The organism is Rhodococcus sp. KRD197 (assembly GCF_017168235.1).
GTDB lineage: Bacteria > Actinomycetota > Actinomycetes > Mycobacteriales > Mycobacteriaceae > Rhodococcoides.
Genome location: NZ_JABFAO010000002.1, coordinates 631,831 through 736,182 on the forward strand (window position 1 = coordinate 631,831; position 104,352 = coordinate 736,182).

The 104,352-nt window shown below is 64.6% G+C and carries 96 protein-coding genes, 1 tRNA gene, 2 pseudogenes and 1 riboswitch; of the genes and pseudogenes, 68 read left to right on the forward strand and 31 right to left on the reverse strand.

Translation table 11 applies throughout. From position 1 onward, the window contains the following. Window positions 1-10 precede the first annotated feature (10 nt). The 5 genes from J1M86_RS05185 (at window position 11) to J1M86_RS05205 (ending at window position 6,099) form a co-directional block, all read left to right on the forward strand. Entirely contained in the window at window positions 11-1,630 is a 1,620-nt protein-coding gene (locus J1M86_RS05185; RefSeq protein ID WP_307786527.1) for an ABC transporter substrate-binding protein, read from the forward strand. Between the two features lie 144 nt (window positions 1,631-1,774). Then, window positions 1,775-2,698: an ABC transporter permease gene (locus J1M86_RS05190; protein ID WP_206509041.1), complete on the forward strand. Its 924-nt coding sequence runs from the start codon at window positions 1,775-1,777 to the stop codon at window positions 2,696-2,698. Beyond that, the gene (locus tag J1M86_RS05195; RefSeq protein ID WP_241259557.1) at window positions 2,691-3,629 is read left to right on the forward strand and encodes an ABC transporter permease; all 939 of its coding nucleotides are present in this window, start codon (window positions 2,691-2,693) and stop codon (window positions 3,627-3,629) included. Before J1M86_RS05190 ends, J1M86_RS05195 begins: the two co-directional genes overlap by 8 nt. A gap of 1 nt (window position 3,630) precedes the next feature. Beyond that, window positions 3,631-5,304, forward strand: coding sequence for an ABC transporter ATP-binding protein (locus J1M86_RS05200; protein WP_206509042.1), 1,674 nt, complete (start codon window positions 3,631-3,633; stop codon window positions 5,302-5,304). A gap of 33 nt (window positions 5,305-5,337) precedes the next feature. Then, a complete protein-coding gene (locus J1M86_RS05205; protein ID WP_206509043.1) occupies window positions 5,338-6,099 on the forward strand; it encodes an oxidoreductase in 762 nt (253 codons plus the stop codon). A gap of 465 nt (window positions 6,100-6,564) precedes the next feature. Here J1M86_RS05205 and J1M86_RS05210 read toward each other — a convergent pair whose 3' ends face one another. After that, the gene (locus J1M86_RS05210; RefSeq protein ID WP_206509044.1) at window positions 6,565-7,398 is read right to left on the reverse strand and encodes an HAD-IB family hydrolase; all 834 of its coding nucleotides are present in this window, start codon (window positions 7,396-7,398) and stop codon (window positions 6,565-6,567) included. Window positions 7,399-7,724: 326 nt separating this feature from the next. On the opposite strand from J1M86_RS05210, the gene ssd reads away from it, so the two are divergent. The 7 genes from ssd (at window position 7,725) to J1M86_RS05245 (ending at window position 12,348) form a co-directional block, all read left to right on the forward strand. After that, window positions 7,725-8,873 carry a septum site-determining protein Ssd gene (gene ssd, locus J1M86_RS05215; protein ID WP_206509045.1) on the forward strand — a complete coding sequence of 383 codons (1,149 nt, stop codon included), beginning with the start codon at window positions 7,725-7,727 and terminating at the stop codon, window positions 8,871-8,873. Continuing rightward, the gene (locus tag J1M86_RS05220; RefSeq protein WP_206509046.1) at window positions 8,870-10,048 is read left to right on the forward strand and encodes a TadA family conjugal transfer-associated ATPase; all 1,179 of its coding nucleotides are present in this window, start codon (window positions 8,870-8,872) and stop codon (window positions 10,046-10,048) included. Before ssd ends, J1M86_RS05220 begins: the two co-directional genes overlap by 4 nt. Then, window positions 10,045-10,839, forward strand: coding sequence for a type II secretion system F family protein (locus J1M86_RS05225; RefSeq protein WP_206509047.1), 795 nt, complete (start codon window positions 10,045-10,047; stop codon window positions 10,837-10,839). Before J1M86_RS05220 ends, J1M86_RS05225 begins: the two co-directional genes overlap by 4 nt. Next, window positions 10,836-11,408: a type II secretion system F family protein gene (locus tag J1M86_RS05230; protein ID WP_206509048.1), complete on the forward strand. Its 573-nt coding sequence runs from the start codon at window positions 10,836-10,838 to the stop codon at window positions 11,406-11,408. The genes J1M86_RS05225 and J1M86_RS05230 overlap by 4 nt, the downstream gene beginning before the upstream one ends. 72 nt (window positions 11,409-11,480) lie before the next feature. Beyond that, window positions 11,481-11,684, forward strand: coding sequence for a DUF4244 domain-containing protein (locus J1M86_RS05235; protein ID WP_075838454.1), 204 nt, complete (start codon window positions 11,481-11,483; stop codon window positions 11,682-11,684). Between the two features lie 26 nt (window positions 11,685-11,710). Further along, the gene (locus J1M86_RS05240; RefSeq protein ID WP_206509049.1) at window positions 11,711-12,001 is read left to right on the forward strand and encodes a TadE family type IV pilus minor pilin; all 291 of its coding nucleotides are present in this window, start codon (window positions 11,711-11,713) and stop codon (window positions 11,999-12,001) included. Continuing rightward, the gene (locus tag J1M86_RS05245) at window positions 11,998-12,348 is read left to right on the forward strand and encodes an Rv3654c family TadE-like protein (RefSeq protein ID WP_206509050.1); all 351 of its coding nucleotides are present in this window, start codon (window positions 11,998-12,000) and stop codon (window positions 12,346-12,348) included. Before J1M86_RS05240 ends, J1M86_RS05245 begins: the two co-directional genes overlap by 4 nt. On the opposite strand, the gene J1M86_RS05250 is transcribed toward J1M86_RS05245, so the two are convergent. Then, window positions 12,345-14,717, reverse strand: coding sequence for a DEAD/DEAH box helicase (locus tag J1M86_RS05250; protein WP_206509051.1), 2,373 nt, complete (start codon window positions 14,715-14,717; stop codon window positions 12,345-12,347). The two genes, J1M86_RS05245 and J1M86_RS05250, sit on opposite strands and share 4 nt — an antisense overlap. 445 nt (window positions 14,718-15,162) lie before the next feature. Between J1M86_RS05250 and J1M86_RS05255 the strand changes: the two genes are divergently transcribed. The 8 genes from J1M86_RS05255 to J1M86_RS05290 all read left to right on the forward strand — a co-directional run bounded on the left by J1M86_RS05255 (window position 15,163) and on the right by J1M86_RS05290 (window position 25,538). Further along, window positions 15,163-15,366, forward strand: a complete 204-nt coding sequence (locus tag J1M86_RS05255) for a cold-shock protein (protein WP_003946117.1) — start codon at window positions 15,163-15,165, stop codon at window positions 15,364-15,366. A gap of 191 nt (window positions 15,367-15,557) precedes the next feature. Further along, entirely contained in the window at window positions 15,558-16,145 is a 588-nt protein-coding gene (locus J1M86_RS05260) for a hypothetical protein (RefSeq protein WP_206509052.1), read from the forward strand. A gap of 182 nt (window positions 16,146-16,327) precedes the next feature. Next, a complete protein-coding gene (topA, locus tag J1M86_RS05265; RefSeq protein WP_206509053.1) occupies window positions 16,328-19,312 on the forward strand; it encodes a type I DNA topoisomerase in 2,985 nt (994 codons plus the stop codon). A gap of 130 nt (window positions 19,313-19,442) precedes the next feature. After that, window positions 19,443-19,994: a DUF3558 family protein gene (locus J1M86_RS05270; RefSeq protein ID WP_206509054.1), complete on the forward strand. Its 552-nt coding sequence runs from the start codon at window positions 19,443-19,445 to the stop codon at window positions 19,992-19,994. Then, window positions 19,995-20,528 (forward strand): DUF3558 family protein, encoded by a 534-nt coding sequence (locus J1M86_RS05275; RefSeq protein WP_206509055.1) that lies wholly within the window; start codon window positions 19,995-19,997, stop codon window positions 20,526-20,528. It abuts the gene before it with no gap. Window positions 20,529-20,564: 36 nt separating this feature from the next. Further along, window positions 20,565-21,752 carry a DNA polymerase III subunit delta' gene (locus tag J1M86_RS05280; protein WP_206509056.1) on the forward strand — a complete coding sequence of 396 codons (1,188 nt, stop codon included), beginning with the start codon at window positions 20,565-20,567 and terminating at the stop codon, window positions 21,750-21,752. 193 nt (window positions 21,753-21,945) lie between these two features. Then, window positions 21,946-22,018: transfer RNA gene (locus J1M86_RS05285), tRNA-Thr, on the forward strand. A gap of 328 nt (window positions 22,019-22,346) precedes the next feature. Further along, window positions 22,347-25,538, forward strand: coding sequence for an HAD-IA family hydrolase (locus tag J1M86_RS05290; RefSeq protein ID WP_206509057.1), 3,192 nt, complete (start codon window positions 22,347-22,349; stop codon window positions 25,536-25,538). A gap of 12 nt (window positions 25,539-25,550) precedes the next feature. Here J1M86_RS05290 and J1M86_RS05295 read toward each other — a convergent pair whose 3' ends face one another. The 4 genes from J1M86_RS05295 to J1M86_RS05310 all read right to left on the reverse strand — a co-directional run bounded on the left by J1M86_RS05295 (window position 25,551) and on the right by J1M86_RS05310 (window position 30,084). Beyond that, entirely contained in the window at window positions 25,551-26,537 is a 987-nt protein-coding gene (locus tag J1M86_RS05295; protein ID WP_206509058.1) for a 1-phosphofructokinase family hexose kinase, read from the reverse strand. Window positions 26,538-26,653: 116 nt separating this feature from the next. Beyond that, a complete protein-coding gene (locus J1M86_RS05300; protein WP_206509059.1) occupies window positions 26,654-27,481 on the reverse strand; it encodes a fumarylacetoacetate hydrolase family protein in 828 nt (275 codons plus the stop codon). A gap of 1 nt (window position 27,482) precedes the next feature. Continuing rightward, window positions 27,483-28,415 carry a VOC family protein gene (locus J1M86_RS05305; RefSeq protein ID WP_206509060.1) on the reverse strand — a complete coding sequence of 311 codons (933 nt, stop codon included), beginning with the start codon at window positions 28,413-28,415 and terminating at the stop codon, window positions 27,483-27,485. Between the two features lie 49 nt (window positions 28,416-28,464). Next, window positions 28,465-30,084, reverse strand: coding sequence for an MFS transporter (locus tag J1M86_RS05310; protein WP_206509061.1), 1,620 nt, complete (start codon window positions 30,082-30,084; stop codon window positions 28,465-28,467). Window positions 30,085-30,250: 166 nt separating this feature from the next. On the opposite strand from J1M86_RS05310, the gene J1M86_RS05315 reads away from it, so the two are divergent. From J1M86_RS05315 to J1M86_RS05335, 5 genes are all read left to right on the forward strand, one after another. Then, the gene (locus J1M86_RS05315) at window positions 30,251-31,036 is read left to right on the forward strand and encodes an IclR family transcriptional regulator (RefSeq protein ID WP_206509062.1); all 786 of its coding nucleotides are present in this window, start codon (window positions 30,251-30,253) and stop codon (window positions 31,034-31,036) included. 71 nt (window positions 31,037-31,107) lie between these two features. Then, window positions 31,108-32,670 (forward strand): FAD-dependent monooxygenase, encoded by a 1,563-nt coding sequence (locus J1M86_RS05320; protein ID WP_206509063.1) that lies wholly within the window; start codon window positions 31,108-31,110, stop codon window positions 32,668-32,670. 28 nt (window positions 32,671-32,698) lie between these two features. Continuing rightward, on the forward strand, window positions 32,699-34,225 hold the full coding sequence (locus J1M86_RS05325; RefSeq protein ID WP_206509064.1) for a carotenoid oxygenase family protein: 1,527 nt from the start codon (window positions 32,699-32,701) through the stop codon (window positions 34,223-34,225). 54 nt (window positions 34,226-34,279) lie between these two features. Further along, window positions 34,280-35,731 carry an aldehyde dehydrogenase family protein gene (locus tag J1M86_RS05330; protein WP_206509065.1) on the forward strand — a complete coding sequence of 484 codons (1,452 nt, stop codon included), beginning with the start codon at window positions 34,280-34,282 and terminating at the stop codon, window positions 35,729-35,731. Beyond that, window positions 35,689-37,002, forward strand: a complete 1,314-nt coding sequence (locus J1M86_RS05335) for a CdaR family transcriptional regulator (protein ID WP_206509066.1) — start codon at window positions 35,689-35,691, stop codon at window positions 37,000-37,002. The genes J1M86_RS05330 and J1M86_RS05335 overlap by 43 nt, the downstream gene beginning before the upstream one ends. A gap of 38 nt (window positions 37,003-37,040) precedes the next feature. On the opposite strand, the gene J1M86_RS05340 is transcribed toward J1M86_RS05335, so the two are convergent. Beyond that, the gene (locus J1M86_RS05340) at window positions 37,041-38,525 is read right to left on the reverse strand and encodes a carotenoid oxygenase family protein (RefSeq protein WP_206509067.1); all 1,485 of its coding nucleotides are present in this window, start codon (window positions 38,523-38,525) and stop codon (window positions 37,041-37,043) included. Between the two features lie 94 nt (window positions 38,526-38,619). After that, window positions 38,620-39,750, reverse strand: a complete 1,131-nt coding sequence (locus J1M86_RS05345) for a diguanylate cyclase (RefSeq protein WP_206509068.1) — start codon at window positions 39,748-39,750, stop codon at window positions 38,620-38,622. A 165-nt stretch (window positions 39,751-39,915) separates the two neighbouring features. Here J1M86_RS05345 and J1M86_RS05350 point away from each other — a divergent pair, with 165 nt between their 5' ends. Then, window positions 39,916-40,584, forward strand: a complete 669-nt coding sequence (locus J1M86_RS05350) for a TetR/AcrR family transcriptional regulator (RefSeq protein WP_206509069.1) — start codon at window positions 39,916-39,918, stop codon at window positions 40,582-40,584. Between the two features lie 12 nt (window positions 40,585-40,596). Here J1M86_RS05350 and J1M86_RS05355 read toward each other — a convergent pair whose 3' ends face one another. After that, window positions 40,597-40,947, reverse strand: a complete 351-nt coding sequence (locus J1M86_RS05355) for a metalloregulator ArsR/SmtB family transcription factor (RefSeq protein WP_075838013.1) — start codon at window positions 40,945-40,947, stop codon at window positions 40,597-40,599. Between the two features lie 54 nt (window positions 40,948-41,001). On the opposite strand from J1M86_RS05355, the gene J1M86_RS05360 reads away from it, so the two are divergent. Continuing rightward, window positions 41,002-42,933 carry a heavy metal translocating P-type ATPase gene (locus tag J1M86_RS05360; protein WP_206509070.1) on the forward strand — a complete coding sequence of 644 codons (1,932 nt, stop codon included), beginning with the start codon at window positions 41,002-41,004 and terminating at the stop codon, window positions 42,931-42,933. Window positions 42,934-42,950: 17 nt separating this feature from the next. Next, window positions 42,951-43,652: a type 1 glutamine amidotransferase domain-containing protein gene (locus J1M86_RS05365; RefSeq protein WP_206509071.1), complete on the forward strand. Its 702-nt coding sequence runs from the start codon at window positions 42,951-42,953 to the stop codon at window positions 43,650-43,652. A gap of 26 nt (window positions 43,653-43,678) precedes the next feature. Here the strand turns inward: J1M86_RS05365 and J1M86_RS05370 are convergent, their stop codons facing one another. After that, the gene (locus J1M86_RS05370; RefSeq protein WP_206509072.1) at window positions 43,679-45,349 is read right to left on the reverse strand and encodes a phospholipase D family protein; all 1,671 of its coding nucleotides are present in this window, start codon (window positions 45,347-45,349) and stop codon (window positions 43,679-43,681) included. Window positions 45,350-45,462: 113 nt separating this feature from the next. On the opposite strand from J1M86_RS05370, the gene J1M86_RS05375 reads away from it, so the two are divergent. Both J1M86_RS05375 and J1M86_RS05380 read left to right on the forward strand, forming a co-directional pair. Continuing rightward, window positions 45,463-46,284 carry an SDR family oxidoreductase gene (locus J1M86_RS05375; RefSeq protein WP_075838012.1) on the forward strand — a complete coding sequence of 274 codons (822 nt, stop codon included), beginning with the start codon at window positions 45,463-45,465 and terminating at the stop codon, window positions 46,282-46,284. A 13-nt stretch (window positions 46,285-46,297) separates the two neighbouring features. Beyond that, complete coding sequence (locus J1M86_RS05380) at window positions 46,298-47,503, forward strand: acyl-CoA dehydrogenase family protein (protein WP_206509073.1); 1,206 nt, start codon at window positions 46,298-46,300, stop codon at window positions 47,501-47,503. Between the two features lie 68 nt (window positions 47,504-47,571). Here the strand turns inward: J1M86_RS05380 and J1M86_RS05385 are convergent, their stop codons facing one another. The 4 genes from J1M86_RS05385 to J1M86_RS05400 all read right to left on the reverse strand — a co-directional run bounded on the left by J1M86_RS05385 (window position 47,572) and on the right by J1M86_RS05400 (window position 53,729). Further along, complete coding sequence (locus J1M86_RS05385) at window positions 47,572-48,681, reverse strand: NDMA-dependent alcohol dehydrogenase (protein WP_206509074.1); 1,110 nt, start codon at window positions 48,679-48,681, stop codon at window positions 47,572-47,574. Window positions 48,682-48,772: 91 nt separating this feature from the next. Further along, window positions 48,773-50,347 carry a helix-turn-helix domain-containing protein gene (locus J1M86_RS26810; protein WP_241259560.1) on the reverse strand — a complete coding sequence of 525 codons (1,575 nt, stop codon included), beginning with the start codon at window positions 50,345-50,347 and terminating at the stop codon, window positions 48,773-48,775. Window positions 50,348-50,493: 146 nt separating this feature from the next. Further along, the gene (locus J1M86_RS05395) at window positions 50,494-52,317 is read right to left on the reverse strand and encodes an NAD(P)/FAD-dependent oxidoreductase (RefSeq protein ID WP_075840269.1); all 1,824 of its coding nucleotides are present in this window, start codon (window positions 52,315-52,317) and stop codon (window positions 50,494-50,496) included. 209 nt (window positions 52,318-52,526) lie between these two features. Continuing rightward, the gene (locus tag J1M86_RS05400) at window positions 52,527-53,729 is read right to left on the reverse strand and encodes a hypothetical protein (protein WP_241259561.1); all 1,203 of its coding nucleotides are present in this window, start codon (window positions 53,727-53,729) and stop codon (window positions 52,527-52,529) included. 178 nt (window positions 53,730-53,907) lie between these two features. Between J1M86_RS05400 and J1M86_RS05410 the strand changes: the two genes are divergently transcribed. The 11 genes and pseudogenes from J1M86_RS05410 to J1M86_RS05460 all read left to right on the forward strand — a co-directional run bounded on the left by J1M86_RS05410 (window position 53,908) and on the right by J1M86_RS05460 (window position 64,580). Then, a complete protein-coding gene (locus tag J1M86_RS05410; RefSeq protein WP_206509076.1) occupies window positions 53,908-54,966 on the forward strand; it encodes a 2,3-butanediol dehydrogenase in 1,059 nt (352 codons plus the stop codon). Beyond that, window positions 54,963-55,729: pseudogene (locus J1M86_RS05415) on the forward strand (acetoin reductase). Before J1M86_RS05410 ends, J1M86_RS05415 begins: the two are co-directional and overlap by 4 nt. Window positions 55,730-55,774: 45 nt before the next feature. Next, window positions 55,775-57,079, forward strand: coding sequence for a GAF domain-containing protein (locus J1M86_RS05420; protein WP_206509077.1), 1,305 nt, complete (start codon window positions 55,775-55,777; stop codon window positions 57,077-57,079). Between the two features lie 44 nt (window positions 57,080-57,123). Further along, window positions 57,124-57,201: riboswitch (cobalamin riboswitch) on the forward strand. Window positions 57,202-57,322: 121 nt separating this feature from the next. Beyond that, window positions 57,323-58,306 carry an ABC transporter substrate-binding protein gene (locus J1M86_RS05425; protein ID WP_307786529.1) on the forward strand — a complete coding sequence of 328 codons (984 nt, stop codon included), beginning with the start codon at window positions 57,323-57,325 and terminating at the stop codon, window positions 58,304-58,306. Between the two features lie 104 nt (window positions 58,307-58,410). Further along, window positions 58,411-59,391, forward strand: coding sequence for an iron ABC transporter permease (locus J1M86_RS05430; RefSeq protein WP_083667391.1), 981 nt, complete (start codon window positions 58,411-58,413; stop codon window positions 59,389-59,391). Beyond that, complete coding sequence (locus tag J1M86_RS05435; protein WP_206509078.1) at window positions 59,388-60,155, forward strand: ABC transporter ATP-binding protein; 768 nt, start codon at window positions 59,388-59,390, stop codon at window positions 60,153-60,155. Before J1M86_RS05430 ends, J1M86_RS05435 begins: the two co-directional genes overlap by 4 nt. Further along, entirely contained in the window at window positions 60,152-60,844 is a 693-nt protein-coding gene (locus tag J1M86_RS05440) for a (2Fe-2S)-binding protein (protein WP_206509079.1), read from the forward strand. Before J1M86_RS05435 ends, J1M86_RS05440 begins: the two co-directional genes overlap by 4 nt. 29 nt (window positions 60,845-60,873) lie before the next feature. Further along, window positions 60,874-61,392: a hypothetical protein gene (locus J1M86_RS05445; protein ID WP_230557760.1), complete on the forward strand. Its 519-nt coding sequence runs from the start codon at window positions 60,874-60,876 to the stop codon at window positions 61,390-61,392. Window positions 61,393-61,565: 173 nt separating this feature from the next. Beyond that, window positions 61,566-62,903: a PepSY domain-containing protein gene (locus tag J1M86_RS05450; RefSeq protein WP_241259677.1), complete on the forward strand. Its 1,338-nt coding sequence runs from the start codon at window positions 61,566-61,568 to the stop codon at window positions 62,901-62,903. Next, on the forward strand, window positions 62,900-63,388 hold the full coding sequence (locus J1M86_RS05455; protein WP_075838002.1) for a copper chaperone PCu(A)C: 489 nt from the start codon (window positions 62,900-62,902) through the stop codon (window positions 63,386-63,388). Before J1M86_RS05450 ends, J1M86_RS05455 begins: the two co-directional genes overlap by 4 nt. Next, the gene (locus J1M86_RS05460; RefSeq protein WP_307786530.1) at window positions 63,381-64,580 is read left to right on the forward strand and encodes a Dyp-type peroxidase; all 1,200 of its coding nucleotides are present in this window, start codon (window positions 63,381-63,383) and stop codon (window positions 64,578-64,580) included. The genes J1M86_RS05455 and J1M86_RS05460 overlap by 8 nt, the downstream gene beginning before the upstream one ends. Here J1M86_RS05460 and J1M86_RS05465 read toward each other — a convergent pair. Further along, a complete protein-coding gene (locus tag J1M86_RS05465) occupies window positions 64,565-65,026 on the reverse strand; it encodes a carboxymuconolactone decarboxylase family protein (RefSeq protein WP_206509080.1) in 462 nt (153 codons plus the stop codon). The two genes, J1M86_RS05460 and J1M86_RS05465, sit on opposite strands and share 16 nt — an antisense overlap. Window positions 65,027-65,153: 127 nt before the next feature. Between J1M86_RS05465 and J1M86_RS05470 the strand changes: the two genes are divergently transcribed. From J1M86_RS05470 to J1M86_RS05480, 3 genes are read left to right on the forward strand one after another with little or no spacing between them, the layout of a single operon-like run. Beyond that, a complete protein-coding gene (locus tag J1M86_RS05470) occupies window positions 65,154-65,468 on the forward strand; it encodes a plastocyanin/azurin family copper-binding protein (RefSeq protein WP_307786536.1) in 315 nt (104 codons plus the stop codon). Between the two features lie 38 nt (window positions 65,469-65,506). Beyond that, the gene (locus tag J1M86_RS05475) at window positions 65,507-66,109 is read left to right on the forward strand and encodes a hypothetical protein (RefSeq protein WP_206509081.1); all 603 of its coding nucleotides are present in this window, start codon (window positions 65,507-65,509) and stop codon (window positions 66,107-66,109) included. A gap of 12 nt (window positions 66,110-66,121) precedes the next feature. After that, entirely contained in the window at window positions 66,122-67,450 is a 1,329-nt protein-coding gene (locus J1M86_RS05480) for an MFS transporter (RefSeq protein ID WP_241259562.1), read from the forward strand. On the opposite strand, the gene J1M86_RS05485 is transcribed toward J1M86_RS05480, so the two are convergent. Next, a complete protein-coding gene (locus J1M86_RS05485; RefSeq protein WP_206509082.1) occupies window positions 67,401-68,702 on the reverse strand; it encodes a lipase family protein in 1,302 nt (433 codons plus the stop codon). The two genes, J1M86_RS05480 and J1M86_RS05485, sit on opposite strands and share 50 nt — an antisense overlap. Window positions 68,703-68,888: 186 nt before the next feature. On the opposite strand from J1M86_RS05485, the gene J1M86_RS05490 reads away from it, so the two are divergent. After that, window positions 68,889-69,470, forward strand: a complete 582-nt coding sequence (locus J1M86_RS05490) for a TetR/AcrR family transcriptional regulator (protein WP_206509083.1) — start codon at window positions 68,889-68,891, stop codon at window positions 69,468-69,470. A gap of 41 nt (window positions 69,471-69,511) precedes the next feature. Here J1M86_RS05490 and J1M86_RS05495 read toward each other — a convergent pair whose 3' ends face one another. Then, window positions 69,512-70,663 (reverse strand): FAD-binding oxidoreductase, encoded by a 1,152-nt coding sequence (locus J1M86_RS05495; RefSeq protein WP_206509084.1) that lies wholly within the window; start codon window positions 70,661-70,663, stop codon window positions 69,512-69,514. A 31-nt stretch (window positions 70,664-70,694) separates the two neighbouring features. Continuing rightward, entirely contained in the window at window positions 70,695-70,991 is a 297-nt protein-coding gene (locus tag J1M86_RS05500; RefSeq protein ID WP_075837995.1) for a DUF503 domain-containing protein, read from the reverse strand. 56 nt (window positions 70,992-71,047) lie between these two features. On the opposite strand from J1M86_RS05500, the gene J1M86_RS05505 reads away from it, so the two are divergent. The 8 genes from J1M86_RS05505 (at window position 71,048) to J1M86_RS05540 (ending at window position 77,137) form a co-directional block, all read left to right on the forward strand. Continuing rightward, complete coding sequence (locus tag J1M86_RS05505) at window positions 71,048-71,461, forward strand: DUF2752 domain-containing protein (RefSeq protein WP_206509085.1); 414 nt, start codon at window positions 71,048-71,050, stop codon at window positions 71,459-71,461. Window positions 71,462-71,712: 251 nt separating this feature from the next. After that, window positions 71,713-72,153 carry an Rrf2 family transcriptional regulator gene (locus J1M86_RS05510; RefSeq protein WP_075838040.1) on the forward strand — a complete coding sequence of 147 codons (441 nt, stop codon included), beginning with the start codon at window positions 71,713-71,715 and terminating at the stop codon, window positions 72,151-72,153. Window positions 72,154-72,202: 49 nt separating this feature from the next. After that, on the forward strand, window positions 72,203-73,432 hold the full coding sequence (locus J1M86_RS05515; protein ID WP_206509086.1) for a globin domain-containing protein: 1,230 nt from the start codon (window positions 72,203-72,205) through the stop codon (window positions 73,430-73,432). A 77-nt stretch (window positions 73,433-73,509) separates the two neighbouring features. Next, complete coding sequence (locus tag J1M86_RS05520) at window positions 73,510-73,707, forward strand: hypothetical protein (protein WP_075838039.1); 198 nt, start codon at window positions 73,510-73,512, stop codon at window positions 73,705-73,707. Between the two features lie 204 nt (window positions 73,708-73,911). Beyond that, window positions 73,912-75,375 carry a PLP-dependent aminotransferase family protein gene (locus J1M86_RS05525; RefSeq protein WP_206509087.1) on the forward strand — a complete coding sequence of 488 codons (1,464 nt, stop codon included), beginning with the start codon at window positions 73,912-73,914 and terminating at the stop codon, window positions 75,373-75,375. A 66-nt stretch (window positions 75,376-75,441) separates the two neighbouring features. Further along, on the forward strand, window positions 75,442-75,762 hold the full coding sequence (locus tag J1M86_RS05530; protein ID WP_206509088.1) for a nuclear transport factor 2 family protein: 321 nt from the start codon (window positions 75,442-75,444) through the stop codon (window positions 75,760-75,762). Window positions 75,763-75,905: 143 nt separating this feature from the next. Next, window positions 75,906-76,514 (forward strand): ClpP family protease, encoded by a 609-nt coding sequence (locus tag J1M86_RS05535; protein WP_075837992.1) that lies wholly within the window; start codon window positions 75,906-75,908, stop codon window positions 76,512-76,514. Further along, entirely contained in the window at window positions 76,511-77,137 is a 627-nt protein-coding gene (locus tag J1M86_RS05540) for a ClpP family protease (protein ID WP_075840261.1), read from the forward strand. Before J1M86_RS05535 ends, J1M86_RS05540 begins: the two co-directional genes overlap by 4 nt. On the opposite strand, the gene J1M86_RS05545 is transcribed toward J1M86_RS05540, so the two are convergent. Next, complete coding sequence (locus J1M86_RS05545; RefSeq protein WP_241259564.1) at window positions 77,095-77,397, reverse strand: helix-turn-helix domain-containing protein; 303 nt, start codon at window positions 77,395-77,397, stop codon at window positions 77,095-77,097. The genes J1M86_RS05540 and J1M86_RS05545 overlap by 43 nt on opposite strands. Window positions 77,398-77,771: 374 nt before the next feature. Between J1M86_RS05545 and adhP the strand changes: the two genes are divergently transcribed. Beyond that, window positions 77,772-78,782 (forward strand): alcohol dehydrogenase AdhP, encoded by a 1,011-nt coding sequence (gene adhP / locus J1M86_RS05550; protein WP_206509089.1) that lies wholly within the window; start codon window positions 77,772-77,774, stop codon window positions 78,780-78,782. A 90-nt stretch (window positions 78,783-78,872) separates the two neighbouring features. Beyond that, on the forward strand, window positions 78,873-79,124 hold the full coding sequence (locus tag J1M86_RS05555) for a hypothetical protein (protein WP_206509090.1): 252 nt from the start codon (window positions 78,873-78,875) through the stop codon (window positions 79,122-79,124). A gap of 81 nt (window positions 79,125-79,205) precedes the next feature. Here J1M86_RS05555 and J1M86_RS05560 read toward each other — a convergent pair whose 3' ends face one another. Beyond that, window positions 79,206-80,309: a Fic family protein gene (locus tag J1M86_RS05560; protein WP_206509091.1), complete on the reverse strand. Its 1,104-nt coding sequence runs from the start codon at window positions 80,307-80,309 to the stop codon at window positions 79,206-79,208. A gap of 222 nt (window positions 80,310-80,531) precedes the next feature. Next, window positions 80,532-80,963: pseudogene (locus J1M86_RS26230) on the reverse strand (protein-tyrosine phosphatase family protein); the annotation flags it as partial. Between the two features lie 279 nt (window positions 80,964-81,242). Here J1M86_RS26230 and J1M86_RS05565 point away from each other — a divergent pair. From J1M86_RS05565 to J1M86_RS05575, 3 genes are all read left to right on the forward strand, one after another. Further along, a complete protein-coding gene (locus J1M86_RS05565) occupies window positions 81,243-81,581 on the forward strand; it encodes a hypothetical protein (RefSeq protein WP_206509092.1) in 339 nt (112 codons plus the stop codon). Further along, entirely contained in the window at window positions 81,578-81,745 is a 168-nt protein-coding gene (locus tag J1M86_RS05570) for a hypothetical protein (RefSeq protein WP_206509093.1), read from the forward strand. The genes J1M86_RS05565 and J1M86_RS05570 overlap by 4 nt, the downstream gene beginning before the upstream one ends. An 86-nt stretch (window positions 81,746-81,831) precedes the next feature. Continuing rightward, the gene (locus J1M86_RS05575; RefSeq protein ID WP_206509094.1) at window positions 81,832-82,305 is read left to right on the forward strand and encodes an N-acetyltransferase; all 474 of its coding nucleotides are present in this window, start codon (window positions 81,832-81,834) and stop codon (window positions 82,303-82,305) included. A 22-nt stretch (window positions 82,306-82,327) separates the two neighbouring features. On the opposite strand, the gene J1M86_RS05580 is transcribed toward J1M86_RS05575, so the two are convergent. Then, a complete protein-coding gene (locus J1M86_RS05580) occupies window positions 82,328-82,735 on the reverse strand; it encodes a rhodanese-like domain-containing protein (RefSeq protein WP_206509095.1) in 408 nt (135 codons plus the stop codon). 148 nt (window positions 82,736-82,883) lie between these two features. Here J1M86_RS05580 and J1M86_RS05585 point away from each other — a divergent pair, with 148 nt between their 5' ends. After that, window positions 82,884-83,360: an Lrp/AsnC family transcriptional regulator gene (locus J1M86_RS05585; protein WP_206509096.1), complete on the forward strand. Its 477-nt coding sequence runs from the start codon at window positions 82,884-82,886 to the stop codon at window positions 83,358-83,360. Here the strand turns inward: J1M86_RS05585 and J1M86_RS05590 are convergent. Continuing rightward, window positions 83,326-85,878: an AMP-binding protein gene (locus J1M86_RS05590; protein ID WP_307786531.1), complete on the reverse strand. Its 2,553-nt coding sequence runs from the start codon at window positions 85,876-85,878 to the stop codon at window positions 83,326-83,328. The two genes, J1M86_RS05585 and J1M86_RS05590, sit on opposite strands and share 35 nt — an antisense overlap. Before the next feature lie 102 nt (window positions 85,879-85,980). On the opposite strand from J1M86_RS05590, the gene J1M86_RS05595 reads away from it, so the two are divergent. Together J1M86_RS05595 and J1M86_RS05600 are read left to right on the forward strand one after the other, a co-directional pair. Continuing rightward, a complete protein-coding gene (locus J1M86_RS05595) occupies window positions 85,981-86,631 on the forward strand; it encodes a GntR family transcriptional regulator (protein ID WP_206509098.1) in 651 nt (216 codons plus the stop codon). Beyond that, the gene (locus J1M86_RS05600) at window positions 86,628-87,866 is read left to right on the forward strand and encodes an MFS transporter (protein WP_206509099.1); all 1,239 of its coding nucleotides are present in this window, start codon (window positions 86,628-86,630) and stop codon (window positions 87,864-87,866) included. The genes J1M86_RS05595 and J1M86_RS05600 overlap by 4 nt, the downstream gene beginning before the upstream one ends. A 58-nt stretch (window positions 87,867-87,924) precedes the next feature. On the opposite strand, the gene J1M86_RS05605 is transcribed toward J1M86_RS05600, so the two are convergent. Together J1M86_RS05605 and J1M86_RS05610 are read right to left on the reverse strand one after the other, a co-directional pair. After that, window positions 87,925-89,271, reverse strand: a complete 1,347-nt coding sequence (locus J1M86_RS05605) for a M1 family metallopeptidase (RefSeq protein WP_075839428.1) — start codon at window positions 89,269-89,271, stop codon at window positions 87,925-87,927. Beyond that, entirely contained in the window at window positions 89,272-93,204 is a 3,933-nt protein-coding gene (locus J1M86_RS05610; protein WP_206509164.1) for a Pls/PosA family non-ribosomal peptide synthetase, read from the reverse strand. A 457-nt stretch (window positions 93,205-93,661) separates the two neighbouring features. On the opposite strand from J1M86_RS05610, the gene J1M86_RS05615 reads away from it, so the two are divergent. Continuing rightward, window positions 93,662-94,189: a hypothetical protein gene (locus J1M86_RS05615; protein ID WP_075839429.1), complete on the forward strand. Its 528-nt coding sequence runs from the start codon at window positions 93,662-93,664 to the stop codon at window positions 94,187-94,189. 19 nt (window positions 94,190-94,208) lie between these two features. Here J1M86_RS05615 and J1M86_RS05620 read toward each other — a convergent pair whose 3' ends face one another. From J1M86_RS05620 to J1M86_RS05630, 3 genes are all read right to left on the reverse strand, one after another. Further along, window positions 94,209-94,682: a YbaK/EbsC family protein gene (locus tag J1M86_RS05620; RefSeq protein ID WP_206509100.1), complete on the reverse strand. Its 474-nt coding sequence runs from the start codon at window positions 94,680-94,682 to the stop codon at window positions 94,209-94,211. A gap of 75 nt (window positions 94,683-94,757) precedes the next feature. Beyond that, entirely contained in the window at window positions 94,758-95,717 is a 960-nt protein-coding gene (alc, locus tag J1M86_RS05625) for an allantoicase (RefSeq protein ID WP_206509101.1), read from the reverse strand. 5 nt (window positions 95,718-95,722) lie between these two features. Then, a complete protein-coding gene (locus J1M86_RS05630; protein WP_206509102.1) occupies window positions 95,723-96,724 on the reverse strand; it encodes a hypothetical protein in 1,002 nt (333 codons plus the stop codon). Between the two features lie 127 nt (window positions 96,725-96,851). Here J1M86_RS05630 and J1M86_RS05635 point away from each other — a divergent pair, with 127 nt between their 5' ends. Next, complete coding sequence (locus tag J1M86_RS05635) at window positions 96,852-97,457, forward strand: TetR/AcrR family transcriptional regulator (RefSeq protein WP_075839482.1); 606 nt, start codon at window positions 96,852-96,854, stop codon at window positions 97,455-97,457. Between the two features lie 28 nt (window positions 97,458-97,485). After that, complete coding sequence (locus J1M86_RS05640; protein ID WP_075839432.1) at window positions 97,486-97,707, forward strand: DUF6480 family protein; 222 nt, start codon at window positions 97,486-97,488, stop codon at window positions 97,705-97,707. Between the two features lie 9 nt (window positions 97,708-97,716). Here the strand turns inward: J1M86_RS05640 and J1M86_RS05645 are convergent, their stop codons facing one another. Then, window positions 97,717-98,226, reverse strand: a complete 510-nt coding sequence (locus J1M86_RS05645) for a 2-oxo-4-hydroxy-4-carboxy-5-ureidoimidazoline decarboxylase (RefSeq protein ID WP_206509103.1) — start codon at window positions 98,224-98,226, stop codon at window positions 97,717-97,719. 146 nt (window positions 98,227-98,372) lie between these two features. Between J1M86_RS05645 and J1M86_RS05650 the strand changes: the two genes are divergently transcribed. After that, window positions 98,373-99,200, forward strand: a complete 828-nt coding sequence (locus J1M86_RS05650) for a crotonase/enoyl-CoA hydratase family protein (RefSeq protein ID WP_206509104.1) — start codon at window positions 98,373-98,375, stop codon at window positions 99,198-99,200. A 49-nt stretch (window positions 99,201-99,249) separates the two neighbouring features. After that, the gene (locus tag J1M86_RS05655) at window positions 99,250-99,720 is read left to right on the forward strand and encodes a MarR family winged helix-turn-helix transcriptional regulator (protein ID WP_075839433.1); all 471 of its coding nucleotides are present in this window, start codon (window positions 99,250-99,252) and stop codon (window positions 99,718-99,720) included. A gap of 51 nt (window positions 99,721-99,771) precedes the next feature. Here J1M86_RS05655 and J1M86_RS05660 read toward each other — a convergent pair whose 3' ends face one another. Both J1M86_RS05660 and J1M86_RS05665 read right to left on the reverse strand, forming a co-directional pair. Then, a complete protein-coding gene (locus J1M86_RS05660) occupies window positions 99,772-100,221 on the reverse strand; it encodes a PAS domain-containing protein (RefSeq protein ID WP_206509105.1) in 450 nt (149 codons plus the stop codon). Between the two features lie 73 nt (window positions 100,222-100,294). Then, window positions 100,295-100,786 (reverse strand): inorganic diphosphatase, encoded by a 492-nt coding sequence (locus J1M86_RS05665; protein WP_206509106.1) that lies wholly within the window; start codon window positions 100,784-100,786, stop codon window positions 100,295-100,297. Between the two features lie 159 nt (window positions 100,787-100,945). Between J1M86_RS05665 and dacB the strand changes: the two genes are divergently transcribed. After that, window positions 100,946-102,352, forward strand: a complete 1,407-nt coding sequence (dacB, locus tag J1M86_RS05670; protein WP_206509165.1) for a D-alanyl-D-alanine carboxypeptidase/D-alanyl-D-alanine-endopeptidase — start codon at window positions 100,946-100,948, stop codon at window positions 102,350-102,352. Further along, window positions 102,349-103,449, forward strand: a complete 1,101-nt coding sequence (locus tag J1M86_RS05675) for a zinc-dependent metalloprotease (RefSeq protein ID WP_307786532.1) — start codon at window positions 102,349-102,351, stop codon at window positions 103,447-103,449. The genes dacB and J1M86_RS05675 overlap by 4 nt, the downstream gene beginning before the upstream one ends. The last annotated feature ends 903 nt before the right edge of the window (window positions 103,450-104,352 follow it).

Here is a 104,352-nt window from a genome sequence, read left to right on the forward strand (position 1 = left end):
GGAGGATTTTGTGCGAATCAAACGTGCCGCGGTTATCGCCACGGCTGTCCTGACGAGTGCGGGCCTGCTCGCTGCCTGTGGCGGCGACGGTGGCTCGGCGTCGGGAGGAGACGGCATCTACAGCATCTACATCGGCGATCCCGAGAACCCGCTCGTTCCCGGCAACACCACCGAGAGCGAAGGCAGTCAGGTTCTGAAGGCGCTGTTCACGCCGTTGGTCACGTTCAACGACGATGACAACAGCGTCGAGTACGACGGTGTCGCCGAGTCCGTCGAGTCCGAGGACAACGTCACCTGGACGGTCAAGCTCAAGGACGGTTGGACCTTCCACGACGGCACCCCGGTGACGTCCGAGTCCTACACCAAGGCGTGGAGCTATAACGCGCTCAGCACCAACGCATTCGGAGCTTCGTACTTCTTCGAGAACATCGAGGGTTACGACGATCTTCAGGGAGCCGACGGGGCCGAGCCGGCCGCGACCGAACTGACTGGCTTGAACGTCGTCGACGACACGACCTTCACCGTCACCCTCGACGGCCCGTTCGCCATCTTCCCGCTCACACTGGGCTACCAGGCGTTCGATCCGCTGCCCGAGGCGTTCTACGAGGACCCCGACGCGTTCGGCGCTCGCCCGATCGGCAACGGCCCGTTCAAGGCGGACGAGGAATTCGTTCCCGGCCGCGGTTTCACCGTCACCAAGTACGAGGACTACGCCGGCGACAACGCTGCGCAGTCCGAGGGCGTGGAGTTCAAGGTCTATACCGAATTGAACACCGGCTTCAATGACGTGCAGGCCGGTGGCCTCGACGTGATGCTCGACCTGCCCGAGGACGCCTGGGCAACGGCCCGCGACACGTTCGGCGAGAACTACGGTGAACGTCCCCGCCCGGACATCACCTCGCTCGGCTTCCCGACCTACGATCCGCGATTCCAGGACCCGAACGTCCGCAAGGCCTTCTCCATGGCCATCGACCGCCAGGCGATCGCGACAGCAATCTTCACCGATACCCGCACTCCCGCAGGCTCGTTCGCTTCTCCTGTGGTCGAGGGATACCGCGAGGACGCATGTGGAGCGAACTGTGAACTCAATGCCGACGAGGCAAACCAGCTACTCGATGAAGCAGGGTTCGACCGCAGCCAGCCGGTGGACCTGTGGTTCAACGCCGGTGCGGGACACGATTCGTGGATGACGGCGGTGGGCAACCAGATTCGAGAGAACCTCGGAGTGGACTACGCCCTGCGCGGTGACCTCCAGTTCGCGCAGTACCTGCCGTTGCAGGATGCACAGGGCATGACCGGGCCGTTCCGCTCAGCCTGGATCATGGACTACCCGTCGATCTACAACTTCCTTGCCCCGCTGTACTCCACTGCAGCGACCCCACCGGCAGGTAGCAATTATGTCTTCTTCGACGATCCTGCTTTCGACGCTGCTCTGGCAGAGGGCAACAACGCCGAGGACATCGACGCTGCAACTGTGGACTACCAGCGCGCCGAGGACATCCTGATCGATCAGATGCCCGCGACCCCGCTGTTCTACGGGCTGAACCAGGCGGTGTGGTCCGATCGCGTCTCCGACGTGAAGATCGACAACACCGGCAACATCATCGTCGAGGACGTCGTCGTCAACTGATAGCAGACCCCCGGTGGGTGGAAACCGGATCGACCCGGCTTCCACCCACCGGATCTCGTTTTCGAGGGCAGAGATCGATCTCTGCCCCCACCTGCGCCTTTCCCAGGCCCGTTCGCAGGTGAAAAGCCCCTAGGAGAGACCACAGTGGGTCGCTACATCACTCGCCGATTACTGCTGACGATTCCCGTCCTGATCGGCACCTCGTTCCTCATCTTTGCCATGGTCTATGCGCTACCCGGTGATCCGATCCGCGCGCTCGCCGGTGACCGCCCGCTCGCACCCGCAGTTGCCGCCCAGTTGCGCGCCGACTACAACCTCGACGACCCGCTGATCGTGCAGTACTTCAAGTACATCGGCGGCTTCTTCCAAGGAGATTTCGGTACCGATTTCTCCGGTCGACCCGTGCTCGATACCATCGAGCGCGCCCTTCCTGTCACCATCAAGCTGACCATCGTCGCCGTGGTCATCGAAACCGTCATCGGAATCGCAGCGGGTGTCCTCTCGGCACTGAAGAGAGGGTCGTTCTTCGACAACCTCGTGCTGCTGTCCACCACACTGCTCGTGTCGATTCCGGTGTTCGTTCTCGGCTTCCTCGCTCAGTTCACGCTCGGTCTGCAGTTGGGCCTCTTTCCCGTCGCCGGCATCAACGACGGTTGGGCGAGCTACCTGCTTCCCGGCCTCGTCCTCGCGTCGCTGTCGATGGCCTACGTGGCGCGTCTGACGCGGACGTCGGTAGCCGAATCGATGGCCGCGGATTACATACGCACGGCAAAGGCGAAGGGAATCAGTAACCGGCGCATCATCTTTCGCCACGCACTGCGCAACTCGCTGATCCCGGTCGTCACTTTCATCGGCGCCGACGTCGGCGGACTGCTCGGCGGCGCCATCGTGACCGAAACGGTGTTCAACCTGCCCGGCCTCGGCCGCGCGATCTACGACGGTCTCGCACGTCAGGAGGGCGCAGTGGTCGTCGGCATCGTGACGCTGTTCGTCTTCTTCTACATCTTCTTCAACCTCGTAGTGGACGTCCTCTACGCGGTACTCGATCCAAGGATTCGCTATGAATAAGGACGACACAGACGCTTCTCGACATCTGCACGACGAGGGGCAGCCCGGCAACGTCGTCACGGGTGAAGCCGGCGAGCTGGCCGGGCAGGCAAGCCTGTGGGGCAATGCGTGGAAGTTCCTGCGCAAGAGCCCGTTCTTCATCATCGGGTCGTTTCTGCTGCTGGTTCTGCTGTTGATGGCCGTTGTGCCGCAACTGTTCGCGCGCGGTATCGACCCCAGGGCGTGTTCGCTCTCCGACAGCAGGCAGCCACCGAGTGCCGCGCACTGGTTCGGAACCGACATCCAGGGCTGCGACTACTACGCCAATGTCATCTACGGCGCCCGCATCTCGCTGTCGATCGGGGTCTTGTCGGTGGTCGGAATCCTCGTCGTCGGTGTTCTGATCGGCGCTCTCGCAGGGTATTTCGGCGGAATCACCGACAGCATCCTCGCGCGATTCACCGACGTGTTCTTCGGTATCCCGCTGCTGCTCGGCGCGTTGATCCTGCTCACGGTGACTGCTCAGCGCACCATTTTCACCGTCTCGCTCGCCCTCGTGGCATTCGGGTGGATGACGGCGATGCGGTTGGTGCGGTCGAGCGTGATCGCCATCAAGCACAGCGAATATGTCCAAGCCGCACAGGCTCTGGGCGCCTCGACCTACCGCATTCTGGTGCGTCACATCCTGCCGAATGCTCTCGCCCCCGTCATCATCTACGCGACCATCTCGATCGGAGTATTCATCGCCGCCGAGGCAACGCTGACATTCCTCGGCATCGGATTGCAAGCCCCAGAGATATCTTGGGGACTGCAGATCAACCTGGGGCAGAACGTGTTCCTGACGTCGCCGTACCTGGTGCTGTTCCCGGCCGGCTTCCTCTCCGTCACGGTGCTGGCGTTCATCATGCTCGGTGACGCACTCCGTGACGCACTCGATCCGAAACGGAACTGACATGAGTATCCAGAAAGACACAGTTCTCACCGTCACCGATCTGACGATCGAGTTCGAAGTCGACAAGGTCTGGCGCAAGGCTGTCGACGCCGTCTCGTTCACGGTGGCAGCCGGTGAGGTGTTGGCCATCGTCGGAGAATCGGGCTCGGGCAAGTCCACCACCGCCATGGCGATACCCGGTCTGCTGGCCGACAACGCGAGGGTGGCGGGCAGCATCGATCTCGGTGGCCGCGAGTTGGTGGGCCTGACGGAGAAGCAGCTCGCCCCGATCCGCGGCAAGGACGTCGCTGTCATCTTCCAAGAACCGATGACGGCGCTGAACCCGGTGTACTCCATCGGCTGGCAGATCACCGAGGCGATCCGCGCGCACACGTCGCTGTCGAAGAAGGAGGCCAAGGCGCGCGCGGTGGAGCTGCTGAAGCTCGTCGAGATGCCCGAGCCGGAGACCCGGGTGAACTACTACCCGCACCAGCTCTCCGGTGGCCAGCGTCAGCGCGCGATGATCGCGCAGGCACTCTCGTCGGACCCGTCCCTGCTGATCGCCGACGAGCCGACCACGGCCCTCGATGTGACCGTGCAGGCGGAAATCCTCGACCTGATGCGTGACCTGCGGAACCGCATCGACGCCTCCATCGTGCTGATCACGCACGATATGGGCGTGGTGGCCGATATGGCGGACCGTATCGCGGTGATGAAGGACGGCGCCATCGTCGAGACCGACCGAGCCGAGAAGATCTTCAAGAGCGCATCGCACCCGTACACGCAGCAGTTGCTGGCCTCGGTGCCGCACCTCGGGAGCAGTATCGAGGCTGTGGCAGCGGGCAAGATCGCAGCCCCCGGCCAAGCGGCCGATACGCGGGCGCTGAGCATCGTCGACGGTGTCATCGAGTACCCCGGACGGCCGGTGTTCCGCGCCGTGGACGGGGTGAGCTTAGACATCGAAATGGGCGAGGTGGTCGGACTCGTCGGTGAGTCGGGGTCGGGCAAATCCACCATCGGCAAAGCCGTCGTCGGCTTGAACAAGCTCACCAGCGGCACGCTGTCCATCGGGGGCATCGACATCACCGCAGCAAGCAACCGCGAGCTGAGGTCGGTGCGCAGCAAGGTCGGTATCGTGTTTCAGGATCCGGGTTCATCGCTGAACCCGCGGTGGCCCATCGGTCAATCGATCGCCGAGCCGATGCTGCTGCACACCGACCTCGACGCCTCCCAGCGCAACCGCAAAGTCGAGGAACTGCTGGATCAGGTGCAACTCTCGCGCACGATGCGCAACAGGTACCCCCACCAGCTGTCCGGTGGTCAACGCCAACGCGTCGGGATCGCGCGGGCCCTTGCCCTGGAGCCGACACTGCTGGTCGCCGACGAACCCACCTCCGCGCTGGACGTTTCGGTACAGGCCAAGGTGCTGGAGCTGTTCAAGGAATTGCAGCGGGAATACGGTTTCGCGTGCCTGTTCATCAGCCACGACCTGGCAGTGGTCGAGGTGCTCGCGAAGCGCATCGCGGTGCTGAACAAGGGCAAGATGGCGGAGTTCGGAACCACCGATCAGATCCTGCGCAGACCCACCAACGAATACACGAAACGGCTGCTGGCAGCTGTTCCGGTGCCCGACCCGGCCGAGCAGGCCAAGCGGCGCAATGCCCGCGCCGAGCTGCTGGCAGCCGGGGCCGACTAGAGCGTCGGGACGCGGGGGGTACCGTCGTTTGTCGTGACGGACCCCCTCGCGCCCCTGCTCGAACTTCCCGGCATCGTCGACGCGGCCGAACGCGCACGTGACGCTCTCGGTGCCGTGCACCGACACAAGGCCAACCGTCGAGGCTGGCCGGCCACCGCCGCCGAGGCTGCCGTCCGGGCAGCCCGATCCTCGTCAGCGCTCGAGGGTGGCTCGATGGACTTCCCACGCGGGGGCGAGGACGGTGACCCTGTGCTCGCCGGCTCGCTGCGGGTGGCGTCGGCGCTCGACGGTGACGCACTGCAGAACATGCTCCCGGTGTGGAAGCGCGCACCTTTGCAGGCTTTGGCGCGTCTGCATCTGCTCGCTGCCGCGGACCTCGTCGAGGACGAGGCACTCCTCGGGCGGCCGCGACCGGACAACAGTGTCGGAGAGCGCCTCGACCTGCTGGCTCAACTGGTCACCGGTGGGACCTCGGCGCCCGCCCCTGTCATCGCTGCGATCGTGCACGGGGAACTGCTCACGATGAAGCCCTTCGGGTCGGCCGACGGTATCGTCGCCCGCGCCGCCTCGCGATTGGTTGCCACCTCCTCGGGACTCGATCCGCACAACCTCGGTGTGCCCGAGGTCAGTTGGATGCGTCGGTCACAGGCATATCGGGATGGCGCCGCGAGTTTCGCCTCGGGTACGGCCAACGGAGTCGGCAGCTGGGTGATGCTGTGCTGCGGCGCTCTCGAAGCCGGGGCGATGGAGGCGACATCGATCGCCGAGGCTGCCGCGGAATCGGGGAGCAAGTAGACATTTGCGGCAATCGCCACTCGATGCAACCACACTCGATGCAACCACACTCGATGCAACCACACTCGATGCAACCAAAGGGCGGATGCACACCAAAAGGGCGGCGCCGCCGAGGTGAGTCGACTTCGCCGCCCGTTAGCACGGACGATCGGGATACCAAGCGTGCAAATTGGGCTGTGGCGATACATTGATCGCGAGGCCTCGGCGTGGGTTCGGTGGAGTAGGAGGTCATCCCTGCAACCGGTGCAGGGTTCTTGCTGCTACTTCCCGAATCTCGCAGGCCCACAGCGCTTCTGCCCTGTCAGCGGCGCGCTCCGCGTGGGATGCCTGATGTCCGTGCTGGGAATTGCGGTCGGGAGTGCGAACCTTCTCTTCTGGTTCGAACTTGGCCTTCCGTTCTTCCGTAACTCATTTCTACCCCGCAATGCCGCCCACATCAAGTGTTTCGCGAGATTGGCGTCGGCGTCAGCGTTTTCTTCGGAGCAGGCCGTAGGTGACGGCTCCGGCGACCAGTGCGCTGAAACCGACTGCGGCGCTTGCCGCTACCGTCGTGCCCGAGGGGCTGTGGATCCGCGACCGCAGTGACACCGGGTTGGAGAAGGTCAGGATCGGCCAGCCCGAGGACGCAGCTTCCTTGCGTAGCGCTCGGTCGGGATTGACCGCGGTGGGATGCCCGACGGCACGCAACATAGGGAGGTCGGTGATCGAGTCGGAGTACGCAAAGCAGTGCTGGAGATCGTACCGACGCTCCTGTGCCAACTCGCTCATGGCCTCGACTTTTCCCTCGCCGTAGCAGTAGAACTCGATGGTGCCGTTGTAGCGGCCATCCTCGACTTCCATCCGCGTCGCCATGGAAATGTCGGCGCCGAGGGCCTCGGCGATCGGATGCACGATCTCGTCGCCGGAGGCCGACACCACGACGATGTCGTGCCCCCGGAGTTTGTGGTCGGCGATGAGTTCGGTGGCCTCCGCGAAGACCAGTGGATCGACGATGTCGTGCAGTGTTTCGTTGACGATCGAGCGCACCTGCTCGACGTCCCATCCTGCGCACATGTTCGCGATGTGGGCCCGCATACGTTCCATCTGATCGTGATCGGCCCCGGAGAGCAGGAAGAGGAACTGTGCGTAGCTGCTCTTGAGCACCGCGCGCCTGTTGATCAGCCCCTGATCGAAGAACGGTCGGCTGAACGCGAGCGTGCTCGACTTTGCGATGATCGTCTTGTCCAGGTCGAAGAATGCGGCAATTCTTCTGGTGGGACGTACGGATTCGGCTGCGTCTGTGCTGGCGCTCGTGGTCACGATCCTCACAATAGTTGCCTTCGGTGACACGCCGGTGTCCGTGCCGCGATCGATGCTCGAAAATCGACAAGGTTGAACTTGCAAACAGCGCGCGTCGCAGGTGTAGTATCGATCCAGTCCGACTAGCTCGGACATGTTCAGCCCGACCCCCCGGGGCTGAACTAGACGACCCTCGCCTCCTCCCCCCCCTGGCGAGGGTCGTCCTCTTTTTCGGGCAAACCTGTTTGTGGTACCGCCGTCCAGTAATTCATCCACAGGGCGGCAAACTATCCACATCTCGTCGAACGTTGTTTCCTGTGAGCGGATTCGGCGACATTCTTCCAGTCATGGATTTCGACACACCCGATGTCATCTCGAGCCGCCCGTGCCTGCTGCTCGTTGCAGATCCGGTGCTGCGTCAGGATGCGCTCCGGGTGGCCGCCGCGACCGATTGCGTTGTGCAGGAACGGAACTTACCAGTCGGTAATGATTCGGCTGCTCAGGCCGCAGTGGGTGCCATCGCCATGACCCGTCTCGACTGGGACAACGCCGCCGCGGTGCTCCTCGACTCCCAGACCGCACAGCACATTCCGGCGCTGCGCCTACCCCGCCGCGAAAACGTGGCCGTGCTCGCTCGCGGTGAGGCAGGCGTCGAACACTGGCGCACGGCCACCGCCGTCGGTGCTGCACATGTGCTCGAGCTCCCACGCGACGAAGGTGAACTGGTTCGTCTCCTCGGGACGAGCTACCACGACGCGCACCGCCACGGTGGTTGCATCGCGGTCGTCGGCGCCAGGGGAGGCGCGGGGGCATCGATCCTGTCGGCGGCCCTCGCGCTTGTGTCCGCCGCGTCCGAAGCCCGCACCCTGCTCGTCGACGGCGACGAATTCGGCGGGGGGATGGATCTCGTACTCGGTTGGGAGGACGATCCCGGACTGCGCTGGCCGGGCCTCGTCATCGAAGCCGGTCGCATTTCCGCCGACTCGTTGCACAACGCTCTGCCGTCGAGGGGCTCGCTCGCCGTCCTCTCGGCCGGCCGGGTCCGGCCCGGCGCGTCGGGAGGGGTCGATCCTGTGGCAAGCGCTGCGGTCATCGAGGCAGGCCGACGCGCAGGCGACTTGGTCGTGTGCGACGTTCCCCGGCTCGTCGGTCCTCGGACCGAGGTCTTTCACGACGCTGCCGACCTCGTCGTACTCGTCGTACGGGCCGAGCTCGGAGCAGTCGCGGCGGCGGAGAACCTCGCCGGCTACATCACGACCCGCAACTCCAACGTCGGGCTGGTGGTCAGGGGGCCCGCTCCCGGTGGCCTCACCGGTGCCGAGATCGCCGACGCCCTGCAGTTGCCGCTGCTGGCGAGCATGCGTCCTGAGCCCGGGCTCGCCGTCCGAATCGAGCGCGGTGGTCTTGCGCTGCCCAGGCGTTCACCGCTCGCGGCAGCCGCCCGAGCCGTCCTCGACACGTTCGCCCGCAAACCGCAGATCGGGCGTGCCACATGAGCGTCGTCACCGCGGATCTGCTGGACCGTGTTCGCGACCGGCTGGCTCAATCCGCGGACGACCCGACACCGACGATGGTTGCCGCGGCGATCCGCATCGAAGCCGGTGGCGTCCTGAGCGATACTGACCTGCTCGCTGCCTTGCGAGTGCTTCAGACCGAGTTGACCGGCGCTGGACCGCTGGAACCGCTGTTGAGCGATCCCTCTGTCGCCGATGTTCTCGTCACCGCGCCCGACGAGGTATGGGTGGACCGAGGCAGTGGCCTCGAGCGGGCCTCGATCCGATTCGCCGACGAGGCAGCTGTGCGTCGGCTGTGTCAACGTCTGGCGCTCTCGGCGGGCAGACGGCTCGACGACGCGCAGCCCTGGGTGGACGGCCAGCTACCCGGTGTCGGCGACGGCACGTTCGGTGTGCGGCTGCACGCTGTGCTCGCCCCTGTCGCCCGGGGTGGCACCTGCCTGTCTTTGCGGGTCCTGCGACCCACCACCCAGGGGCTCGGCGCACTGGCCGAGCGCGGCGCCATCGAACCAGAGGCGTTGCTACTGCTCCGCGCAATCGTGGCTGCACGCCTTGCCTTCCTGGTCGTCGGCGGCACGGGCGCGGGAAAGACAACGCTGTTGGCGGCAATGCTGGGGGAGGTCAGCCGCACCGAACGCATCGTCTGCGTCGAGGATGCGGCCGAGTTGGCGCCGTCGCACCCGCACGTGGTGCGGATGGTTGCCCGCGCACCCAACATCGAAGGAGTCGGAGAGGTGACGGTTCGGCAGCTGGTCCGGCAGGCCCTGCGGATGCGGCCGGACCGGCTGGTGGTCGGGGAAGTACGCGGCGCCGAGGTGGTCGACTTGCTCACCGCACTCAACACCGGGCACGACGGCGGGGCCGGGACCATTCACGCGAACTCGCCCGTCGAGGTGCCTGCGCGGTTGGAAGCGCTTGCAGCTCTAGGGGGAATGGATCGCGCGGCCTTGCACAGTCAGCTGAGTGCGGCCCTGCAGGTGGTGCTCCACGTGCACCGCGGGGCCGACGGACGCAGGAGACTGCGGGAGATCGCGGTGGTGACGGCCGACGAAGCGGGCCGGGTCTCGATCATGCAGGCGTGGAGCATCATCGGGACGGCGTGGCCCGGCCGGGCTCGACTGGATCGACTTCTGGCCGAGCGAGGTGAGCTGTCGTGACTGCGGTGGGCGTGTTGCTGTGCGCGATGGCGTTGCTCGTCAGCCCGCGGCCCAGGGCACGGGTGGCCGTGTTGCGGCCCGAGGTGTCGAGATCGGTCGACCGTCGGTCTCGGGTGGTGATGATCGCGGCTGGCGTGGTCGTCGCACTGGTGCTCGCCCTGCAGACCGGAGGAGTGCATTTCGTCGCCGCAGCCTCGATCGTGGCCGCGACCGTATGGAAACGGCGTCGAGGTAGAGGTTTTCGGCGCGAGCGACGCAGGGAGTCCGAGTCACTGATCGCCGGACTCGAAACCATCATCGGGGAACTACGCGTGGGCGCTCACCCCGCGATCGCCTGCGGAACAGCGGCCGCCGAATGCACCGGGTCCGTTGCGTTGTCGTTTCGGCGCGCTTCGGGTCGTGCTCGGCTCGGGGGCACAGCTCACGAAGGTCTGCCGACAGCAGACTCGGCCGTGTCGCGGGAACTGACGATCCTCGCCGGCGCCTGGCGCGTCGCCGACGAAAATGGTCTCGCGCTGGTGGGTCTGCTCGGCGCTGCACGCGGTGATCTGCTGGCTCGCAATCGCTTCCGCGACCGCACCGAGGCGTCGCTGGCGGGTGCACGCGCAACCGGGACCGTGCTGGCTGGGCTGCCCGTCCTCGGTGTGCTTCTGGGGCAAGCCATGGGGGCGTCACCGATCGATGTTCTGCTGGGCGGCGGTGTCGGCGGGATTCTTCTCGTGCTGGGTTCGGGCCTGGGCTGCGCAGGATTGTTGTGGACCGATGCCATCACCGAGCGGGTGTGCCGATGATCTCCTCTGCTGCAGCGCTACTCGCGGTGGCCCTGATACTTCTGCCTGCACGACCGGGGGCACTGCACCGGCTGGACCGGGAGCGACCGACCGCGATGCCGCCGACAATCGTGCCGGTGCACGACCCGCATGCCGTGGCGACACTGTTCGACACCATGGCTGCTGCACTGCGCGGTGGACTACCGACCGGAACGGCAGCGCTCGCAGTGTCGACCATAGCGCCGGATGCCGCGGCAACGGCGCTGCGCACCACCGCCGACCTGCTGAGTCTCGGCGCCGACCCGGAAGTGTCCTGGGCGCCGGTGGCCGCCCTACCCGAGATCGAGCCGCTGGCACGTATGGCGCGACGATCGGCCAGATCCGGAGCCTCACTGGCCGATGCGGTAGCCGAACTCGCCGAGGCCGAGCGTGCGAGCGCCGAGGATGCTGCTGCGGCGGCCGCCGAACGGGCTGGCGTGCTCATCAGTGGGCCACTGGGCCTGTGCTTTCTGCCGGCCTTCGTCTGCCTCGGGATCGTGCCCGTGGTGATCGGACTGGCGGGCAACGTACTCGGCGGGGGACTGCTGTGATCACAGCCGATGCCCCGCCCCAGGAATTCCGGGACGGGGCCGCCGTCCCGGACATCGAAGAGGGGGACAGCCATGAGCAACAACATCATCGAGCAGACCAAAGCCCGATTGATTCTGGCCGCGACGGAGGACGACGGAATGTCGACCGCCGAATACGCGATTGGGACTATCGCTGCCGCGGCGTTCGGGGCCGTTCTGTACACCGTGGTGACAGGGGGCTCGATCGTGGATGCGTTGACGGGGATCATCGACCGGGCACTCAATACAGCCGTCTAGCCCACGCCGACGACGGGGTGGCGACGGTGGAGGCGGCGATCGCCATCGCATCCATCGTCGTGGTGGTCGTGATGTGTATCGGCGCGATCATGGCGGTCTCGACTCATGTTCGCTGTGTCGATGCGGCTCGGGAAGCGGCGAGATCGACTGCGCGCGGTGACGAGGTGTCGGCGTTGCTCGTCCCTGATGGTGCGGTGTTGACCGTGACGGAGCAGGGCGGGTTCGTTGTTGCTCGCGTCGAGGCACGGACGCTGTTGCCGGGGTTGCGGGTGGGTGGTGAGGCGGTGGCTGCGCTCGAACCTGGTGCCCTCGAATGAGGGCGCGTGGTGATGACGGTGGGGTGACGGTGTTGGCGGCGTGTGCGCTGGCCGCGTTGTTGGTTGTGGTGATCGCGGTGGTGCACGTCGGATCGGCGGTGAGCGCTCGGCATCGGGCGCAGTCTGCGGCGGATTTGTCGGCGTTGGCTGCGGCCGGTGCGTTGGATCGAGGTGTTGCCGATGCGTGTGCGGCAGGTGGGGTCATCGTCGAGCGGATGCGCGGGGTGATGACCTCGTGTGTCGTCGAGGACTGGGATGTGGTGGTGGAGGTGACGATCACGTTGCCGCTGGGCCGGTTCGGGTTGCGCGACGCCGTGGCCGCTGCCCGGGCCGGTCCTGTTGGCTAGCCGCGACCCCGTTTCCCGTATGCGTCCAGCACGATCTGCAGAACGGTGACGGCTCCGGCTTTGTCGAGCGGATCGTTGCCGTTGCCGCACTTGGGTGATTGCACGCAGGACGGGCAACCGGTGGGGCATTCGCACGAGGAGATCGCGTCCTTGGTCGCTTCCAGCCATTCTGCGATCGCGCGGTGGCCTCGATCGGCGAAACCTGCACCGCCGTCGTATCCGTCGTAGACGAACACCGTCGGGAGCCCGGTGTCGGGGTGCAGCGCCGTAGACACCCCACCGATGTCCCAGCGGTCGCACGTCGCGACGAGCGGCAGGAGCCCGATTGCGGCGTGTTCGGCGGCGTGCAGTGAGCCGGGGAAACGTTCGGGTTCGATGCCGCTGTCGATGAGCAGTTCCGGTGTGATGGTGTACATCACGGCGCGCGTGTCGAGGGTTTGTTCGGGCATATCGAGTTCGACCGAGTCGAGGATTTCCCCGGAATGCAGCCGGCGGAGGTAGCCGATGACTTGATGCGTCACGTTCACCTGAACGAGCGCGATGCGCACCTCTCCGAGCGTGCGCTCGGAATGCACTGCCGTGATGGCGATGTCGGTGGTTTCGCGGGCGGAGGTGTTCCAGTCGGGGTGTTCGGGGTGTACGAGCGCAAGCCCGTCCTCCAAGTCGAGTTCGTCGACCACGAACGATTCACCTTGATGGATGTGGACGGCACCGGGATGAACTGTGGCGGGGGCTTTCCCGGAGTCGACGGTCCCGAGCATTCGCCCGGATTCTCCGTCGACGATCGCCACCTGGGTGCCGGTTCCGCCGCGGATGTTCACCGACGCGTGCGGGGCGTACTTCTGGCCTTCCGGTGTGATGAACCATCCGTGTGGCCTGCGGCGCAGCAGACCGTCTGCAGCGAGAGCCGTCAGCACTGTCTCGGCCTCCAGCTCGTCGGCCTCGGCGAAGGTGATCGGCAATTCTGCTGCAGCACAGAGCAGCTGCGGAGCCAACAGGTACGGATTGGTCGGGTCGGTGACGGTTGCTTCGACGGGCTTGTCGAGGAGGGCGGCCGGATGATGGACGAGGTAGGTGTCGAGTGGGTCGTCCCGGGCGACGAGGGTGACGAGCGATCCCTCGCCGCGCCTGCCCGACCGCCCGGCTTGCTGCCAGAACGAGGAGACCGTGCCGGGGAAGCCCGCGACCACCACGGCGTCGAGACCAGCGATATCGACGCCCAGCTCGAGGGCATTGGTCGTCGCGACGCCGAGGAGGGTGCCGTCGGACAGATTCGCCTCCAGCGCCCGACGATCCTCGGCGAGATACCCGGCGCGGTAAGCGGCGACACGCCCCGGCAAGTCGCGATCGACCTCGGCGAGCAGCCGCTGCGTGCCGAGGGCGGTCACCTCGGCGCCGCGTCGCGAGCGCACGAAAGTCAATGTGCGCGCCCCCTCGACCATGAGATCGGCCATGATCCTCGAGGCCTCCGCTCCGGCCGATCGACGCACGGGCGCACCGTTCTCGCCGGTGATCTCCTTCAGCAGCGGCGGTTCCCACAGTGCGACGGTGCGCGGTCCGTGTGGCGAGCCGTCCTCGGTCACCTCGGTGCACGGTGCGCCGACGAGTCTCGAGGCGGCAGCTCCCGGGGCCGATGTCGTCGCGCTCGCGAGCACGAAGGTCGGGGACGCTCCGTAGCGTGCGCAGATGCGTCGCAGTCGCCGGAGTATCAGTGCGACGTTCGAGCCGAACACGCCGCGGTAGTAATGGCATTCGTCGACTACGACGAAGCGAAGGTTTCGGAGAAAACGCGCCCAACGCTCGTGTGCGCCCAGGATTCCGATGTGGATCATGTCGGGATTGGTGAAGATCCAGCGGGCGTTCGCACGCGCCCACTGACGGACCTCGATCGGGGTATCTCCGTCGTAGGCGCTCGGAAACACCTCGGCGAGTTGCGGTGCCTCCTCACGCAACTCGTCGGTGATGGAGATGATGCTGCGGAGTTGGTCCGCACCGAGCGCCTTGGTCGGGGCCAGGTAGAGGGCGCTCGCCCGAGGATCGCTCAGTAGGGTCGACAGAATCGGCATCTGGTATCCCAGTGACTTTCCCGAGGCCGTGCCGGTTGACAGGACAACGTGATGACCGTCGTTGGCAAGTGTCGCTGCGCGGGCTTGGTGGCTCCAGGGTCTGGCGATGCCGCGCGCGGTCAGAACCGTGGTCAGTTCCGGTAGCACCCAGCTCGGCCAGTCGTCGAATTGTGCCTCGCGTGCCGGTAGTTCGGCGACGTGTGTCAGCGGTTGCTCTCCGGACGGGGTGCCGGCGAGGACGCGGTCGAGCAGTGCACGTCCGTAGCTCCGTTGACCCGTGTTCGGTGGATCAGGTTGGGTCACTACTGCACTCCACGTTCTGCTTGATGTTGCACGCACCGGGCCCAGGCCCGCGACCTGCGGTTTTCATGCTATCGGGCGGCTATGCGCGCCGCGGCACCGGCCGGGTATAGGCCCTGGTGGAACCCGTTATCGGGGCAGTTGGTCGGTGGCGCGAGGGCCAAGATCAACTAAATGTGCGAAAACTACCCATTTCGACTGTTGGAAACGCCCGAGTCATGGTTGACTTGAGCTGGTCGCAGCTTCTGTGTTCGTGTATACGCTCGCAGGATCTTATGTTGCGAGCGGTGTGCTTTTGGAGCGTTTCCTGAAGGGGTCTCGGCTCGGCGTCGTTGCCGTGTCAGGGGTTCCGCCTGAGGGGGAATTCAGGAAGTACAACGGTCGGAACCGGCCCGGTGGACTGTAAGTGCTGTCCACCGCATCCGGTGTTAGAAAGAGAAGGAAAAGCATGGCACAGGGAACTGTGAAGTGGTTCAACGCCGAAAAGGGCTTTGGATTCATCGCACCAGAAGACGGCTCCGCTGACGTTTTCGTTCACTACTCCGAGATTCAGGGCAACGGCTTCCGCACCCTCGAGGAGAACCAGCGCGTCGAGTTCGAGGTCGGCCAGGGCACCAAGGGTCCCCAGGCAACCGGAGTTCGCGCGGTCTGATCGGCATCCCCCACCACCCGGTGGGGCCAATCGATACACCTCATCCCCCTCTCACGGTCGAGTTGCGCTCGGGCGTGGAGGGGGATGAGTCGTATCCGGGGCACCGGCAGTGGGGGCGGCGGCAATGCAGGTGCTTCGACACGGACGTCGTACTCGTCCAGATTCGGTGTCGATGTCCTACTGTCCACAATGTGAACCAGCTGTCCTTTTTCTCGGCCGAGTCGTTGCCACCCTCGGTGACCGACTTGAGTGGACTGCTGGCGTCCACCGGACAGGTGGCTTCCTCGGCTGCCGGCGCTCGGATCTCGGTCGTCGTCGATCGCGAGTGGCGCGCCGAAGCCATCGCGGATCTGATCGTTCAGTGCGGGCTCGACGCGGAGATCGGCCGGTCCGAGGAGGGCCACCCGCTCGTGCGGACGGCCTCGGTGCCCGAGCTGTCCGCGCTGGCGTCCCAGTGGACCAAGGGTGCGGTCAAGGCCATGCCGCCGGGGTGGGTGCCGGGTGCGCGTGAACTGCGCGCGTGGGTTCTTGCAGCAGGCCGCTCCGAGGCAGAGGGCGAACGGTACGTTCTCGGGCTGGACCCGCAAGCACCCGACACTCACGCACCACTCGCGCAGGCGCTGATGCGGGCCGGGATCGCGCCCACGCTCATCGGCACGAGGGGGGCGATGCCGGGACTGCGCATCACCGGCCGGCGCAGGATGTTGCGGCTGGTGGAGAACGTCGGGCAGCCCCCCGAAAACGAGGACGCGCGTACCAATTGGCCGAGCGCCAGGTAGGACAGCGAACAACTGATCTGTAACTATTTTGACGACGTATGCCACTCTGTTACCAGGCGGACCGGTAAAAATGTCGGTTCCGGCGGGTAAGAAGCAGCCACGGCCCGTGGCGTCGAAGCACACGCGGCGTCGAGTAAACAGTGGCAACCGGGAAACGTAACGACGGAAGGTTCGGCAGCAAGGTGGCAACACGGAAGAACGGCACGGGGGACACCACCGGCGGAGCCGAACCACGCCGTCTTGTCATCGTCGAGTCTCCGACGAAGGCGAAGAAGATCGCGCCTTACCTGGGCAGCAACTACGTGGTGGAGGCCTCGGTCGGTCACATTCGTGACCTGCCGCGCGGCGCGGCCGACGTGCCGGCCAAGTACAAGGGTGAGCCATGGGCGCGGCTCGGTGTCGACGTCGACCACGATTTCGAGGCGCTCTACGTCGTCTCCCCGGAAAAGAAGGGCAAGGTCGCCGAGCTCAAGAGTCTGCTCAAGGACGCCGACGAGCTCTATCTCGCCACTGACCCTGACCGTGAGGGCGAGGCAATTGCCTGGCACCTCCTCGAAACCCTGAACCCAAAGATCCCCGTTCGCCGGATGGTCTTTCACGAGATCACCAAGCCTGCGATCCTCGCGGCCGCGGCCGACACCCGTGAACTGGACCAGGACCTCGTCGACGCACAGGAAACCCGTCGTATCCTCGACCGCCTGTACGGGTACGAGGTCAGCCCGGTGCTGTGGAAGAAGGTCATGCCGAAGCTGTCGGCGGGCCGCGTCCAGTCCGTCGCCACCAGGATCGTGGTCCAGCGTGAGCGCGACCGCATGGCGTTCCGGAGTGCGGAGTACTGGGATATCTCGGCCACTCTCGATGCCGGTGCGGAGGCGACGCCGCGGAGCTTCGGTGCGCGTCTGGTCAACGTCGAGGGCGCCCGGGTGGCCAGTGGTCGTGATTTCGGCGCCGACGGCAAACTGAAATCCGACGGTGTGACCGTCATCGACGAGCCGCGTGCGCGTCGGCTCGCGGAGGCGCTGGAGGGCGTCGATCTGACGGTCGCCTCGGCGGAGGACAAGCCGTACACCCGCAAGCCGTACCCGCCGTTCATGACCTCGACGCTGCAGCAGGAAGCCGGCCGCAAGCTGCGGTTCAGCTCGGAGCGCACGATGCGCGTGGCGCAGCGCCTGTACGAAAACGGCTACATCACCTACATGCGTACCGACTCCACGACGCTGTCGGAGTCGGCCATCGCCGCAGCGCGGTCGCAGGCAACCGAGCTCTACGGTGCCGAGTACGTGCACGCCACCCCGAGGCAGTACACGCGCAAGGTCAAGAACGCGCAGGAAGCACACGAGGCGATCAGGCCCGCGGGTGACGTCTTCCAAACTCCCGGTCAGCTGCATTCTGCTCTGCAGACCGACGAGTACCGTCTCTACGAGCTCATCTGGCAGCGAACCGTCGCCTCCCAGATGGCCGACGTGCGTGGTACGACGCTGACGCTGCGCATCACCGGCACAGCCGGGACGGGCGAGGACTGCACGTTCTCTGCATCCGGCCGAACGATCACCTTCGCCGGCTTCCTCAAGGCTTACGTCGAGAGTGTCGACGACGAAGCCGGTGGCCAGTCCGACGACGCCGAGTCGCGTCTGCCTGCGCTGAAGGCCGGTGCTGCCGTCACCGCGACGAAGCTCGATCCAGACGGCCACAACACCAATCCGCCGGCGCGTTACACCGAAGCCTCGCTGATCAAGACCCTCGAAGAGTTGGGCATCGGCCGACCGTCGACGTATTCGTCGATCATCAAGACCATCCTCGACCGCGGTTACGTCTACAAGCGCGGCAGCGCCCTCGTGCCCTCCTGGGTCGCGTTCTCCGTCATCGCGCTTCTCGAAGGGCACTTCGGTCGGCTCGTGGACTTCGACTTCACCGCTGGCATGGAGGACGATCTCGACGCCATCGCCGGTGGCCGCGAGCGACGCGGCAACTGGCTGCAGAACTTCTACTTCGGCGGCGACACCGGAGCCGAGGGCTCGGTGGCACGCTCGGGTGGTCTGAAGAAGATGGTGGGCACCAACCTCGAGGACATCGACGCGCGGACCATCAACTCGATCCGCCTGTTCGACGACTCCGAGGGACGCGAGATCCATGTTCGGGTCGGCCGTTACGGCCCGTACCTCGAACGCATGATCCGCAATGACGACGATCCCGACGGTGATCTGGTTTCCCAGCGGGCAAATCTGCCCGACGATCTGCCGCCCGACGAGCTGACCATCGACTTCGCCGAGAAGCTTTTCGCGACCCCGCAGGAGGGACGCAAGCTCGGCGCCGATCCACTCACCGGTCACGAGATCGTTGCCAAGGAAGGCCGCTTCGGTCCGTACGTCACCGAGATCCTGCCGGAGCCCGAGCCGGAACCGACACCTCCGGAGCCGGACATCGTCCCGGTTGCCCAGGACGGTGGCGGTGACGAGGGCGGCAGCACCAGGACGGCTGTGAAGAAGGTCGCTGCGAAGAAAGCCCCGGCCAAGAAGGCGGCGAAGAAGGCCACCGGCCCCAAACCTCGCACCGGTTCGTTGCTCAAGTCGATGGACCTGGCCACCATCACCCTCGAGGATGCGCTGAAGCTGCTCTCGCTGCCGCGCGTCGTCGGCGTCGACCCCGAGTCGAAAGAGGAGATCACCGCTCAGAACGGCCGCTACGGCCCGTATCTGAAGAAGGGCACCGACTCTCGCTCGTTGACGGACGAGGAGCAGCTGTTCACGGTCACGCTCGAAGAGGCGCTGAAGATCTATTCGGAACCGAAACGTCGTGGGCGTCAGGGTGAGGCGAAGCCGCCGCTGCGCGAGCTGGGCAACGACCCGGTCAGCGAGAAGCCGATGGTGATCAAGGACGGCCGTTTCGGTCCGTACGTCACCGACGGTGAAACCAATGCCAGCCTGCGCAAGGACGACGAGGTCGAGACCATCACCGACGATCGGGCGTCGGAACTGTTGGCGGACCGGCGTGCTCGCGGCCCGGTGAAGAAGAAGGCGACGAAGAAAGCGGCTACGAAGAAGGCCACCGCCACCAAGAAGGCGCCGGTCAAGAAGGCGGCCGCGAAGAAGACCGCAGCAAAGAAGACACCCGCAAAGAAGGCTCCGGCGAAGAAGGCTGCAGCGAAGAAGACCCCGCCGGCTGAGTAGCGTCCCCCCTCCTTCGGCATGAATGGACCATTGCAACTGTCTAACCGTTGCAATGGTCCATTCATGTTGTCTGGCAACCAATAGCCGAAGGCGGTGGAACCGACGAGGGTCCGCGTGCGTCCAAGTTCGTGTGGGAAAGAAACTGGCAATCGCCCTGTGTGTGCTGGCGCTGACGGGATGCGCCCAAACGGTAGCGGGCACGGCCGTCGGCGAGGACAAGTGGCAGGGCCAAGGGGTGACCAGGAGTCAGACGCCCTCGACCTCACCCTCGTTTTCGACGTCTCGACCTCTTCCGTCGACGCCGGCGACACGGCCATCCGGGTTCGATCCCTGTGCTATCGAAGATTTCCAGCTGGAGATCTTCTTCGGCGTGGATCCGGAGACACGAACGAGTGTCGCGGACGGCGAAGGATGTCTCTGGTCCGGTGAGGACCAGTGGTTCTCCGCCTTCGGCATCGATGTGAATCGAGAAGCGCTCGCGACTGTCCCTGGTGTTACCGGTCTGGGCGAGTTCGAGTCGCATGGACAGACGGTCCATCGGTATGTGATCGACGGAGCCTCGTGCGTCACGGTGGCCGAGATCGACGGTCAGTCTGTGCAGTTCGTAATGGTCGAGCATGAATTCGACTCGCGTTGTTTCGAGTTGGAGGTCGGTACCAGGTCGATGCTGGGGGTTGCGTAGATGCGCGCCTCGAAGGCAGTTTTCGGTGTCGCAGTGGCAGCTCTGGTTGCAGCGACCGGTTGCTCCGCGGACATACGCGGGACCGCCACCGCGGTATCCGAGGAATCCGACGTGTCTACGCCGGCCTCGTCGGAATCGATGCCCACGGACTTCGATCCATGTGACTTGACTGCAGACTTGTTGGAAGAGCTCGACCTGACCGGTGTACAGCCCAACGAAGTGCCCGATTCGTCTGGCTGTGTATGGGCGAGTGGCATCTTTGCGCTCGGAATTCTTCTCGTCGAGGACGTCACGTTCATCGAGGATCCGGCCGCGAGAACTGAAGTCTCCGACATCGAAATTTTGCCGTTCGAGGACTACACGACGTATCTTTTCGTCCTCGACGGCGACATGTACATGACGCAGACCATGACGGAGAGGGGTGCGTTCATGGTCTACATCACCCGAGCCGGTGATGCATCGCTGGCCGACGAGCGCGAATCCTTGTTGACTGTTTTCGAGGCGATAGCACCCTACTTTCCGCCACCTCGCTAAGGCTTCGAGTCGGACCCGCCGACTAGGCTGCCACCCATGGCTGGAGTATTCGACCGACTGATCGACCAAGAGGACGTCGAGTCAGAGCTGACCGGTGCTGCCGTCGGCGCCCGCACCGGCGATCCGGGGTCGGCGATGACACATGCCTGGCTGTTCACCGGCCCGCCCGGATCGGGACGATCGATCGCTGCGCTGTGTTTCGCAGCTGCTTTGCAGTGCACGTCGGCGGGATCACCGGGCTGCGGTGAGTGTCATGCGTGCACCACGACGATGGCAGGCACGCACGGCGATGTTCGACGCATCATCCCGCAAGGACTGAGTATCAGTGTCAAGGAGATGCGCGAGATCGTGCAGATCGCGGCGCGCCGACCGAGTACGGGACGTTGGCAGATCGTGGTCATCGAGGATGCGGACCGGCTCAGCGAGGCTGCGGCGAACGCGCTGTTGAAAGTTGTCGAGGAGCCGCCGGAGCGGACCGTGATGTTGCTGTGCGCGCCATCCACCGATCCCGAGGACATGTCGGTGACGCTTCGCTCGCGCTGTCGCCACGTCCATCTCGTCACGCCCACGGCGTCCGCTATCGCACAGGTGCTGCAGACGCGGGATCAGCTGGACGCCGAGACTGCGCAGTGGGCCGCGTCGATCAGTGGTGGCCACGTGGGACGTGCGCGCAGGTTGGCGACCGATGCAGACGCTCGGGCTCGGCGCACCCGCGCGCTCGGGTTGGCGTCGGCGGCGGCACGCCCCAACCGGGCGTATCTGGCAGCCGAGGAGGTGGTCAAGGCAGCGGAGACCGAAGCCGCCGAGATCAGCGCCGCACTCGACGGTGTCGAAATGGAAGAACTGCGCACCGCGCTCGGAGCGGGCGGGACCGGCAAAGGGGCGGCCGGTGCGCTGCGCGGATCGGCTGGAGTGATCAAGGAGCTCGAGGCCCGGCAGAAGTCGCGGCGGACGAGAAACGTTCGAGATTCGTTCGACCGAGCGTTGATCGACCTGGCCGGACTGTATCGCGACGCCCTGACGCGGTCTTACGGCTCCACCGCAGTGCTGAACCACCCGGATATGTCGGAGCAGATCGAGCGGATGGCCAAGGGCGCCTCACCCGAGGCGTTGCTCAAGAGCATCGAGGCCATCCTCGAATGCCGCGAGGCGCTGGCACTGAACTCGAAACCGAAGTTCGCGGTCTACGCGATGGTGGCCCAGCTGGGCGCGGCGTTGCGCTGACTGGGGTCGGCCTCCTGGCATGAATGTGCCCTTGTAGCTGTCTAGCCGTTGCGATGGCCCATTGATGCCGATGGGGTTGGCCGATGGGGTTGGCCACTGGGGTTGGCCACTGGCCACTGCCCCGTGAGCCCGAGGGTGGGCGATTTTCGTTTCGGTGGGGTGCTCCGTTAGACTCACCAACGCCGTAAGGCACGCCGCCTTAGCTCAGTCGGTAGAGCATTTCACTCGTAATGAAAAGGTCAAGAGTTCGATTCTCTTAGGCGGCTCAGAGAACGGAAGCCCCTCACCAGGACAGTCTGGTGAGGGGCATTTTCGTGCGCGGACTCGACGTGAGGAGAGATCTGCGGAGACGAAGGAAGCTACCGATTCATCCGGTGGGCGGACTTGAAGGAGCCTGCGAGCGACCGAAGTGCATGTGGTGAGGTTTCGGACTTGGGTCGGGACCTTGGACTCTGTCCTCCAACCGTCGACGCTGCCAAGCTGTATTCAACAGCTGCCCAGTCGTGGAGGTCGCGATGCCCAAATGGAATGTTTTCGTCGCAGCAGTCAGACCCGACAACCTCGGTCGATCATGACGGTCGAGACTGCGTCGACGTGAAGGTCAATGGACACTGGATCGAAGCTGTTCTCTTCGATCTCGATGGTGTCGTCACCGACACGGCCCAGGTTCATGAGCGAGCTTGGAAAGCCGCATTCGATACGTTGCTCAGTGCCGCCGGACAAGGGGATCGACCATTCACGCATGAGGACTACCGAACCTATGTCGATGGCCGAGACAGATTCGACGCGGTCCGCGTGTTCGCTCGAGCGCGCGCACTGGATCTTGTCGAAAGCCCAACTGAAGCTTCGTCGCTGGGCAGTGTCCAGGAATGGGCCGACCGCAAGAACACTGAGTATCTGTCGGCGCTGACCTCCCAGGGAGTTCGCACCATCGAAGATACGATCGATGTGTTGCGGCGACTGCGGATGGCGGGTATCCCGACAGCGGTGGTCTCGTCCAGCCGAAACGCTCGCGCCGTGATGGCACTGGCCGGTGTCGGAGGCTTGTTCGACGTGCGCGTGGACGGCACCGATGTAGAACGTCGACGCCTTGCAGGCAAGCCCGCACCGGATCTGTATCTCGAAGCGGCCCGGCGGCTCGGATTTCCGCCGAAAACGTCGGCTGTTGTAGAGGATTCGGTTGCCGGAATTCAAGGAGCGCGGGCCGGTGGATTCGAATTGGTGATCGGACTGCAGCGGGCATCCGCACCCGCGCTACCCAATGCCGACATCACCGTCGGCAGTCTCGCCGATCTGGATATCGACATCGGTACGGACACCCCGGCCGGTGTCAACGAGGGATGCGAATTGTGCAGCGGTGACACCCGATCGCCGTGGGAGTTGCACTACCTCGGCTTCGACGTTTGGGAGGAGGGTATTCGTGAGAGTCTTTGCACTCTGGGAAACGGATACTTCGCAACTCGGGGAGCCCTGCCGGAAGCGACTGCGGATGGAGTGCACTACCCGGGTACGTATCTCGCCGGGTGCTACAACAGACTCCGATCGACCATCGACGGTGTCGACCACGAGGACGAATCGATCGTCGCATGGCCGAATTGGCTGGGTACCACGTTCAGTATCGACGGTGGTCCTTGGTTCACCCCTGCCAATCAACGACCACTGCATCACCACATCGCCCTCGATCTGAAAAGGGGCGTTCTCAGACGAGAGAGCCTCCTTTCCGATAACGATGGGCGTCGCACATGGCTTCGGCAGACACGGATCGTTTCGATGGCGTCACCGCACCTGGCCGCGCTCGAAACCCGGATCGAACCGGAGAATTACCGGGCAATGATCGCAGTGCGCTGTGCGCTGGACGCCGATGTTCGCAACGGAAACGTCGCCGACTTCCGGACACTCGACAACGTGCACCTCACCGATATCGAAACAGGGCTGGGAGCAGACGATCTCGCCTGGATCCGGCTCAGAAGCCGCCAATCCCGAATTTCGGTCGCGCTCGCCTCACGAGTGGACTCGTCAGCTCCGGTTCGACGGGCTAGCGATCAGCCGACGAGTGCATTTCACGAATCGTGGGCGGAGGCCTCACCGACCTCCGGAATCTACATCACGAAGACGATCGCACTTTACTCCTCCCGGGATCGCGCTATCACGGATCCGCTGAGCACTGCGTTGTCCTCGCTTGCCGAACGTGACTCGTTCCCCATGCTGGTCGAGAGCCACGTACGGCAATGGCAAAGGCTCTGGGATCGCTTCGATCTGAAGGCCAGTTGCTCCGACCCCGACACCGTCCGAGCGGTTCGCCTGCAGCTTTTCCACGTAATCCAATCACTTTCACCCCACACCGTGGATCTCGACGTCGGTGTCCCTGCCCGTGGCCTGCACGGGGAGGCCTACCGCGGTCACATCTTCTGGGACGAGTTGTTCGTGCTTCCCCTGTTGAACCTTCGCACACCGGAGTTGTCGAAGTCGCTGTTGCTCTATCGCCATCGGCGACTCCCGCAAGCGCGACGGCGAGCCAGGGAAATGGGTTACCGCGGCGCATTGTTCCCTTGGCAGAGCGGAAGCGACGGTAGAGAGGAGACGCCGCGCTTGCTGTTCAACCCGAGATCCGGGCGCTGGATGCCCGATCATTCGAGCCGACAGTTCCATGTCGGGTTATCCGTGGCGTACAACGTGTGGCACTACTGGGAAGTGACGGCGGACCGCGAATTCCTCGCATCGTACGGGGTCGAACTCTTGGTGGAGAACGCTCGATTCTGGGTGAGCCTCGCATCGCTGGATGCCGCCGACGGGCGGTTCGACATTCGCGGAGTCATGGGTCCCGACGAGTTCCACGACGGGTATCCGGGCCGCCCCGGCGCGGGAATCGATAACTGCACCTATGTCAATGTCATGGTGTCGTGGAGTCTCAGACGCGCGTTGGATGCGTGTCGGATCGTCTGCCGACCCGAGGACAACGGTTTGTGGAGTCGGCTCGATGTCGATCCCTCCGAACTCGATACCTGGCAGAGACTCGCGAGCCGGCTACGTATCGAGTTCCTGGACAACGGGTTGCTTGCACAATTTCACGGGTACGGCGAACTCGGCGAAATCGACCTCGACGACTACCGACTGAGGTACGGCAACATCGGACGTCTCGACCTCATCTTGGAAGCCGAACATGATTCGTGTGCGAATTACAAGGTCTCGAAACAGGCTGACGTTCTGATGCTTCTGTACCTCTTCACCGCAGAAGAACTCACCGGCCTACTCGCCGGAATGGGATACGAATTCGACCCGAACACCATTCCGGCGACCGTCGACTACTACCTTGCCCGTACAACTCATGGCTCGACGTTGAGCCGGGTTGCGCATGCCTGGGTCCTCGCGCGAGGTCACCGTCGGGACTCCTGGGAGATGCTCCGTGAATCGTGTACTGCTGATCTCGTCGATTCACAACACGGAACTACCCGCGAGGGAATACACCTCGGGGCGATGGCCGGCAGCGTGGATATCCTGCAGCGCTGCTACACCGGAATCGACGTTTGGGGCGACACCCTGCGGCTTCATCCACAGCTTCCCAACGAACTTCGATCACTCGAACTCAATCTCCGCTACCGCGACCACTGGATCCACCTTCGGTGTGACCAGACTTCGACCACCGTCACGACCCGACCGAGCACCGCACCCCCGATAAGAATCAGCATCGACGGGCGGAAATTCACCCTCGAGGGCGGTGAAACCGTCGTAGCCGCTGTCGAACTCACACGTGGCGCGGATCTGAGACCGGTGCCTCGTCCGGGCTGATCTCGAGCAAGATCATCCGATATCCGCGAGCAAGCGTTGGTACAAGCGATCCACGTCCTCCCTGGTGCAGGGTTGAGATCCGGGAGTCAGAGTTGCCGCTGCTCCGGCTGCGGTTCCGAGTCGAACGGCCTCCGTCAACTCCCACCCTTGGTCGAGCGCAAAGGTTATCGCTGCGACCATGCTGTCGCCCGCTCCCACGCCGTTGCCCGCCGACAGGTGCACGCCCGGCAACACGACGCTCTCGTCGGAAGTAACCAGTACGGCACCGTCAGGACCCAGTGAGATTACGACCACATCGCTCACCTTGGCCATGATCAGCTCACGCGCGGCGGCAATCTGTGAGGCCAAGTCCAGGAGAGGGGCGCCGACACAGTCTCGGAGTTCGCGGATGCTGGGTTTGATCAGGTAAGCACCGGTGACGGTGGCCAGTGCGGGGCCCGATGTATCGACCACCAGCCGACAATCGTGGTGCGCCGCGAGTTCAGCGATGCGGCCGAAAAATCCGTCGGAACATCCAGGGGGGAGGCTGCCACTGACCACCAGATAGCCGTTGTCGAGCATGTGCTGCTCCAGGGCCAGCAGACAGCGGGCCTCGTCGGAGGAGTCCAGGCGCGGCCCGGGCAGCACGAAACGATATTGCAGCCGGTTCTGTTCGTCGGTAGCGGTGAAGCTCTCGCGAGTCGAGTCGCGGACAGGCACAGCGCGTACCGGGATTCCGTCACGTTCGATCAAGGCAAGCAAGTGTGCACCGGCATGGTCGCCTGCTGTCACGATTGCAGTTGCTTCGCCGCCCAAGGCGATGATTGCCCGGGCGACATTCACGCCTCCTCCACCGGCGTCGTACCTCGGGTTGCCGCAACGCATTTTTTCCGTATGCATCACGTGTGGCACCGACACGTTGATGTCGAGCGCCGGGTTCATTGTGAGAGTGGTTATTGCAGTCAGTGCTGATTCCGTCGCCGACTCGATGGTCGCCGACTCCGGAAATTGGTGGTTCATTCAGGACTCCGATCGCTCGGATTCCGACTGTTGCAGCCCGCGAGCCATTGGGCCAGAGCATTGATCCTTACGCCCGTGGGACTTATGACCTCTCTACAACTGGTAGACGATCGGTGCTAACCGTCGCCGGCCACCAGTCGGTTGCTCACCGCGCCGAGGTGGTCGATCTCGACGCTGACGTGATCTCCCGGCTTCAGCAGTAGCTGGGGTTTGCGGCGGTACCCCACCCCGCCAGGGGTGCCGGTGAGAATGACATCCCCGGGTTCGAGCGTGGTGAACGTCGAGATGGTTGCGATCAGGTTGGGCACCGTGAACAGCAATTGGGACAGATTCGACTCCTGCACCTTCTCACCGTTGACGATGGTGCGGATGCCGCAGCTGTCGAGGTCGACCTCGGCCGGGCAGACGATGCGCGGTCCGAGTGGTGTGCTGGCGTCCCAGGCCTTTCCCTGCATCCACTGGTGGGTCTTGTACTGGAAGTCGAGCATCGTGATGTCGTTGGCGACGGTGTAGCCGAGGACGTGATCGAGAGCGTCTTCCTCGGTGATGCGTCGACCGCGCCGCCCGATGACCACCGCCATCTCGCCCTCGTAGTCCACCTCGGAACTCTCGGGTGGAACGACGATGTCGTCGTATGCGCCGATGAGGCTGGAGGCGAACTTGGGGAACATGACCGGGTACGTCGGGAAATCACGCTTGGTCTCGACGATGTGATCGCGGTAGTTGAGTCCGACGCAGATCACCCGCGCAGGGTCGGTGACCACCGGTAGCACGCGGACCTCCTCGAGGACTAGAGGATGGTTCGTCATCCGCTCCGCCGATGCCAGGGTCTCGATCGTGGTGCTGCGGCCGATCTCGGAGATGTCCTGCAGCGGAATCAGTGATTCGCCGTCCACCTCGCCTACACCGCGAACTCCGTTGTATTCGTAAGAGAGGTAAGACATGTCAGATCTCGCTTTCGCTCGTCTTGCGCCAGCTCGCGAGCTGGCCACCCCACAGGTTCACCGATGCGGGCACCGGTCGCCATCGGCGCGGAACGTACTCGACGCGGTCGTCGTGGAACTTCTCCATCTCCGCCGACAGCTCGATGTGGTTCCCGGCCGGATCGTCGAAGAACACGAACAGGTTGTTTCCCGGGCCGTGACGGCCCGGCCCCCACACCACATCGACACCGAGATCGGTCAGTCGGTCGCACCAGGACTTGAAGTCCTCCCATTCGGCCAGATCGTAGGAGTAGTGATCGAGGTCGCCGGGGTGTCCGTTCTCGACCACGGCGAGGATGTGATGGTCACGATCGCTGCGCAGCCAGGCGAACTTGCCGTCGTCCAGTTGATCGGAGATGCGAAATCCCACGGTGTCGACGAAGAACGAGACCATCGCGGCGACGTTGTCGGTGCCGAGTGTGGTGTGCTGGAACTTGATGGGGCGGCGTCCTGGATCGGCGGCATTCTCACCCTGCCGATGCACCGGGCAGTGGAAGTGCACCGGAGTGCCGTCGGGGTCGACCACCGAGATTCCCGACGGCGCCCCGACGGCATTGTCTACGACCGTGGGGTCGAGGTCGGTCACCTCGTGGCCGGCAGCGACGAGGCGTTTGGCGATGCCCTCGATTCCGTAGTCATCGCGGACCTCGAAACCGTAGTAGGCCAGTCCTTTCGGTCCCTCGAACAGGTCGAGTACGTGGTGTCCGAATCCCCAGCCCAACCGGAGACCTCCGCCTGCCAGAGTGTCCTGGATCGTCAGGCCGACGGTGCGTCCGTAGAAGTCCGCGGCATCGTCGATGTTCGGAACGGTGAAGCCTATGTGCGAGACGGCCGTTCGAGAGAGGGCGCCTGCGGCGCCGCGCTCCTGCAGAGTGACGCGAGTGGGTGTGTGCATGTCAGAAATCCGCCTTTCGGGGCGATGTGCGGGTGGTGTGGCGGTCATGTCAGTCTCTCGTCGGTTGCAGACGATCGGTCGTCGACGGGAGCGAGGTTGCTTTCGGTGTGGGTGGGGCCACCGGGCCCCGAGGCATTCCGCCTGGAATGACGAGGGCGATCAGAGCGGCGAGGACACTGGCCCCCACGCAGAGGTAGATGCTGGTGTCGAGGCCTGATTCGAGTGCGGTTCGGGCGAGTGGGGCGACTACGTCGGACACCGGTCCGAGGTCGGCATTGGCCACTGCCAGTGGCCCGCCCTGTTCGTTGACGCCGGTGGCCACGCCGACGACCTCGGGCGGTAGGGATCCGTCGGACAGGCTGGATGTGAGGGTGGCGCCCGCGACGCCGAATGCAACGGCACTGACGATGGCCGGACCCAAACTCTGACCTGTCTCACGAACGAGACTGGTTACGGCACTGGCCATCCCTGCGTAGTCGATGGCGACAGCGCCGACTGCCACTGCGGTGAGCGCGGTGAACATGGTGATGAATCCTGTACCCAGCAACAGGATGGGGCCGGTCATCGCCAGCAGCGACGTGGAATCGCCGGGCAGCTGGGCCATCCAGAATTGACCGATAGCGAGAGCCAGCAGTCCGGTCACGAGCAGGGTTCGGGGTGCGATGCGCATCAGCAATCGCGGCAGGAACGGTGTCAGCAGGAGGGGGACGGCTTGGATCAGCGCGAACGGCAGGGCAGCCTGCAACGGCCCGACGTGCAGTATCGCCTCGAGCTTCACGCTGAGCGCGTATGCGGTTCCGATGAAGCCGAACATAGCGAGAAGGCCGATTGCCGCCGCTGCGGCGAAAGATGGTGTGCGAAACAGGTTCAGGTCGAGCATCGGCGTTCGCGCACGGCGTTCGCTGATCACGAAGAGGATTCCAGCTGTGATGGAAATGACGAATGCAGCGATGATGATCGGGGTGCCGAATCCTTCTACCGATCCTTGAATGACGGCGTACAGAAGGGCGAGCAGGGACACGGCGATGGTGATCTGTCCGGGCCAGTCGAGTCCGCGCCCTGCGGGATGACGCGAGTCGACGATGACGAGCGCACTGACTGCGGCAGTGACGAGCCCCAGAACGGCGGGAACGGCGAAGGACCAACCCCAGCCGAAGTGTTCGGCGGCGAAACCGCTGATCAACGGCGCGATCATGGCGCCGAATGCCAAACTCACCGCCCAGTACGACAGCGCGCGTGCGCGGTCTTCTCGCTCGGGCGTGGCCGAGACCAACATGGCCAAAGACGTGGGAAAGATTGCGGCAGCACCGAGTCCGGCGATCGCCTGCCCGACTATGAGCTGCGTGAGTGTTCCGGATGTTCCGGCGACGACGTCGCCGGCGGCGATGAGAACGCCACCCCAGACGAGCAGTCGTTTGCGGCCGAACATGTCACCGAGTACACCGAAATTGAGTTCGAGGATTGCGGTGGGGAGGATGAACGCGGCCGGAATCCAGGCCAGCGCCGCGACGCTGGCACCGAGGTCACGCTGAATGATTCCCAGCAGGGGCGCCGCCAAGGAAACCCCCATCTGCGCGACACCGATTACGAGGCAGCATGCGAGCAGCGTGCCCCGATCCAGTTTCTGTGCGTGCTTGACGGGGCCGCCACCCGATCGTGTGGATGTCATGGGGTTCCTTGCCGGAGATGGAATGGGGATGTCCTATAAATCAGGACGCATGTTCCTTAATATAGGACAATATTCATGGCCTGGATCACAGATGTCAATAGTTTCGACCATCAAAAATCTCGCATAGCGATTGTGCATTCCTGTAATTCAGGAATAGTGTGGTCGTATGGCAACGGATTCGAGCGGATACCGCGAGCGCAACAGCACTGCAGATCGGGCCTTGGTCATCTTGGGTCTGTTCACTGAGGACCGGCTGCAGATCAGTGCGAACGACGTCGCCGAGGCGCTCGGCAGCGCCAGGTCCACCGCGTACCGATACCTGCAGACGTTGGTTGCGGCCTCGTTCCTCGAGGAAGCTCCGGGCGGCGGCTTCCGCCTCGGCATCGGCGTTCTCGAGTTGGCGAGGTTGGCCCGGCGCGGGTACGGATTGACCGCGATCGCGCAACCGGTGATGCGCGCGCTGGCGGACGAGGTCGGCGAGACCGTCCTTCTTACACGGCTGGTGGACGACACCGTGGTCTGTATCGAGCGATGCGAGGGTGCCAAGCAGCTCGTTCGTCTGAGCTACGAGCGGGGCAGTCGGCTGCCGATCAACGCCGGCGCATCAGCGCTCACGCTGCTGGCGTGGTTGCCGGAGAAGGAAATTCGTGAGCTCCTGGGTCGCCATGCCCTTCAGCGCTTCACCGAACGAACGCTCACCGATGTCGATGTGCTCGTACAGCGCCTCGCGGAGATCCGGAGCGCCGGCTACGGCATGACCGTTGCCGAGGTCGATCCGGACGCAACCGGAATCGCGGCCCCGATTTTCGACGACAGCGGCGCGGTTGCCGCCGCGCTGAGCATCGTCGCCATTCGCAGGCGGGTGCCGGAGGATCGGTCCGAACTGCTGGTCACCGCTGTTCGGACCGCTGCCGAAACTCTGTCTCGGAAGTTGGCGGTCGTGAGATCATGATTCCCTGTAGTCCTATTTAGCAGGACTCTATTCCTATTTAACGTGACGCGCGCTACGTTGGGGTGGTGAACATGTCAGCCGACACCTCCTACGATGTGGCGATCTGCGGTGCCGGACCGGTCGGAATGACGGCGGGGCTACTGCTCGCGGCGCAGGGAATGACCGTGATAGTCCTCGAGCGCCGGTCGACCACCAGCAACGAACCCAAAGCGATCAGCATCGACGACGAGGCTCTTCGCGTGTACCAACAGGCCGGCGTCGTGGACCGTGTCCTGCCGATCGTCGTGCCCGGCACTGGAACTCGCTACTTCGACAGCAACGACGAACCAGCGTTCCACGGCGGGGCAGCCATCCCATACCGGCTCGGCTACCCCTTCAAGAACCCGTTCGCCCAACCGGACCTCGAGCGGGTGCTGTTGTCAGCCCTCCAGGATTCACCCAGTGCCACCGTGCGCTTCGATACCGAAGTCACCTCCATCTCCCAGCATGCCGACGCGGTCGAACTCGTGGCAGGGGGCCGCTACCTCTCCGCCCGGTATCTCCTGGGGTGCGACGGCGGCCGGTCGACGGTCCGCTCCCTCCTCGGCATCGAGATGACCGGACGGAGCCACCCTGAATTGTGGCTCGTCGTGGACACACTCGGCGATTTCCACACCGAGCGATACGGAATGCACCACGCCGACCCGAAGCGTCCGCACGTGGTGGTACCCGGATTGAACGGGCGCTGCCGATACGAGTTTCGGTTGTTCGACGGCGAGGGCACGGTGACCGACGCCCCGCCCTTCGAACTCATCGAAGATCTCGTCTCTCGCTACCGCACCATCACGCCCGACCAGGTCGAGCGAGCCGTCAACTATCGCTTTCACGGACTCGTTGCAGACCAGTGGCAGCGCGCTCGATGCTTCCTACTCGGCGACGCGGCCCACATGATGCCGCCCTTCGCCGGTCAGGGACTCAACTCGGGGATTCGGGATGCGGCGAACCTCGCATGGAAGATTGCAGGTGTCGTTCGCGGGACTCTGAACGAGACCGTCGCGCAGACATACGAATCCGAACGAGCACCACATGCGCGAGCTGTCGTCCGTGCGTCCGAGAGGCTCGGCCGGGTGGTGATGACGACCAACGAACGGCTCGCTCATCGCCGCGATGAGCTCATCGGCGCCGCACTGAAAACCGTGGACGGTCGGCGATTCTTCGAGACAATGGCGTACAGACCTCCGTACGAATTCACCGACGGAATGATCGTCGCAGGCAGCGGTGTCGGTGTCGTGGTCGGTCAGCCCCGGGCTTTCGACTCCGCGACCCGAACGATCGAGCCGCTCGACGACGTGCTCGGACCGGGATGGGCGCTGGTGGGAGTGGACGTGACCGACCCCGCCGACTGGAAGCAGGCATCGCGCATCGCCGATCTGTTCGACGCCTCGACCGCGATGGTTCCCACCGACCACACAGTTCCCCGACTCGAGTCCGTGAACGTACTGCTCGATGTCGACGGCCGACTCGATGCCGAATTCGCGGCATATCGAGGGCATTTCGTTCTACTGCGACCCGACCACGTCGTTGCTGCGGCGTGGTACCCGACCGAGACCGACCGGATTCTTCCCGCAGTGACGGCATGGACTCCCGAGCTGTGACCGAGAACCCAGACGAAAGGCGCTGACAATGCGTGATCTACCGGCTCCCCTCCCGACGACCGTCGTCCGGCGGAACGCACCGGCCCCGCCGCGTCGCGCCGCGGACGTCGACTGGAACACCTCGAACAAGTTCCTGAACGGACCGTTCGCGCCGTGGCACGAGGAAACCGAGTCGTTCGATCTGACCGTGATCGGAAAGTTGCCGGACGACCTCGCCGGCGCACTCTTCCGGGTAGCGAACAACCCTCGATTCGAACCGCTCGACACCGACCGCTACCACTGGTGGGAAGGCGACGGGGGTGTCGCGGGGACGTACATCCGCGACGGCAAAGCCTCGTTCCGCATGAAGTGGGTCAACACCGACTCGATGAAGGTCGAGGTCGAGGCCGGCGAAGCTCTCTACAGCGGATTCGTGAACGGTTCGGGCAAGGCGCGCCGGGATCTCCCGCAGGGCGCGCCTCCGGCCAAGAGTGTTGCCAACACCAACGTCGGGCTGTTCGCCGATCACCTTCTCGTGTATTTCGAAGGGGGACTGCCCCATTCGATGCATCCGGAGAGCCTCGACACGCAGGGAACATACGATTTCGGCGGTGCCGTCGACATCCTGTGCACCGCGCACTACAAAATCGACCCGGCCACTGGGAACATGCTCTTCTACGCGGCAGTAGGCCCGAGCCTGACCTGGTACGAAGCCGATCCGACGGGTACCGTCGTGGACACCTTCTCCTTCGACATGGGCTGCCCGGCAATGGTCCACGATTACATCGTCAGCGAACACCTGGCCATCTTCCTGATCTCGCCGAACCAGTTCCGGCTCGACCGGATCATGGAGGGTCGCCCGGGTGTGCTCTGGGACGAAACGGCGGTTCCGGGCGGTAGCAGGTTTGCGGTACTCGACCGGCGCACACACGAGGTGACCTGGTACGACACCGGGCTCATGCTCGCGCCGACGCACTTCTTCAACGCGCACGAGACACCGACCGGCATCGTGGTCGATCTGCACGTCATCGCTCGCTTGGGCAACCCCGCCGACGACTCCGACGAACCGCTCGACTCACACTCCTGGTTCCCACCGGCCATGGCCTGGCGATTCGTGCTCGACTCCGCGACGAAGACGACCACCCAGCAGATGCACAGCGGCATCGCCGGCGAGTTCCCCAAGATCAACGACGCCTGGCTCGGCAAGAAAAACCGGTTCGGCTACTTCACCACCACCCGGAATCTGTCGCCGTTGACCATGACCGACGGTCTCGCTCGTCACGACTTCTCGACCGGCCAGACGATCGTCCTGGAAGGGCCCGACGGCCTGACCAGCCCCAGCGAACCGGTGTTCGTCCAACGCCGCGGTGCTACCGAGGAAAACGACGGCTACCTGCTGACGATCTGGTGGAATCCCGCGACCGGCCTGTCCGAACTGCTGGTTCACGAGGCGAGCGCATTCGTCCGCGAACCGTTGGCGCGGATCAAGCTCCCCGTCCGTGTGCCCTTTGCCTTCCACGGATCCTGGGCCGAGGCCGAGGTGCTCGACGCAGCGGTCGCCGCACAGTCCGCATGAACAGACATGGCACGAACAGACATGGCACGAACCGATTCGACGAGAGGTAAGAACATGGCAAGCACAATGGCGTGGGCGCACAAGATATTCGACGGCCAGTGGAGAACAGGCGGAGGTGGAACACTCGACGTCGTGGCGCCGGCCACGGCCGAGGTGATCGCCACCGTCGGTGCCGCAGATGTCGGTGATCTCGACCGTGCCGTCGCCAAAGCGGTTTCCGCACAGCGAGAGTGGGCGGCGAAGCCGTACACCGAACGTGCTTCGGTGATGACTGCGGCCGCAGCGTTGTTGGCGGCTGATCCGGAGCGACTTTCGCGATGGCTGGTTCCCGAGTCCGGGTCGAGTCAGGGCAAGGCCGGCGGCGAGGTTCAGCTGGTGGCGGCCGAGCTCGCGGAGGCCGCCAATCTTGCCTCGCAGCCCTACGGTCAGGTGCTGCGCAGCGCGAAGTCGCGCTTCTCGGTGGGCCGATACGTACCGGTGGGTGTCGTTGGGGTGATCAGCCCGTTCAACTTCCCTGCGCTGCTCTCGATGCGGTCGGTGGCCCCGGCTCTCGCGGTCGGCAACGCCGTCGTCCTCAAGCCCGACCCGCGTACCCCAATTTCCGGAGGGCTTGCTCTCGCCGAGCTGTTCGCCGAAGCCGGATTGCCCGAGGGCTTGCTGCACGTACTCCCATCCGGAGCCGATGTCGGGGCCGCACTCGTCGCGCATCCGGATGTACCCTGCATCTCCTTCACCGGATCCACCTCCGCGGGCCGGCGCATCGGTGAAGCGGCCGCACCACTGCTGAAGAAAGTCCATCTCGAACTCGGTGGAAACAACGCCTTTCTCGTACTTCCCGACGCCGACATCAGCGCGGCCGCGTCGGCGGGAGCCTGGGGATCGTTTCTGCATCAGGGCCAGATCTGCATGGCGTCGGGTCGGCATCTGATCCCGGAGCATCTCGCCGAGGAGTACATCGGCAAGCTCGCCGAGATCGCGACTCGCATAACGGTCGGCGATCCGAGTGACCCGTCCAACGCGCTGGGGCCGATCATCGACGAGAACCAGTTGAAGCGCGTCGACGGGATCGTGCAGGCAACACTGACAGCCGGTGCGGACCTCGCGGCCGGCGGCACCTACGAGGATCTGTACTACCGGCCTACCGTGCTCGGCAACGTCCCCAAGGACTCGCCCGCGTTCACCGAGGAGATCTTCGGCCCGGTCGCGCCGGTCACCACGTACCGAACTGTCGACGAGGCCATCGATATCGTCAACTCTTCGGAGTTCGGGCTTTCCGTTTCCATCCTGACCGCGAACCCGTTCAAGGCCTTCGAGCTTGCCGACCGCATCCGTTCCGGAGCGGTGCACATCAACGATCAGACGGTCGACGACGAGGCGGTGGCTCCGTTCGGCGGAGTGAAATCATCGGGATCAGGTGGGCATTTCGGGTCGACGGTCAATCTCGACACGTTCTGCGACCTGCAATGGGTCACGATGCAGTCCGACATCGAAAAGTACCCCTTCTGAGGGAGGAGATCGCCGTCGTCATCGCCGCGCTCGTTCCGCGTGGGACCGAGCCCGTTACCGGGTTGGCGAGCGCGGCGTGTCGACACGGCGAGACGATCCTCGGTGCCAACGCGGTGGCGTGGGCTGTGCAGGTGGCCGGCGATCTCGCAGCTCGTGCTCAGGCCGAGCGCCCAGGTGGGGCCGTGCCGGTCCACGACATCGCCGTTCAGGGGGAAGTTCTCGTCCTGCAGATTCTCTCGACGCTGGCGGCCACCGACGATGTCGGCGGGTCGGTGGACATGGCAGCAATCGCGGAGGAGCAGATCAGAGCGCTCATCGCCGTGGGCGCTCCCTTCGAGCGGGTCGCAGAGACGATACGTATCGCGCACGAAGTGGTGGTGCGGGAGTTGTTGGGTGTGGCCATCGCACGTGAGGTCTCCGCCGCGACGCTCACAGCGATCACCGTGTCGGTGGCACGCGCGACGGACGAGGTGCTCGCGTCCCTGGCGAAGCGTTATGTCCAGGAGGCAGAGCGGTTCTCCTCGTCGGTACAGCACGCCCGGCACGAGCTGATCGACGCGCTGCTCGACGGGAGGCCGGTCGACGAGCATGCCGTGGCCAGAATTCTCGGAGTGTCCATCGACAACTATCACCGCAGTTTCGTCATCTCCGGGTCGCCGTCGTATCCGCATGTCGATGTGCGGTCGCTACGTCGTGCTGCCGATGCGATCAAGAATCGGCTCGGTGCACGGACGATCGTCGTGCGAGAGAACCCGAATTCTCTGTGGGCGTGGGTGTCCGCGGATCGCCGCCTGCCCGCCGACGAGTCGGTCGTCGCCGCTTCGATCGGCGACGAGGTGCGGGTGGGCTTCGGCTCGATGCAATCGAAGGCGGCCGGTTTTCGTCGTACACATATGGAAGCCGAGGCCGCAGCACGGTACGGGCACTCGACGGCGGCCCCCGTGGTCGACTATGCCCGCCACACACTCCCGGTACTGCTGAGCGCCGATACCGAGAGAGCTCGATGGTTCGTCGAATCGGAACTGGGGGAGCTGGCTGCACAGAATCCACGTAGTCGGGAACTCGTGGCCACGTTGAGATGCTATTTCGACTCGAAGTTGCGAATCGCTGTCGCTGCGGAACGCCTTCATGTGCACCGTAATACCGCGATCCACCGGTTGGCCGCTCTCGAGACGATTCTCGGGCATCCGGTGACCGAGCGACTCGCCGAGGTGCAGGCTGCATTGTTGCTTCTCGACGTCATCGGCAACCCGCCGGACGAGACCCCGTGATCTTCGAACTCTTTGTCGATCACGGGGTCTCGTTCAGGTCAGACGGTCTGGGATGACACGGCGGCCTCGATGGCTGCGCCGTCGATCCAGTTGCCGTGGAATCCCATGGGGACACGCTGATTGAGTTTGATCCGCGCGACCGGTTCTGCATCGAAGTGCAACGCGTCGTGGATCAGCATTTCCGTCAATCGAGTGAAGGGATTCCACCACAACGACATCATCCAACCGTCGTCCTCGCTGGTGGCGTCATCGCGTGGGACGAAAACAGGTTCCGACGGTGAGACGAGCTCGGCGTTGGGGATCGTCGTGGTGAGATCGCCCTGATAGTCGTGCTTGGCCAATCCGTCGGTGAGCCATCGGTCGGTGCCCTGCGTTGTGGCGTAGTAGCCGAAGCGATGCTTGCGCAGCGCGTACTCGTCGTTGATTCGCGGGAACTCACCGACGACATCGTTGATCTGGTAGTCGCGGGTGAGGCGCTGCGAACTCAGGTCGAGCACCCACCGCCATGGTTTCGCCACCATGGAGTCGAACCACTCGTTGCAGTCCTGACCCGGTGCGATCGCCGCCGACTCCTCGCTGAGCCACCCCCACCGATCGGTGCGGTGACCGTCGATGACGATCGAACTTCCCTCCTGGTAGGCGTTGTAGAAGTGCGTGCCGGAGTACGCGCCGCCACCATCGATGAACGTGACGGCACCGCTGTGGCGATCGAGTACTGCGAATCGCGTCCCGTTCGAGGTCTCGGGGTCCCACACCACCGACGGTTTACCTGCCATCAGGTCCTCCGGCCCGGTGAAGAGGGTGGGCGTGATCATGAAGACGGCGTAGTCCTCGGTGGCGACGAAGTCGTGCAAGAAGCACGCGACACCCATGTCGAACTGATGGCTGTCGAGAAGCTTGCCGTGGGAGTTGGCGTGATACCAGGTCAATGTCGAACCGGAGACACCGTAGAAGAGCATGTCGCCGTTGCGCGGATCGGTCTTCCAATGCGCGGTGACGGGTCCGGAAACATCACCGTGGTAGTCGTATTGGCCTCGTGTCTCCAGCGTCGTCGGATGCAGTTCGTGCGGGAGGTCGACCTCGGTGAAGACCAGCAGCCGGTCGTCGAACAAGGTGACGTGGGTATTGGCGGGGTTCTTCATCGGCGGATCGAGCGAAAAATCAACTGGGACGCCACCATTGAGGATGCTGCCGTACACAGCCTTGCCGTTTTCCTCCTCGACCTTGAACGCTGCCGTCCTCACCCAACGGCTCGAGGCGTGTGCTCTGCCGTCGCGGAGAAACACACCGTAGATCATCCCGTCACCATCGAACCAGTGATAGCGATTCGGGTGTGGTGGCTGTACGTGCGGATTGGAACTGGTGCGATACAGCGCTCCATTGAGTTCGAGCGGAATCTTGCCCACTACTTCGAGATCGAAGGTATCGGCTTCTTGATGCCACGGCTCGAACGGTCCGTTCAGTGACCTGTTGTTCTCGTCCCACATGTGCTCGTCCTCTGCTGTCAGGGCACGTCCAGGCATTCGCCTGTCGTCTCCTTCGAGCATGGACTCGCTTGCGGCTGCGGGCATCGGTCGAAGCGCACACCGTTGGGCGCGTGTGCTTACCGGCTGCAGCTCAGCGCGGTCGTACCGCATTCGTGGCGACGGATACGGTGCCGCCGCCGTTGCGTTTCGCCTCGTACATGGCGACGTCCGCGTCGCGGATCGCGTCGAGCATCTGCTCGGTGCTCGGGGGCGCGGAGCCTGACGGCAGAATCGCAGCACCGACACTGAAAGTGACCGGCGGTATGTCCGCTCGCGGCGCCACGAAGGTCGGGAAGGATGCCACGATCTGGTTCACACTGGTGCGCGACCCGGTCACGATTGCGGTGAACTCCTCGCCTCCGGTGCGCGCCACGATCGCGTCCGGTCCAGCGTGGCGAGTCAGTTGTTGCGCCACCTCGGCGAGAACGGTGTCTCCGGCAGCGTGGCCGTAATTGTCGTTGACCGATTTGAAGGAGTCGATGTCCACCACCACGGCTGCGACGGTCGAGGCCGCGCCACCGAGATGTATCAATCCGCTGGCGAGGTCGTCGAGTCCGTCGGCGAGCCCGCGCCGGTTGTACAGGCCGGTGAGAGCATCCCGGCGTGCCAGCTGGGACTGTCGGATCATCCGCGACCACAGCGCCTGCAGCGATGCTGGCCCGCCCAGTGCAACGGTCAACACGATCTGTGCCCGGACGAGAATGGTCGTGACGGATTCGGTGCCGTCCTCGAGCGCTGCCAGCGTGAGCACCGCCACCGTCGCGAGGACCACTCCGCTGTGCACTGCCAGGCTTCTCTGGCCCAGCGCGAGCAGCAGGTAGAAACCCGGCGCCATCAGTAGGGGAGCAGCGATGAGCGCCTCCGATGGCGATGCCAGGAGCAGCAGAATTGCCACGATTGCCGCTTCTGCCCAGACGGCGAAGAGCACTGCGGTCCGCGAGCATCGGCGCACTTCGACGACCATCCAGGCCGCGGCCAGCACTGAGTTCAGTACGAGGATCGCTACCACTACCCATGCGCCGCCTTCGACGAACGCGTGGCTGTCTGTCAGGGCTATGGCGCCGATGACCGAGGCGTTCGCGGTCGATGCCGCGATCAGCCGTCTGGTCCGGACGCCGAGGAACGTGGATGGGTTCGTGCTCGCGTGTGGCTTCGCGCTCGGGTGTGGCGCTGTTGTCCCGCGCCGCCCGGTCCCGAATGTCGGCGGTATGAGTGTGATCATGCCCGCTCCGTCCCATTGAGCCCATTGAGCCGAGCTGGAGTCTTCGCCTGTTCGGCGAAGGCACGGCTCCTGCTCGATGTGTTGTTCATAATAGCCTTAAGGCCAATATGGCTAGCATTAACGGGGAAATCACCCAAAAACGAGACAGGCGGTATCCTTCACGCGATGGTACCGACCGAAACCGGCGCGGAGCCGGACCCGAACGCCCGGACTGCGGACGTCCCGACCTCGGAGCGCGCCGAATCCGGCGAGCCGCGATCGAGGTCGAAGCGGCCGGGTGGGCGTAGTGCGCGCGTCCAGGAGCAGGTGCTCAGTGCCACCCTCGCTCTGCTGACCGAGCGCGAGATCGAGACCATTTCGGTCGCCGACATCGCGGCTCGCGCGAACGTGGCCGAGACGACGGTCTACCGCCGCTGGGGTAGTCGCACCGGGGTGGTCAGCGAAGCAGTGATGAAGCTGGCCTCGGCCAACAATCCGCCCCCGCGGACCGGGAGTCTGGCCGAGGATCTCACGGTGCTCGCAAAACAGGTGGCGTTGCTGATCTCCCGGCCCGAGGTACGTCGGCTGTTGCGCGCGGTGTACGCCCTTTCGGGCGACCCCGAGATCGACGAGGCGCGCACAGCGTTCTACGCCGCGCGATTCGAACTCGCCCGTGACATCGTCGAGCAGGGGCAGCAGCGCAGCGAGATCGGCGCCGATATCGATTCCGATGATGTCATCGAAAGTCTGGTTGCACCAATGTACTTCCGACTTCTCGTCAGTGGCCGCGAGGTCACCGACGAGTTCGTCGAGCGGTGCGTTCGCGACACCCTGCTGCTTTTCACTGGGGAGTAGCTGCGCCGCTCGTCAGCTGAGGTCTGGGGCGCTCAGCCCGAGATGTTCGATGTGATAGACGGCCTCGTCCAGAAGCATCGCAACGTGGTTGTCGTAGAGGCTGTAGATGACGCTTCGCCCTGACCGGGTGCCCGTCACGAGGCCCATTGCGCGCAGCAGCCGGAGTTGATGGGACACCGCTGACTGTTCCATCTCTACGGCGTCGGCGAGGTCGTTGACGCCGCTGGGACCCTGGCGCAATTGCGTGAGAATGCGAAGCCGGCTCGGTGTTGCCAGGGCTTGAAGCGTGGCGGCGACGGTCGCTGCGGAGTCTGCGTCGAGCTGCGCCGGCGGCGTGGTGCGTCCGTCGACCGTGTGTCCCATGCCACAACTATAGCTAATGTACACATGTATAGCTCTTCATGTAATCATGTACAGATGACGACCGTACTTCCCCAGACGCTCCCCGGACGGACCATCGGCAGCGACAGAACCACGTTGCTCGCCGTACCGGAGGTTCGCTGGGCGTCCGCGGCGACCGCGCTGTTCGTCCTCGGGTTGCTGGTCCAGCTCTCACCCGCCCCGACCTGGATGTACTGGACCCTCTACCTCGCGTGCTACATCACCGGAGGTTGGGAGCCTGCGCTCGAGGGCATTCGCGCTCTGCGAAACAGGGCACTCGACGTCGACCTCCTGATGATCGTCGCGGCAATCGGCGCCGCAGCAATCGGGCAGATCTTCGACGGTGCTCTGCTCATCGTCATCTTCGCGACATCCGGAGCCCTCGAGGCGGTACTGACGAAGCGCACCTCCGACTCGATTCGCAGCCTCCTCGATCTCACCCCGGAGACCGCCGTAATTGTCGCGGAGAACGGCGACGAGCAACAGGTCGATGCCACCTCGCTGCGCCCCGGTGACGTGGTTCTCGTGCGTCCAGGCGAGCGCATCGCGGGAGAGGGGACTGTCGTCGAAGGCCACAGCGACGTCGACCAGGCCTCGATCACCGGGGAGCCGATTCCGGTCTACCGAAGCGTCGGCGACGAGGTGTTCGCGGGCACCATCAACGGCACCGGGGCGTTGCGGGTGCGGATCGACGTCGACCCGTCGAACACCGTTCTCGCCCGCATCGTCGCGACGGTCGAGCACGCCTCGGCCACCAAGGCCAAGAAGCAGCTGTTCATCGACAAGGTCGAGCAGTACTACTCCAAGACCATCGTCGGCGCCACCGCGGCGATCTTCGGGATTCCGATGGCGTTCGGGAGCGAACTGCAATCGGCGCTGCTGCGGGCGATGACGTTCATGATCGTCGCCTCGCCCTGCGCCGTCGTGCTCGCGACGATGCCTCCGCTGCTCGCCGCGATGGCCACTGCGGGCAGGCACGGAGTCCTGGTGAAATCGGCAGTGGTGATGGAGCAATTGCGTCGGACATCGGTGGTCGCGTTCGACAAGACCGGCACGCTGACCGAGGGCGTCCCGCACGTCGAGCGGATCGTCGCGTTCGACACCCGAGACGAAAGCGAGGTGCTCCGACTCGCCGCGGCCGTCGAGCACGGCAGCGAGCATCCGATCGGTGCGGCCATCGCCCTCGCCGCGCGCAGGCGCGAACTGAACGTCCCGACTGCCTCGGACTTCGAGTCCGCACCCGGCTCGGGTGTGCGGGCCCGCATCGAAGGACACATGGTGGCCGTCGCCAAGCCGACCGCGCGGGAAAAGGATCAGCACGCGATCATCGAGACGCTCGAGTCCGCCGCAATGACGGTGGTCGTTGTCACCATCGCAGACGAAGTCGCGGGACTGATCGGGCTGGTCGATACGGTTCGAGTCGATGCAGCACGGGCCGTCGCCGAGCTGGAAACCGTCACCGGCAACGGAACCGTCCTACTCACCGGCGACAATTCTCGGGCCGCGCACGCGGTGGCGAGAGAGACGGGCATCGTCGACGTCCGGGCCGGGCTGCTGCCGCACGAGAAGGCGAGCGCGGTGAGCGAGATGGACGAACACGTGCTCCTCGTCGGCGACGGCGTCAACGATGCCCCGGCACTGGCCGCAGCGGATACCGGATTCGCGATGGGCCGAAAGGGCTCGGATCTGGCGCTCGACACCGCCGACGCAGTGCTGATTCGCGATGATCTCAGCAGCATCGCGTCTGTGATCGAGCTCTCCCGCCGCGCCCACCGAATCGTGGTGGCCAACCTCGTCATCGCAGCCACGTTCATAGTCGTGCTGGTCACGTGGGACCTCCTCGGACACCTCCCACTGCCCATCGGCGTGGCCGGGCACGAAAGTTCTACGGTGCTCGTCGCGTTGAACGGGATGCGGCTGCTCTCCTCGCGGGCGTGGCGACCAGGGGACGATTGCGCGAGGCCGTGACGGGGCATGCAACCGGGATGACAAAACTACTTTTCGCTGTGACAGCCGCTGACCACTGGACACTGAAGGATGGATCGAAGCATCCGACGGGATTCTGGGCGGAGGAACTCGTCGAATCGCACCGCACGTTCATCGAAGCCGGATTCGACGTCGTCGTCGCCACCCCGGGCGGCAAAGCGCCGGTCGTCGACGAGGGATCGCTCTCCGTCGACGCGAACGGAGGCGACGAAGCGAAAGTCGCCGACCAGAAGGAGTACCTCGCCTCGATCGAGTCGACTCTGCAGAAGCCCCTGGCACTCGAGGAGCAGAAGGCTGCCGACTTCGACGCCATCTTCGTTCCGGGAGGGCACGGGCCGATGGAGGATCTCGCGGTGTCCAGCCAGTTCGGTGCCTTGGTCTCGGACTTCCTCGACGGCGGCAAGCTGGTGTCGACGGTGTGCCACGCACCGGCCGCCTTGCTCCCCGCGAGGCGATCGGACGGAGCGTGGGCGTTCGACGGCTACGAGCTGACAGGCTTCACCGACGAGGAGGAGACCCAGGCGGGCCTTGCCGATGTCGCGCCCTGGCTGCTCGAAACCCGGCTGCGGGAATCGGGTGCGAAGTTCTCGAGTGGCGCGGCATGGGGACCGCACATCGTCGTCGATCGCAACCTCTACACAGGGCAGAACCCAGCATCGACGAAGCCACTCGCGGACCGGGTCGTATCAGCCCTGTCCTGACCGGTTTCGCCCGCAACGCCGGCCAGTCAGAATCTTCGCCTCAGCCGCATGCGAAGGGGCCGGCCGTCGGGATCGATGAACTTTCGGTACACCACAGCGGCCATCCGCTGCTGCCACTGAGGCGGCACGACGATGTTGTGTTGCCTCAGTCTGCCGGGTGGTCGCGGCGCGGCCCCCGGCGCCCGATGCCACTCGTCGAGCCGCGTCACACTGGCCCGGACCGCATCGAAGAACGATGCCGGGTCGATCAGGTCGTCGTCCTCGCCCTCCGCGCGCCCGAGGTGCTCGCGGGCAAGTTCGAGTCGAAGTTCACGGGCGAAGACTCGCGCGCCGTCGCCGAGACCACCCGGATCGGCGGGCGTGCGCTCGTCGCGTTGTTCGTCGACCATGGCCGCGGTCAGTTCTGAATCGTGTGTCCACGAGCGACGGTTGAAGTTGTCGGAACCGACTGCTGCCCAGACGTCGTCGACGATGCACACCTTCGAGTGCACGTACACCGGAATGCCGCGGTCGTTCTCGAGGTCCAGCACGAGCACGCGGTCCTCGCCGGCGTCACGAATGACGTCCAACGCGGCCGAGTGGCCGAGCAGCGCCGGCGGAATCGTGATGGGGCTGTCGTCGTCGAGATACTTCGGCACCACGACGATCAGACGCAGATCCGGCGACCGCCGCAGAGCAGCCGCGAACACCCGAGCAACATCCACCGACCAGAGATACTGGTCCTCGACGTAAATGAGGCGGCGGGCACGGCGCAGCGCCTTCGCGTACGCCCTGGCGGCACTGAACTCACCCTTCGTCGCGAAGGGGTAGGCCGGATGCCGTCGGGGGTAGGTGCGCAGCAGTTGTACCGCGCAGGTCCCTGCATTCGCCGGGTCGGCGCCCTGCAGCGGTATCGGAGTGCGCTCGGACGAGACTCCGCGGAGCACATCGGAGAGCACATGCCACGGCAGCCGCGAGAGCGCCGCCGGGTCGTCCCAGCGTTCCCGGAACACGTCCTCGACGTCGCGGACGGCGGGGCCCTCGATCTGGACCTGCATGTCGTGCCACGCCGGGGTCTCGCCGTACTCGGGCGGAAACGGTCGGCTCACGGGATCACCGAAATGGTTGGCGTCGTCGCGCCGCGCACGCGCGAGGTCGATGCCGCCGACGAACGCCAGATCGGTTTTCGTATCGTCTCGATAGCGGACGACGACGAACTTCTGGTGATGGCTGCCCAAGGTCAAGACACGTTGATCGAGGATCGCCTCGCCCCCGGCGTCCTCGAGCCGCTGGGCCAGCTTGCGATTCTTGGGGCCCGTGTATCCGAGCGTCTTGATGTGCGAGCGCCACACCATGCCTTTGACCGTCGCGCCGCGCGTGGCGGCATCGGTGAGGGCGTCCTCGACCGTGACTCCGTCGGTGAGGTACTGCTCGGGGTCGCCGCGCCAATCGGTGAACAGGACGAGATCGCCGTCACCGGCCGACCGAACCGCGCGTTCGAGTGCCTCGAAGTACGGTTTGCCGTGCACCAGGGGAGTGACCCGGTTGTTCTCGGTCCACGCCGAAATGCGGGTGTCCGGGTTTCCGCGCTCCTCGGCGCTGAGAAACCACCCGTGGGCAGAGTCGAAAGTCAGGGCCTGCTCGTTCAGCGAGTCGATGGTGCGGCCGAGCCTGCGCGCGACGTCGTCGACTGTTCGGCGTAGACGCTGCAGTATCACGCTTGGAAATACTGTCAGAGAGTTCGGTTCGGCGTGCCACGAGGCTCCCGTTCAGCGGCGCGAACACGCTGCCCGGATGAGGTCAGTTTCTTGTCGTGCGCTATACCTGGGTGATGAAGGTTACAGGCAAGGTTGCCGTGGTCACCGGTGGAGGCGGGGGGATCGGCGGAGCGCTTGCCGAACGCCTCGTCGCGCAGGGCGCCCGAGTGGTGGTGTCGGATCTGAATCCGACGTCGGCCTCGGAGGTCGTCACGCGCATCGACGCGACCAGTCCCGGCGCGGCCGTCTCGCTCGGTGGGGATGCGTCGAAAAGCGAGGACATCTCCGCGCTCATCGCGCTCGCCGAGGACACGTACGGGCCGGTCGATCTCTTTTTCGCCAACGCGGGCATCAGCGGGGCGCCCGGGCTCGAAGCATCCGAAGCCGACTGGGATCTCTCGATCGAGGTCAATCTCCGCGCACATATCAGGGCGGCGCAGCAGTTGGTTCCCAAGTGGCTCGAACGGGGCGAGGGCTACTTCGTCAGTACCGCCTCTGCCGCCGGTCTGCTCACTCAGATCGGCTCGGCCACCTACGCGACCACCAAGCACGCGGCCGTCGGCTTCAGCGAGTGGCTCAATGTCACCTACGGCGACAGGGGGATCAGGGTCAGCTGCCTGTGCCCGATGGGAGTGAACACCAAGCTGCTCTATGCGGGCCAGGAATCGGGGAGCGCCCTGGGCGCAGCCGCGACCAAGGCGGTGCTCTCCGCGGGAGACGTACTCGAACCCGCCGACGTCGCCGAGATCGTGCTCGCGGCGATGGACGCCGAACAGTTCCTCATCCTGCCGCACGCGAACGTTCTGGACATGTACCGAAACAAGGGTGCGGATTACGACCGGTGGCTGCGCGGCATGCGCCGCTACCAGAAAGCCCTTCTGGGCGAATCGAACTGAGGAGAGAAATCACGTGTCGTTCTTCGAAACAACCGACCGCGGCAAGAAGTATCAGGCCGATCTGCTCGAGTTCATGGACTCGCACATCTATCCAGCGGAGTCGGTGTACGAGGAGCAGATGCGTGAGCTGGGTGATCCGCACGGTCAACCCCAGATCATCGAGGATCTGAAGAAGGAAGCCAAGTCTCGCGGGTTGTGGAACCTATTCCACCCGCACCCCGAGTGGGGCCCGGGGTTGACGAACCTCGAATACGCCCCACTCGCGGAGATCATGGGACGCAGTCACATTGCCTCGGAAGCGTGCAACTGCGCCGCCCCCGACACCGGGAACATGGAAGTGTTCACGCTCTTCGGCACCGATGAGCACAAGGAAAAGTATCTGAAGCCGCTGTTGGACGGCACCATTCGTTCTGCGTTTGCGATGACCGAACCCGGTGTCGCGAGTTCGGATGCGACGAACGTCGAGATGAGCATGGTGCGTGACGGCGACGACTACGTGCTCAACGGTCGCAAGTGGTGGACCTCGAACGCGATGCACCAGAACTGCAAGGTGCTCATCGTGATGGGCAAGACCGACCTGGACGCGGCGACGCACAAGCAGCAATCGATGCTGGTCGTCCCGATCGACGCACCCGGTGTGACGATTCTGCGCAATCTTCCGGTGTTCGGCTACATCGATCGCGAAGGCCACGCCGAGGTGCTCTTCGAGGACGTTCGCGTGCCGTCGAAGGACGTGCTGAAGGGGCCGGGCGAAGGCTTCGCCATCAGCCAGGCGCGGCTCGGGCCCGGACGAATCCACCACGCGATGCGGACGATCGGTGTCGCCGAGCGGGCACTGGAACTGATGTGTCGTCGAGCGGTTGCTCGCACCACCTTCGGCAAGCCGATCGCGACCCGGTCCAACATTCAGGACTGGATCGCCGAGGCTCGCATCGATATCGAGAAGACACGTCTTCTCACCCTCAAGGCTGCCTACCTGATGGACACGGTCGGCAACAAGGAGGCGCGCACCGAGATCGCCGCGATCAAGGTCGCGGCCCCCGAAATGGCACTGAAGGTGATCGACCGTGCGATCCAGGTACACGGCGGCGGCGGGGTGAGCAACGACTTCCCGCTGGCGATGATGTACGCCCACATCCGCACGCTCAGGCTCGCAGACGGGCCGGACGAGGTGCACAAGATGGCGATCGCGAAGATGGAGCTCAAGAAGTACCTCTAGGCGGCCTCGCCGCATGTGCGTGGAAATACATAGTGGGACACGTATTTCCACTCACATGCGCGCAGCGCCTACAGGTGAATCACCCCGCGCATGTTCTTGCCGTCTCGCAGATCCTGATAGCCCTCGTTGACCTGTTCGAGCGTGTAGGTGTTGGTGATCAGCTCGTCGAGCTTGAGCTGGCCGGCATCGTAGAGCCGCAGTAGGCGCACGATGTCGTACTGCGGATTGGCCGAACCGAACAGTGTGCCCTTGATCGTCTTCTGATTGAGCGTCAGATCGGTGCCGGAGACATGCACCGTCAGCGCCTCGGGATCTGCGAGACCGGTGAGAACGACGGTTCCGCCCTTGCCGATCGCGGCGGTAGCTGCCTGCACCACACCTTCGTCGACGGTTCCGACGAGGATCAGCGCCTGATCCGCGCCCTGTCCCCACGTCAGCTCGGTCAACTTCTCCTGCGCGGACTCGTAGTCAGCGAAGGCATGTGTCGCACCGAATTTGAGCGCCTGATTTCGCTTGAACTCCAACGGATCGACGACGAGTACGTGCTTCGCGCCGGCGTGCACGGCGCCCTGGACGGCGTTGATGCCGAGGCCGCCGATACCGTAGATGATCACCGAATCACCGGCCCGCACCCCTCCTGCATACACGGAGGTACCCCATCCGGACGGGACGCCGCAGCCGACGAGAACCGCTGTCTCGAGGGGCAGCCAGTCGTCGATCTTGACGACGGAATGCTGCGAAATCGTCGCGCGTTCGGCGAACGTGCCGAGCATGCACATGGCGCCGAACTCGGTCCCCTTGTCGTCGCGACGCCGGAACGAGCCGTCGGGCATGCAGCCCTCGAGAATCGTTGCGCCCATGTCGCACAAGTTTTGTCGACCCGTAGAACAGTAGCGACAGGTGCCGCAGTTGGGAATGAACGAACAGACGACGTGGTCCCCGGGCGCGACCTTGGTGACGCCGGGGCCGACCTCCTCGATGATGCCCGAGCCCTCGTGTCCACCGACGATCGGGAATCGGGGCGGCAGATCGCCGTCGAGAAGATGGAGATCGGAGTGGCACAGGCCGGCGGCGACGTATTTGATCAATACCTCGCCCGGGCCGGGGCCGTCGAGTTCGAGCTCGAGGATCTCGAACGGCTTGTGTGCCTCGAAGAGAACTGCTGCTTTTGTCTTCATCGCGTCCCTATCTTGATGTATTGCTGTATCGAGATGTATGCATCGATAGTGACGCGGGTCACGTGTGTGGAGTGTTCAGATACTGGACGTTCTAACCCTGGATGCTCAACTGCTTCATCCGCTTGTAGAGAGTCGTCCGGCTGATGCCCAGACTGTCCGCAGTTGCGGCCTTGTTGCCGCCGCACCGGGCAAGCTCGTGCACGATGGCGTCGCGCATCGCTGCGTCGAGAGCAGTCAAGGACCGCGCGGTGCACCGGCTACCGGGTCGAACGAGATCGTGCTCGGTGATATCGCCGACCGACCGTCGCGCAGCCGCGTCGGTGACCTCACGTCGGAGCTCGCCGATGTTGCCGGGCCAGTCGTGATCGATCAGTGCGCTCATCGCGCCCGCGGTGAAGTGTGCGCGGGCCCCGAGCTCGGCCATCATCGCGCGAACCAGATCGGGAATCTCGTGTCGACGTGACCTCAGCGGTGACAGTTCGACGGTGTCGGCGCACAGCGACAGCAGACGGCGATGCTCCGGCTCGGTGGAATCGCGCGTCGAACCCGATAGCGCGAACCATCCCTGTGCCGATTCGAGCAGTTCGAACAGCCGATGTGCGACGGGGCCGTCCGTCAGGTGTACGTTCTCCACCACGACGTCGCCTCCGGCGCCCACCGCGTCCTCGACCGCCGTCAGCCACGCGGCGGGCGTGGTAGTGACGAGGTCCGCGGCGTCGAACCACCGCGGCACGCGGGCCGCAGTCAACCTGGCCAAGGTGGTGGACTTGCCGGTCCCTGGCTCGCCGAGCACGCACAGTGGCTTCGCCGAGGGGGCCGCCGCCGCCGCCGGGCGAACCGGGCGGTGCCGAACGTCGATCTCGATGACGACCCCTGCGCCGGAAACCGGCCGCTCCCACCGGACGGTCACCAGGACGCCCGAGTTCAACGCGAGCGAGTCGACGACGCCGCTGCGGCGCACCGCGTCGTCGGTGAGTGATCGCAGTGCGGCATGGTCGACGGCATCGACGAGTTGCGCGGCGCTGGTGTTCTCGAGCAGCAGCTCGTCCGCGATCGCGACGACGGGGGCGCCGCGGCGCCTGGCCGATGCGTGCTGAAACGCATGGAAAAGCCGCTGTTCACCGCTGCGGGTCTCCGCGAGCAGCCGACCCTGGATGTCCTGGGCTGATTGGGCGAGTATCGGCAGAAGCAGCGGATTGTCCTCGCGGGCCGAGAAGGTGATGTCGAGGACGCCTTCGATGCGCTTGGTGACAGGGTGGATCAGCGGGTAGCCGTAGCAACTGAACTGCTTCATCGACTCGATGTAGTGCTCGTCGCCGCGTACCGCCAGCGGTGTGCGCAGTTCGAAGGTGGTGGCGATGGAATTGGTGCCCGACGCCTCCTCGGTGAACGAGCGACCGACGACCGCGCCGACACCGAATACGATGTCCCGTAGCTCGCGGGTACCGAAGCGCAGGTCGACGAGTCGCGCATCCCGGTCGGCCAGCAGCACGCAGTATCCGGAACCGTCGAGAACGTTTTCCATGCGATCGAGAACGGGGTTCGCGGCGGCGAGCAGACGGCTTCGACGGTCGACGTCGCGCAGGCTCGCCGACTCCAACGTATGCGCCGGCTCGAGACCGCTCGACGCAGAGCGCTGCCACGACCGAGCGATCTGTTCACGCACCACGCTGTGCTCCTCGAGTCCGAAAATTCCCCCGGCTCGAATCCAGGTTATCGAGCCATCGTTTCCTTCGTGGGGGAAGGCGCTTCGCGCATGTGAGTGGAAGTACATAGCGGGCTATGTACTTCCACTCACATGCGGCGGAGCCGCTACCTCAGGTGGTGGACCTCCTGCAGCCCGTAGACGGGGGTGTCGATGCCCTCGTAGCGGGCCTTGATCTGCAGCGCGAGGTAGAGCGAGTAGTGCCGCGACTGGTGCAGGTTGCCGCCGTGGAACCACAGGTTCTCCTGCTGCGTCGGCTTCCACATGTTGCGTTGCTCGCCTTCCCACGGACCAGGATCCTTCGTGGTGTCCGAGCCGAGGCCCCAGCACTTGCCGACCTTGTCTGCGGTCTCCTGGTCGATCAGATCCGCCACCCACCCGTTCATCGAGCCGTAGCCGGTGGCGTAGACGATGAGGTCGGCCGGTAGCTCGGTCCCGTCTTCGAGTACGACGCCTGTCTTGCTGATCCGGGACACCTGGCCGCCGACCAGTTTGATCTTGCCCTCGGCCACGAGTTCGGATGCACCGACATCGATGTAGTAGCCCGAACCGCGCCGCAGGTACTTCATGAACAGGCCGCTGCCGTCGTCACCGAAGTCGTGCTGGAATCCGGCCTTCTCGAGCCGGTCGTAGAAGTCCTTGTCCTTCTCGGCGATCTGCTGGTAAACGGGAATCTGGAACTCGTGCATGATGCGGTACGGCAGCGAGGCGAACGTCAGGTCGGCTTTCGCAGTCGTCATGCCGGATTCCACGGCCCGCTCGGAGTAGAGATCGCCGAGCGCGATCTCGCACAGCGAATCGGACTTGACGATGTGCGTGGAGGATCGCTGCAGCATCGTCACATCGACGCCGGTTTCGTAGAGGGCCTTGCAGATGTCGTGCGCGGAGTTGTTGGAGCCGACGACGACGACCTTCTTGCCGACATAGGCGTCGGGACCCGGGTGCTCGCTCGAATGGTGCTGCTCGCCCTCGAACTCGTCCATTCCGGGGAAGTTCGGCACGTTCTTCTTGCCGGACATTCCGGTGGCCATCACCAGCTGCTTCGGACGGAGGATCACTTCCTCGCCGTCACGGTCGAGGACGACGGTCCACTCCTGCGCGTCCTCGTCGTAGGTAGCGGACTTCGCCGTGGTGCGGGTCCAGTAGGGAACCTCCATGACCTTGGTGTACATCTCGAGCCAGTCGCCGATCTTGTCCTTCGGCGCGAACACCGGCCAGTTCGGCGGGAACGGCAGGTAGGGGAGATGGTCGTACCAGACGGGGTCGTGCAGGCACAGTGACTTGTACCGCCCGCGCCACTGATCGCCGGGGCGGTTGCCGCGGTCGACGACGATCGCCGGTACCCCGAGCTGGCGGAAGCGTGCTCCCAGCGCGATCCCGCCCTGACCGCCGCCGACGATCAACGCGTACGGCTGCACGGTGTAGCCGAGTTCTTTCTCCTCCATCTCACGTTTCTCCGCCCAGTTCTGGGTGTCGGCGTTGGAGCCGTGCACTGCGCCCTGGATGCGGGTGGCGCCTTGGCGTTCCTCGTGTCCCTTGAGCTCCTGCATCGTGGTCAACAAGGTCCACGCCTGATCGTCCTTCAACCGCAGATGGCCTTTTCCGCGGCTGGTGGCGGTCTCGAACTCGATCCATGCCGACGTGACACCGTCGGCTTCGTCGGGCGTCTCGGTGGTGCGGAAGCCGGACGGGTCGGTCTCGTCGAGACGCTCGCCGAGCATGTCCTTGATGCCGTCACGGCCCTCGACGGTCTTGAGGTTCCACGTGAAGGTGACCAGGTCGCGCCAAAAGCTGTCGACGGCGAATTTGGCGGCGACGCGGTCGAGGTCGCGGGCAGCGAGCGCTGCCTCGAAGTCCGCCAACCATGCATCGACGCGTTCCTGTGGGGTCTGGAATTTCGCGGCTGCCGCCGGTTCCATGGTCTGGGTCATGCCTACTCCCTCGTCGTTCGTGTACGTGCTGTGACCCAGCACACTCCTTCTCGTCTGCTGGGTCGAGAGTTGCAGTGGGTTGCACGTGACGTGGCTCACGCCGGATTGGATGCCTGAAGACCTAGCACCGTTTTTGCCGAGCTCGCATATGCGCTATGACCTGAACCGATGTGCAGGGTCGGCAAAAACGGTGCTAGGTCCACGGGCGGCTATGTACCGAGAGCCGGAGACAGCTTCCTCATGCCGAGCGACTGAAAGCCGATGACGTAGATCAGCGTCCAGAGCACGAGCCAGTCGACGAAGCCGAGAGCGTTGCCGTGCACGCCGGTAGCCACCTCGGGCTCGTGCAGGATGTGTTCCGCGGCGAAGTGGTAGTAGAAGAGGAAAGTGCCCACCGCCAGCGCGAAGGTGAGCGCCGCGCGGATCGACGGGCTGAACCTGTTCCCGAACCCATGAGCCCAGAAAATCATCCAGAACGCCCAGCACACGCCGATCTGCGCCGGGAACTGATTGATGACGCTGCCCAACTCCGCGGTTGCCGTCGATCCGAGGAGTACCTTCGCGAAAGGAACCATCAGGAAGTAGATGGCGGTCCCGAGAAGAACGTTCCCGACGGTTGCAGCGAGTGCGGTCCGGCCGCCACCGCCGAACAGTTTCCATGGCCAATTGTCGAGCGTCTGGCCGGTGAGGATGACGGCGACGACCATCGAGTAGAACCAGCCGAGCACCGTGTCGACTGTCATCAGCGGATCTGTCGCCGAGAGCGAGACGGACGGTAGACCGAACACGAAGTACAGGGCCAGCGTCGGGACGGCGACGAACGCGATCTCGCACAGTCCGATCAACGGCTGCTTCATCCCCAGTGCGGTCCATGGCCAGTGTTGCCAGTTCAGAACGACCATCACCCATGTCGCGAACCCGAACAGGACGAAGAGTGCGCCGGCGAAGTAGCCGAGTCCGCCTTCGCGGGAGCCGGCGAAGTCCGGAAACAGCGAGCCGAGTCCGCTGCCGAGAAGCCATGTGACCGCAACAGCGAAGATGCCCGTCGCTACCAGGATGGTGATCCCGCGTAGTGGTTGGGCGAGTTTGTCGAATCCTGCGAATTCGCCGTTGAATCCGATGAAGACGATGAACAGGATCGCCCAGAAGAGCGCTGCGTTGAAGGGCAGCGGATAGAAGCTCCACGGACTGGTTGTGGGATCGGCGAGGAGATACCACGTGGCGAGCGAAATCGTCACGACGACGGCGAGATTCGCCGCGCCGAAGGCGAACCAGTGGCCTTTCGCCGCTCGGCCGGGTGCGGAATGACCCTGTGGGGCGGGAGTGGAGCCCGCGGAATGACTATCTGGGGCGGGAGTGGAGCCCGCGGAATGATTATCTGGATCGCGTTCGACGCCTGCTGTTGTGGTCATGATCGGCTCTCCTGGGGCAGCGGGGATTGGGCGCTGTAACTATGAGCTGGATCACAAACGCGATATCAGGGTTGCGGGGGGTTGCATTTGGCCCGCGATGCAACGCCCTGCAACCCTGGCGCCCTGTGCCTCAGGTCACATAGACATAGACGCATCAAACGAACAGGAGTGTGAAGCGATGCGCGCAGCTGTGTATTACGGCCCGAACAAGGTGGAGATCGCCGACGTGCCCGAACCGACCCCCGGCCCGGGTGAGGTGAAGGTGAAGGTCGGGTTCAACGGGATCTGCGGGACAGATCTCCACGAGTACTACGCGGGACCGATCTTCATCCCCACCGAGCCGCATCCGCTGACCCACCAGCAGTTGCCGCTGGTGCTGGGCCACGAGTTCTCGGGCACTGTCACCGAGGTCGGCAAGGGTGTGACGGGCACGAGCGTCGGCGATCGCGTCGCAATCGAACCGCTGTATCGCTGCGGGCACTGCGGGCCGTGCCGCGCCGGCAACTACAACATCTGCCAGCAGATCGGGTTCCACGGCCTGATGTCCGACGGCGGCATGGCCGAGTACACCGTCGTCCCGACGAACATGATTCACCAGCTCCCGGAGAACGTTTCGCTGGAACTGGGCGCGCTCGTCGAACCGATGTCGGTGGCCTTCCATGCCGCGACACTGGGCGATCCGAAGCCCGAGGACACCGCGATGGTGTTCGGCGCCGGGCCGATCGGCATCGGTCTGTGGTTCGCCCTTCGAGGTAAGGGACTGGACGACGTCTACGTCGTGGAGCCGTCGCCGACGCGCCGTGCCTCGATCGAAGCGCTCGGCGCGAAGACCCTCGATCCGACGGCGGTCGACATTCCCGCCTACATCGCCGACCGGACCGACGGGCGTGGCGCCGACGCGATCTACGACGCCGCCGGAGTGCAACCTGCCGTCGAGACTGCCCTGGGGTGCATCGGTGCGCGCAAGCCCGTCGTCAGCGTGGCGATCTACGAGAAGCCTTTGACCACACCGCTGCAGAAGCTCGTGATGAACGAATCTCGCATCCAGGGTTCGCTGTGCTACACCTCGGCCGATTACGAGGCCGTCATAGAGCTGATGTCGCAGGGCAAGTACGACACGACCGGCTGGGTGGACAAGATCGGGCTCGAGTCGGTCATCGACGACGGTTTCGAGGCGCTGCACGCGGGCACGAAGATGAAGGTTCTAGTCGATCCGTCCGAAGGAGCAACAGCATGAGCGTCGTACTCGTCACCGGAGCCGGCCAGGGGATCGGCCGCAGCATCGCGCTACGACTCGCTGCCGACGGCCACGACATCGCACTCGTCGACATCAACGACAAGATCGAGTCGGTCGCGGAGGAGGTGCGAGAAAAGGGCCGAGCAGCAACGACATTCACCGCAGACGTCAGTGATCGTGCTCAGGTGTTCGCCGCCGTCGAGCACGCCCACAACGAGCTCGGCGGGTTCGATGTGATGATCAACAATGCCGGCATCGCCCAGGTTGCCCCGCTCGATGATGTGTGCGACCGGAGGATACGAAGAAGATCTGGGCCGTCAACGTCGACGGTGTGTTGTGGGGAATTCAAGCTGCCGCAGCGAAGTTCAAAGCGCTGGAATGCAAGGGCAAGATCATCAATGCCTCCTCCATTGCCGGTCATGACGGGTTCGCGATGCTTGGCGTGTACAGCGCCACCAAGTTCGCGGTTCGCGCTCTGACGCAGGCGGCAGCCAAGGAATATGCCTCCCATGGCATCACCGTCAACGCTTACTGTCCCGGTGTGGTCGGCACGGACATGTGGGTGACCATCGACAAGCGGTTCGCCGAATTGACCGGTGCTGCCGAGGGCGAAACCTACGACAAGTTCGTCGGCGGGATCGCTCTCGGTCGGGCGCAGACGCCGGAGGATGTGGCGGCGTTCGTGTCGTACCTGGCCGGTCCGGATTCGGACTACATGACTGGTCAGGCACCGCTCATCGACGGTGGCCTGGTGTTCCGCTGACCCACCTTTGCGCTCGTGAAGTGATCTGGAGCACAATTGACTGTGATGACACCGTCGACAGGTCCCGAACCTGCGCTGGCGGCGGGCGAGGACCCGCGCCGCTACGCGCAGATTCTCACTGCCGTGTACGACGCGACGATGACCGGCGGCAAGTCGCCGGCTCGCCCGCGGGAGGTGATCGGGGACTCGTGGCGACGGCTGCAGACTCTCGGTATCGACCCTGAGCAGCGCAGCGTCGCCACGCCGCAGATCGACGTCTCGGACCTCGAGCTCAGCCGTCGGGAATCGGGCCTGTTCGACATCCTCGACGACCTGGCCCACGGGCTCGAATCCGTGGTCCAGGACGGCGACAACATCCTGGTGGTCGCCGACCGGCATGGCCGGGTGCTGTGGCGGAACGGGACGACGTCGGTGCTCGACCGCGCGGACGGGCTGGGTTTCGTCGAAGGCGCGAACTGGGCCGAGGAGTCGGTGGGTACCAACGCCATCGGTACCGCGCTGGTCTCGCGCCGCGCGGTGCAGATCTTCTCGGCGGAACACTATGTGCGAAGCCATCATCCGTGGACCTGCGCGGGCGCGCCCATCAAGGATCCGCGAACCGGGCACGTCATCGGCGCAGTCGATGTCAGTGGCCCCGCGAGTACGGTGCATCCGACCACGCTGGCGCTGGTGGACGCCATCGCTCGTCTCGCGGAATCGCAGTTGCGTGAACAGCATCGACAGAATCTGGACCGATTGCGTTCGGTTGCCGCGCCGATGCTCGCTCGGTTACGGTCCCCGGCGCTCGCTGTCGACTCGCACGGCTGGGTTGCTGCGGTCGAGTCCGTTGCCCTGCGCAACCGCATCCTTCTCCCCGAGGAACTCGCCTCGGGTCGGTTCTGGTTGCCGACGCTCGGGATGTGCGATTTCGAGCCGCTACCGGGTGGCTGGTTGGTGCGGCCGACCGACGCTCACGCGGACGCAACCGCGTCGGAGGCGGGCAGCACGACGACCGTGGTGCTCGATCTTCGGCAGCCTCAACGCGCACGAGTGCAGATCCGCAGCGAGGCCGGGGAGTGGACGCACGAGCCCACACCCCGACACGCCGAAATTCTGTATCTGCTCGCGACCAACAGAGCCGGGCGCAGTGCCGCGCAGATGGCAGCGGACCTGTTCGGCGACGACGGCCGGGCCATCACCGTGCGCGCGGAGATGTCGCGGTTGCGCAAACACCTCGCCGGCATCGTGCTGACACAGCCGTACCGATTCGACGAATCGGCGCACGTTCAGCTTCTGCTCCCCGACGATCCGAGCCGTCTGCTGCCGCATTCCACAGCGCCGGCGATTCGCCGCACGTTGACACACACGTGATGTGCTGGTGCATACTGCACAGCGAACACAAGCACACCAGCCGCAGGGGGAAGCCGGTCGAAATCCGGCGCTGACCCGCAACGGTGGGTTGCCTCATCACGAGGCAGCGAGCCCGATTACCCAGCGACTGCGTGAGCGGCACCTATTCGTCGTGGTCTACGAATCGGCAGCCCCGCGCGTGGCGATTCGTGCTGCGTGTGTCGGCTTTCTTTTTCGTGGCTCTGAGCTCCAAGTGAGGTTCTCGTGTCACGCTCCACCCTTACCCTGAACGCCGCCGTCTTCCTCGCGGCAGTGTCACTCGTCGGCTGTTCTCGCGGCGACGCGGTCGAGATGGCAGCCGCAGGGGCGCCGTTCGAAAGCGCCGTCGAGGTCACCAACTGCGACACCGTCCAGCAATTCGACGCCCCGCCGCAGCGCATCATCTCCATGAACGACCACGTCACCGAGGTCCTCATCGAGATGGGCGTCGCCGACCGCATCGTCGGCATGGGATACCAGGACGCAACTCCGACGCCGGAGACGGCCGAGGAGTTCGCGCGTATTGAAGGCCTCGCCGACGAGTATCCGACGCGCGAACAGATCCTCGATCTCGACCCCGACCTGGTTGTCGGCGGCATGCGCAGCGCATTCGACGACAAGGAGGGACGTTCACGAGACTCGTTCACCGAAATCGGGATTCCGACCTTCCTGTTCTCGGAGTACTGCGGGTCCGGTCTCGCGGATATCGGCATGCTCGAGACCGACTACACCCAACTCGGTGACATCCTCGGCGTCCCGGACGCCGCACGTGAGGTCACCGACGGTGTCGTGAACGAGCTGGCCGCGCTCCGCGAGGACCTCGACGGCGTCACCCCGACACCCACCTTCTTCTACGACTCCGGCGAGGCCGCACCGATGACGATCGGCGGCGTCGGCGTGGGCCAGTTGATCGCCGACCAGGCCGGAGCGGCCAATATCTTCCCCGAGGGCGAACGGCCCTACCTGGACACCACCTGGGAGGTGGTGGGCGAACGGGCCCCGCAGGCCATCGTCGTACTCGACTACGGAGACACCTCGGCGCAGGGCAAGATCGACTTCCTGAAGAACCAGCCGATCATGGCGACGACCCCGGCGGTGCGCGAGGACAACTTCATCGTCGTGCCCCTCGACGACTTCTTCGAGAGTCCCCGGCTGGTCACCAGTGCCGAGACCATCGCGAAGGCGCTGCATCCGGACCGTTTCCAGTGACAGCCGTCGCCGAGAAGCAGTCCTCCGGAGCGAAGCCGTCGACGGGTCGACGCTCGCGCATCGGCTTCGGTCTCATTCTTGTACTCCTGACGGCGGCCCTGCTGATGGCCATCGCGGCAGCAGTGTCATTCGGGTCGGTGCGCATTCCGGTCGGCGACGTGTGGGCCATCGTCATCCACCGACTGGCGCCAGGAGCATTCGAATCCTGGTGGACAGAGGCTCGGGCGGTCATCGTCGTCGATTCACGCCTGCCGCGGTCGCTGACCGCAGCTGTCGTCGGGGCCTCGCTCGCATTGGCGGGAGGGGTCGCCCAGGCGGTCACCCGAAACCCGCTCGCCGACCCGTACCTGCTCGGTGTGTCCTCGGGTGCCGGGTTCGGTGTGGTGCTCGTGATGACGCTCGGTATCGGCGCGGGCGCGCTCGGCGTGTTCACCGTGCCGGCGGCGGCATTCGTCGGCGCGATGATTCCGCTGTTCCTCGCGCTGGCCATCGGCGGCAGATATCCGCAGTCGACGGCCATCATTCTCGTCGGCGTCGCGTTGAGCAGTGTTTTCACGGCGCTGATCACGTTCACGTTGCTGGTCTTCGCCGACGAACGGAGCCTCAGTGGCGTGTTGCACTGGCTCGCGGGAGGATTCGGTGACGCGCGGTGGTCGACCCTGCCGTTTCCTTTGCTCGCGCTGATCGTCATCGGAATCGTCATTCTCGTCAGCGCACCCAAGATGGATCTGCTCACCACCGGCGACGACGGAGCTGCAGCCCTCGGCCTCGATGTCCGACGATTCCGCATCGTGCAACTACTCGCCATCTCCATGCTCGCCGGTGCGGCCGTATCCGTCAGCGGCGGAATCGGATTCGTCGGCCTGCTGGTGCCGCACCTGGCGGGATACATCGTGGGTACGCGAGCGATCCGGTTGCTTCCGGTGGCGGCGCTGCTCGGTGCGATCGCATTGGTCGGCGCGGACACCCTGGCACGCTCGGTTGCGCAGAGCACCGAGGTGCCGGTCGGAGTGGTGACGGCCCTCGTCGGTGCGCCGATCTTCGTCTTCATGCTCTACCGCCGTTACGCGAGGGAGATGCGATGAGTCTGCTCGTACACAACGTCAGCGCGACCCTCGGATCGCGAGAGGTGTTGCACAGCATCGGGTTCGAGGTTCGTCCCGGGGAGGTGCTCGGACTCGTCGGCCCCAACGGATCGGGCAAGACCACCGCCCTGCGGTGTTGTTACCGGGCACTGACGCCCGCGAGTGGGTCGGTGCTCGTCGACGGCGTCGATGCGCACGAGATGAAGCGAGCCGAGCTGGCGCGGATCGTCGGCGTCGGGACACAGGAACCCGCGGCGTCGGTCGGCTTGACCGTCCGCGAATCCGTGGCTCTCGGGCGGGTACCGCACCGGGGCTGGTTCGATCGCCCGAGCGCGTCCGACGAGGACATCGTCACCTCCTGTCTGCGCCGGGTTGATCTTCTCGATCTGGCCGGACGCGATGTCGGCGCCCTGTCCGGTGGGGAGCGGCAACGCGTGTCCATCGCGCGAGCATTGGCGCAGCAACCGCGCATCCTGCTGCTCGACGAACCGACCAACCACCTCGACCTCCGGCAGCAACTGGTCGTCATGAACGCAGTCCGCGATCTCGCCGCCGACGGGCTCGCTGTCGTCGTCACTGTGCACGATCTGCGCCTGGCGGTGGAGTACTGCACCGCCCTCGCCGTGATCGCCGACGGCTCGGTGGTGGCCTCGGGTGCAACCGCCGAGGTACTGACAGACGAACTACTGGCCGAGGTGTTCGGTATCCGCGCCACGGTCCGCACCCGTCCGCGTCCGACCATCGATATTCACGGACTGGCATGACCGTCTACGAACTTGCCGCGGCGCGGGTGCCAGGGCTGGGAGAGTACCTCGACGGCCCGTTCGATCTGCCGGCGTCGGTGATGTGCGATCGGCAGTGGCTGGCCGATCGAGTGGCAGACACCGGTCGGCGGTGGACCTGCACGGACGACCGCGTCAACGGGACGTTGTGGTGGTACTCGGCCAGTTCGACGCTGGCGTACATCGCCGTCGCCACCGCGATGGTGACGGGGGAGGCCGCCGATCCGGGCGTCGAGAACGCGTCGTGCTTCCTGCGCCCGGATGGTTACCTCGGCGGCGTCCGGACTGAGCGCGTGATCGCTGTGGACCGCCTGCCGGCCGCGTTGGCAAGCACCTTCGGTGGCGTCGTCGACGCGTTGTCTGCCGTCTCGGGGGCCCGGCGGCAGTCGCTGTGGGCGATCGCGACGGACTCCATCGCCAACCGCAGCCTCGACGTCGGCGCTGCGCTCGGTGACAGGGCGTTGGGCAGCGAATTCGGGGCGTGGCTGGTGCGGGAGATGGCCTCCCCGATGCCGAGACCGCGGTTCGTCGAGGTCGGGGGCCGCACGTTCACCCAGCGGTGCTCGTGCTGCCTGCTGTACCTCACCGGCGGTGCCGACAAGTGTGTGAGTTGCCCGCGCCGAACCCCGGCTGATCGCTTGCGTGGGCTCGAGGCAGCCGCGCGCTACTAGCCTGTGTAGTAGTGGACTAAGGTGTCTTCATGACTTCCGGGCCCGACGCTCCCACGCGCATGCGTGGTGCATTCGTCGGCGCCGTGTCCGGGTCGTTGTCCATCGCCGCCCACGGAATGGGCGGCGGAACCATGGTGCCGAGTGAATCGGCGCTCGTTCTTCTCGTGGTGGTCAGTGCCGCCCTCGGAGGCCTGGTGTCCCTGTTCGGGGCACGCGTTCCGCTGGTCGCGGTGCTTGCTCTGGGCCAGTTGGTCGGGCACACGGTTCTGTCGATCGCGAGCGAGCACCATCATGCCTCCGCTCTGACACCGTCGATGCTTGCCGCGCACGCTGCCGCGACCGCGCTGTGTGCGCTGCTCGTCCGCGGCGCAGTGCTCGGCTGCACGCACGCAGTGTCGGTTCTCCGACGCATCCTGCCGGTCCTTGCCGTGGTGCTGCCGGTGCAGGAGCGACCGCGCCTCGTCACGGTCGACTATCGACCCGATGTCATTCTCCGACTGTTGGTGTCCTGGGGACCAGGAACACGCGGGCCTCCCGTACCGGCCTGAGCTGTCCGCTTCACCCCACTCGTATTTCCTGATACCCGTGGGGCTTCCCCCTGCGCCTGAGCGGCGCCACCACCTCATTTCGAGACGAATCGAGTTCTCGTATGTCCATACAAGGCACAGTTGTGCCCGAAACCGGGCAGGCGCCCGAACACTCGCCGCCCGAACCGTCACTGATGATGAGACTCCACTTCTACGCCGGGATTCTCATCGCACCGTTCATCCTCGTCGCCGCCGTCAGCGGCGGCCTCTACGCCCTCGCGCCGACCGCCGAGGACATCGTCTATTCCGATCTGCTGCACACTGATTCGACCGGACCGACAGCGTCGGTGGCCGAACAGGTCGACGCGGCAACACTGGTTCGACCCGACCTGGCGCTACAGGCGGTTCGACCCGCAGCAGAGCCAGGCGAGACCACCCGCGTGATGTTCACCGACCCGACTCTCGGCGAATCGGAACGTCGAGCGGTCTTCGTCGATCCCGTGACGGCCGAATCCGTCGGCGAATCCGTCGTCTACGGCAGTAGCGGTGCACTACCGATGCGGACCTGGATCAGCCAACTCCATCGTCACCTTCATCTCGGCGAGCCGGGCAGGATCTACAGCGAGCTCGCGGCATCGTGGCTGTGGATCGTCGCGCTCGGGGGCGTCGTGCTGTGGGTGCGGCGCTACCGAAACCGCGGCGGTCCACTGCTCACCGTCGACCGATCGCTGACGGGCCGGGCGCGTACCCGCAACTGGCACGGCGCCGTCGGAATCTGGATCGCTGTGGGGTTGGTCTTCCTGTCGGCGACCGGATTGACGTGGTCGAAATACGCCGGCGAGAACATCGGCGATCTTCGTACGTCGCTGAGCTGGACCACACCGAAAGTCGACTCCTCGCTCACCGGAAGTGCCGCATCGATGTCTGGCGACCACGCCGGACACGACACATCGGCGGCGCCGATGGTCACCGGTGACGCTGCGAGCGCGGGAGCCGCTCGCCTGGATGCGGTGCTCGGCTCGGCACGTGCCGAGGGGATCGACGGCGCTGTCGAGGTGACGATCCCAGCGGATGCGAGCACGGCATTCGTCGTCACGGAAACCCGCCAGCCCTGGGTGTTGTCGACCAGCTCCGTCGCCATCGACGGGGCCACCAACCAAGTGGTGGACACCAACTGGTTCGAGGACTGGCCGCTGGCGGCGAAGCTGACCATGTGGGGCATCGCGCTGCACATGGGCATTCTGTTCGGTCTCGCCAGCCAACTCGCATTGGCCTTGTTGGCGCTCGCGCTCGTCACCGTAGTCGTCCGCGGCTACCTGATGTGGTGGCAGCGTCGGCCGTTCTCGGCCACCCCTGCGCGCGGGGGCGTCCGGCGCCAACCGATCCGGGTGATCGTGGCGCTGGTAACAGGGGCCGCCATCGTCGGCTGGTTCGTGCCCCTGCTCGGGATCAGCCTGCTGGCCTTCCTTCTGATCGACGCCGTCATCGGACTGCGGCAATCCACACCAACTCACACATCGGAGACAGTATGAAAATCTTCAGAACAGCCCTCTTGGTAGCATTTTCCGCAGTTGCGCTGGCCGGTTGCGGCGCGGACGAAGCGCCCAGTGAAGCGCCAAGTGAAGCGGACTCGGTCACCATCTCCGACGGCTGGATCAAGTCGGTCGATACGGGCATGACAGCGGGGTTCGCCGAGATTCGCAACGACGGCGCGGAGCAGGTCCGTGTGGTGTCCGCCTCCACGCCTGTGGCGCCGATGATGGAACTACACGAAGTGGTCCCCAGCGCAGACGGTTCGATGAAGATGCAACCGAAGGAAGGCGGCTTCACCGTGGCCGCGGACGACACCACGGTGCTCGCCCCCGGTGGCGATCACCTCATGCTGATGAACGTCACGGACCCGTTGACACCGGGCACCGACACCGAAATCACCCTGACCTTCGAGGACGGGTCGAGCACCACCTTCACCGCGCAGGTCCGCGATTTCGCCGGCGCACAGGAAAACTACAGTGGCTGACAAGCCGCACCAGGGTCGCACGGGTATCAGCCGGCGACGTCTCCTCAAAGGAGGCGTCGCCGCCCTCGGCGCCGGTGGTGCAGTGATCGGCGCCGGTGGGCTCGCGTACGGGTTGGCCGCAGAGCCTGGTGAAGCCGTATTCGGTAGCGAGACAATACCGTTCCACGGAGATCATCAGGCCGGGATCTCCACCGCGGCGCAGGCACACGGCACGTTCGTGGCGCTGAATCTGCTCGACGGGATCGAACGAGGCCAGCTGATCTCGCTACTGAAGCTGTGGACCACCGACGCTGCCCGGCTGACGCAGGGCCTTCCCGCGTTGGCCGACACCGAACCCGAACTGGCGGTGATACCAGCGAATCTCACTGTCACCGTGGGGTTGGGGCCGGGTGCGTTCGCCGCCGCGGGCGTGCCGTCGCCGGTGCAACCATTGCCGGCCTTCGGCATCGACCAGCTCCAAACACGCTGGAACGACGGTGATCTGCTGCTACAGATATGCGCCGACGATCCTGTTTCCGTCTCGCATGCGGTGCGCGTGCTGACCAAGAACGTTCGGTCAATGGCATCGGTGAAGTGGGTGCAGCGCGGGTTCCGATCCTCGCGGGGCGCTCACCCGTCGGGAACCACCATGCGGAACTTGATGGGGCAGGTCGACGGCACCGTCAATCCGGATCCCGCGGTGGATTTCGATGACCTGGTGTGGAATTCGGACGGCGGATCGACGCTGGTGCTGCGCCGAATCGCGATCGAGATGGACACCTGGGATGTATTGGATCGTGGTGGGAAAGAGTTCACGATGGGCCGAAAGCTCGATACGGGCGCACCGCTCACCGGCGAATTCGAACACGACGAGACGGACTTCGAGGCTACCGACAAGTTCGGGATTCCCATCATTCCGCCGGGTTCGCACATCGCACGGGCGCGTGCCATGCATGCCGGTGAGCGGTTCTTGCGTCGGGCGTACAACTACGACGACCCGCCTGCGGACGGTGCGACCAGTAACTCGGGCCTGATCTTCGCGGCGTACCAGCGGGACATCGAGAGCCAGTTCCTCCCCGTCCAGCAGCGCCTCGACGAGCACGACGCGCTCAACGAGTGGACGACGCCGATCGGTTCCTCGGTGTTCGCCTTGCCGCGCGGCGTCACCGAGGGTGGTTGGCTCGGGGAGGAGCTGATTCAGCCAACCGGATAGCCGACCGGATATCCACTGGTGATCGCGATGCGGTTCCATCCGTTGATCACCACCGCCAGCCATGTCACCGCAGCAATCTCCTGCTCTGACAAGGCTGCCGGTATGTGGGTGTCAGGAGTCGGCGAGTTGTGTTCGTCTGCGATGCGGGTGATTCGCTCGGCGAGGACCAGCGCAGCCTGTTCCTGATCGGTGAAGTACTGCGACTCCCACCATGCAGGCAGCACCGCGAGGCGATCGACACTCTCACCGGCAGCCACGGCGTCGCGTGTGTGCATACGCAGGCAATGCGCGCAACCGTTGAGCTGTGAGACGCGTATCTTCACCAGCTCGACCAGAATGTGTGGCAGCCCAGCGGCTTCGGCGGCCTCGGCGGCGCGTTTGTCGAGCGCCACCTGGGCCTCGTAGGCGCTGGGGAACTGCTTGGTGACGTTCACGTGCGGCAACATGTGTGTCCTTTCTTCGCGGCACCGGTTTCGGTGCCGTCACCCGAGTGGACGAAACGGCTCACGATTGTGTGACAGGTAGGCACGTAGTGTGGATCGGGTGAAACTTTCGACCGTCGTGTTGGCGAGTGTGGTGCTCGCCAGCGTTGTCTCCTGCTCGTCTCCGACGCCCACAGAACCAGCTGCTCCGCCGCCGCCCAATCAGGTGAACGTAGTGGACCGCTCATACTCGCCGTCCGAGCTCACGGTCAGCGTGGGAGATACCGTCACCTGGGTTTTCGACGACGGAGGGATGGCGCACGATGTCGTGGCCGACGACAAGTCGTTCAGAAGCCCCCTGTTGAAGTCCGGGACGTTCTCGTACACCTTCGACGAACCGGGCACGTTCTCCTACCACTGCACCCCGCACCCGGATATGACCGGAAGCGTCACCGTCGTTCCGTAGGGGTTGTGAACCTCAGGTTTACAGCCTAGTCTAGTGGTGTGAACCAAAAGTTGTCAGATCTGGTGTCTACCGACAAACCAACCGATATCGGTGACGAGCGGAACCGTCGCGCCGGTGCACTGCACCGATTGCAGGAGTCTCTCGCCCGCGAAGCTCAGGTCGTGCAGGAAGCCGCTGCTACGACGGAAGCTGCTGCTACGACGGCAATCTGGCTGGGTGCCAGTCTCGCCGACCTCGCCCTGGTCACCGGCAAAACCCGTCAGGCAGCTCGAAAGCGGTGGCCGTCGCTGGGGGAGGTGTACCGCCGGCGGCTGTGGCTCGGAAACCACGTCGACGAGATCCGGTGGGCGGCGCACGTCGTTCTCGAGAATCAGGCGGAGATCGACGTCGACAGCGAGGTGCTCGACGAATTACGGGCGCTTGAAGCGGAGGTCGCTCAACAGTTCGACGAGGCCGCCGTCGGTGACGCTGCCGACCCTGCACACCGATGGCACTCTTTGGACCGTCTGGTGAACGTGGCGCTCCGGGGGCTGACCAACACCGCACGCACCACCGGGGAGCAAGGCGAGTTCGCGATCCACGGCGCCGCAGGAGTTGTCGGCTTCTACGATCACGCGATCGGCGACGGGCGGAGTTCATGATGCTCTGACACCATGACCGGCATGAGAAACGCGTTGCGTCCGGCCTCGTTCACCGCCGGAACCCTCACGCTGCTCGGCACCTTGTATTTCGCGCAGGGTGTTCCCTTCGGGTTCTTCACCCAGGCGTTGCCGGTGGTGCTGCGCGAATCCGGATACTCGCTGGTCCAGATCAGCGCGGCGGGCGTGCTCTTTCTTCCCTGGGGATTGAAATTTCTGTGGGCACCGTACGTCGACCGATACGGAACCCGCAGGCGGTGGCTGTTGACGCTGCAATCCGCAGCAGCTGCGATCGCGTTGGCGTTGTCGTTTCTCGACCTGTCCTCGACGCTGCAGTGGTTGTTCCTCGGTATCTTCGTGATGAATGCGGTCTCTGCGACTCAGGACATCGCCACCGACGGGATCGCGGTGCGCACGCTGTCGGTGGCGCAACGCGGACTGGGCAACGGGCTTCAAGTCGGTGCCTACCGCATCGGGATGGTGTGTGGCGGTGGCGTGTTGCTGTGGCTGTTCAGCTTTGCCGGTTGGCGGGCATTGTTCGTCGCGATGGCGGCGCTGCTGCTGATCGCAACCATCCCGGTCTGGTTGATGCGCGGGCAACTGAGCGCCGCCGACGCCGCAGGCGAGCAAGACGCTGACGCCGCAGGTGAACGAGATGAGGTCGACGCACCGGCACGTCTTGCGATCACGTGGTGGTATCGCCTGCGTAGACCCGGCATGTTCGCCTTCATCGCGTTGATCATCGGCTTCAAATTCGGTAATTCGATGGGCTCGGCGCTGGTCGGACCGTTCCTCTCGGACAGCGGCCTGACGCTCGGCCAGATCGCATTGGTGGAGGGCGGAGTGTCCTCGGTCGCCGCCCTGGGCGGTGCCGCACTGGGCGCCTGGTTGTCCTTCCGATACGGACGGCGGAACGCTCTGCTGGTGGGTGGCGTCAGCCAGACCCTGAGCCTCGGGCTCTACGTGGCTGCGTCAATGGGTATCGGCGGCTTCCCGTTGCTGGTCACCGCCAACATCACCGAGCACGTTCTCGGCGGCGCGGCGACGGTCGCGGTATTCGCTCTGATGATGGATGCATCCGAAAAACGCTTCGCAGGAAGCGATTACACGCTCATTGCGTGTGCGGTCGTGTTCGCCCAGGGTGCAGCCGGACTTGCAGCCGGGGTGGTAGGGGATCTGTTCGGCTACACAGCGATGTTCGGCTCGGCGCTGGTGCTGTCCGGGATCGGGTGCGCAGCGCTCATCGTCGCCCTCGACCGAGGGGTCGGGCCGAGCGGGCTACGCGAGGTGATTGCTACGCGCAGAACGGACCGCCGCCGACGACACCCGACAATCGGTCACTGAGCCACTGGGAGTATTGAGGGAAGACCAGTTGCGAGGGACCCAGGTGACTGATTCCGCTGCCCTCGACGATCGACGGCGCATCCTGTGATTCGAATCGAACCGTTCCGCCAGCACGGCACCACTGCCCCGCGAGATCGGCTACTTGTCCGTAGTCGACTATGTCGTCTGTTCGGACCGAATGAAGTAGCACTGGTCCGCTCGGTGCCCTCGTGCCGATTCTGTTCTCTTCCAGCACTGTCTGTGCTTCTGGAATCGAGCTCAGCAGTTCCGACAGCGGACGCCCGCTCACGGTGTAATTTCCGGTGCTTTTCAACCCGTAAGTCAGGGCAGTTCGAACTGTGCATTGTTCGGCGACATCGGCAAGCATCTCCTTTCCGACATCATTGGTTTGCGCGTCGATGATCGGTCCAAGCTCTGGATTGCTTTCCCGAAAGCCGTTCAGTGCGTATCCGATAGCGCCACTGAGTATCGAACCGTCGATCCGATCGAGGGTTCGGGCAAGGTCGGCCGGAACTGCTCCCGCGTAGGTTCCCGCGATCGTCAATTCAGGAGCATAGCTGCTGGCCAGCTCCGCTGCGGATGCGACGGCGCCACCGCCCTGCGAGTAGCCCCACAGCCCGACGGGAGTGCTTCGGTCGGCCGACGGTCGAAGGCTCAGGGCAGCGCGCACCGAGTCCAGTACCGCGGTTCCCTGATCGACGCGGTTGACGTAGGTGTGGACTCCAGCTGTCCCGAGACCGGTGTAGTCGGTCATGACCACGTCGAAGCCGCGCGAGAGGAAGTTCACGATCAAGGGAATTTCCACTTGAAACAGTCCAGTTGGTGCATTGGCGTTGAACGGCTCGGCCATCGTCTTGGATGGGGCGCATTGATCGCCCTGACCCTGTGTTCCGGGTGCCAAAGCGACAATCGGTCGTGGCGTCGGGCTGGTCCACGGAGCATTCGAACTGAACAGTGAACCGGAGCTCGCGGCAATCGAATCGTCGGACTTTGTGCTCGTGTACAGGATTCGCTCGTACGGGAGAGCAGTGGGAAGGGCCGCTGCGGCTACGGCTGTCGGTTCGTGACGGAGCAGGACGCCCGGCCGGGTCTCGGTGGTGAGCGAGGGCCCCACGTAGAACTCGTCGCCGATCGGATGTGGACTTGCACCCGCCATTCCAACTGTGAGGTACGCCAACACAGCTGAGGTCACGATGACGGAAGTGGCGATCCGGCGGAAATGCCGACGGGGAACTGCGGAGAATCTGCTCATGTCCAGGAATACCAGCATCTTTCAGGCGATGTGCACAGGGCGGCGCGGCAGTCACGCCCGTCGACTACGCCGACAAGCAGCTTCCGCATCGATTCGAGATTACCTCCACCCTCTATAGTTATAGAGGGTCTGAGATTGCATCTGTTACAAGTCACCAAACTACGAGCGGCATTGAGGAGGAAACCCGTGGACGCTCGACGTGCCTCTATCGCCGACGCCGCGATCGACGTCCTCGGCACAGACGGCTCGCGTGGACTCACCCACCACGCGGTCGATGATCGAGCTGGATTGGCACGTGGGTCGACTTCGTACTATTGCCGAACCCGTCAACAGCTCATCGCCCTCGCTGCTGCCAGGTTGGTCGAGATCGAGTTCGCGGAAGTAGCCGCCCTACCGGCGGGGCAGCCGAGTCCAGCGGACGATGCTGTCGACGCACTCTCCGCGCTTCTGGTGTCGTGGCTCGGCCCGTCCGGCATCGTGCACAGCAAGGCCCGACTCGAACTCTTCCTGTTGGCCGCACGCGACGACGAACTTTCGTCGACCATGAAGGCGTTTCGGGCCAAGTTCGTCGTGCAAGCCACTGCCCGATTGGGCGGCGACTCCCCAGAACAGCTCGGGGAGCTGATAGTCGCTTTGTTCGATGGATTGGTGCTCGCCCAATGTTCCTTCGAGAGAACGCCGATGACTCGAGACCACGCAAACAACCTGTTGGCTCCCTTGCGTACGATGCTCCGTCTTCACCGACCGCCACGAAGCTCGACGAACTGACTTGGCTTGCCGCCGGATTCGGCGCGCCATCGGTGTCCCGCTCAACCCGTGAGGTACTCCGGTATCGGCGTTCCGTCGAGCCCGAGTGCCACGGCGGCACGAGCAGTGACCGGCCCGACGAGGTTCCCCGTCCCGTTGTAGCCGCCGAAAGCGATGACACCGTCGTCGACTTCCGTGCACAGGGGCTTGCCGTCACCAGTGAACCCGACGGACGCCGCCCAGCGCGCATTCACCGAAACCGGCTCGCCTGCCATCGATTCGGCGACCTCGGTGATGTAGTCCTGAACCGGTGCGGTCGGATCACTCGAGAAAGTCCATTCTTCCTCAGCGAACCGATCGCGGCCACCGCCGACGAACAGGCGCCCCGCCGCATCCTGCTGGGCGTAGTCGTAACCCCACCGCCCGTACACCGGGCAGGGCAGCCGCTGCGCCGCGATCGGCGCGGTGGCCAGCATCTGCAGCCGTGCCGTGCGGACCCTGCGGTCGAGCTGGGGGAGTACCCGCTCGAGCCTGCCGTCGATCGCGACGAGAACCAGATCGCAGCGGATCGTTCCCGACGGGGTGGTGACGGACCTGCTCCCGATGGTCGACACCGGTGTGTGCTCGTACAGTGCCGCTCGTCCCTGCAGAGTCGAGGCCAGACCCAGTGCGCGACGAGCCGGATTCATGACCGCGTCGTCGGGCAGGAAGATTCCATGCCCCAGCTCGCCAGAGTATTCCTCGACTGCAATACCGTTCTCGCGTAAGCACTGTGCGAGCGCTGCGCAGTCGTTCGCGTCGGCGACGTCCGGCGGCGCGCCAGGCAGGCCCGCCAGCCTGATCGACCCGGTCCGACGGATGACATCCGAACCGAGAACTCGGTGCAGCGAGTCGATTTCGTCCAGGGTCGCGCGGTAGAGGTCGACCGCACACGGGCCCCACGCGGCGAGGGCGTCATGCAGAAACGTCGCCGGTCCGCCGAGCAAGAACCCGCCGTTTCGCCCAGCGGCCTCCGCAGCGATGCGGCCCGCGTCGATACCGATGACGTCATGCCCCCGGTCGACGAGTTCGCTGATTGCCGCCAGCCCCGAACCACCCAGCCCGACGACGCACACATCGGTGCTGACGTCGGCCGCCAGCTGCGGTAGGCCCGGCCACCGAGCGACGACGGGATCATCGTCCCAGGCGGGTCGCGAGCGGTCGGTACCAAGCATTGCTCGATGCTAACGAAATGGGCTTACACCTTCAGATGTCGTCGCTCCGAATGGTCCGACGACGCACAGCGACGAGTTCGAGCTCCGGGCGTGATGCCGCGACACGCTCGAGGCGGTCGAGCACATCGATGACATGCGCCTGATCACCGGCGACGACCGATGCGCCGATCTCGGCCCGTCGGTGCAGATCGTGATGCCCGGTCTCCGCAACCGAGACCGCAAATTTCCGGGCCATCTCCGCCACCACAGGTCTGATACGTGAGCGCTTCTCCTTGAGGGAATGCACGTCACCGAGAAGAAAATCGAACTCTATCCAACCGATCCACATAGAAGCGCAATGCTACTCGGCGGCGCAACACCGCCCGCCGCGCTTAGGCTGGTTGTATGACCGCCCCGTCCACGTCGACCCGCCGCGCCCTCGCTGGACCGGCGTCCGTCGCGGCTGCGGCGGTTACCGCGGCGGCGATGCTGTACGTCCGGGATCCACGAACGTCCTCGTACCTGCCGTGTCCGATTCACGCAGCGACCGGGCTGTGGTGTCCGGGCTGCGGCTCGACGCGGGCATTCGGCGCCCTCGTGCACGGCGACATCGCGTCGGCGCTGTCGTCGAACGCACTAACTGTGGTGCTCGGCGTCATCGGCGTCGTGATCTGGGCGGTATGGGCCATCGCGCGCGTGCGCGGCCGGTCCCTGTCATTGCGTCGGCCCTCGGCGGCGGTCTTCGCTGCGGGAGTGCTGGTTGTGCTGGCGTTCACCGTGTGGCGAAACATTCCGGCGGGCAGCTGGCTCGCACCGTGACAAATCAAGGAGCAGCGTCGTGTTGTTGGAAATATTCTCGGTAGTGGTACTGATCGGGGCGCTCGTCGTGCTCATCCCGACGGCGCGTCGCGTGTTCAAGAAGGGTGACGACGAGTGAGCGGGTCCCCGGACGCCTGATTTCAGGCGAGTTTGCGGCGAATGCGCTGGTGTAAAAGCCGCACGAAACGTGGTGTTTGAACGCACGGCCGAAAAACTCGCATCGGTGGTGCGGGTTTATTACCGTGGTGGACATGCAACTGACTCGCTTCAGCGATCTGGCCCTGAGGGCGATGATGTTGCTGTCCGCCGTCGGCCCTGACGGACCACGGGTGACCACCGGTGCGATCGCCGTCAAAGTGAACGCATCGGAGCATCATGTGGCCAAGGCGGTCACGCGACTGGTCGAACTGGGGTGCGTGCGAGCCCAACGCGGCCGCACCGGTGGCATTTTTCTCACCGACACCGGGCGGTCGATTCCGGTCGGCCGTTTGATCCGTCTGCTCGAAGGGGATCGCGAGGTAGTCGACTGCGCAGGCGAGCATCCGTGCCCGCTCATCGCAGGATGTCGACTTCGCCGCGCACTGGCGGCCGCCAAAGAAGCGTTCTATCGGGAACTCGACGAGTACACGATCGACGAGCTGGCCGCGTCGCCGACGATCCCTCTCACCATCATTTCTGCACCTACACCCTGACCCGGGCAGCGTTCTCGGATCGGCAATTCGTCCATCGGAAGGAACACCCATGTCCACATCCAGCCCACTCGCGGTCGATCGAGGACTCGATCCCGCGCACGCGGATGTCATTCGCGCCACGTTGCCCCTCGTCGGAGCGAACATCGACACCATCACAACCAACTTCTATGCCCGTATGTTCGAGGCCCGTCCGGAGCTACTGAGAAACCTGTTCAACAGGGGAAACCAGGCGCAGGGAGCTCAGCAACGAGCGCTGGCAGCATCGATAGCAACGTATGCCGCACACCTGGTCGACCCGCAGTTGCCGCACCCGGAACAGTTGCTCTCCCGGATCGGGCACAAGCATGCGTCCCTCGGGATCACCGCCGACCAGTACTCGATCGTGCACGAGCATCTCTTCGCTGCCATCGTCGAGGTACTCGGGGCCGAGACCGTCACTGCAGATGTAGCCGAAGCGTGGGATCGCGTCTACTGGTCGATGGCCGACACGCTCATCGACCTCGAACGCCGGCTGTACGAGGAGTCCGGTGTCGAAGCGGGGCAGGTGTTTCACCGTGCCACGGTCACGAAGCGGGTCGACGATCCATCCGGTGCAGTGGTCATCAGCGTGGCCGGACCCTGGGCCGCGGCGAGTAGCCGGCAACCGGGTCAGTACGTGTCGGTCGGGGTGACCCTGCCCGACGGTGCGCGACAGATCCGGCAGTACAGCCTGATCACGGACGGCGACGCCGAGGAACTGACTTTCGCGGTCAAACCGGTTGCTGCTTCCGGTGGCTGCCCAGCAGGCGAGGTGTCGAGTTGGATTGCGATGTGTCTGCGCCCGGGCGACGTCATCGACGTCAGCTTGCCGTTCGGTGATCTCCCGACCGACGAAATCGGTTCCGGGCCCGTTGTGTTGATCTCGGCTGGTATCGGAATCACCCCGATGAACGGGATTCTCGAGCACCTCCGTGGGCGGGCGGCACGGTGCGAGGTGCTCGTTCTCCACGCGGATCGCTCGCCTGCGACTCATCCGCTCAGAGAACGTCAACGGCAGCTGGTGGACGGTTTGCCCGGCGCGGATCTCGAAGTTTGGTACTCCGAGCCGGAGGATGCGCCGGGCGCCAGGCATGGGCTGATGGATCTCACAGGTGTCGAACTCCCGCTGCACGCATCGTTCTACGTGTGTGGAAGCAATGGTTTCGTTCAGGCGGTGCGGACCCAACTCGCCGACCGGGGCGTGGACCCGGCTCGGGTGCATTGCGAGCTCTTCGCGCCGGACGAATGGGTGCTCGGCTGACGGATATCGACCGGATCGATCAACTAAGTTGGGTTCGAGCAAGGTTGTTCGAGCAAGCCGAGGAAGGAGCACGACGAGTGAGCGATTCACTGAAGGCGCGTGTGCGCGCAAAGCTTCTCGATCAGCTTGCAGCTGACGGCGGTACGGACGCCGAAATCGCTGAGGGCGACGATCCTAGAATCAATGCGATCAGCGACGACCTCGCCGCTCTCGACGATGCGGACGAGGACGATCCGCTGATCGACCAGCTGGCTACGCGGTACTGGGTGCCCTAGCGCCGGTCGGCCCGGCTCAATCGGCATGGACGCGGCTGCGTGGGGGACCGGTGGGGGCGCATCGGCCGCCGGTCCTCACAGCGGCAAGGGACCAACCCGCGCCGACGACGGACAAGGCCAATACCACTCCAATTGCGATCATGGTTCCTACAATGGACTGCATTCAGTCGATAAAGTGCAGTCCAGTGTGCGAAAGTGGCATGTATGAACTCGTTCGATGCCACTGCGATCACGGCGCCTGAATTGGCGGCCCGGATCAACCCGTCGACGCTGCGGAAAAGATCCGGTGGTCCGCTCTACCTCGAAATTGCGGACGAGTTGCGTCGATTGATCGAGAGCGGTGAGGTGTCCGCGCTGACCCGGCTGCCGGCCGAGCGGGCCCTGTCCATCAGCCTCGACGTCTCTCGCGTCACAGTCGCCTCCGCGTATCGATATCTCCGCGAGAACGGTCTGATCAGTGCGCAGCGAGGCTCGGGAACGTTCGTCTCGCCGACGGGGCCGACGGCATCGTGGGGTTCGCTCGCCGGTGACCGAGACAGTGCGACGATGGAGTTCGTCAACGCCGCGCCGTCGGCCTCTCCTCTGTTGGTCGGGGCGTACGAGTCGGCAGCAGAGAACGTTCGTGGTCGACTCGGCACCGGCGGCTACACCCCACTCGGCCTGCCTGATCTGCGCGAATCGATCGCCGCGTACTACCGTGATCGCGGGGTGCCGACCGTCATGGACAACATCCTGGTCACCGCGGGCGCGACCGATGCAATCCATGCGGTGCTGGCGACTTTCGTCGAACCTGGTGCTCGGGTGCTGGTGGAGCACCCGACCTATCCGGGTGTCGTCGAAGTCGTGCAGTCACTCGGCGGTAGGTGCATTCCGGTGCCGATCGACCCCGACGACGCCGACGAGTTCGTGGCGGCAGCCGATCGAGCCGCACGCCAGAGCGCACCGACGCTGGCCTACTTCATGCCCGATTTCTCCAATCCGTCAGGATCGCGACTGCCGCTTCAGCCTCGCCGCCAACTATCGGCGACGATGCATCGACACGCGGTCCTGACGATCGTCGACGAAGTGGCAGCCGATCTCTGTCTCGATGGATCGCCCCCGATCGAGCTATTCGGTACTGCGACACCGGATGTGGCGACGGTGACGATCGGGTCGACGAGCAAGACGGTGTGGGGTGGGTTGAGAGTCGGGTGGGTGCGTGCGGAGGCGTCGCTGCTGGCACAGGTCGCCGCAACGTATGCGCGACGCCAACTTTCGGTGTCGGTCTTCGATCAACTGGCCGTGACGGAGTTGCTCGGGCACTACGATGAGGTTCGGCGGTTTCGCACGGACGAGTTGACGATCGCCCGCGACCATGTCGTCGCCGCAGTACGCGATCGTCTGCCGGGCTGGGGCTTTCGGATCCCCGGTGGAGGGTTGGCCCTGTGGTGCAGTCTTCCCGAGGGGATGCGGTCGAGTGAACTCGTCGTCGAAGCGCAGTCGCGGGGGTTGCTGTTGGCGCCTGGGCCTCGATTCGGTACGGGCTATTCCTTCGACGATCACCAGCGGATTCCGTACACGCGATCGCTCGCCGACATCACCGCTGCAGTCGACATTCTCGCGGGACTGGACCGGCCGGTGGTGTCGACACCGCACGTCTCGTCGACGCGGCCTGCGGTGGTGGTGTGAATACGCGAGATATTGTTCTGCTGGTGAGTGTTCTGTTCGGAGACAGTAGGTGAAAGGAACCACGTGATGTCGGTTGAACTGCCTGGTCCGGTCCGTGCCGCCATCGATGCCGTGAATGCGAACGACTTTTCCGCGTTTTCGGCCTCGTTCACATCCGACGGCGTCGTCGACGACTGGGGGCGTGAATTTCGCGGCGCCGGCATTCGGTCCTGGAGTGACGCCGAGTTCATCGGCAAGAATGCCACGCTGGCAGTGGACAGTGTCGAAGTAGTCGGTGCCGACGTGACGGTGATCGCACAGGTAGGTGGCGACGGATTCAACGGGCCGAGCACCTTCATCTTCACCGTCGACGGGGACCTCGTGAGTGCAATGAAGATCCGAGCTTAGCCCCCTCAGATCCAGCGTTCGTACTTCTTGATCGGTACGAGTTTCGGGAAGAACGCCCTGCGCAGATCCGCGTTGAGTGTCGATGCCGCCGCTCACAGCAGAACCGCTGGTAGTCAGAGCTATTGGTGGTCCAAGCTCGACCCATGAGCGAAACCCCTCGAATGTTCCCACCCGATCTCCGCCGCCAACTCCTGCGCCATAGAGTCCTCGTGCTGGACGGCCCACTCGACGACGAGAACGGCACTGTCCTTACCACCCACCTGTTGACTCTCGCCGCCGAGAATTCCTCGGCCGATATAGCTCTGTGGATCCACTCACCCGGTGGATCGGTACCCGCCATGCTCGCTATTCGCGATGTGATGCGGCTCGTGCCCTGCGACGTCTCGACACTCGCTCTCGGATTGGCCTGCAGCGCAGGCCAGTTTCTGCTGTCCTCGGGCACCCGGGGGAAGCGCTATGCCCTGCCGCATTCTCGGATTCTGATGCACCAGGGCTCGGCCGGAATCGGCGGATCGGCCGTCGAAGTGGAAGTGCAGGCCAACGACCTGCGGCACACCCGCGACACCGTCCTCGGTCTCATCGCCGAGGACACCGGACAAACGCGTGAACAGATCTTCGAGGACTCGTTGCACGACCGCTGGTTCACCGCCGAGGCTGCACGCGACTACGGGTTCGTGGACGAAATAGTCGACTCGTTCGATCAGGTCATGCCTGCGCGCCGAGTGTCGTTCGGAATGGAGATGGCCCGATGAGCACGTACACGATTCCCAACGTCGTCACCCGCGATTCTCGTGGTGAACGTGTCGTCGACGTCTATTCGCATCTGCTGAGCGAACGCATCGTCTACCTCGGCACCGGTATCGACGCCGGGGTGGCCAACGCAATGATCGCGCAGTTGTTGCACCTGGAGGCCGACTCGCCTGACCAGGAGATCTCCATGTACATCAACTGCGAAGGAGGCGACACAGCTGCCATGCTGGCTGTGTACGACACGATGCAGTTCATCGGATCACCCATTGCGACAACATGTGTGGGCCAAGCTGTCGCTGCGGGGGCGGTGCTGCTCGCTGCCGGAGCGCCGGGTCGACGCTCGGCCTTGACGCACAGTCGCGTGGTGTTGCATCAACCTGCCGCACAGGGGCGCGGCACCATCCCCGACCTGATCCTCGCCGCGGACGAGGTCGTCCGGGTGCGGGCCGAAATGGAGGCGATTCTGGCGAAACACACCGGACGTGACGCGGCGAAGCTCCGTCACGACACCGACCGCGACCTGGTGCTGACGGCCCCGGCCGCACTCGAGTACGGCATCGTCGACCAGGTTCTCGAGGGGCGTCAGGCCGCCAGAAGTGTGGCGTCGCCGCGTGTGAGGTCGTGATGCGCGAGGCCGGAGATCTCGGCTATCGATGTACCCAGCGCGCCGACGACGGCCGCAAGGATCTCGCTCGACGGGTCTTTGCGGCCGCGTTCGAGTTCCGACAGGTACTGCGGCGCAATGCCGGCGCGGGCGGCGGTATCGGCCAGAGTGTCTCCGCGGGCATGTCTGTGTGCGCGCAATCGTCGGCCAACCACCTCGCGCCACAACGGCTCCACCGCGCGTGTTGCTCGACGCTCATCGATTCGAATGACCTCGCCCATGACCGGACCCTAGCCTGCTGCTCGACGGGGTAGCGAGCGATTCTGCTCAGAGCAGAGAAGGCGGCTCGACAACTGTATTTCGAAGGAACTGCCGGTTGATGAATACTCGTTCCCATCGCTTGCGTCTTGCCGAATCCCAGTCTTGGGCGTGCAGCAAGGCGTTGAGCATCATTGTGTTCCACCTGAACAGTGCGCTCCAAGCGCGAGGCGCCTATCTCCGGGCAGTTGGCCGGTGAACCGAACACCGGGATTTGTCCCCGTCAGGCGGTGACTTCCGGCCCTACATTCGAGACAGCACAGCCGCCACTATCGACAGTGTGCATCACTCGAGCGCCGAGAATGGCACGGTTTCGAAAAGTTGGAGGAACCCCACGATGAAAGCTGCTGTTGTCACCGAGTTCGGCGGACCCCTGGTCGTCAAGGACATCCCTGTTCCTGTACCCGCACCCGAGCAGGTCCTTGTGCGAATGGAGACCTGCGGGGTATGCCACACTGATATCCATGCTGCGCAGGGAGATTGGCCAGCGAAGCCGACGTTGCCGTTCGTTCCGGGTCACGAAGGGATTGGCGTGATCGAGGCGGTCGGCTCGCAGGTCGATGCGAACCGGATTGGCGAACGCGTCGCTATCGCGTGGCTCGGGTCGGCGTGCGGGGAATGCGATCACTGTGTCTCCGGATGGGAGACGCTGTGTGAGAGTCAGCAGAACAGCGGCTACTCGATCGACGGCGCGTACGCAGAATACGCTGTGGCACACGCACGTTACGTGGTCCGCGTGCCCGACAGCATCTCCTCGTTCGATGCGGCACCTTTGACATGTGCTGGGGTGACCACCTACAAGGCCGTAAAGGTCGGCGGTGTCACTCCGGCTCAACGCGTCGCGATATTCGGTGTAGGCGGCCTCGGGCACATGGCCGTGCAGTACGCCAAGATCGCCGGCGGATTCGTCACGGCAGTCGACATCGAAGACGACAAGCTCGAACTCGCCCGTGAACTCGGTGCCGATCACACTGTCAACTCGTCGACGGTCGACCCCGTCGAGGCGATCAATGCGCAAGGTGGAGCGGACGTTGCCATCGTTTTGGCCGTCATCCCCAGCGTGTTCGATCAGGCCTTCCGTTCGCTTCGACGCGGCGGTCGACTGGTGTGCGTCTCGATGCCCGCTCACGGTGTGTTCCCGGTTCCGATCTTCGAGACGGTGGTGGGCGGAATTTCGGTTCTCGGATCGATCGTCGGAACCCGGAAAGACCTGCGTGAGGTGTTCGCACTGCACGAGGCCGGGCGCACGACGGTGTCGGCAGTGTCGCGCAAACTGGACGACGTGAACGAGTGCTTCGACGACCTCATGGCCGGTCGAGTCACTGCTCGCCAGGTCTTCGAGTTCTGATCTCGACACCGCCAGCGGATCAGCCATGGGGCACGCCCCCTATCGGCTCGTAATTGCCAGGTCAGCCTCCAATCCAAGGAGCGTGTGTCGATGCGGAGTTTGAAAGGCTTGCTGACTGTTTTCGGTCTAGCGCTGGGGTTTGTGACGACCGTGGTACTCGCATTCCTTTCTGACGCGACATCGAGGTCGACTTTCGCTTTCGTCGACGAGAGCACCAGCTCGACTGGTGTGAGCTTCACCCAGACTCCACTGCTGTTCGTGGTCGGCGTTCCGCTCGTCTGTGCTGTGTTGGGGTGGATCACAGCCCTGATATTGACCAAGCGAGGGTGGGCAGTGTCGTAGCCAGCACCACGCCGGGCCTGATGTGTAAAGAATTGGGAGATTTCTTCACACATTCAGTTGTCGTGTGAAGTTCTTTGCTATTCACCCCTGAACTGGGGTGCCTTCCGGCCGGACCAGTATTCGAAGGAACTCTCGGTTGATGAACAGTCGGTCCCGCCCGACCTTGTTTTCTTGCAGCAGACCTTCCTTTGCCAGCGCGTTCAGCCAGCTCGTCGCTGTCGGACGTGAGACGCCGCATCTCGAGACGACCGTGTTGATGCGGCAGTAGGGTTGCTCGAACAGCACCGATTGGAACTCCGAATCCGCGCCACCCTTCGAGACTGCACGGGCCCGGTGGCTGAAATCCTCCTGCAATGTCCGGATCGCCTCGATTTTGCGGAGCGTGTCGTTCGACGTCCGTTCGATACCTGCGAGGACGTAGAGCACCCACGCCTCCCAGCCCGCTTCGGACGTCACGGCCAGCAGCAGGCGGTAGTAGTCATTTTTCGTGTCGATGATGTAGCGCGAGAGGTAGAGCACAGGCATTCTGAGCAGCCCCGCCTCGATGAGCAGCATGACGTTGAGGATTCGTCCGGTCCGGCCGTTGCCGTCGGCGAAGGGGTGGATAGCCTCGAACTGATAGTGGGCGACGGCCATCCGTACCAGCGGGTCCATGCCGTCGTCCGCGTGCACGAAGCGTTCCCATTCGCTCAGTTTCTCCTCGATCAGGGCGCGACCTTCAGGAGGGCTGTACGTCACCTCGCCGGTAGCTGGGTTGCCGATACGAGTACCTGGAATCGCTCGAATCTGCATCTCACGGCCCTTGATCGTGCTGCAGACGTCGATCGCGGTGGCTGTGGTCAACCCGCGCTCGATCGTTCGATCGAAGGCCACTTTGAGGGCTGTCCGGTATCGAAGCGTCTCCCGGGTGGCTGGATCCGCTCCGGCGTCGTCATCCAGGTGGCGGAAGAGTTCGTCGGTCGTGGTGACGATATTCTCGATCTCCGAGCTTGCCTGCGCTTCCAGAAGCGGAATCGAGTTGATGAGCACTGTCGGATTCGGTATCGATACAACCGCCTGGTCGAGCTTTGCGAGAGCGGTGTTTGCCGCGATGGCAGCCTTCAAGACCGCCCGGGTCTCCAGCACTTCGGTGCCCGGGGGTGGAGGAAGCTGATTGTATGGAGTGTCGGGTTGCCACGCGGTCATGGGTGGACGATCCCACGTATCGCATCACATGTAAAGAAATGGCCTGATTTTTTACACGTTAGGGCAACGTGCAAAGTTTCTTGCTTGACCCCGTCGTCTACCTCGGTACTGGTAGGCACAGGGGCGCGGCATCACCCCCGACCTGATCCTGGCTGCCCACGACGGCCGCCAGGATCTCGCTCGACGGGGTAGCGAGCTATTCTGCTCAGAGCAGAGGTGACGTGCGTCGAACCTCGTCGCGAATCGCCTCTGCCACGGTGTCTCGACAGCTCGATGTGAGTAGTTCCTACGGACGTAGTCGACGACGTATTGGCCCGGCAGTCCATCGAGGGCGACGAGGCATGCCAGCGCGATACCTGTTCGCCCCAGACCGCCGCTACAGGAAATCTCGACCCGCTCGACTGTGCAGCGCTGCAACACTTCTCGAAGTACGCCCGCGAATGCCTGTTGATCGGAAGGCAACCAGAAGTCCCACCACCGCACCCATCGGCTGTCCCACTCGAACCCGGCAGGCTCCCTGCCCTGCAGATATACCCCGAGTTCCGGCGGCGGACCATTGGTAGCCGGATGGCGCAACCCTCGCCCCCGGATAAGGCGGCCGGAGGGCAATTGCATGACTCCAGGAGTGTTCACATCCCAAGTTGAACCCGGCATCGAGGGTATTCCTGTCTACTGATCGGCGCGTTCCATCGGTGGCTTCGAAGGTCCTGTCCAGCGTGGACATTTTGACCACCGATCGTGATCTTGTCTAGGACGGCATCGATGTCCCAGACGACGCAGCTGCCCGCCCCGGGGGCGCCTGAGACTACTCCTACTGCGAATGCGGCTGGTGCCGTAGCAGTCGAGCGCCGTTGCTGTCGGTTCGTTGGAATACAGTCCCCAGCGACCCGGGACCCTCCCCAACGAATTCCACTACGGGAAGGAAGCCTGCCCGTGCCAGCGCAAGCATGGATCACCCTCGTCGTCGGACTACTTGCCATCGTCGGCGTCGCCGGAACCGTCAGCCAACGCACTCGTGCCGACAACCGCGCCCAATCCTGGCAACGCATCACCTGGTGCCTCGAGCGCACCGTCAGCGACAATCCCGATGAAGCCGCACTCGGCTGGACCGTGTTCGGCACCGTCGCGGCAACACCGTTTATAGCCAGGACCGATCGGCGGACGCTCCGTGCAATCGCAGACCGGGACATCGCCGCCGACAGCGACGACCTGGCGGAAACCGACGACAACAGCGACAATGGTCCTACTGCACACCGCGAGGAGCGCTCATGACCACCACCGAACCGCGCCGGGCCTGGACCCCCGAGCAACGCCGGAAGGTCCGCGCGGCTGCCGCCGGAGCCTCCATCAAACTTCGCGAATACGACAAGGAGCCCGTCCCGCAGTGGCTCCGCGACATTGCAGCAGGCAAGGACATCAAGCCGCCCGCGAACTGACACACCGCACGACCCGACAGGCAGGCTTGGGTTTGCGTGACGCGCATGCCTTGGTCATGTCGAGGGGCTGACCGGGAAGGCACGTCATGAACAATGACCTCGGTACGTGCAACGTACTGGACCCCGACGGATTGGCTGATGCAGCTCAGCTACTCGTCGACTTCAATCGAGAATACGACGATCCTGCGCCTGAACCCGATTGGCTTGCAGCCCATCTTGCGAAGCTCATCCATGCTGGCGATACGAGTGTGTTGACGTTCGGCGCCCCCGGGATCGGTGTGGCGGTCCTCCGTTTTCGGACCGGTACGTGGACCGAGGCCCAGGAGGCGTACCTGGCCGAGTTCTACATCCAACCCGCTCACCGCGGCAAGGGTCACGGCACCGCGTTCCTCGACGGCGTCATCGCCCATGCGAAGGAACGGGGTGCCACGCAAATAGATCTGGCGACCAGCGCGGACGACGAGGCGGCCCGGCACGTCTACGAAAAACGGGGATTCGACTGTCACGAGGGTGGCCCAGGTGGTCCGACGTCCTTCTACTACGAACTCGAGATCGATTGACCCAGGATTCGAATCGGGTCGACTACCCGTCGCACCCGCAGTTGGACGGCAGCGTTGCCGGCTGGGCGTTCTTGCCCTCCGTCGCGTATCCGTCACGCCGCCACCAGTCGAGACCGCCCAGTAGCTCGGAGACGTCGAAACCCAACTCCAGCATGTTCATTGCGGCTTTCGTGGAGGCATTGCATCCGATTCCGTCACAGTAGGTGACGTACCGCCTATCCTTGGCGAACCCTTCCAACGTCGCCGACGACATCGTGCGATGGGGCACGTTGATCGCGCCTGGGATGTGTTCCGCAAGAAAAGCATCACGGCTGCGACCGTCGATGACGACGACTCTGGATCCCTCCTGCTGCAATGCCGCGTATAGATCCGAGGAATCCGTCTCGTATGCCAGTTTGTTCCGATAGAAAGCCATCTGCTCCGAAGGCATGCTGCCCCTTCCGTATTCACCGCTCGACAGCCTCGCTTGGCGGGCCGCGCCTGACACCGTCAACGCTAGATGCCGCGTATCGAGCAGGGAAGATGGACTTCACGGCATTGCGCGCTCTTGGCCGTCGATTCGGTGGCATTATCACTGGATGGCCGAGGATCAGACGCCCCCAATGGATACCGTCGACGCAGAGCTGCTTTCCGCGCTCCAAGAGGACGGCCGGCTCAGCATCGCCGAACTGAGTCGGAGGGTCCACATGTCCACCAGCGCCGTCGGCGAACGTGTGCGTCGACTCGAGGACAGGGGAGTGATCCGTGGGTACACCGCCGACGTGGACCCGGAGAAGCTCGGCTATCCGATTCTCGCCTATCTTCGACTCCGCTATCCCAGTAGCAATTACAAGCCGTTGCACGACGTACTGGATACGACGCCAGAGGTGGTCGAAGCGCACCACGTCACCGGCGACGACTGCTTCATCATCAAGGTTCTGGCTGTGTCGATGCGCGACCTCGAACGGATCAGTGGCCGGATCGGCGCACTGGGCTCGGTGACCACGAGCGTCGCGTATTCGAGTCCGATTCCGCGTCGCGCTATCGTCCCACCGTCGATTCGACACACGGTTTGACCAGACGTGCGCCCTTTGGGTTCCACCGGTGCCAGAGGGCAGTTGCGAAGGTCACGGCCTGCCAATAACAGATGCCGACCGCTATCGACAGAAATAGCGCCAGCCAGGGATGGTCGTCACGCAGCGGGAGGTACACCTGGAAGTGCGTGAGGTAGATGTAGAGGGAAGCGCTCGCCAGCACCCCGGCGATCCGTCCGACCAGCGCGGGGCAGGGGACCGACGTGACCCACACGAGCAGGCAGAGCCCACCGACGACGAGAATCTCGCGCTGTGTCTCACCGAAGAAGAACCCAGGGACTGTGGCCACTATGGCTGCGGTAACGCACATTCGGTGCAACACAGTGCTCGCCCGGGCGGCGGCCCAACCTAGCGCGAACAACCAGAACACCACCGACGCGGTCAGGATGCGGTTGCGGCCGTCGTCGACGTCGACCAGACCGTAGCGCGTCACCAGCCCCAGGGCCACGAGCGCCATGGCGAACCAGAACGGGTGGATCCGTTCGAGACGATCGACCATTGGAATGTAGAGCACCGCAACAACAACGAGGACGATGTACACGATCGCCTCGACGAACCAGTATCTCCATTCCGCGGACCAGCCGTCCGGGCCGAAGATCCCGTTGAGCAGGAATGCGCTGGTGACGCGGTAGTCGCCCGTGAGCGCGATGACGGCCCCGATCCAGACCATGCTGGGCACGGCGATCCTGGCGACGCTGATGAGCGCACGACGCATGCGTTCCTTGCGTTCGGCCGAACCGAGGTGAAAACGAGCAAAGTTGTAGCCGGCAATCCCGAGGAGCACATGCGCCCCACCGAGCAACGTGAACAGGTGAATGTGCGATCCGGCGATCAGAATGATGGCGATCGCACGCAGCAGCACATTCGTTTCCACTCGGCGCCAGCCGCGTCGCGGCCTCGGAGCGTGCACGAAGTCGCCGACCGGGGTGATGTGCCAGTTCTCGGGGAGGGAGCCGAGCAGTTCCTCGAGCCGGAGGGACATCCGAACGTACGAGAGCGAATCGCCGCCCAAGCTCACGAACGTGTCGTCGTCGGAGACAGTCCGGCAGTGCAGGATATCGGCGTAGAGAGCCTTCACATCGGTGCTCGTCACCATAGAGTCGGGACCGATTTCGCGACGGCCGGCAATCTCGGCGACGGCTCGGATGTCCGGCTTCCCGGTCGATGTCCGGGGAAGCTCGTCGACGACGCACACGCGAACCGCCGAGACGGGAAGGCCACTGGCCTCGGCGGTCCATCGCCGCACATCTTCCACATCACCGCTGTTTTCGACGACCGTGACGAGTTCGTCGATGCCACCGGTGCAGCAGGCGGTCAGCCCGCGCTGAGCGAGTGCAGAATCGACGTGCTGAAGATCGATACGCAGGCCGAACACTTTCGCGAATCGGCTTCGGCGGCCGACCACCTCGTACAACCCTTCATCGGTGCACTTGGCGAGGTCGCCGGTCCGCAGTTCGCCCGCCAGAGTGTCCCCGAGCGCGAGGTCCTCGGGGGCCTCTGCATACCCCAACATGACGTTCGGCCCCGAATATACGAGCTCGCCAGTCCCGTCCGGGGCGTCGGCCAGGGGCTCGAGTCGGAAGGATCCGCCGGGAATCGGCCGCCCGATGGTGTGCGGATGGGTGGCGGCGAAATCTGGTGGCAAGTAGGCCATCCGGGCTGTGGCCTCGGTTTGCCCGTACATGACGAACAGGTCCCAACCGCGGCGTCGGCCGAGTTCGGCGTAGCTTCGAACGCGCTCTGGGGGCAGCCGACCGCCGGCCTGAGTGATGTAGCGCAGGTCGGGCAGATCCAGCTGATCGAACCCGATGCGGTCGAGCAGATCGAAGGTGTACGGCACTCCCGCGAAGGTGGTGACGCGTTGGGCCCGGACGATATCCCAGAATTCAGGATCGGTAACCGAGGTGTCGGTGAGCACCAGTGCGGCGCCGCGCAGCAGGTGGCTGTGTATGACGGACAGCCCATAGCAGTAGTGCATGGGCAGCGTCGTGACAGCGCGATCGGTGTCGCGGATCGCGAGATAGTCCGCGATCGATTCGGCGTTGGACTGCACATTGCTGTGCGAGAGGCGCACGAGCTTCGGTGACCCGGTCGATCCAGAGGTACTCAGCAGCAAGGCGAGGTCGGGGTGCAGGCGGTGCGCGGTGTGCTGATGGAGTTCCTCGACGACCGTTCGACCGTCGACGGCGCGTACGACGACATCGGGGGAGTATGCCGCGATCAGCCCGTCGATGTTCTCGCCTGGGGCCAGCAACACCGGGTGCCCGCCGCGGAGCGCTGCGAGGTAGGTGACGATCGAGTCGATCGTGTTTGCACCGGCGACCAGCACCAGACGACGGCTACTTCCGAGCTCCCTGGCCTGTCGTTCTACGCGCTTGTCCAGATCGCGGTAGGTGACCGTCTCGTCTCCCGCCAGCAAGGCGGGTGCATCGCCGAACCGACCCAGTTGGCACGCGAAGTGCACAAATGGACGCTTTGTCTGGTTGGTCTTGCTGGCCACGCCGGAAACTATAAGGTATGCCGATCCTAAGTTCTCTACTGGAGCCGGGTTTCTTGTTACCCGGCGGTACATGCATTCGGGTGGCCATCTAGTATCTATGTTGTGTCTAAGGGAACTTCCGCCTCCGAGCAGGCGTACGCGACGGTCAAGGAGCTGATCGTCACCGGTGAGCTGCCCGGCGGCGAATTGGTCAGCGAGGGCGATATCGCTGCACGGATGAACATCAGCCGCACCCCTGTCCGCGAGGCGTTCCTCCGCCTGCAGGTCGAAGGGTGGATGCGGCTGTATCCCAAACGCGGCGCACTCGTTGTTCCCATTGCCCCAGGTGAGGCCGAACACGTCGTGTCCGCGAGGTGGCTCGTCGAAACCGGCAGTGTGCGGTCCCTCGCGAAAAACGATCCGGTCCGGACGGAACTCGTCGGCCACCTGAGGGAAAGCCTGGGCCGCCAACGTGAGATCGCCGCCACCGGCACCCGCGCCGAATTCAGCGCCGCGGACGCCGACTTCCACCGACTCATCGTGCGCGCCGGCGGCAACCCGCTGCTCGACGCCTTCTACGCGGGCCTGCGGGAGCGTCAGCGGCGGATGACGACCAGCTCGCTCGCCCGCGAACCAGAACAGATTCTGCGCATCGTCGACGATCACACCCGGCTCACGGACCTGATCGAGGCCGCCGACGCGGACGGGTTCTCGAACGCGGTCGACGCGCACATGCGTCGCACACACGGACTGAACGCAGGGGGCATGCAATGACCGAGTCGAGTACCGTCGCGCAGGCCGTCGACCTCGGCGCCAGGAAGTGGATTCTCGTCGCCGCCGGTATGTTCGCCGTGGCCTGGGGCGGCAACGAGTTCACGCCGCTGCTGGTGATGTATCGGCTCGAACACGGATTCTCCGCCGTCACCGTCGACACCTTCCTGTTCGCCTACGTCCTCGGAATCGTTCCCGCACTGCTCATCTGCGGTCCGTTGTCGGATCGGCTCGGTCGCCGCCCGGTCATGTTGCCCGCGACGGCGGTGGCCGCAGCCGGGTCGATTCTCATCGCCCTGGGCCCGGATACGGCGGCACTGCTGTTCGCCGGACGGGTCCTCAGCGGTATCGCACTCGGCATCGGCATGGCCGTCGGCGGTAGCTGGATCAAAGAGCTTTCCGCCCTGGACCCGGCAACTGCCGACGGCACCGGTGCCCGTCGCGCTGCGATGAGCCTGACCGCGGGGTTCGCGCTCGGCGCCGGTGTCGCGGGCGTGCTCGCTCAATGGGCACCGTGGCCGACCCATCTCGCCTACGCAGTCCACGTGATCATCTGCATCGCCGCCGGAATCGGCATGCTCTCGGTAGCCGAAACCAGGGAGCGCGCGCAGCAAGGGCGCTTGATCGACGACCTGAAAATCCCGGCAGCACAGCACAAACGGTTCCTGTTGATCGTGCTGCCGCTGGCGCCCTGGGTGTTCGGTGCGGCGAGCGTCGCGTACGCGGTGCTACCGTCGCTGATGGCGGAGCGCAGCGGCGGATATCCGATCGCGTTGTCCGCGTTGATGTCCGTGATCGCGCTCGGCGCCGGCTTTGCCATTCAAGCCGTCGGACGCCGGATCGACACTCCGCTTGCCGCGCGCGGCGCACTCGTATCATTGTCGATCCTCGTTTTCGGAATGCTGCTCGCCGCGTGGGCGGCATCCGAATTGACCATCGCGGCAGCGCTCATCGCCGCGGCCGTCCTCGGGTGCGGCTATGGAATGGCGCTGGTGTCGGGTCTGCAGGAGGTGCAGCGCATCGCCGGGCCCGACGACTTGGCCGGACTCACCGCAGTGTTCTACTCCCTCACCTACCTCGGGTTCGCGGTGCCGGCGATCTTGTCCGCGATCACGCAGCAGTGGCCGGGTGTGGTGACCTACCCGATGATCTTCACCTTCGGGGCCGTCATGGCCGCGTTCTGCTGGGTGTTCGTGCGCAGTCGATCCAGCGCGCACCTGGTCCGCCCACGAATTTAACCTCCTGTTGTGCGCGAAACAGACGATTTGGCGCACAACAGGAGGTTAGATCGCGAAATCAGGGCAGCGGGGGCAAGATGGTGCTCCCGAGCCAGGGCTCCCAGAAGTCGCGGGGGCACCCGAAACGGGAAGCGAGGTCGGTGAAGTCGACTGTGCTCACCGTCGAGTAGCGGTACTTCGACGTCCATTCTCGGATGAGTTCGAAGAACTTGTCGTCGCCGATCGTGGTGCGCAGAGCATGCAACGTCAACGCCCCGCGCTTGTACACGCGGTCGTCGAACATCTTGTCCGGTCCGGGGTCGGCGAGCACGAGATCTCGGGGGAGTCCGCGCTGCATCTGGTGGACGCGACGAGCTTTGGCGGCTGCGGGCGCACCGTCGGCGTGCTCGCACCACACCCATTCGGAGTAGCACGCGAACCCCTCGTGCAACCAGATGTCCTTCCATTTGCCCAGGGTCAGTGAGTTGCCGAACCACTGATGCGCCAACTCGTGCGCGACGAGCCGCTCGAAGTTGCGAGTCCCCGAACAGTGGTTGGCGCCGAAGATCGACAACCCCTGCGCCTCGATGGGGATCTCGAGGTCATCGTCGGTGACCACGACGGTGTACGCGGCGAACGGGTACGGCCCGTACAGCCGGGAGAAGGTGCTCATCATCTCGGTCTGACGACCGAAATCGTAGTCGAAATTACGTCGAAGTCGTTGCGGGAGAACCGCTTTGATCTCGACGGGCCCTCTGCTGGTGATGTGTTGGCTGTAGTGGCCGATCTGAATGGTGGCCAAGTACGTCGCCATCGGTTCGGGCTGCTCGTACACCCACGTCGTGCGGCTGGCGCGCGTCTGCTTACGCATCAACGTGCCATTGGCCACCGCGTAGTACGGCGAGTCCGTGGTGATGGTGATGCCGTAGCTGGCTTTCGAGACCGGGTGGTCGTCACACGGGAACCACGACGCCGCCCCGTTCGGCTGACTCGCCACGATCGCCCCCTCGGTCAACTCCTCCCAGCCGACCTCACCCCAGAAACCCTTGATGGGTTCGGGAGTACCGCTGTACTGGACGGATACCACCAGAGCAGCCCCGGAGGCGATGGGCTTGGCGGGAGTGATCGTCAGCTTGCCGCGCTGGTGGGCGAACTTCACCGAGCGTGAACCGTTGACCGATACCTTCGAGACCCGCAGCGCAGGACCGAGATCGAACGCGAACTTCGCGACCGTCGCCGTCGTGACGGCGGTGATTTTCGCTCGGCCGGCGAGCCTGTTGCTCTCGACCTTGTATTCGAGGTCCAGCTCGTACCGCGACACGCGGTAGCCGCGATTGCCGTTCTCGGGGAGATAGTCGTCGATCGGGTCGCTGTTCGCGCCGTGGTCGAACACGGGTGCCACCAGCTTGGACCGGTCGGACTTCACTCAGTTCTCCTCGGCGGGCATGATGCGTGCGTAGGGGTCGCCCTTCGCCCACGGCGCGATCGGATTGCCCTGCCACCGTGTGTGGTCCGGCACGGTGTCCCCGCGCATCACCAGCGATGCAGGACCGACTGTGGCCCCCTCACCGATACCTGCGGCGGGAAGTGCCACGCAGTGCGGTCCCAGAGTTGCGCCCTTTCCGAGTGTCACGCTGTCCATGGACATGATCCGATCATGGAACAGATGTGTCTGAACAACGCACCCTCGATTGACCGTGGCCCCGTCTTCGAGCGTCACGAGGTCTGCCTCGGGCAGCCAATAGGTTTCACACCACACTCCTCGGCCGATATCGGCGCCCAACCAGCGCAACCAGATGTTCAGTACCGCAGTACCCTCTGCAGCGCGCGCGAACCATGGCGCGGCCACCATCTCGACGAACGTGTCCGCGACCTCGTTGCGCCACACGAAAGAACTCCACAGCGGATGCTCGACCTTGTCGATGCGGCCCACCCACATCCACTTCGCCGCCGCGGACACTCCGGCGGCGACGGCGCCGGCGATGAGTAGCACTACCCCGCTCAGCAGCGCAGCGAGCCACCAGCCGTAATTCTCGGCCAGAGCCGTGAGACCGAACAGCACCCCGAGCCCGATGCCGAACGTGACCATGACGGGCAACAAACGGCAGGTCTCGACGAGCGAGCGGGCGATCTTGAGCTTGGTCGGTGGATCGAAGGTGCGCGAGGAGTCGGCTCGTCCCGCGGCCCGGCGCAACCGCACCGGCGGGCTGCCCAGCCACGACGAACCGGATTTGGCCTTGTCCGGTGTCGCGGACAGTACCGCGACCAGTCCGTTCTTGGGGACAGTGCGACCCGGCCCGGTCATGCCGGAGTTGCCGAGGAACGCGCGCTTGCCGACCTTCGCGTCACCGAGGTGCATCCACCCGCCGCCGAGCTCGTAGCTGGCGACCATCGTGTCGTCGGCGAGGAAGGCACCATCGGCGACAGTGGTGAACTTGGGAATCATCAGCACGGTGGACGCTTCGACGTCCTTGCCGATCTTGGCACCGAGGAGTCGAAGCCAGTGTGGGGTGAGCAGGCCCGCGTAGATCGGGAACAAGAACGTACGGGCGGAGTCCATGAGACGTTCCGTCGCCCACACCTGCCACCCGATGCGGCTACGCACCGGGTGATAGCCCTCGGTGAGTCCGATGCTGAGAACGCGCACCGCGACAAGAGTGATCAGTGCGAAGGTGCCCAGCGAGACGAGCGTCGCGACCGGCAGCATGATCGCGGCCCGACCGAGCGCACCGGTCAGCGTCGACGCTGTGTGCAGCCACCAGCCCATCAGCACCAGCGAGACACCGATCGAGAAGATCGCCATCCCGGACAGGAACAGTGAGGCCACCCCGTAGGCGAGCACCCAATGAGTGGCGCGGGGCGGGGCCTCCTGCGGCCAAGGATGTTCGGCTTTGCCGACTTTCGTCGCCGGCGACCCGGACCAGAGCTGGCCCGCTTTGACCCGACCGACGACGGCGGAACCGGCACTGACGACCGCGTTCTTGCCGATGGACGTACCCGGGAGCACCGTCGAGCGCGCCCCGACAGCGGCACCCGCGCCGATCTTGATCTCACCGATGTAGACGATGTCGCCGTCGATCCAATGGCCGCTGAGATCGACCTCGGGTTCGACCGAGCACCCGTCGCCCAGCTCGAGCATTCCCGTCACCGGCGGCAGGGTGTGCAAGTCGACGCCCTTGCCGATCTTCGCGCCCAGCGCGCGGGCGTAGTAGACCATCCACGGCGCACCGGACAGGTTCGACGCCCCGCTCGCGTCGGTCAGCCGCGTCGCCGCCCACAGGCGAACGTGCATGCTGCCGCCGCGCCGGTACGCACCCGGTTTCAGCCCGGCCAGCAAGATTCGGGAACCGACCACCGAGATGGCCATACGCCCGACCGGGGTGATGAAGAGAACGAACGCCAGGAGAATCCACCACCACGACACCGTCGGCGCCCAGGTCACGTCGGCAAACCAGGACATGACGTTGAACAGAATGCCGAGCCAGGTGACCCACTGCAGGCCCGTCAGCGTCGTCAGCGGGACCGTAGCCGCGATCTGCGCCCACTGAGCGGTGCGTGAGGTGGGTTCGACGTCACGCGGAACCACCTCGAGAGGCGGTTTCAGCTCGTCGAGGTACCGGGCCAGCGACCCGAGCCGAGGATGGTCGTAGAGCTGCGCGACGGTGATTTCCGGGAACCTCTCCCGCAGCGCCGTCACCAACTGTGCGGCCGACAACGAGCCGCCGCCGTTCTGGAAGAAATCGGCGTTCTCGTCGGTGACCTGGGCGCCGAGGATGTTGGTCCACAGCTGCGCCACCCAGCCGGCGGTTCCGCCCAGATCCGCGGCCTCGGCTTTTCCTGGGAGCGGCCAGGGTAGTGCGTTCCGATCGACCTTGCCCGAGGTGCGTGTGGGCATCTCCTCGACGAGCGCGAGGCGCGGCACCAGTGCCGCGGGAAGCTGCTCGGCGAGCAGGGTGCGCGCAGCGTCGAGGTCGAAGTTGGGATCGGTGCTGGCAAGGTATCCGACCAACACGGAATTGCCGGTACCGGTCTTGCGGACGGCGGCGGCCGCACCACCGACACCGGGAAGTGACTGCAACGCATTGTCGATCTCGCCGAGCTCGATGCGTCGGCCGCCGAGCTTGATCTGATCGTCGGCGCGGCCCTGGAACAGCAAACCTTCGAGCTCGAGTTTGACCAGGTCACCGCTGCGGTAGGCGCGGTCCCACCCGAGCGTCGGCATCGGCGCGTACTTCTCGGCGTCCTTCGCCGGGTCCAGGTAGCGGGCGAGTCCGACTCCACCGATGACGAGTTCACCGACCTCGCCGACGGAAACTGGCTTGCCGGCTCCGTCGACGACGGCGAGATCCCAGCCGTCGAGCGGTAGACCGATGCGGACCGGGCCTTTGCCGTCCATGATCGACGCGCATGCCACGACGGTGGCCTCGGTGGGTCCGTACGTGTTCCATACCTCACGGCCGTCGACAGCGAGGCGTTCGGCGAGCTCCGGCGGGCAGGCCTCGCCGCCGAAGATCAGCAACCGAACCGCTTCCAGTGCGACGGCAGGCCACAGCGCGGCGAGGGTGGGAACCGTCGAGACGACGGTGATGTCGCGCGAGACGAGCCAGGGGCCGAGATCGAAACCGCTTCGTACCAGCGAACGCGGGGCAGGCACCAGGCAGGCGCCGTGGCGCCACGCGAGCCACATTTCCTCACATGAGGCGTCGAACGCAACGGACAGCCCTGCCAGCACCCGGTCACCCGGGCCCAGCGGATCGTCCTGCATGAACATGCGGGCTTCTGCATCGACGAAGGCCGCGGCGTTGCGGTGACTGACGGCGACACCCTTGGGAGTCCCGGTCGAGCCCGAGGTGAAGATGACCCAGGCGTCGTCCTCTGGTGCCGGGATGGTGAGAGTCTCCGGCGCTGGAATGTCCTGCTTGTCTGCCGTACCGGCGGCGATGCCGCCCGCCGTCACGACCGCGGTGACCTTGGCCTCGCCGAACACCAGCTCGGCGCGTTCGTCCGGATCGTCGGCATCGACGGGCACATACGCCGCCCCGACGTTGAGGATCGACAGGATGGCGACGTACAGAGAGAAGGAGCCGGACGGCATCCGGATGCCGACGCGATCACCGCGTCGAACTCCGGCCCGGGCCAGCCACTGCGCGCCCTCGTCGATGTCCTCGAGAAGTTCGCGGTAGGTGACCGACACCGACCCGTCGTCGATGGCGGTGGCGTCGGGGAAGCGCGAGGTGGTCGCACGCAAGATGTCGATGAGGGTGCGCGGGCTCGGAGCACGCTCCGAGCGCAGATATACATCAGGTACGGCGGCAGCGGGCTGAGCGTCTGCCGATTCCGATTGTGATTGCACGGACAACCGGGTTTCCTTCATCTCGTCGGGCACTCGTAGGTCGTTGATCGTTATCTCATGTTCGGTTGGCCTGCAGGTGAACAGTCATTACGAGCTCGGCACCGGGGCAGTCTACTCGGGAAGGGGCCTTCGGCCCATGTGAGTGGTTGTACATAACCTGGCACGTACAACCACTCACATGGGGTGGTCTTGTTGCCGTGGCGCGATCGAAGAGTGGTCATCGCGGGGCATCCGCCGAAGACGTACCAGGAGGAACAAGGATGGTGGATCCCGGTGCCGAATCCCCGCGCGCGGCGCATGCGGTTAGCATCGCTGGATGAGTGCGAGTGCGAGTGCGTTGCGGCCGGGCCGCTGGTGGCGGCGCAGGCATCTTGATCTCTGCCGCACCTCGTCGGGATCGTGTTGGGCTGCGGGTTCGATCCAAACCCCGTAGTTCGGCGCCCTTACCCGAGGAGTACACCGCATGTCATCCACCTCAGCCGTTCGTGTCGCAGTCGGTCGTCGCGGTGCGTGGACCGAAATCACCGACGTATCACCAGCCCACAACGCATCGCCGCACGAAACGCTCCGGCGCATCCACGCCGCCGACCTGCGCGAAAGCCAGCAGATTCGTCTTCGAGCACGTTCCGAGGCCATTGCGGCAGGTGACGACGCCGACAGCGTCGCCGTCTTTCTCGACATCGAGATCTGGATCGCCGACGATGCGCGCACCGCTCGCCGGGAGTTCGCGGCCTCGGACAGCCCGGCGGTACCGAACTCGATCCGGTACGTCGGGACGCCGTCCGGGCTCGCCGGTCTGATCGCGGACATCGGAGCAGCCGAGGTCGCAGACGGTGTCACCCTGATCCCGGTCGGTGCCGATACGCGGGTTCTCGCAGCCGTAGCCCTCGGCGTGGTGTCGTGGCTCGAGAAGCGAGGAGTGGTGTTCTCTGCCGAGGCCGTGCGTGCAGCGACGGGGATGCTCCCCGGTGACGGTGTGATCGCGTCGTGACGGCATTCTCGATGCGCGCTCAGGTGACGCGGACCGCGAGCCCGGCAGTGATCCGCAACAGCTCGGAATAACTGGTTCGGAAGACCGTGTTGGGATGCCCGGCCGCCGCCCACACTTCTGGGTGATCGCCGAGCGCTTCGTCGATGTACGTCGGCAGATTGGTCGGGTGACCTACCGGCGCGATGCCGCCGATCGGTTGCCCCGTCGAGTGCTTCACCAGCTCCAGCGGCGCACGGGTCAGCGTGCCGCCGAGCCGTGCGCCCGTCGCTGTCATATCGACCTCGTGATCGCCCGAGACCAGCAGCAGCACCGGATCGTCGTCGAGTAGGAACACCAACGATTTCACGATCGCGCCGACGGGCACCCCCAGCGACCGAGCGGCGGCGGCCGCGGTTGCGGTCGGCTCGGGTGCGGTGATGACGACCCCGTGATGCCCGCGCGAGATCAAGATGTCGGCCACGTGGGCGGCGTTCGGATGTAGAAGCCGGGGCATGTACTCGAGGATATTGCCACAGCCCGAAATTCGCAGTCATCACGCGGTTTCCAGGCATCACCCGCTTGCGGTTGTCTAGGCAGTGACGTTGCCGAAGAGCCGCAATCGCGCCATGCCGCCGTCGGGGAAGATGTCCATCCTCACCTCGGACACCGGTTCGTCTTCCTCGATGAGGAATCGGTGGCGAGTGTCCGGTTGCAGCCGGGTGCGGGGGAGAAGTTCGACCCACTCGCCATCGCCGAGGCGACCCTTCAGCGACGCCGCGCCCGGTGCGTTGCCGATGAAGCAGGTGGTGTCGAGTTCGGCCAGTCGGACAGTGCCGGTGCCTGCCAAGGTCACCTGCACCCAGTCGTTGGATCCGCTTCGGCGACGGGAGGTCTCCCAGCCCTCGCCCATCGAACGTGGCGGGCCGGGCAGCAGCAGGTTGTTCGGTGAGCTGTAGAACATGTTCGAGCACGCGGAGATGTATCCGCCGTTCTCGAGAGCGGCCAGATCGAATGGGCCGGCGGCGGCGAAACCCGGGTCCGGGCGCCCGCGTCCGAGGACACGCAGTCGCGCGACCCCGCCGTCCGGGTAGATGGACAGCTTGACGTGCGTCCATCGCTCGTCCGAGATGACGTCGAAGCGGTTCTCGCTGTCGCCCTGAACAGGGCTGACCGCCACGATGGTCTTCCATTCGGCGTTCTCGTACAGCTCCTGCGCCGACGGGAATCCGTCCACCGACGCCGCTTCCACGGAAATGCGGGGCGGGTAGTTGCCGGTGAACCAGGCTGTGTCGACGATGATGGTGCGGATCACACCGGGAGCGCCCAGTCGGACGATCGCCTCGTCGTACCCGTCCTCGCGACGACGGCGCGTCTCCCAACCGTCGTAGATCTGGCCTTTGTGTCCGAAGGTTGCACTCTGGTAGTCGGGCTTGCCCGGTTTGACCAGATTTTCTTTCTCCGCAAAGGTTTCGTCGTTCGCCCAGACGACCGCGCCGCCCAGGGTTCGGACGGCCAGATCGGGTAGGGGGAGCGGGAAGGTTGCGGTCATGCCGGTCAGGATACTGGCTGCTGCTCCTCGTGCCTGTCCGACGATCGGGTCCTGTGAGCGGTGAATACGAGCAGCAATGCGACGCCGACGACGGCATACAGAGCCAGCGCGAGCGCCGGTTGTCCCAGGCCGGTGCCGGAGAAGTACACGATGCTGCGGACGCCCTCGGTGCCGACGCCCGGTGTGATCCAGCGACCGACAGCGGCATAGAACTCGGGTAGTACGTTGGGGCCGAAAGCGCCTCCTGCGCTGGGGTTTCCGAGAATCACGAAGACGATGATGGCAATCGGAACGGCGGCGACTCCGATCGCGGCTCGTAGGCCGAGCGTGAACACCGATGTAGCGAAGACGACTCCGGCGCCGAGAAGCCACAGCGGAAACCAATGGCTGGCGAAGGTTCCGAGGACATGGGTGACGAGCCACGCCCCCAGTGCGCCGGACAACACCGAATACGCGGCGAAGACCCCGAGTTGAGATGCGGCCTCTCGCAGCGAGTTCGGGGCGCCGACGAGTAGTCCGATGGCAGCGGCCAGGAGGTAGCCGCCGACCACCCAGCCCACTGCGAGGTAGAAGCCGGACAAGCCGCGATTGTCGTGGATGCCCACTGGAATCTCGTCGCGCACGACGAACTGACGGTTCTGTGACTGTTCCACCTCGGTGAAGATCGACTCCAGCGCAGCGGAAATGGAACTACCTGCCGCGCTCGCGGTGACGAGGGTGTCCGTACCCGAGGGGCTCAGGACGTAGGCGCCGAGGATCTCACGGTCACGAAGCAGCGTGCGGGCCTCGCCGGTGCTGTCGGCGGTTCGCGCGGCCAAGGGGGCGCCGTCGATGGCGTTCAATCTCGCTGCGGTGTCGATGGCGATATCGGCGGGCAGGCCCTGTTCGGCGACGACAGCGATGGGAATGTCCCGAGGCGTCGGTTGGTGGAACGCCGCCACGTAGCTCGCGATGAAACCGAGCTGCAGTATCAGCACCCCGAACGCGAGCCAACAAATCCTGCGCATACGAACTCCTTCGACATTGTGGATATCGACATTGTGGATACCCGAGGTATTGAATACTCTAGGTATCGTGAGTGCTGAGGGGCAAGAAGCGTGGCCACCGACACAGCCGTCGCGTTCCGGTGGGCCGCTGCCTCGGCCCGGGCGGGAAAACGTCCGTGAACGGCTGCTCGATGCGGCTGCCGAGGAGTTCACCGACAACGGGTACGCGGCGGCGAGGTTGCAGGACATCGCCCGCCGCGCGGGGTTCACCAAGGGTGCCGTCTATTCCAACTTCGACTCCAAGCAGGCGCTCTTTGCTCAGTTGCTGGCCAAGAAGTCGATGGATCTCGCCGCCCGGGTCATCGAGACCGTCTCGGGGCTGGGGCCGGGTGACGCCGCAGGACGAAGTGGCGACGCCATCGCGTCGTGGCTCGTCGATGAGCCGCGTTGGCCACTGTTGGTGACCGAATTTGCCATTCAAGCGGGCCGCGACCCGGCGCTCAACGGTGCGTATCGGAGTGAACGTCGTCACTTACGCAGCGAACTCGAGGCGTTGATCCGCGAGCGGGCGGCAGCATGGGGAGTGCAGGATTCGCTCGATGCGCGCGGAGTTGCGACGTCACTGCTGGCCCTGATCTCGGGTCTGGCCGTCGAACACTCGGTGGATCCCGAGCAGATCGATCAGCGGGCCATCGGTGATGCGATCACCGAATTGTTTCTAGGCGCGATTTCCCGCGCCGCGGAACGTGGTTGATCCGGTCACTACCGGGTAACCGTCGGTCATGTCTGCTGAGAACCCTGATCCGAGTGAAACTGCCGGCCTCGAAAGTGGTGGCAGCGTCACGCCCGGTGACACTCCACCCGCGGAGACAGGCGTCGGCGGGCCCCAGCACGAACCACCGCAGCGAACACTGAAGTTGCCGGTGATCTTCCTCGGTGTGCTCGGGGTAGTGGTGCTCATCGTGGTCATCGGTCTCATCGGCCGAGTTATCGGCCTGATCTAACCCAGCTTTTCAGAACGGCCAGCCCTCTTCCGGTCCCAAGACTCGCTCGATTCTGGTGTGGTTGATCTTGGCGAGCTCATCGCGCATGACTTTGCGCTCGGTCTCCAGGCTGTTGTCGAGCCGGTGTCCGAGATCGATGAGTATCAACCGCGAGTCCGGCTCGTCCTCGGCCGTGCCATCCTCGGGCACCGGCGGGGACACGATGTATCCGTAGCCATAGCGCTCGACATACATACGGCACGCGTCGATGAACACGCTCTGCGTGGCAGCGTCCATCCCCGAGCACACCTTCCCTGCCGATCGATGCGTGGAAACGATGCGGTCGACGTCGGCGTCGGACAATTGTCCGAGCTCGTCGTCGGCGCGCGCCATGAGTTCGGCGTATGACCTGAATGGCCGGGCGTCGGCAACCCGGGACGCCCACGTGAACGAGCAGCAGCATTCGTACAGCGCGTGGATGGCTTTGCGACGCGGTAGGTCGTTGAACGTCTCCAACCCAAGACCCCAGTGCATCATCATGAAAGTCATGATGGGCCGCGCATGGGGCAAAGCGCCAGAGAACAACTACGGTGTTTCCCCAGGTGTTACGCGGCGTAACAAGCCGTGCCTCCCGGAGGCCGCGCTCTCGCGCAAGTGCAGAACAGCGACCCATTAGGCTCGGCAAGATGACGGAACGTAACTGGAACGCATTCTCGGTCGAGATTTCCGACCACGTCGCTGCGGTGACGCTGCTCGGGCCTGGCAAGGGCAACGCGATGGGTCACGATTTCTGGACCGAGTGCCCGCAGCTGTTCGCCGAGCTCGATGCCGACCCCGAGGTTCGGGCGATTCTCCTGACAGGTTCCGGCAAGCACTTCACCTACGGTTTGGATCTCGCCGCCATGGGCGGCGAGTTCGCGCCGCTGATGGCGGACAAGGCGCTGGCGGGTCCGCGCACGGTTTTCCACGACATGATCAAGAGGATGCAGCTTGCGACCAACGCGGTTGCAGATTGTCGTAAGCCCGTCGTGGCAGCCGTGCACGGCTGGTGCATCGGCGGCGGACTCGATCTGATCAGCGCCGCGGACATTCGCTACGCCAGCGCGGACGCCAAGTTCAGTGTCCGAGAGGTAAAGGTCGCGATCGTCGCGGACATGGGCTCACTGGCACGGCTTCCGGCCATCATCGGTGACGGGCACCTGCGTGAGCTCGCCTTGACGGGCAAGGACATCGATGCTGCGCGCGCCGAGAAGATCGGCCTGGTCAACGACGTGTTCGCCGATTACGACGCGCTGCTCGAAGGGGCGCGCGCGACGGCGGCGGAGATCGCGGCGAACGCGCCACTGGTGGTGCAGGGCGTGAAGACGGTGCTCGATCATTCGCGTTCGGCTGCTGTCCACGACAGCCTCCGCTACGTGGCGGCGTGGAATGCGGCGTTCCTGGCCTCGAACGATCTGACGGAAGCAATCACGGCAGTCTTCGAGAAACGCCCGGCGAACTTCAGCGGCAGCTGAGATGGATACAGAAGCGGCAGCTGAGATGGATACAGAAGCGGCAGCTGACATGGATACAGAAGCGGCAGCTGAGATGGAGGAATGCGCCGAGGAACTCGGTACGCAGTTGGTTCGGCTGCAGCGGTTGCGTGAGCGGAAGTTGGCCCAGTTGTCGGCCGAGTCCGGTGGCGTGGAGGGCGCGGCGTTCGTGTGCCTGTTTCGACTTTTCCGGGACGGTCCGATGCGGTCGAGCGAGTTGGCGGCTTTGGTGAATTCAGATCCGTCGACCGTGAGCAGGCAGGTCAGCCAGTTGGTCGACCACGGTCATGTGGAGCGAGTGCGTGACGAGAAGGACGGTCGCGCGTATGTGTTGGCGGTGACGGAGAAGGGCCGCGAGGTTGCCGATCGGATGCTTCGCAAGCGGACGATTCATCTTGGTGCGGTGATCCAGAACTGGGCGCGGGAGGATCGTGTTGCGTTGGTGAATCTGTTGGATCGGTTCCTCACCGACTACGAGAAAGTTCAACCAAGCCGGCCGTGAGCCAGAGCGCTCGGCAGGTGCACGCTGGGCTCACGCGCACCTGCCGATCTGTCAGCGAAGCGCGCTCTTGGGGTCGTTCCAGAGCTGGTCGGTGAAGTCTTCCAACGCAACGAGGACGAGGTCGTCCTCGGCGCGCCGGAGGATGGACTTGCTCGCGCGGACCTGAACGACATCCCCGGTCTTGTCGGTCATGCGCCACAGGGAGTCGGCGCGGGTAGCGACGGTGGTGAGGAACATGTCTGCGACGTTGACACCCTCGGGTGCCTGGTCGGGGAAGATGTCATGCAGGTGGAAATCGGCCCGCTCGGACCTGTCGGTGCCGAACAGTTCGTCGAACGCTTCGTTCGCGAAGACGATCCCGCCGCTGGGGTCGACGGCGAGAATGGGTACCGGGATTCGGTCGAGCACCACGGTGACTGGCAGGTCGGGGAACTGAGCTGGATCGGATATTGCTCGCGACTCCGAGTTCCGGCGCTCGCCCGTCGTGTTGCTGTCGGTCATGGTTCTCCCCACCTGTGACTTGCCTCGGTTACCGTGCTTGCTGGTCTCGTCTGTACAAGTTCGCGATACGTGCTCAGTGCCCCGGATTGTCCGTCAAACGCTTGAACGACGCAGCGATTTCGGTTTCTGCTTCCGCGCGCCCGACCCAGTCGGCTGCCGTGACGTGCTTGTTCGGCTCCAGGTCCTTGTAGTGGACGAAGAAGTGCTTGATGGCGTCCAGTTCGAAGGTGGAGACATCGCTCAGGTCCTGAATGTGGTCCCAGCGCTTGTCGCCTGCGGGAACGCAGAGCACTTTGTCGTCTCCGCCGGCTTCGTCGACCATCTTGAACATCGCGACGGGGCGCGCTTCGACGACTACTCCGGGGTAGACCGATTCGGGGAGCAGTACGAATGCGTCCAGCGGATCGCCGTCCTCGCCGAGGGTGCCTTCGATGTAGCCGTAGTCGGCCGGATAAGCCATCGCCGTGTACAGGTAGCGATCGAGGCGGACGCGACCGGTCTCGTGGTCGACCTCGTACTTGTTGCGCTGACCCTTGGGGATCTCGATGGTGACGTCGAACGGCACGTGCAGTCCTCGCTGTTCTTCTATTCGCGTACGTATGGAGTGACGCAATATGGTGGCGGCGCCAGCGTACCGGACCCGTGGATACTGTTGAAGAAGCTGCCACCGGGCAGTTCCGGCGCCGACGGTGTGGATCGACGGCAGAACTCATGTGGAGGAGCGTTGGCGGGGTTGACCAAGCGATTCTTCGGTCCGACCGCCGGTCGGAAGCGGCGTAGAGCCCGAATTCTGCTGGCACTCGGTGTGATTGTGCTGCTCGCCACGGGGGCCACCGCGGTCGCGGCGATCGTCCCGAACGTCTCCGGTGACTCGCTTCCAGAGGCGAGCGCACCGGAACCGGATCCGGTGATGCCGAGTCCAGTCATCGTTCCGCTACCGGATTCGGACTCGATTCCCACTGCGGAGGGTCTTGCTGCCGCACTGGCTCCTGTCGTCGGTTCGGAGGGGTTGGGCACGTTCTCGGGTGCTGTCGCGGACGCGGTCAGCGGTGAGGTGCTGTGGTCGCAGAATCCGGACGCGCCCATGACACCTGCGTCGACGGCGAAGCTGTTGACCGCATCCGCAGCCATGTTGACGCTTCCGCCGGAGCACCGCGTCTTGACACGCGTGGTCAGGGGCCAGGTCGACGGCGAGATCGTGGTGGTCGCGGCGGGCGACCCGACTTTGACGGCGCAGCCGGCCGGCAGCTCCGGGTACTACCCTGGCGCGGCGCGGATCGACGACCTGGTCGAGCAGATCGAGCGGTCGGGTGTCGAGGTGAATCGGATACTGGTGGACACCTCCGCATACACCGGTCCGACGATGGCTCAGGGATGGTTCGACCCTGACGTCGCCGCCGGCTACATCACCCCGATCGAGCCCATCATGATCGACGGCGGCAGGTCGATTCCGCTCGAGGACGAATCTCCGCGCAGCGCGCAACCAGCACTGGACGCGGGTCGATCGTTGGCGACCGGGCTGGGAATCGATCCAGCGCTCGTCGCGATCGGCTCCGCGGCCGAGGGGTCGGACCAGGTGGCGAGCGTGCAGTCGGCCCCGCTGCGGGTCCGGCTCGGCCAGATGATGCAGCTTTCGGACAACGTCCTCGCCGAGGCGGTCGGTCGAGAGATCGCGATCGAGATGGGCCTACCGGCATCATTCGGCGGTGCCGTGGACGCGGTGAGCCGGACGCTGAACTCGGCCGGCTACGACCTGTCCGGGTTGACGTTGCACGATATGAGTGGCCTGTCCGTGGACGATCGCATTCCGGCCCGGCTGCTCGATCGGATCGTGACCTCGGCGGCTGGATCTGAACGTCCCGATCTGCGCCCGATGCTCGACTACCTGCCGGTGGCAGGGTCCACCGGCACCCTGTCGGATCGGTACGCCACCAACAGCCGCATCGGCGCCGGATGGGTGCGGGCAAAAACTGGCACACTGTCGACAGCAAGCGCTCTCGCTGGATACGTCGTCGATGTTGACGGGAGAGTACTCACGTTCGCACTCATGTCCAACGACCAGCCGCCAGAAGTGAGCAGGCCCGCTTTGGATGCGGTGGCGTCGACGCTCAGATTGTGTGGTTGCCGGTGACCGACAGCACGGAAACGACAAGCAGCGACGAGACAGGCCGTGGTTTCGGGGCGTCCGTCGATTGGCGGCTGGCCTCCAAGACCGGGTCCAAACTGGCTCCGAAAGGGCCGTCGACCTCGCGATACACCTTCGATGCCGCGTTCGCCGAGCTCGCGGATGCGTCGGTCCGCGCCGAGGGGCCGGTGCGCGAGACGACAGGGCTGGCCGACGGCCTCCCGGTTCCTGACGCCCAGATCGTCGACCGGTCCGGATGGATCGACGCCGCAGCAGCGTCGATGAAGCACCTGACGGGCGAAGGGGAGACATCGGGCGGACTCGGCAGCGGAGCCGCGGGCGGCCTGGGCGGCGTGCTCGGTGGCAAGCCTGCGGGTCTGCAAGCAGGTGCGATGTTGGCCTTCCTGTCGACCGCGATCCTCGGACAGTACGACCCGTTCACCGGGGAAAACGGCACGCTGTTGCTCGTCGCACCCAACATCATCGCCGTCGAGCGGGCACTACGTGTATCGCCGAGCGACTTCCGCCTCTGGGTGTGTTTGCACGAGGTGACACACCGGGTGCAGTTCTCCTCGGCGCCGTGGCTCGGTGAATACATGCGCGATTCGGTCTCGGTGCTGTCCGAGAGTGTGGACGAGCCGTTGACCGAGCTCGCTGCCAGGGTTTCCGGTGCCCTCAAGAACCGCAAGGAATCGCACCGGGCCGAGGACGCGGGCATCCTCGGACTGCTGCGCGCGACGCAGGCTCCGGTGCAACGCGACGCGATCGACCGTCTTCTCGTGCTCGGCACGCTGCTCGAAGGGCACGCCGATCACGTGATGGATGCCGTCGGGCCCGCGGTGGTGCCGTCGGTGCTGCAGATCCGAAGCGCGTTCGACAGTCGACGTCGACGCAAGCAGAACCCGCTTCAGCGGGTGATTCGTGCGCTGCTCGGTATGGACGCCAAGATGGCGCAGTACGTGCGGGGGAAAGCCTTCGTGGACCACGTTGTCGGAGTTGTGGGGATGGAGCGCTTCAACACCGTGTGGACCGACGCCGGGACTTTGCCGCTGCTGGACGAGATCGAGCACCCGGACCGGTGGATCGCCCGAGTGCTGGGCTGATGTTGCCCGAGGGCCCGGCTGTTCTCGAGCTCCGACATGCGGTGCGTTCCTGGTCGGTGCAACGGGCCCGCGCCGTCCGCGCCGCCACCCCGATCGCCGTCGCCCTGTCCGGTGGCGCCGATTCGCTGGCGCTGACTGCCGCTGCCGTCGCGGAGTTCCCGGAAGTGGTGGCGCTCGTCGTCGACCACGGCCTACAACCGGGTTCCGAAGATGTCGCCGCGACCGCGGCCCGCCGCGCTTTGATGCTGGGATGCGTCGATGCGACGGTGACGACGGTGCACGTCGGTGGTGATGGCGGAATGGAGGCGGCTGCGCGCCGTGCCCGCTATGCCGCGCTCGAGACTGCACGCGGTGATGCTGCGGTGTTGATCGCACACACCCTCGACGATCAGGCCGAGACTGTGCTGTTGGGTTTGGCGCGTGGGTCCGGGCCGCGATCGATCGCCGGAATGATGCCGTGGGATTCACCGTGGGGAAGGCCGTTGCTGGGCGTTCGCCGGGCGGTGACCAGGCAAGCCTGCGCCGAACTCGGGTTCGACCCGCACGAGGACCCGCAGAATGTCAGTGCGGATTTCACCCGTGTGCGTCTGCGTCAGGAGGTTCTGCCGCTGCTCGAGGACGTGTTGGGTGGGGGCGTCGCTCAGGCGCTCGGGCGTACCGCCACGCAGCTCCGCGAGGATGGCGACGTGCTCGACGCCCTCGCTGACGATCTTCTGGGTGGTGCGCTCGCGGGTGATGATCTCGATGTGACGGCGCTCATAGCGGTGCCGGTGGCGCTTCGCCGACGCGTGCTGCGGTCTTGGCTGCTCGGGGCCGGCGCGACGGGGCTTTCGGACAAGCAACTGCGATTGATCGACGACCTGGTGGGGGGCTGGCTCTTCTTCACATCTGACGCTGCCGACG

What these genes read in the sequence shown, in the direction of transcription:
- J1M86_RS05355 (WP_075838013.1), bottom strand. Translation starts at nt 40,947, where the DNA reads ATGGGACACACGGTCGACGGACGCACCACGCCGCCGGCGCAGCTCGAC.
- J1M86_RS05500 (WP_075837995.1), bottom strand. Translation starts at nt 70,991, where the DNA reads ATGTGGATCGGTTGGATAGAGTTCGATTTTCTTCTCGGTGACGTGCAT.
- J1M86_RS05640 (WP_075839432.1), top strand. Translation starts at nt 97,486, where the DNA reads ATGTCTGCTGAGAACCCTGATCCGAGTGAAACTGCCGGCCTCGAAAGT.
- J1M86_RS05280 (WP_206509056.1), top strand. Translation starts at nt 20,565, where the DNA reads ATGGCTGGAGTATTCGACCGACTGATCGACCAAGAGGACGTCGAGTCA.
- J1M86_RS05255 (WP_003946117.1), top strand. Translation starts at nt 15,163, where the DNA reads ATGGCACAGGGAACTGTGAAGTGGTTCAACGCCGAAAAGGGCTTTGGA.
- J1M86_RS05580 (WP_206509095.1), bottom strand. Translation starts at nt 82,735, where the DNA reads ATGCCTTCGGAGCAGATGGCTTTCTATCGGAACAAACTGGCATACGAG.
- J1M86_RS05450 (WP_241259677.1), top strand. Translation starts at nt 61,566, where the DNA reads ATGATGAGACTCCACTTCTACGCCGGGATTCTCATCGCACCGTTCATC.
- J1M86_RS05525 (WP_206509087.1), top strand. Translation starts at nt 73,912, where the DNA reads ATGAACTCGTTCGATGCCACTGCGATCACGGCGCCTGAATTGGCGGCC.
- J1M86_RS05510 (WP_075838040.1), top strand. Translation starts at nt 71,713, where the DNA reads ATGCAACTGACTCGCTTCAGCGATCTGGCCCTGAGGGCGATGATGTTG.
- alc (WP_206509101.1), bottom strand. Translation starts at nt 95,717, where the DNA reads ATGACCGCAACCTTCCCGCTCCCCCTACCCGATCTGGCCGTCCGAACC.
- J1M86_RS05650 (WP_206509104.1), top strand. Translation starts at nt 98,373, where the DNA reads ATGACGGAACGTAACTGGAACGCATTCTCGGTCGAGATTTCCGACCAC.
- J1M86_RS05560 (WP_206509091.1), bottom strand. Translation starts at nt 80,309, where the DNA reads ATGACCGCGTGGCAACCCGACACTCCATACAATCAGCTTCCTCCACCC.
- adhP (WP_206509089.1), top strand. Translation starts at nt 77,772, where the DNA reads ATGAAAGCTGCTGTTGTCACCGAGTTCGGCGGACCCCTGGTCGTCAAG.
- J1M86_RS05275 (WP_206509055.1), top strand. Translation starts at nt 19,995, where the DNA reads ATGCGCGCCTCGAAGGCAGTTTTCGGTGTCGCAGTGGCAGCTCTGGTT.
- J1M86_RS05440 (WP_206509079.1), top strand. Translation starts at nt 60,152, where the DNA reads ATGACCGTCTACGAACTTGCCGCGGCGCGGGTGCCAGGGCTGGGAGAG.
- J1M86_RS05630 (WP_206509102.1), bottom strand. Translation starts at nt 96,724, where the DNA reads ATGCGCAGGATTTGTTGGCTCGCGTTCGGGGTGCTGATACTGCAGCTC.
- J1M86_RS05375 (WP_075838012.1), top strand. Translation starts at nt 45,463, where the DNA reads ATGAAGGTTACAGGCAAGGTTGCCGTGGTCACCGGTGGAGGCGGGGGG.
- J1M86_RS05385 (WP_206509074.1), bottom strand. Translation starts at nt 48,681, where the DNA reads ATGAAGACAAAAGCAGCAGTTCTCTTCGAGGCACACAAGCCGTTCGAG.
- J1M86_RS05545 (WP_241259564.1), bottom strand. Translation starts at nt 77,397, where the DNA reads ATGGGCGAGGTCATTCGAATCGATGAGCGTCGAGCAACACGCGCGGTG.
- J1M86_RS05195 (WP_241259557.1), top strand. Translation starts at nt 2,691, where the DNA reads ATGAATAAGGACGACACAGACGCTTCTCGACATCTGCACGACGAGGGG.
- J1M86_RS05300 (WP_206509059.1), bottom strand. Translation starts at nt 27,481, where the DNA reads ATGTCTTACCTCTCTTACGAATACAACGGAGTTCGCGGTGTAGGCGAG.
- J1M86_RS05220 (WP_206509046.1), top strand. Translation starts at nt 8,870, where the DNA reads ATGAGCGTCGTCACCGCGGATCTGCTGGACCGTGTTCGCGACCGGCTG.
- J1M86_RS05245 (WP_206509050.1), top strand. Translation starts at nt 11,998, where the DNA reads ATGAGGGCGCGTGGTGATGACGGTGGGGTGACGGTGTTGGCGGCGTGT.
- J1M86_RS05540 (WP_075840261.1), top strand. Translation starts at nt 76,511, where the DNA reads ATGAGCACGTACACGATTCCCAACGTCGTCACCCGCGATTCTCGTGGT.
- J1M86_RS05575 (WP_206509094.1), top strand. Translation starts at nt 81,832, where the DNA reads ATGAACAATGACCTCGGTACGTGCAACGTACTGGACCCCGACGGATTG.
- J1M86_RS05465 (WP_206509080.1), bottom strand. Translation starts at nt 65,026, where the DNA reads ATGTTGCCGCACGTGAACGTCACCAAGCAGTTCCCCAGCGCCTACGAG.
- J1M86_RS05420 (WP_206509077.1), top strand. Translation starts at nt 55,775, where the DNA reads ATGACACCGTCGACAGGTCCCGAACCTGCGCTGGCGGCGGGCGAGGAC.
- J1M86_RS05535 (WP_075837992.1), top strand. Translation starts at nt 75,906, where the DNA reads ATGAGCGAAACCCCTCGAATGTTCCCACCCGATCTCCGCCGCCAACTC.
- J1M86_RS05570 (WP_206509093.1), top strand. Translation starts at nt 81,578, where the DNA reads ATGACCACCACCGAACCGCGCCGGGCCTGGACCCCCGAGCAACGCCGG.
- J1M86_RS05530 (WP_206509088.1), top strand. Translation starts at nt 75,442, where the DNA reads ATGTCGGTTGAACTGCCTGGTCCGGTCCGTGCCGCCATCGATGCCGTG.
- J1M86_RS05655 (WP_075839433.1), top strand. Translation starts at nt 99,250, where the DNA reads ATGGATACAGAAGCGGCAGCTGAGATGGAGGAATGCGCCGAGGAACTC.
- J1M86_RS05335 (WP_206509066.1), top strand. Translation starts at nt 35,689, where the DNA reads ATGGGTCACGATGCAGTCCGACATCGAAAAGTACCCCTTCTGAGGGAG.
- J1M86_RS05555 (WP_206509090.1), top strand. Translation starts at nt 78,873, where the DNA reads ATGCGGAGTTTGAAAGGCTTGCTGACTGTTTTCGGTCTAGCGCTGGGG.
- J1M86_RS05615 (WP_075839429.1), top strand. Translation starts at nt 93,662, where the DNA reads ATGTCATCCACCTCAGCCGTTCGTGTCGCAGTCGGTCGTCGCGGTGCG.
- J1M86_RS05445 (WP_230557760.1), top strand. Translation starts at nt 60,874, where the DNA reads ATGACTTCCGGGCCCGACGCTCCCACGCGCATGCGTGGTGCATTCGTC.
- J1M86_RS05480 (WP_241259562.1), top strand. Translation starts at nt 66,122, where the DNA reads ATGACCGGCATGAGAAACGCGTTGCGTCCGGCCTCGTTCACCGCCGGA.
- J1M86_RS05515 (WP_206509086.1), top strand. Translation starts at nt 72,203, where the DNA reads ATGTCCACATCCAGCCCACTCGCGGTCGATCGAGGACTCGATCCCGCG.
- J1M86_RS05495 (WP_206509084.1), bottom strand. Translation starts at nt 70,663, where the DNA reads ATGCTTGGTACCGACCGCTCGCGACCCGCCTGGGACGATGATCCCGTC.
- J1M86_RS05305 (WP_206509060.1), bottom strand. Translation starts at nt 28,415, where the DNA reads ATGCACACACCCACTCGCGTCACTCTGCAGGAGCGCGGCGCCGCAGGC.
- J1M86_RS05505 (WP_206509085.1), top strand. Translation starts at nt 71,048, where the DNA reads ATGACCGCCCCGTCCACGTCGACCCGCCGCGCCCTCGCTGGACCGGCG.
- J1M86_RS05395 (WP_075840269.1), bottom strand. Translation starts at nt 52,317, where the DNA reads ATGACCCAGACCATGGAACCGGCGGCAGCCGCGAAATTCCAGACCCCA.
- J1M86_RS05600 (WP_206509099.1), top strand. Translation starts at nt 86,628, where the DNA reads ATGACCGAGTCGAGTACCGTCGCGCAGGCCGTCGACCTCGGCGCCAGG.
- J1M86_RS05585 (WP_206509096.1), top strand. Translation starts at nt 82,884, where the DNA reads ATGGCCGAGGATCAGACGCCCCCAATGGATACCGTCGACGCAGAGCTG.
- J1M86_RS05360 (WP_206509070.1), top strand. Translation starts at nt 41,002, where the DNA reads ATGACGACCGTACTTCCCCAGACGCTCCCCGGACGGACCATCGGCAGC.
- J1M86_RS05320 (WP_206509063.1), top strand. Translation starts at nt 31,108, where the DNA reads ATGTCAGCCGACACCTCCTACGATGTGGCGATCTGCGGTGCCGGACCG.
- J1M86_RS05230 (WP_206509048.1), top strand. Translation starts at nt 10,836, where the DNA reads ATGATCTCCTCTGCTGCAGCGCTACTCGCGGTGGCCCTGATACTTCTG.
- J1M86_RS05410 (WP_206509076.1), top strand. Translation starts at nt 53,908, where the DNA reads ATGCGCGCAGCTGTGTATTACGGCCCGAACAAGGTGGAGATCGCCGAC.
- J1M86_RS05430 (WP_083667391.1), top strand. Translation starts at nt 58,411, where the DNA reads ATGGCCATCGCGGCAGCAGTGTCATTCGGGTCGGTGCGCATTCCGGTC.
- J1M86_RS05340 (WP_206509067.1), bottom strand. Translation starts at nt 38,525, where the DNA reads ATGCCTGGACGTGCCCTGACAGCAGAGGACGAGCACATGTGGGACGAG.
- ssd (WP_206509045.1), top strand. Translation starts at nt 7,725, where the DNA reads ATGGATTTCGACACACCCGATGTCATCTCGAGCCGCCCGTGCCTGCTG.
- J1M86_RS05365 (WP_206509071.1), top strand. Translation starts at nt 42,951, where the DNA reads ATGACAAAACTACTTTTCGCTGTGACAGCCGCTGACCACTGGACACTG.
- J1M86_RS05235 (WP_075838454.1), top strand. Translation starts at nt 11,481, where the DNA reads ATGAGCAACAACATCATCGAGCAGACCAAAGCCCGATTGATTCTGGCC.
- J1M86_RS05345 (WP_206509068.1), bottom strand. Translation starts at nt 39,750, where the DNA reads ATGATCACACTCATACCGCCGACATTCGGGACCGGGCGGCGCGGGACA.
- J1M86_RS05660 (WP_206509105.1), bottom strand. Translation starts at nt 100,221, where the DNA reads ATGACCGACAGCAACACGACGGGCGAGCGCCGGAACTCGGAGTCGCGA.
- J1M86_RS05295 (WP_206509058.1), bottom strand. Translation starts at nt 26,537, where the DNA reads ATGAACCACCAATTTCCGGAGTCGGCGACCATCGAGTCGGCGACGGAA.
- J1M86_RS05455 (WP_075838002.1), top strand. Translation starts at nt 62,900, where the DNA reads ATGAAAATCTTCAGAACAGCCCTCTTGGTAGCATTTTCCGCAGTTGCG.
- J1M86_RS05350 (WP_206509069.1), top strand. Translation starts at nt 39,916, where the DNA reads ATGGTACCGACCGAAACCGGCGCGGAGCCGGACCCGAACGCCCGGACT.
- J1M86_RS05400 (WP_241259561.1), bottom strand. Translation starts at nt 53,729, where the DNA reads ATGACCACAACAGCAGGCGTCGAACGCGATCCAGATAATCATTCCGCG.
- J1M86_RS05325 (WP_206509064.1), top strand. Translation starts at nt 32,699, where the DNA reads ATGCGTGATCTACCGGCTCCCCTCCCGACGACCGTCGTCCGGCGGAAC.
- J1M86_RS05310 (WP_206509061.1), bottom strand. Translation starts at nt 30,084, where the DNA reads ATGACATCCACACGATCGGGTGGCGGCCCCGTCAAGCACGCACAGAAA.
- J1M86_RS05645 (WP_206509103.1), bottom strand. Translation starts at nt 98,226, where the DNA reads ATGATGATGCACTGGGGTCTTGGGTTGGAGACGTTCAACGACCTACCG.
- J1M86_RS05485 (WP_206509082.1), bottom strand. Translation starts at nt 68,702, where the DNA reads ATGAGCAGATTCTCCGCAGTTCCCCGTCGGCATTTCCGCCGGATCGCC.
- J1M86_RS05200 (WP_206509042.1), top strand. Translation starts at nt 3,631, where the DNA reads ATGAGTATCCAGAAAGACACAGTTCTCACCGTCACCGATCTGACGATC.
- J1M86_RS05435 (WP_206509078.1), top strand. Translation starts at nt 59,388, where the DNA reads ATGAGTCTGCTCGTACACAACGTCAGCGCGACCCTCGGATCGCGAGAG.
- J1M86_RS05620 (WP_206509100.1), bottom strand. Translation starts at nt 94,682, where the DNA reads ATGCCCCGGCTTCTACATCCGAACGCCGCCCACGTGGCCGACATCTTG.
- J1M86_RS05330 (WP_206509065.1), top strand. Translation starts at nt 34,280, where the DNA reads ATGGCAAGCACAATGGCGTGGGCGCACAAGATATTCGACGGCCAGTGG.
- J1M86_RS05315 (WP_206509062.1), top strand. Translation starts at nt 30,251, where the DNA reads ATGGCAACGGATTCGAGCGGATACCGCGAGCGCAACAGCACTGCAGAT.